Origin of the sequence: Lapidilactobacillus luobeiensis, assembly GCF_024345205.1 — a bacterium.
GTDB classification, from domain to species: domain Bacteria; phylum Bacillota; class Bacilli; order Lactobacillales; family Lactobacillaceae; genus Lapidilactobacillus; species Lapidilactobacillus luobeiensis.
On record NZ_BROC01000004.1, the window covers coordinates 1 to 115343 of the forward strand.

At 42.6% G+C, this 115343-nt stretch carries 90 protein-coding genes (1 of these 90 running past the window's edge); 15 read left to right on the forward strand and 75 right to left on the reverse strand.

The features are described from left to right. The first annotated feature begins 661 nt into the window (after positions 1-661). The 3 genes from OCU21_RS01995 (at position 662) to OCU21_RS02005 (ending at position 3212) form a co-directional block, all read left to right on the forward strand. Positions 662-1963 carry a Y-family DNA polymerase gene (locus OCU21_RS01995; RefSeq protein ID WP_261805831.1) on the forward strand — a complete coding sequence of 434 codons (1302 nt, stop codon included), beginning with the start codon at positions 662-664 and terminating at the stop codon, positions 1961-1963. Beyond that, on the forward strand, positions 1956-2315 hold the full coding sequence (locus tag OCU21_RS02000; protein ID WP_261805832.1) for a hypothetical protein: 360 nt from the start codon (positions 1956-1958) through the stop codon (positions 2313-2315). Before OCU21_RS01995 ends, OCU21_RS02000 begins: the two co-directional genes overlap by 8 nt. A gap of 228 nt (positions 2316-2543) precedes the next feature. Further along, positions 2544-3212 (forward strand): CPBP family intramembrane glutamic endopeptidase, encoded by a 669-nt coding sequence (locus tag OCU21_RS02005; RefSeq protein ID WP_261805833.1) that lies wholly within the window; start codon positions 2544-2546, stop codon positions 3210-3212. A 122-nt stretch (positions 3213-3334) separates the two neighbouring features. Here the strand turns inward: OCU21_RS02005 and helD are convergent, their stop codons facing one another. Then, on the reverse strand, positions 3335-5623 hold the full coding sequence (helD, locus tag OCU21_RS02010) for an RNA polymerase recycling motor HelD (protein WP_261805834.1): 2289 nt from the start codon (positions 5621-5623) through the stop codon (positions 3335-3337). Positions 5624-5718: 95 nt separating this feature from the next. Then, positions 5719-6510, reverse strand: a complete 792-nt coding sequence (locus tag OCU21_RS02015; RefSeq protein WP_261805835.1) for an AraC family transcriptional regulator — start codon at positions 6508-6510, stop codon at positions 5719-5721. Between the two features lie 212 nt (positions 6511-6722). Between OCU21_RS02015 and OCU21_RS02020 the strand changes: the two genes are divergently transcribed. After that, a complete protein-coding gene (locus OCU21_RS02020) occupies positions 6723-8750 on the forward strand; it encodes a beta-galactosidase (RefSeq protein ID WP_261805836.1) in 2028 nt (675 codons plus the stop codon). A 466-nt stretch (positions 8751-9216) separates the two neighbouring features. On the opposite strand, the gene OCU21_RS02025 is transcribed toward OCU21_RS02020, so the two are convergent. Then, a complete protein-coding gene (locus tag OCU21_RS02025) occupies positions 9217-10032 on the reverse strand; it encodes a DUF368 domain-containing protein (RefSeq protein WP_261805837.1) in 816 nt (271 codons plus the stop codon). A gap of 262 nt (positions 10033-10294) precedes the next feature. Continuing rightward, the gene (locus tag OCU21_RS02030) at positions 10295-10834 is read right to left on the reverse strand and encodes a cysteine hydrolase family protein (RefSeq protein WP_261805838.1); all 540 of its coding nucleotides are present in this window, start codon (positions 10832-10834) and stop codon (positions 10295-10297) included. Between the two features lie 165 nt (positions 10835-10999). Between OCU21_RS02030 and OCU21_RS02035 the strand changes: the two genes are divergently transcribed. The 4 genes from OCU21_RS02035 to OCU21_RS02050 all read left to right on the forward strand — a co-directional run bounded on the left by OCU21_RS02035 (position 11000) and on the right by OCU21_RS02050 (position 15308). After that, a complete protein-coding gene (locus OCU21_RS02035) occupies positions 11000-11629 on the forward strand; it encodes an HAD family hydrolase (RefSeq protein ID WP_261805839.1) in 630 nt (209 codons plus the stop codon). Positions 11630-11758: 129 nt separating this feature from the next. Beyond that, positions 11759-12781, forward strand: coding sequence for an aldose epimerase family protein (locus tag OCU21_RS02040; protein WP_261805840.1), 1023 nt, complete (start codon positions 11759-11761; stop codon positions 12779-12781). A gap of 410 nt (positions 12782-13191) precedes the next feature. Further along, positions 13192-14139 carry a glycoside hydrolase family 43 protein gene (locus OCU21_RS02045; protein ID WP_261805841.1) on the forward strand — a complete coding sequence of 316 codons (948 nt, stop codon included), beginning with the start codon at positions 13192-13194 and terminating at the stop codon, positions 14137-14139. A 26-nt stretch (positions 14140-14165) separates the two neighbouring features. Continuing rightward, positions 14166-15308 carry a DUF2264 domain-containing protein gene (locus tag OCU21_RS02050; RefSeq protein ID WP_261805842.1) on the forward strand — a complete coding sequence of 381 codons (1143 nt, stop codon included), beginning with the start codon at positions 14166-14168 and terminating at the stop codon, positions 15306-15308. Positions 15309-15800: 492 nt separating this feature from the next. Here OCU21_RS02050 and OCU21_RS02055 read toward each other — a convergent pair whose 3' ends face one another. Genes OCU21_RS02055 through OCU21_RS02065 form a run of 3 tightly spaced genes read right to left on the reverse strand, consistent with a single transcriptional unit; the run spans position 15801 to position 18882 of the window. Beyond that, positions 15801-16718, reverse strand: coding sequence for a pectinesterase family protein (locus OCU21_RS02055; protein WP_261805843.1), 918 nt, complete (start codon positions 16716-16718; stop codon positions 15801-15803). Beyond that, positions 16688-17584: a dienelactone hydrolase family protein gene (locus OCU21_RS02060; RefSeq protein ID WP_261805844.1), complete on the reverse strand. Its 897-nt coding sequence runs from the start codon at positions 17582-17584 to the stop codon at positions 16688-16690. The genes OCU21_RS02055 and OCU21_RS02060 overlap by 31 nt, the downstream gene beginning before the upstream one ends. 2 nt (positions 17585-17586) lie before the next feature. Continuing rightward, positions 17587-18882: a glycoside hydrolase family 28 protein gene (locus OCU21_RS02065; protein WP_261805845.1), complete on the reverse strand. Its 1296-nt coding sequence runs from the start codon at positions 18880-18882 to the stop codon at positions 17587-17589. A 213-nt stretch (positions 18883-19095) separates the two neighbouring features. Between OCU21_RS02065 and OCU21_RS02070 the strand changes: the two genes are divergently transcribed. Next, positions 19096-19941, forward strand: coding sequence for a sugar phosphate isomerase/epimerase family protein (locus tag OCU21_RS02070; RefSeq protein ID WP_261805846.1), 846 nt, complete (start codon positions 19096-19098; stop codon positions 19939-19941). A gap of 210 nt (positions 19942-20151) precedes the next feature. Here the strand turns inward: OCU21_RS02070 and OCU21_RS02075 are convergent, their stop codons facing one another. From OCU21_RS02075 to OCU21_RS02115, 9 genes are all read right to left on the reverse strand, one after another. After that, positions 20152-21300, reverse strand: a complete 1149-nt coding sequence (locus OCU21_RS02075; protein ID WP_261805847.1) for a glycoside hydrolase family 88/105 protein — start codon at positions 21298-21300, stop codon at positions 20152-20154. 12 nt (positions 21301-21312) lie between these two features. After that, the gene (locus tag OCU21_RS02080) at positions 21313-21762 is read right to left on the reverse strand and encodes an RDD family protein (RefSeq protein WP_261805848.1); all 450 of its coding nucleotides are present in this window, start codon (positions 21760-21762) and stop codon (positions 21313-21315) included. Then, positions 21762-22619 carry a carbohydrate ABC transporter permease gene (locus OCU21_RS02085; RefSeq protein ID WP_261805849.1) on the reverse strand — a complete coding sequence of 286 codons (858 nt, stop codon included), beginning with the start codon at positions 22617-22619 and terminating at the stop codon, positions 21762-21764. Before OCU21_RS02085 ends, OCU21_RS02080 begins: the two co-directional genes overlap by 1 nt. A 12-nt stretch (positions 22620-22631) precedes the next feature. Further along, a complete protein-coding gene (locus OCU21_RS02090) occupies positions 22632-23486 on the reverse strand; it encodes a carbohydrate ABC transporter permease (RefSeq protein WP_373875455.1) in 855 nt (284 codons plus the stop codon). Positions 23487-23658: 172 nt separating this feature from the next. Then, positions 23659-25005: an ABC transporter substrate-binding protein gene (locus OCU21_RS02095; protein ID WP_261805851.1), complete on the reverse strand. Its 1347-nt coding sequence runs from the start codon at positions 25003-25005 to the stop codon at positions 23659-23661. A 320-nt stretch (positions 25006-25325) separates the two neighbouring features. Further along, complete coding sequence (locus tag OCU21_RS02100; RefSeq protein ID WP_261805852.1) at positions 25326-26204, reverse strand: AraC family transcriptional regulator; 879 nt, start codon at positions 26202-26204, stop codon at positions 25326-25328. 55 nt (positions 26205-26259) lie between these two features. Next, positions 26260-26964 (reverse strand): hypothetical protein, encoded by a 705-nt coding sequence (locus OCU21_RS02105; RefSeq protein ID WP_261805853.1) that lies wholly within the window; start codon positions 26962-26964, stop codon positions 26260-26262. Continuing rightward, positions 26939-29071 (reverse strand): hydantoinase/oxoprolinase family protein, encoded by a 2133-nt coding sequence (locus OCU21_RS02110; RefSeq protein WP_261805854.1) that lies wholly within the window; start codon positions 29069-29071, stop codon positions 26939-26941. Before OCU21_RS02110 ends, OCU21_RS02105 begins: the two co-directional genes overlap by 26 nt. A gap of 73 nt (positions 29072-29144) precedes the next feature. Continuing rightward, on the reverse strand, positions 29145-30488 hold the full coding sequence (locus OCU21_RS02115; protein ID WP_261805855.1) for a citrate transporter: 1344 nt from the start codon (positions 30486-30488) through the stop codon (positions 29145-29147). Between the two features lie 143 nt (positions 30489-30631). Here OCU21_RS02115 and OCU21_RS02120 point away from each other — a divergent pair, with 143 nt between their 5' ends. Next, a complete protein-coding gene (locus tag OCU21_RS02120) occupies positions 30632-31297 on the forward strand; it encodes a GntR family transcriptional regulator (protein WP_261805856.1) in 666 nt (221 codons plus the stop codon). 168 nt (positions 31298-31465) lie between these two features. Here OCU21_RS02120 and OCU21_RS02125 read toward each other — a convergent pair whose 3' ends face one another. Next, positions 31466-32413, reverse strand: a complete 948-nt coding sequence (locus tag OCU21_RS02125; RefSeq protein WP_261805857.1) for a sugar kinase — start codon at positions 32411-32413, stop codon at positions 31466-31468. 225 nt (positions 32414-32638) lie between these two features. On the opposite strand from OCU21_RS02125, the gene OCU21_RS02130 reads away from it, so the two are divergent. Beyond that, entirely contained in the window at positions 32639-33466 is an 828-nt protein-coding gene (locus tag OCU21_RS02130; protein WP_261805858.1) for a hypothetical protein, read from the forward strand. A gap of 120 nt (positions 33467-33586) precedes the next feature. On the opposite strand, the gene OCU21_RS02135 is transcribed toward OCU21_RS02130, so the two are convergent. The 24 genes from OCU21_RS02135 to OCU21_RS02250 all read right to left on the reverse strand — a co-directional run bounded on the left by OCU21_RS02135 (position 33587) and on the right by OCU21_RS02250 (position 66888). Next, positions 33587-34708: a glycoside hydrolase family 88 protein gene (locus OCU21_RS02135; RefSeq protein WP_261805859.1), complete on the reverse strand. Its 1122-nt coding sequence runs from the start codon at positions 34706-34708 to the stop codon at positions 33587-33589. A gap of 168 nt (positions 34709-34876) precedes the next feature. Next, complete coding sequence (locus tag OCU21_RS02140; RefSeq protein WP_261805860.1) at positions 34877-36568, reverse strand: heparinase II/III family protein; 1692 nt, start codon at positions 36566-36568, stop codon at positions 34877-34879. Positions 36569-36627: 59 nt separating this feature from the next. Continuing rightward, entirely contained in the window at positions 36628-38502 is a 1875-nt protein-coding gene (locus OCU21_RS02145; protein ID WP_261805861.1) for a DUF2264 domain-containing protein, read from the reverse strand. Positions 38503-38654: 152 nt separating this feature from the next. Continuing rightward, complete coding sequence (locus OCU21_RS02150; RefSeq protein WP_261805862.1) at positions 38655-39356, reverse strand: YesL family protein; 702 nt, start codon at positions 39354-39356, stop codon at positions 38655-38657. A gap of 17 nt (positions 39357-39373) precedes the next feature. Beyond that, a complete protein-coding gene (locus tag OCU21_RS02155) occupies positions 39374-40114 on the reverse strand; it encodes a carbohydrate ABC transporter permease (protein ID WP_261805962.1) in 741 nt (246 codons plus the stop codon). 151 nt (positions 40115-40265) lie between these two features. Continuing rightward, positions 40266-41180 (reverse strand): carbohydrate ABC transporter permease, encoded by a 915-nt coding sequence (locus OCU21_RS02160; RefSeq protein WP_261805963.1) that lies wholly within the window; start codon positions 41178-41180, stop codon positions 40266-40268. Between the two features lie 102 nt (positions 41181-41282). Then, complete coding sequence (locus OCU21_RS02165) at positions 41283-42566, reverse strand: ABC transporter substrate-binding protein (protein WP_261805863.1); 1284 nt, start codon at positions 42564-42566, stop codon at positions 41283-41285. Positions 42567-42692: 126 nt separating this feature from the next. Beyond that, entirely contained in the window at positions 42693-44522 is a 1830-nt protein-coding gene (locus OCU21_RS02170; protein ID WP_261805864.1) for a DUF2264 domain-containing protein, read from the reverse strand. Then, positions 44509-44910: a hypothetical protein gene (locus tag OCU21_RS02175; RefSeq protein WP_261805865.1), complete on the reverse strand. Its 402-nt coding sequence runs from the start codon at positions 44908-44910 to the stop codon at positions 44509-44511. The genes OCU21_RS02170 and OCU21_RS02175 overlap by 14 nt, the downstream gene beginning before the upstream one ends. Before the next feature lie 128 nt (positions 44911-45038). Beyond that, positions 45039-46097, reverse strand: coding sequence for a LacI family DNA-binding transcriptional regulator (locus tag OCU21_RS02180; protein ID WP_261805866.1), 1059 nt, complete (start codon positions 46095-46097; stop codon positions 45039-45041). A gap of 418 nt (positions 46098-46515) precedes the next feature. Then, positions 46516-47379, reverse strand: a complete 864-nt coding sequence (locus tag OCU21_RS02185) for a sugar phosphate isomerase/epimerase family protein (protein WP_261805867.1) — start codon at positions 47377-47379, stop codon at positions 46516-46518. Positions 47380-47419: 40 nt separating this feature from the next. After that, on the reverse strand, positions 47420-50425 hold the full coding sequence (locus OCU21_RS02190) for a glycoside hydrolase family 2 TIM barrel-domain containing protein (protein WP_261805868.1): 3006 nt from the start codon (positions 50423-50425) through the stop codon (positions 47420-47422). A 27-nt stretch (positions 50426-50452) separates the two neighbouring features. Then, the gene (locus OCU21_RS02195; RefSeq protein WP_261805869.1) at positions 50453-51331 is read right to left on the reverse strand and encodes a carbohydrate ABC transporter permease; all 879 of its coding nucleotides are present in this window, start codon (positions 51329-51331) and stop codon (positions 50453-50455) included. Then, positions 51324-52193 carry a carbohydrate ABC transporter permease gene (locus OCU21_RS02200; protein ID WP_261805870.1) on the reverse strand — a complete coding sequence of 290 codons (870 nt, stop codon included), beginning with the start codon at positions 52191-52193 and terminating at the stop codon, positions 51324-51326. Before OCU21_RS02200 ends, OCU21_RS02195 begins: the two co-directional genes overlap by 8 nt. Continuing rightward, positions 52171-54663, reverse strand: a complete 2493-nt coding sequence (locus OCU21_RS02205; RefSeq protein WP_261805871.1) for a hypothetical protein — start codon at positions 54661-54663, stop codon at positions 52171-52173. The genes OCU21_RS02200 and OCU21_RS02205 overlap by 23 nt, the downstream gene beginning before the upstream one ends. Before the next feature lie 30 nt (positions 54664-54693). After that, entirely contained in the window at positions 54694-55944 is a 1251-nt protein-coding gene (locus OCU21_RS02210; protein ID WP_261805872.1) for an ABC transporter substrate-binding protein, read from the reverse strand. An 18-nt stretch (positions 55945-55962) separates the two neighbouring features. Then, entirely contained in the window at positions 55963-56808 is an 846-nt protein-coding gene (locus OCU21_RS02215; protein ID WP_261805873.1) for a GRP family sugar transporter, read from the reverse strand. Further along, positions 56805-57920 (reverse strand): glycoside hydrolase family 88/105 protein, encoded by a 1116-nt coding sequence (locus OCU21_RS02220; protein WP_261805874.1) that lies wholly within the window; start codon positions 57918-57920, stop codon positions 56805-56807. The genes OCU21_RS02215 and OCU21_RS02220 overlap by 4 nt, the downstream gene beginning before the upstream one ends. Before the next feature lie 19 nt (positions 57921-57939). Continuing rightward, positions 57940-58806: an AraC family transcriptional regulator gene (locus OCU21_RS02225; protein ID WP_261805875.1), complete on the reverse strand. Its 867-nt coding sequence runs from the start codon at positions 58804-58806 to the stop codon at positions 57940-57942. A gap of 551 nt (positions 58807-59357) precedes the next feature. Continuing rightward, positions 59358-60980: a glycosyl hydrolase family 28 protein gene (locus OCU21_RS02230; RefSeq protein ID WP_261805876.1), complete on the reverse strand. Its 1623-nt coding sequence runs from the start codon at positions 60978-60980 to the stop codon at positions 59358-59360. Between the two features lie 88 nt (positions 60981-61068). Then, the gene (gene uxaC, locus OCU21_RS02235; protein ID WP_261805877.1) at positions 61069-62490 is read right to left on the reverse strand and encodes a glucuronate isomerase; all 1422 of its coding nucleotides are present in this window, start codon (positions 62488-62490) and stop codon (positions 61069-61071) included. 12 nt (positions 62491-62502) lie between these two features. Beyond that, entirely contained in the window at positions 62503-64059 is a 1557-nt protein-coding gene (locus OCU21_RS02240) for a tagaturonate epimerase family protein (protein ID WP_261805878.1), read from the reverse strand. A 126-nt stretch (positions 64060-64185) separates the two neighbouring features. After that, on the reverse strand, positions 64186-65268 hold the full coding sequence (gene uxuA / locus OCU21_RS02245; RefSeq protein ID WP_261805879.1) for a mannonate dehydratase: 1083 nt from the start codon (positions 65266-65268) through the stop codon (positions 64186-64188). Continuing rightward, positions 65269-66888: a mannitol dehydrogenase family protein gene (locus OCU21_RS02250; protein WP_261805880.1), complete on the reverse strand. Its 1620-nt coding sequence runs from the start codon at positions 66886-66888 to the stop codon at positions 65269-65271. It lies immediately after the preceding gene. A 218-nt stretch (positions 66889-67106) separates the two neighbouring features. On the opposite strand from OCU21_RS02250, the gene OCU21_RS02255 reads away from it, so the two are divergent. Both OCU21_RS02255 and OCU21_RS02260 read left to right on the forward strand, forming a co-directional pair. Then, positions 67107-67772 carry a GntR family transcriptional regulator gene (locus OCU21_RS02255; RefSeq protein ID WP_261805881.1) on the forward strand — a complete coding sequence of 222 codons (666 nt, stop codon included), beginning with the start codon at positions 67107-67109 and terminating at the stop codon, positions 67770-67772. Between the two features lie 74 nt (positions 67773-67846). After that, the gene (locus OCU21_RS02260) at positions 67847-69091 is read left to right on the forward strand and encodes a hypothetical protein (RefSeq protein WP_261805882.1); all 1245 of its coding nucleotides are present in this window, start codon (positions 67847-67849) and stop codon (positions 69089-69091) included. 336 nt (positions 69092-69427) lie between these two features. On the opposite strand, the gene OCU21_RS02265 is transcribed toward OCU21_RS02260, so the two are convergent. From OCU21_RS02265 to kduI, 4 genes are all read right to left on the reverse strand, one after another. Beyond that, entirely contained in the window at positions 69428-70453 is a 1026-nt protein-coding gene (locus OCU21_RS02265) for a sugar kinase (RefSeq protein WP_261805883.1), read from the reverse strand. A 115-nt stretch (positions 70454-70568) separates the two neighbouring features. Continuing rightward, positions 70569-71213, reverse strand: a complete 645-nt coding sequence (locus tag OCU21_RS02270; RefSeq protein WP_261805884.1) for a bifunctional 2-keto-4-hydroxyglutarate aldolase/2-keto-3-deoxy-6-phosphogluconate aldolase — start codon at positions 71211-71213, stop codon at positions 70569-70571. A 17-nt stretch (positions 71214-71230) separates the two neighbouring features. Continuing rightward, positions 71231-72046 carry a 2-dehydro-3-deoxy-D-gluconate 5-dehydrogenase KduD gene (kduD, locus tag OCU21_RS02275; RefSeq protein ID WP_261805885.1) on the reverse strand — a complete coding sequence of 272 codons (816 nt, stop codon included), beginning with the start codon at positions 72044-72046 and terminating at the stop codon, positions 71231-71233. 240 nt (positions 72047-72286) lie between these two features. Continuing rightward, positions 72287-73132 carry a 5-dehydro-4-deoxy-D-glucuronate isomerase gene (gene kduI, locus OCU21_RS02280; protein WP_261805886.1) on the reverse strand — a complete coding sequence of 282 codons (846 nt, stop codon included), beginning with the start codon at positions 73130-73132 and terminating at the stop codon, positions 72287-72289. A gap of 176 nt (positions 73133-73308) precedes the next feature. Between kduI and OCU21_RS02285 the strand changes: the two genes are divergently transcribed. After that, positions 73309-74079: an IclR family transcriptional regulator gene (locus OCU21_RS02285; protein WP_261805887.1), complete on the forward strand. Its 771-nt coding sequence runs from the start codon at positions 73309-73311 to the stop codon at positions 74077-74079. Positions 74080-75233: 1154 nt separating this feature from the next. Here OCU21_RS02285 and OCU21_RS02290 read toward each other — a convergent pair. The 9 genes from OCU21_RS02290 to OCU21_RS02330 form a co-directional block, all read right to left on the reverse strand. Continuing rightward, positions 75234-76067, reverse strand: coding sequence for a carbohydrate ABC transporter permease (locus OCU21_RS02290; RefSeq protein WP_261805888.1), 834 nt, complete (start codon positions 76065-76067; stop codon positions 75234-75236). Then, entirely contained in the window at positions 76067-77011 is a 945-nt protein-coding gene (locus OCU21_RS02295; protein ID WP_261805889.1) for a carbohydrate ABC transporter permease, read from the reverse strand. Before OCU21_RS02295 ends, OCU21_RS02290 begins: the two co-directional genes overlap by 1 nt. Positions 77012-77104: 93 nt before the next feature. Next, positions 77105-78424, reverse strand: coding sequence for an ABC transporter substrate-binding protein (locus OCU21_RS02300; RefSeq protein ID WP_261805890.1), 1320 nt, complete (start codon positions 78422-78424; stop codon positions 77105-77107). A gap of 679 nt (positions 78425-79103) precedes the next feature. Next, complete coding sequence (locus OCU21_RS02305) at positions 79104-81227, reverse strand: glycoside hydrolase family 3 C-terminal domain-containing protein (protein ID WP_261805891.1); 2124 nt, start codon at positions 81225-81227, stop codon at positions 79104-79106. Positions 81228-81244: 17 nt separating this feature from the next. Then, positions 81245-81853: a polysaccharide deacetylase family protein gene (locus OCU21_RS02310; protein ID WP_261805892.1), complete on the reverse strand. Its 609-nt coding sequence runs from the start codon at positions 81851-81853 to the stop codon at positions 81245-81247. After that, entirely contained in the window at positions 81850-83352 is a 1503-nt protein-coding gene (xylB, locus tag OCU21_RS02315; RefSeq protein ID WP_261805893.1) for a xylulokinase, read from the reverse strand. Before xylB ends, OCU21_RS02310 begins: the two co-directional genes overlap by 4 nt. Before the next feature lie 161 nt (positions 83353-83513). Then, entirely contained in the window at positions 83514-84854 is a 1341-nt protein-coding gene (gene xylA, locus OCU21_RS02320) for a xylose isomerase (RefSeq protein WP_261805894.1), read from the reverse strand. Positions 84855-84993: 139 nt separating this feature from the next. Further along, positions 84994-86148, reverse strand: coding sequence for an ROK family protein (locus tag OCU21_RS02325; RefSeq protein WP_261805895.1), 1155 nt, complete (start codon positions 86146-86148; stop codon positions 84994-84996). A 338-nt stretch (positions 86149-86486) separates the two neighbouring features. Continuing rightward, on the reverse strand, positions 86487-87395 hold the full coding sequence (locus tag OCU21_RS02330; RefSeq protein WP_261805896.1) for a helix-turn-helix domain-containing protein: 909 nt from the start codon (positions 87393-87395) through the stop codon (positions 86487-86489). 121 nt (positions 87396-87516) lie between these two features. On the opposite strand from OCU21_RS02330, the gene OCU21_RS02335 reads away from it, so the two are divergent. Then, positions 87517-89496, forward strand: a complete 1980-nt coding sequence (locus OCU21_RS02335) for a glycoside hydrolase family 127 protein (protein WP_261805897.1) — start codon at positions 87517-87519, stop codon at positions 89494-89496. Between the two features lie 153 nt (positions 89497-89649). Here OCU21_RS02335 and OCU21_RS02340 read toward each other — a convergent pair whose 3' ends face one another. The 21 genes from OCU21_RS02340 to OCU21_RS02435 form a co-directional block, all read right to left on the reverse strand. Next, positions 89650-90324 (reverse strand): MIP/aquaporin family protein, encoded by a 675-nt coding sequence (locus OCU21_RS02340; protein WP_261805898.1) that lies wholly within the window; start codon positions 90322-90324, stop codon positions 89650-89652. A gap of 3 nt (positions 90325-90327) precedes the next feature. Continuing rightward, entirely contained in the window at positions 90328-91599 is a 1272-nt protein-coding gene (locus OCU21_RS02345) for a glycoside hydrolase family 27 protein (protein WP_261805899.1), read from the reverse strand. Positions 91600-91688: 89 nt separating this feature from the next. Further along, positions 91689-93128 (reverse strand): glycoside hydrolase family 43 protein, encoded by a 1440-nt coding sequence (locus OCU21_RS02350; protein ID WP_261805900.1) that lies wholly within the window; start codon positions 93126-93128, stop codon positions 91689-91691. Positions 93129-93165: 37 nt separating this feature from the next. Then, on the reverse strand, positions 93166-94770 hold the full coding sequence (locus OCU21_RS02355; RefSeq protein WP_261805901.1) for a xylulokinase: 1605 nt from the start codon (positions 94768-94770) through the stop codon (positions 93166-93168). Between the two features lie 179 nt (positions 94771-94949). Then, positions 94950-96380: an L-arabinose isomerase gene (araA, locus tag OCU21_RS02360; protein WP_261805902.1), complete on the reverse strand. Its 1431-nt coding sequence runs from the start codon at positions 96378-96380 to the stop codon at positions 94950-94952. Between the two features lie 25 nt (positions 96381-96405). Beyond that, positions 96406-97110 (reverse strand): L-ribulose-5-phosphate 4-epimerase, encoded by a 705-nt coding sequence (locus tag OCU21_RS02365; protein ID WP_261805903.1) that lies wholly within the window; start codon positions 97108-97110, stop codon positions 96406-96408. A 145-nt stretch (positions 97111-97255) separates the two neighbouring features. Beyond that, the gene (locus OCU21_RS02370; RefSeq protein ID WP_261805904.1) at positions 97256-97468 is read right to left on the reverse strand and encodes a hypothetical protein; all 213 of its coding nucleotides are present in this window, start codon (positions 97466-97468) and stop codon (positions 97256-97258) included. Between the two features lie 679 nt (positions 97469-98147). Next, positions 98148-98942, reverse strand: a complete 795-nt coding sequence (locus tag OCU21_RS02375) for a carbohydrate ABC transporter permease (protein ID WP_261805964.1) — start codon at positions 98940-98942, stop codon at positions 98148-98150. A 56-nt stretch (positions 98943-98998) separates the two neighbouring features. Next, positions 98999-99892, reverse strand: coding sequence for a carbohydrate ABC transporter permease (locus OCU21_RS02380; RefSeq protein WP_261805905.1), 894 nt, complete (start codon positions 99890-99892; stop codon positions 98999-99001). A 72-nt stretch (positions 99893-99964) separates the two neighbouring features. Further along, positions 99965-101281 (reverse strand): ABC transporter substrate-binding protein, encoded by a 1317-nt coding sequence (locus OCU21_RS02385; RefSeq protein ID WP_261805906.1) that lies wholly within the window; start codon positions 101279-101281, stop codon positions 99965-99967. A gap of 177 nt (positions 101282-101458) precedes the next feature. After that, complete coding sequence (gene arfA, locus OCU21_RS02390; protein ID WP_309297193.1) at positions 101459-102943, reverse strand: arabinosylfuranosidase ArfA; 1485 nt, start codon at positions 102941-102943, stop codon at positions 101459-101461. Positions 102944-103072: 129 nt separating this feature from the next. After that, positions 103073-104317, reverse strand: a complete 1245-nt coding sequence (locus tag OCU21_RS02395; RefSeq protein WP_261805908.1) for an arabinan endo-1,5-alpha-L-arabinosidase — start codon at positions 104315-104317, stop codon at positions 103073-103075. 116 nt (positions 104318-104433) lie between these two features. Beyond that, a complete protein-coding gene (locus OCU21_RS11295) occupies positions 104434-104685 on the reverse strand; it encodes a DUF6171 family protein (RefSeq protein ID WP_373875453.1) in 252 nt (83 codons plus the stop codon). After that, the gene (locus OCU21_RS02400; RefSeq protein WP_261805909.1) at positions 104672-106123 is read right to left on the reverse strand and encodes an alpha-N-arabinofuranosidase; all 1452 of its coding nucleotides are present in this window, start codon (positions 106121-106123) and stop codon (positions 104672-104674) included. Before OCU21_RS02400 ends, OCU21_RS11295 begins: the two co-directional genes overlap by 14 nt. Positions 106124-106144: 21 nt before the next feature. Beyond that, complete coding sequence (locus OCU21_RS02405; RefSeq protein WP_261805910.1) at positions 106145-107092, reverse strand: glycoside hydrolase family 43 protein; 948 nt, start codon at positions 107090-107092, stop codon at positions 106145-106147. A gap of 191 nt (positions 107093-107283) precedes the next feature. Then, complete coding sequence (locus OCU21_RS02410; RefSeq protein WP_261805911.1) at positions 107284-108372, reverse strand: GntR family transcriptional regulator; 1089 nt, start codon at positions 108370-108372, stop codon at positions 107284-107286. 320 nt (positions 108373-108692) lie between these two features. Then, positions 108693-109541, reverse strand: a complete 849-nt coding sequence (locus tag OCU21_RS02415; protein WP_261805912.1) for an aldo/keto reductase — start codon at positions 109539-109541, stop codon at positions 108693-108695. Positions 109542-109669: 128 nt separating this feature from the next. Continuing rightward, the gene (locus OCU21_RS02420) at positions 109670-110527 is read right to left on the reverse strand and encodes a diguanylate cyclase domain-containing protein (RefSeq protein ID WP_261805913.1); all 858 of its coding nucleotides are present in this window, start codon (positions 110525-110527) and stop codon (positions 109670-109672) included. Further along, complete coding sequence (locus OCU21_RS02425; RefSeq protein ID WP_261805914.1) at positions 110514-112595, reverse strand: cellulose biosynthesis cyclic di-GMP-binding regulatory protein BcsB; 2082 nt, start codon at positions 112593-112595, stop codon at positions 110514-110516. The genes OCU21_RS02420 and OCU21_RS02425 overlap by 14 nt, the downstream gene beginning before the upstream one ends. Positions 112596-112608: 13 nt before the next feature. Further along, positions 112609-113862 carry a glycosyltransferase family 2 protein gene (locus OCU21_RS02430; RefSeq protein WP_261805915.1) on the reverse strand — a complete coding sequence of 418 codons (1254 nt, stop codon included), beginning with the start codon at positions 113860-113862 and terminating at the stop codon, positions 112609-112611. Positions 113863-113875: 13 nt separating this feature from the next. After that, positions 113876-115343, reverse strand: partial view of a hypothetical protein gene (locus tag OCU21_RS02435; RefSeq protein ID WP_261805916.1) — the 3' portion only. The gene runs 194 nt beyond the window's last position; only the last 1468 of its 1662 coding nucleotides appear in the window; the start codon falls outside the window, past its right edge; its stop codon occupies positions 113876-113878.

A 115343-nucleotide genomic window follows, 5' to 3' on the forward strand; every position in this document is an offset into this window, starting at 1 on the left:
GTCTAAGTGGCACAGCCACTAAGACCAATTTCACGGCGATCTTACCCGCCACACTCCACTCCGCCCGCTCAACCGTTCTAAGCAAATCAAGCTGCTACGCCATAGTGCCTGCTCGTATGAATTAACAAATTCCCACGTAGTTAACGACCATGGCTAGTGGTCACAAGTTCGCACTGATAGTGACATCGTAACAATTAGCTAGATCATTGCTGGCAACTCTGGCCAAACAGCTGACAGGACTTTTCTCGCAAAATGAAATGATAGCATTTTGACTGCTACACTAGTAAAAGCGCTTCATCAACTACTTCGCTTCAATTGCAGATAAGCTCCATTCTGTCCAGCAACCGCCTCAGGGCGTGTGGCTCAGCAGTGAAATTTGTCTTAGTGATTTATCACTTAGACAAAGACCTGATTTTGAGACAATTCGGTCTTTGAATTGGCTCAAAACAGCGTCCACTGCGTTCCAGCCACAACAACGCCCTGAGGCGGTTGCGTCCATATCCGAACCCAACTACATCTGCAATCAGGCAACACAGCAAAGACAGAAGCCGCACTTTTCAAAGTGATCCTCCAGTATCACAGTCACTTGCAAAATCCGTCAAAAAGGAGTAATTTTAAATCATTAAAGCAAACGTATGTTCGCATTTCTGGAGGTTATCCTATGTTCGATTATCGACAAGAACCGGTTCGCACGATCATGATGATCGATAGCAAATCTTTTTATGCCAGCGTGGAGAGCGTTGAACGCGGGCTTAATCCACTCAAGTCTATTCTTGTCGTCATCTCCCATGCGCCGAATACCGGTGGTGGCGGTTTAGTTTTAGCAGCTTCACCAATGGCAAAAAAACTGTATGGCATCAGTAATGTTTCCCGTTATTATGAATTGCCTGATGATCCCCGATTATTAAAAGTGCCACCACGAATGAATCTCTACATCAAGAAGAATTTAGAGATCAATGCGATCTATCAAAAATACGCGGCCCGTGAAGATATCCACGTCTATTCGATCGACGAATCCATGCTAGACTTGACTAAATCTTGGCACTTATATGGCCGTAACCCACAAGAAACCGCCCGTCAGATCCAGCAAGAGGTCCGCGCTAAGATGGGGATCTACACCTCAGTGGGGCTCGGTGACAATCCACTTTTAGCGAAATTGGCCATGGATATCGAGGCCAAGCACAGTAACTCGCTGATGGCGACCTGGCACTATCAAACGATTCCTGATACGATCTGGAAAATCCAAAATCTGACAGACGTTTGGGGGATCGGTCAACGTACTGCGGTCCGTCTCGGTAAGTTGGGGATCACTAATATGTATCAGCTGGCCCATACTGATCCTTATGCGCTTCAAGCAAATATGGGGGTGATCGGCGCCCAGCTATTTGCGACTGCTTGGGGCATCGACCGTAGTATTATCGCTCAGAAATATCAGCCTGTCAGTAAAAGCTATGGTAATTCCCAAGTGTTGCCACGTAATTATGACCAAGCGCCAGAGATCGAGGTCGTTTTACGAGAGATCGCCGAACAGGTGGGAGCCCGGATCCGCAAACGCCATTTACAGACTGGATTGGTCACGATCTCTCTTGGTCAGGCTCAGAAATCAGCGAAAACTGGGCGGGCATTTTATTCTCATCAAACTAGGATCACGCCGACTAACTTAAACGATGAGCTCACTCAGGTAGTGATCGGCCTTTTTCGAGCACATTGGACTGGTGCACCTTTGCGGAATCTAAGTGTTAGTTACGGAGAGCTGACTACTGATCAAAACCAACAATTGAATTTCTTTGAAACAACGCAAATTCAAGTCCAACGGCGAAAACGCGATTTTGTCATTGATCGATTGCGACAACAATATGGCTTTAAAACGGTCGTCAAGGCCAGTAGTTTGCTTCGCGGCGGAACGGCGATCCAGCGAGCCGGCCTCGTTGGCGGCCACAACGGCGGTAATAGTTATGAGTGAAGATTTCGATCGGATCGTGGCGGCTTTCTTCAAACAATATCATGACCGGGGGATGTTAAAATGGGCCGGTTTTTATTTAAGTGATCATACGCAACAGCTAGAAAAACAAGATCAACTTGCGACTAAGATCGTTGCTAGGCAACCGCAACAATCGCGACAGGAACTAACGGAAAAACTTTTGGCAGCCTTTAACCAGCATTTAGCTATCAGTCTACAATTAAACAGTATTCGACTCAATGATGATAAAGTCGAAGAAATCGGCGGTTATGTGACTGGTTTTACCGCAGATGGCGTCCTCCTTGATGGGCACGAGTTTTTGCTGGCTGATCTGCGCCACATCCGTATCACATGATCGCGATCCGACCGCCCACGCTCCCCGACCTGACCAAATCTCCCTGATTTATCAGGATGATCCCGACTGACTTGCCTCAGTTCAATAGACCATGGTGCAACGAAGGGATACGCTATGGTCTACTGAAAAACTTGAGGCTTCTTTAATTATGACGGTAATGGTCGCATTCTGGCCTTGATTATTGTATGATTTTAGGTGATAACAACTAAGTTGGGGATGGGTAAAACAATGAAAAGTCCAGCATCACGTCTAGGTAATTCAGTTCGCTTTATTATTTTTCTTGCGCTAACGGTCATTACGAATTGGCTTGGCGCCATGGCCTTTGATCAAAATAAAATATCTGGTCTCTTTACGATTCTCTTCTTCAGTATCGCGGCCTTGACCTTGCTTTTTTTCATTCGTCAATTTAATTTAGAAAAACACTATTTTTCTGATCGACTCAATTCTTTAGGTGATGTTTTCAATAACGCATTCGGTTTTATTATCGTTATGTTTCTTGCGGTCGGGGTGCTGACGCTACTGATCGCCTGGCTACAAGTCGATGGCACTCTTCCTGCGTTTACCCGGGACGCAACCGTCTTTGAAGTTGTTGATATCGGCTTTTGGCTGAATATTTTGATCAGTGGTATCCTGATCCCGATCATTGATCAATATTTGATCAATGGATTTTTCTTCAATTACTTTTTCCGAACAGAAACGCCACTTAATATCGTTTTAGGGATGTTGTTCAGTGGCGTACTCTTCGCCTTGCTACAATTCCAACCTTGGTTCATGCCCGCATTCCTTCAAGCATCTTTCGGTTGGCTCTTCGCTTTGAGCTACCTGCGAACCCATAATTTGGCGCTACCGATCTTACTCAATATTTTCAGTGCGATCTTATTCATCGTCTTAGGGTGATCATTCACCAAAACGTTAACATTGACTCCGCTTTAGCCTTTATTAAACGATCCGTATCAAAAAACCAAATCGCGATCATACTTAAAAAGCCTTCTCGAAAACTGAGAGGGCTTTTACTATTGCTATTGTAGTGGTGGTGCTGTTTCATATAGATCTTGGTCAAGTCGTGTGATCAAGGCAGTAGGCTGTCCCAATGAGATCAGTAGCAATTCATGCATGGCTCGTGAGGCGATCGTGTACAAAATGTGAGCGTCATTAGCCGAATCGAACAGCTCCGCCGAAACGTTATAGCCGATCACCGCATCGAACTCTAAACCCTTAGCTAAATAAATCGGCATGATCATGACCCCAGTTTGTAAATGATGCGTCTGCTCGGTCATCAGTGTCACTGGCGCATCGACTTGTAGAGTCGCGTAGATCTGTTCTGCTTCTTGCTGCGTTTTAGTCAAAACAGCGACCATCGTCTGTCGAGTCAATAATTCCCGGCAAGCCTGACTAACTTGTTGATTCAGTTCGATCAACCGTTGACAAACCAATAACTTAGGTCGTGGTCCCGGGCGACTGAACGCTAAGATCTGAGGCGCATTCGGCAATAAGGCACTTGCAAAGTGCGTGATCTGCTGAGTAGACCGATAACTGTTATTCAACGAATAAAGTTTGATTTTTTGTCGCGGGAACAGTTGTTTGAGCGCTGGTAATAATTCGCCTTGTAACGTTTCATGAGCGAATAGATCCTGAGCTGCATCCCCTAACAACGTCAGCTTAGCTAAAGGAAAGGCATGGTGGATGTAAAATAACTGTGCCGGTGAATAATCTTGCATTTCGTCAATGAAAAGATACTGGATCTGGTGATTCTGACCGCCACCGGTGATCAAATCACGAAGGTACAAGATCGGCGCAGTATCACTCAAGGCCAACTGATGCCGTTCAAAATTACTGACGACTGTCAGTGTCCGCTCTTGCCAACTGGTGACTGTAACTCCTGGCGGTGTGATCTGTTGTAAAAGACCAACATATTGTTGCGTCAAGTCTAAGAAGAAGTCATTGTAAATGGCCTCATAGATCGGCGCGAAATGCTTTTGCGCTAATTTTTTTCCTAGAAAATAGCGTTCGTCGGCATCGGCAGTGAATTCTGTGTCTTCGATCAACGCTAAATAGTCAAGTTCACTCAGACTTTCTAATTGCTCCTGGAGCCAATCTTCACTGACTGCTTGACGAACACGGCGCTGTAATAGACGGATCAATTGATTCTTAGTTCGTTGATACTTATCCGCGATCGTTAAGGTCGGCGGTAATTTCTGCCAAATCGTTTGCATTTGCGCACGCGTCAACACTGGCTCGCCCGCCAATAATAAGTCAGTGAATTCAGGACAGAAGTCGGATCGATCGACCTGTTGTTTGATCAACGTCATCAATTCTGTACTCTCAAGGAAATGTCGCAAGCGCTGTGCAGACGCTGGTAATGAACGTTGATCCTTTTCAAAACGATCAAATTGATTTTCAACTTGAACTTCCCACAGCCTTTTTTCGAAAAATTCATGCAAAGTCACTTGACGCATATTTTTCTCGCCTAAACTCGGTAAAACTTGAGAAATATAATTACTGAATAAATGATTGGGCGAGAACATGATCACTTGCTCCGCCGATAATTGTTTACGGCTATGATAAAGTAAATAGGCCAAACGTTGCAGGATCGTTGATGTTTTGCCGGAACCAGCAACGCCCTGCACGACCAAAACATCAGCCGTGGTATTGCGAATGATCTCATTTTGCTCGCGTTGGATCGTGGCGACGATGTTTTGCAGATATAAACTGGCGGCCGCTCCCAAAACCCCCTGTAACACCTCATCGCCAACAGTCTCATCGGTATCAAACATATTCGTGATCTGTTCCGCTTTGATCGTAAATTGGCGTTTACGTTGTAACGCCACTTGCTGCGGTCCAAGTGGCGTGGGATAGGTCACTGACCCTAGTGTGCCATTGTAATAAACACCAGCGATCGGTGAACGCCAATCATAAACTAGAAATTCTTCATCATTTTCATCCATCAAAGTGGCCGTGCCAATATAAAGTGTGTCCTGCTCTTGGCCTTCAGCAATATCGATTCGCCCAAAGTATGGCGACTGCGCAAGTCGCTTTAGCCGTTCCTGACGCTTGGCCAAGATCGTCTGATTTTCTACCGCCAATGCAACCAATTGCTTCTGTTGCTGTACCGCCGCATTGGTTTCCATGCGATCATCGACTTCTAATGTGTTGATCTTAGCCGTATCCCCATAGGTCAACTCGATCTGGCGGGTTTCTTGAGCAGCATTCAGCAACTTGGTCTGATTCTGTTGTAGCTCCCGCTGGATCGTCGCTACGACTTGATGCACACGTTGTTCTTCTGCTTCTCGTTCCTTAGGTGCGTACATTCACGCCACTCCTATCTTAATTTTGAATGACTGGATCAATGCGAGCCAATAATAGCGAGCAATCATCATACCACATTCAGCACCAGTCTGCATGCTCAATGCAAGCGTCGGAATTGTCGCGGCGTCAAATGCAGTTGCTGATGAAATTGGGCAATGAAATAGCTGGCGCTACTAAACCCAGTCTGGATCGCGATCTGCTCTACTGTCAATTGGGGTTGACTTAATAACAAAGTCTGCGCATTTCGTAAACGTAGATCGTTCAGATATTGCAAAGGGGTCACATGATATGCCTGTTTAAACAGACGGTTCAAATGTTGCGAAGAAAAACCTGAATGATGCGCCAATTCCTGATTAGTGATCGGATTTTGATAATTTTGGTCAAGATAATGTTTGGTCGCTTGTAAGATCGTTGCGTACTGGCGACTGAGTTGTTGCCCATTTTGCCAGGTTTGATTCAACAACAGCAGAAAGCGATAGATCAATAAGGAAAGTTCGTTTGGATCAGCTGTCGCGCCCACTTCTGGTCCATGTTCGGCGATAAAATGGCGCAATTCTGCTGGTGTTCGCCGCAACAATCGATAATCCGTTAAATTTTGGCCTAAGATCGGGATCACACCGGCGCCACCAAAAGTCAGATATTGTGTTTCCCATTGATCAGGGGTCGTTGCCCAATACTCATGAGGAATAGCGGGACTGAATAAGACCGCATCGCCGGGTCCCAAAATATAAGTTTGTCCCGCCACACGACAGCTGCCCTGACCGTGGATCGTCTGTAACCAATGATAGTAATCATACCCACGGGGGCGCAGCACTGTCTCCTGATGCCAATCATACCCGATACTTTCCAAATATAAAGGTAACTTGGCATTGATTTGAGTAAAAACCACGCGCACACCTTTTTTCTCCTTTCATTTAGGCCTAAAATAATGTTCAAATACTAATAGTTTATCTTCAAATTGTACGACATTTCTAGCAACTTGTCAGTTAGAATCTGGTTGAAAGCTGAAATAGGGATCTGATCAGCAGTTAGCACAGCGATTACTGTCAATTATCCATGAGTTTAACTGGATCAGGTTCAAATATTACTAGGAGGCAAGTCATGAGCGCATCACAGAAATTTGGTCGTATTTTGTTCGGTGGTGATTACAATCCTGAACAATGGCCCCAAGAAGTTTGGTACAAAGATATGCAATTACTGACTAAGGCAAACATCAACGAAGCCACGATCAACGTCTTCTCTTGGGCTCAATTACAACCATCAGAAGAACGTTACGACTTTTCCACATTGGATCAGATCGTCAAACTTTTAACAGAGAACCATTTCGAGATCGTTCTCGCAACATCAACAGCGGCATTACCTGCTTGGATGGCGGAACGTTATCCCGATGTTACGCGAACCGATTTTGAAGGACGACATCATCGCTTCGGCGGTCGTCACAATGCCTGTCCCAATAGCCCGACCTTCCGTTATTATAGCCAAAAATTGGCTGAAAAATTAGCGGAACGTTACGGTCACCTGCACAACATCGTTTGCTGGCATGTGTCCAATGAATATAGCGGTCAATGCTATTGTGATAACTGTGCCGCCGCGTTTCGGGTTTGGCTCAAGCGGCAATATCAGACTTTATCCGCCGTTAATGCCGCTTGGAATACCAATTTCTGGGGCCATACTTTTTATGACTGGAGCGAGATCTGCCCCCCTAATGATCTCGGCGATGCTATTGGCAACGACAATTCAACCTTAGCCGGACTTTCCATCGACTATCGCCGTTTCATGTCTGATAGTATCTTGCAAAATTATCAAGATGAGCGGCGGGCGATCCGCAAGTTTGACCCTGAAACACCGATCACAACTAATTTGATGGGCACCTTTAAGGGCCTGGACTACTTCAAATGGGCTAAGGAAATGGATCTAGTTTCTTGGGACAATTATCCCGCCTACAATACCCCTACTAGTGTCACTGCCATGAACCACGACTTGATGCGGGGACTTAAACACGGTGAACCATTCATGCTGATGGAACAAACACCATCCCAGCAAAACTGGCAACCATATAACTCACTGAAACGCCCCGGACAAATGCGCGCTATGAGTTATCAAGCGCTGGCGCACGGTGCTGACACGATCCAATTTTTTCAATTGCGTCAATCAAAAGGCGCGACCGAGAAATTTCATGGCGCTGTTATCAGCCACGCTGACACTGATCAGACCCGAGTCTTCCGAGAAACCGCGGCACTGGGCAAAGAATTGCAGCATTTAGGTAGCGAGATCTTAGGCGCGCGTACACCAGCAAAAGTCGCCATCATCTTCGACTGGGATAACTACTGGGCTTTGGAATATGCCAGCGGCCCCAATATTCGCTTAAAATATGTTGACCAGATCCAACGATATTATGCTGCTTTTTATCGTCAAAATATCGCTGTTGATTTGATTCCGACCGATCTATCCGCCGAGGCGTTAGCGAAATATGATTTAGTTGTAGCGCCAGTCTTGTACATGATCAAGTCAGGCGTCGCCGACAATCTAACTACCTATGTTAAAAATGGTGGCCATTTCTTGACCACTTTCATGAGTGGTCTCGTCGATCGTAATGATAACGTCTTTATCGGTGGCTATCCCGGCCCCCTACGTCAGCTCATGGGTGTTTGGGTCGAAGAATTTGACGCTATTCCTCCTGAAAAACATGGTCAAGTTATTTTCACTGATCAAAGCGCTTATGAATGCGATCTGATCTGTGACATCATGCATCTCGAGGGTGCCCAGGCCTTAGCCCATTATGGCGCCGGTGAATTCTACGCCGGATCACCGGTGGTCACTAAGCACAACGTTGGCCAAGGGAATGCTTATTATGTAGGGACACAACTAGCTGCCGCTGGTATCGACCATTTAGTGGGCCAATTGATCACCCAATTCAGTTGGGAGCATTTCACAACACCGACAACTGTTGAGATCACTTGCCGCCAACAAGCCAATGCCCGTTACTATTTCGTCATCAACAATGGTAACGCCAGTGAAACGGTCACTTGGCCATATACTGGTCGTGATTTGCTCAGCCAAGCACCAGTCGCCCAAGGGACCCTGACCTTACCCAGCTATGGTGTCAAGATCATTAAAGTTCAGGTCTGAGCAGCACAGATCGATCGTTTCAGACTAATGAGCCGATCAAGTCCGATCAGCTAGTAGCTCGATCGTAAACCCATTTCTTGTCCGCCACTGCCCTCACACAGAAACAACAAGTAAAGATAGCACCTTCAGGAATAGTGCCGTATCAAGATCATTCACGGCACTATTTTTGCGCGCAAAAAAAGGGCGGCAAGAAACCGACCTTCACTCATCATTATTTTCAAAATCAAACGTGCCGAATAGCACCTAGACCAATTAGTTGGGATAATCAGCTAATTTGGTGATTGCACGCGTAACAAACGCAGCTGATAGAAAGAAAACAGCAACGACAGGAATTAGAAACATCAGTAGCTTGCGCATGGGCTCATCTCCCTACAATGGTTAAAACTTAATTATAATATAGCACCATTACTGGTAAAATCATAGCAATCACACAGATACCAATCATAAAAAAGTGTCGGTCAACGAATTACTCCGCCTGATACTTGTTTTCCAGTTGACTCATCCAATAAGCCAACGCAGTCCCAGCAATAAACATCACGATCGCGATCACGATCCCCGTCCCAGTATATTTTGCGCCAAAAGGAATGATCATGATGGTCGAAGCAAAAACCACACCTAAAATAAAATGAAACAACTCAGCATAGGCCTTTTTAAAAATATAATCGGCGATTTTCGACAATAGTAAGACTGAAGCGATGCCGCCGATCGCCAAAGGAATAATAATGCTAAAGTTAAGTTGCTTGATCCCATCCGCCATCGAATCATACATGCCCATATAAAGCAAGAAGTTGGAGGGACTCAATCCGGGAATGATCACCCCTAAGCCGATCAGGGCACCGGCTAATACCCAAGTGCCAAAGTTTTGCGCCACCCCGTCACCGAACAATTCTTTACCAAACAAAAGAAAAATCAGAAAAGCAACAAAGGTGATCCCCATGATCCACCAATGCTTAACGCCGCGCCCTTCACGACCAGCCTGTTTCCATAAAGCCGGTACCGTTCCTACGATCGCGCCGACAAAGAACCAGAGGATCAGATTCTCAAACTTAAAGGCATAACTAACTAAAAAGGAGAAAATAAAAACGCCAGCGATCCCGCCAAGACCTAGGGGAATAAAGAATAGGATGTTTTTCTTGAAATCTCGTGTTAAATGGGCAAGAAAGGAAATAATGCGCTCATAAACACCAAAAACTGCTGCTAAGGCGCCACCACTGACCCCCGGCAAAATAAATCCAGAGCCAATAAAAATACCCTTAACAAAGCGTAGTAACCAATCCGTCATTGAGTAACCTCATTTTCATAATTTAATTAAATTATAGCATTTGTATTCTACGAACAATACTACAATTGTTAATTCGCAAACAACCTTTAAACTTTTTTCAAAAATCCGGCCTATTTGGACATCCCGATCACATACCCGCTTGTCTAAGCGGACTTGCTTGGAAACCAACCGATTTAGTTAAGTCATCAAGAACAGACGCTAGTTCATCAGGGCAGCTTTGCCGGGATCACCCATATAAAACCACAGTCCAATTCATAACCGCCTAAACGATCTTCGCACCAAGCGTATTTTGAAAGTGACGCAGGGCCCAATCATGTCCCACTGGATCAAAACTAGCGACTGCCTGTTGATGCACGACGATCTGATAACCTAGATCATAGGCATCGACCGCGGTATGCAAAACACAAATGTCAGTACAAACGCCAACCAAATGTAATTCTGTTATCCGCCGTTCACGCAAACGTAAATCTAGGTCTGTCCCACAAAATGCCGAATAATGCCGCTTATCCAGCCAATAGATCTTATCCTGTTGTGCTTGATAAAGCTCTGCCAATTGACCATAGAGATGCCGTCCTGAGGTCCCGATCACATTATGTGGTGGAAACAATTTGTTTTCTGGATGGTACTGATCAGTTGGATCATGCCCGTCGACGGCCATCACCACAAACTCGCCGGCCGCAATAAAATCCTCGGTCGTCCCCACTAATGTATTTTCGATGGCTTGACCTGGCTGTCCTGTAGTCAGAGCACCTGTGCTGGCGACAAAGTCATTGGTATAATCGATCACGATTAGGCTTTTCATGATTACCACACTCACTTTCCTATTGCTAGTCTGCTTTAATTAAAGCAAAAAAGAAGCGTTCAAACAACTTTGCGACTCAGCCTACCTCAAGTTGTCGCCACTGATCCAAGTAAAACATGCTACAATGACAATAAGATTTGAATATAAAATTTGGAGGTTCTCCCCTTGATTAAAAATGTTGTTTTCGATATTGATGGCACGTTGATCGACACCGAACGTGCTTATATGGAAGCGTTGCTTGATGTTTTGAACCAACAGCACGGTTGGGATCATACCTATGAACAGGTTGTCACCATCTATGGCATTCCCGGTTATGATGGCCTGATCCAACTCGGATTTCCAGAAAAAGACGTTGCTGGGCTGTTAGATGAATGGCACCAAACGTTCAACGATTATAAACACTTGGTACAAATTTTCCCAGGGATCATCAACACGCTAAAAACTTTGCAAGAATACCCAGTGGAGATCGGTGTCGTCACTTCCAAAAATGAATATGATATGACCAATGATTTTAAAGCGCGCGGTTTGGAAACATACTTCACCAACATCGTGACCGCTGATGATACTGAAAAGCATAAACCGAACCCAGAACCTTTGCTGAAAATGATCGAACGTAGTCAGATCCCCGCCGAGGAAACACTTTATATCGGCGACACCGCCTATGACATGCAGTGTGCCCATCGTGCCGGCGCCAAATTTGCGTTAGCCAGCTGGGGGGCGCATGATCACGGCCAATTCCAAGAAATGGACTACTTTTTATCTCGTCCGGCCGAGATCATTGATTTAGTTCGTTAACGATTGGTCTGTCTCACGTCCGAGCAATCCTGTCTTCATCAAAAAAGCAACCATTTATCGCTAAGGAAGCGTTGACATCAAGCTGGCCAATGCTTAGACTTAATGATGAATGAAAGGAGTTACACTGTAATGATCACAAATAAAACACTTTTTGACACGGTCAACGGCGAACCGGTCTATAAATTATCGCTGACTAACGCCAATAAAATGACGATCTCTTGCTTATCCTATGGCGCTAACTGGTACGAATTGCTAGTTCCAACAGCGGCAGGTCCTCAGAACCTGTTATTGAATTTTGCTAAAATCGCCGATTATCAAACCACCAATCAATATCTCAATATGTCGATCGGTCGCGTTGCCGGACGGATCGGAAAAGGACGATTCAAGATCGGTGAGCACGATTATCAAGTCGCCCCCAATGAACGTGGTAACACCCTTCATGGTGGCCCCCACGGCTTCAACCAGATCAATTGGGACAGCACAGTCGTTGCTAATCAAATCATTTTTACTCATCAGATCACCAGCACAGATGATAGTTTCCCAGGAGATCTGGATGTGACGCTGACCTACACCTTAACCGATGACAATCAAGTTTTGCTTGATTATAATGTTCTCAGCCATGGCGAGACCGTCTTTAATCCAACCAACCACGCTTATTTCAATCTCAACGCTGGTGATGAGAATATCAAGAACTTGGAGCTCCTCTTGAAGAGTAGTCACCGCCTAGCCCTTGACACTGAAAAAATCCCAACAGGGAAGACGCTGGTCAATACCGACACACCTTATGGCTTTGAGACCAAGAAGACACTGGGAGCGGCTATCGAAGGCCTGCAAAATATTCCTGAAAAAGGGATCGACGATGTTTACTTGATCGACCGCCACGCTGATAACGACCCAGTAGCCGTGCTCAGTGATCCCGACAGTAACATCAGCGTTTCGATTTTCTCTCAACGTAACGCCATCGTCCTCTTCACCGCGAATGGCTTTGGCCCAGACCAGCCTTATCTCACTAAAACTGGCCAACCATATGTCGGTGTCGCCCTCGAGGCTCAAACCGCGCCGAATGCGATCTTCGATCATGATTATGGCGATTTCAGTCTTCAAGACGGCGAACGCCAACATTATCAAACGAAGTATCAGATTCGATTTTAGAAAAGACTGAAATATTTTCTAACTAGAAAAAGATTTCAATTTCCAAAACGGAAATCTGAAATCTTTTTTTGAATTCGAAATTAATATAGGAAAAGATTTAACTCAATATCCCCAGCAAATCATTCCTGCTAATTTGAATGCTTCCAGAATTTGACCCACTAAGTGATCTACGGCATGTGTTGAGTTTTGATAACCATGAACGAGTTCTAAATATTAGAACTTATTTCTCTACTGAGTTTCATCTTGTCGAATAACGCACATGAGCTTATTTGTTTTATACCACGTACTGATAGAGAGCCATAATATTAATTAGTACGATTACCCATTACATTTTTTAAATTTACGATCCCCTTCACGACCTTGAACGGGCCTGTGAATACTAAATTCATTCTTGCTTAAGGAGAATTAATTTGAGTCACTACCTATTTGTTCATTTTAAAGAAAAAAGAACGCCGGATGGTGAACAAGTCTATTTCGGAGTCAGCCCAGACGGCTTTCATTGGCACTCGGTAAATCACGGTAACCCCGTTCTGTGGAATTACCAGGGGGATCATGGTGTCCGTGATCATACGATCATCCGTACTCAAACTGGCGAATTTATTATCATTTCAACCGATCTCAGCCTATCCTATAGTTTTGAGCACAAATATCATCGTTCATGGGAGAATATTAAGAGATTTGGTAACGATGATTTTATTCTTTGGCGCTCAAAGGATTTAATCAAATGGGATCGTGGACAGTCGATCCATCTTGGTAATAAGGAAATGGGCTGTCTGTGGGCACCTGATATCATTTATGATCCAAAAGAATGTAACTACCTGATTCACTGGTCGGCCTCACAGAAGAATACAAACTTTTCCAATATGGCTATTTATTATGCTCGAACCAAAGATTTTATTAACTTTACCCCGTCCAAGCTTCTTTACCAAAAACCAGATAGTTCTGTAATTGATTCGGCAATGTATGAAGAAAATAGTCAGTATTATCTTTTTCTAAAAAGCGACGCCTCACCCGAACGAATCATCTTACTATCGAGCCCCTCCATAACAGGCCCATTCCAACGAATTTCGGCTTTTGACAACAGTATGAGTACTCTAGCAGAGGGCCGCTATGAAGCCCCAACAGCAGTCAAACTAGCCCACGGTCAATGGGGTCTGTTTCTTGATTACTATGGCACGAGTGCCGAAAAACAAGGCTACGTTCCCTTTGTTGCACCATCGCTAAAAAGTGGGGAATTTACACGTAGCGATAAAGAATTTAGTTTTCCATACGGTTTCAAGCATGGTACGATCCTTGCTATTAGTGGCAGTGAATACCAGCACTTACTACAATATGAAAAAAAGGCTTCTGAGTACTAAAAAACATAAAAAGAGGAAATGAGTACATGTTAAGGCAACATTGGTTGATAACACTTGATAAAATAGTAGGTCCCGTATTTACTTCTTTGAGTCATGACAAATTAAAAAGTAGTTTACCACATCAATTTCATAAATCTCGGCAAAACTATCAAACACTAGAAGCTGTCGGTCGATCATTCTGTGGCATCGCTCCTTGGCTTGAACTTTCTGAAAAAGAAATCACGACTAACGAGGAACAAGAATTACATCATAAGTATCAGCAATTGGTTGCTGATGGACTTGCACATGCGGTTGATCCAAATTCTGCCGATTTTTGTAATTTTACAGAAGATGGGCAACCACTTGTTGATGCGGCTTTTCTAGCTCACGGTATCATCCGATCTCCGAAATACTGTCATCAATATCTTACAGCACAAACTAAGTCCAATTTAATTAGTGCGCTGAAATCCACTCGAAAAACCATCCCACCAAATATGAACTGGAACCTTTTTTCTGCAATGATCGAAGCGGCGCTTTACGTATTAGGAGGTAATTACGATTTACTACGGGTCATCTACGCTATTCGCTTACTCGACGATTGGTATAAGGGTGATGGCACTTATGGCGACGGTCCCATCTTTCATTGTGATTACTACAATAGTTTTGTTATCCAACCAATGGCTATTGACCTATTGACACTATTCAGTCCAAATAATATTGAACTGCAACATTACCAACAAGAATTTATTCCTCGCTTTCAACGGTATGCCACTATTCAAGAACGAATGATCAATATGGATGGTTCTTTCCCGATCATTGGGCGTTCAATTACTTATCGTAGTGGTGTTTTTCAAGCATTGGCTCAGGCAGCTTTAGAACAACAATTACCGCAAATGATAAAGCCGGCCCAGATTCGGGATGCATTATCTGCTGTAATTGATAGAACCATCAATTCATCCCCTCGAACTTTTGATTCAGATGGTTGGCTGTTGCCTGGTGTCTATGGTGAACAACCATCCCTAGCCGAGGAATATATCAGTATAGGTAGTCTTTACCTGTGTACAACAATTTTTTTGCCTTTAGGTCTCCCAGCGAAAAATGCTTTTTGGACCGATGAAAGCTGCCCTTGGACCGCACAAAAGATTTGGCAGGGTTCAAATGAGGTCAAAGCAGACCAAAGTATCTCTTAACAAGTAACTTAAGCTATCCAGAGTTCAGCTTTGGTATTATCAAAATCAGCAACTAGACAAGCGCTGATGACTTAAAATCTGCGTACGCCTATCATCACAGTTTGACTGATAAGTACGGCTGACACAGGAGGTTATCGCCGTATTTATCAAGAAAAACTGATTATTCATATTTGGGTCCTAAAGAATCAAGAAGGCGAATTTATGCGTGCTGGCCCAGACTTGGGCTCAATTTTGACGTACAGATAATACAAATAACTGATATTCCCAGTAAAATACGATTCATTTTTTTGTGAGTGCTCTGAATAAAAAATTCCGCTCAAACGCCGAAATTGGATAGCGGTCCGATTTCGGCGTTTTCTATTTTCTCAATTAAGGAACCGACTTTAGAAACAGTCATTAGCGGGCTACTAGCCTTCCATAAAATCAGAAAAAAGAACCAATAGATGCTGCCTATTGATTCAAAAAAGATTATGGTCATATCTCGACTAATGCTCAATGACTTATTCTGACCCAATCCGGGCGTTCTTCGCGTAAATTCTGATAAAAACAATGCTGTTCTGAGTACATCACGGTTTGATGATTAGAAATCTTGTCCCAATCATGCCACCCCGCTGGTACAAGGTACTCGTCAAAACCGCAATCAATAAACTGTGTTTTAGCATATTCCCGCCATGGACGCCCAAGAAAGTATGGTTGCTGTCCTTCAGCCTGGATCCAGCATTGTGTAAAGATAAACCCGATTGCTGTAGGCGCTGTACTGGCTGCGGTAATAAATCCGGCCTGATGGTTTATTCGTTCAAGCATGGTCAAGGTACAATGACTGAACCAAGCATTGCCCCCACCAAAAATAAAATCGATCGTTCCCTGGATCTCACAATAATTGAAATGATAGTTTTGTACTGGAAAAATCGTTTTGATGGGATCAGTTACAAACGGAGTGCCATCCTTCTGGACTACTGGTAACGGGCCTAAACACAAAGTATCCTGATGACCAGTTAATCGGCAGTGGTCAAACGTCACTTGATCGCCTTCACAGTATACCGCTACCGCCTGTCCAACCAAATGGTCCGCACCAGCCGTATTGCTGATCTGCAAATTGATCAGTTGAATATCAGAGCCATCAATAAAGCAGGTCGCCGTCCGAAAAGTTCCATATTCTCGGCCGTCAGCTGATTGTTGCCGCGCACTTAATGACGCTTCGATCAAGACAGTTCCCCAGCCGATCAATTTAAGATGATTCCTCCAAATATGCAGTCGTTCCTGATAATGACCCGGTAAGATCATGATCTCGACTATTTGCTCGGGAAAATGTGTTGTGGCCGCGTCGATTGCTGCCTGAATCGTCTGATACTGATTCTGACGTTTGCCCACGATTATTTTTATAACATTTTTTTTAGAAATACTTGCCATGCTGATCTCATCTCACTTGTCTCTTGATGCCCGCCCGTCAATTGTAAAGATCGCCAATTATCGCCAGCATCCATTTTTTGATAAGTTGCGCGCAACTCGCGATCCAAAAATTGGACACCTTGATTAGGGCACATGCCATCATTTTTTCCAACTAGACTAAGTCTTGGTCGCGGTACAATCATTTTTTGAATGTCCAACGTCGTGAACTTCGTTAACAAGTTGGGGACATAATAATAAAAACCATGATGATCAAGTCCACGAACTTGAATAAGCGTTTCTAGATCAACTTGGCCACTAATATCCACAGTAACTTTAACGCGAGGATCCACCGCCGCTAACCACCAACTCATTAATCCACCCATCGACATTCCAATCGTTGCGATACGGGTCGTATCTACTTCCGGACGCGTCAATAGATACGTAAGAAATTGCTGATCATCAAAGATCCTTAATCCCCACAAGGTATGGCCAGTAACCAAAAATTCTTTGACTAATTCACTTTCCTTTTTCCCCTGACGTTCGCCGAAACCAAACATATCGATACAACCAACGGCATAACCCATTTCAATCAAGGCATCCAAGAAGGCGGGGCGTTGTAGATAGTCCGTACCTTGCAACAATTCGCGTTTTCCTAAAGAAAAATTTCCGCCATGAGAATGATTGTAGATCACTAATGGAACTGGCCCAGCAACATGTTGTGGGTAGGCAAATAATGCTGGCACTGTTTCTATTCTGTTTAAGTTCAAAGCCAGTGTTTCTAAAAAATACTTATCCGTCTTTTCACGCTTAATCACGCGACCACTAGGTGCACAATCCTCATTTTTTCCCAGTAGATCGATCAGCGTTTGTCGGTTTTCCCGTACCATTTTTAGTCCTTCTGTGTGGTTTCATTGATAAGTTTAACTTGTGGTGCGTCCCGGATCATGAATGGTTCCCCCACATAGTTTTCAATTTGAACATGATCAAAGGTGATATTACGAGCATTATTGACAAAGAACCCTCGCTGCGTCATCGGTTTGATGTCTGCCATCATCGCTGGTTTCTCGGGTGTTGCACCAGATGCCATCCGAATTTGAACATGACTAAACGTAACATCTGTGATCAATTGTTCTGGCAGCCCGTAAATATAACCAGCCGCCGAACGCACGTTTTGAGCAATAATATTCGAAAATTGAAATTGAGTGAATCGTGGTGTTTTTTCAGTAACTGGATACGCTCGTTTATCCGCCACATATTCGGTCCGACCATTAGGCCCGCAAAAGTAAAACAGGTTGAAGACAAACGGACATAGGACTTCGTTCATAATGATATTGCTGACGACGAAATTTTTGATCACGCCACCACGTCCACGCCGAGATTTCAACCGGATCCCCCGGTCTGTTTGTTCAAAAGTACAATTACTGATCGTAACATTTTGAATGCCACCGCTCATCTCACTCCCGAGAACGATCGCCCCATGACCATGTAAAAGCGTACAATTACTGATCGTAATATTTTCGCAAGCAATCTTTTCACTAGCATTCTGTTCAGTTCCTGATTTTAGTGCGATACAGTCATCACCAACATCGATTTGGCAATTACTGATCCGAACATTACGACAGGATTCTGGATCGATCCCATCCGTATTCGGTGAATCAATCGGATTCTTGATACTGATATTGTTGATGGTCACGTTCTGGCAATTGACTGGGTGGACTGTCCAACTTGGAGAATCTTTGATTTGAAAATTCTCCAGCAGTACTCGCTCACAATCATCGAAGCCAATGAATTGCGGCCGTGGATAAACTAATTTATCACGTTCTTCTCTGAAAATATGCCACCACTTCGCGCCGTTCCCATCCAAAGTTCCTAAGCCAGTAATGGCAATATTCGTCGCTTGGTGGGCATAAATGCAAGGTCGGTAAACTTGACGGCTGACCCCTTCCCAGCGAGAATCGATCACCGGAAAATCAATAGGATCATCCGAGAATTTTAGGATCGCGCCAGCTTCTAAGTGTAACTCCACATTACTTTTCAATTCGATCGAACCAGTCAAGAAATGACCGGCAGGAATCGTTACCTGACCGCCACCTTGATCAGCGGCCTGATCGATCGCCTTTTGGATCGCCTTTGTTGCTAAGTGTCCCTTTGCTTGCGCGCCTAAATCTACTACATTTATTGCCATGATTTTGCCCTCGCTCATCTTCTATTTCGATCTTTACGATCGATCTAAACCTAGCTGCTCCACTTCAAGTGCATAAAAACAACAATCCTAGCATTTATTGCTATTACGATAATGAATCCGTTTTATATTAGTGATATCATTATAATATTGAATATTATTTTCAAATTCAATCAATTACTTATCAACGTCTGATAATCACTAGGAGGAGTTCTAATGACGCAACTACCACTTAATTTGGGGATCCGCGCTCATGATCTATCATTCAGTGATCCAACTGGTTTGATCACTGATTTGAAAAATCAGGGGTTCCAGCACACCCAATTTTCAATCAAGAAATGCTTTCCTACCATGTTAAACCGCAATCTGGATAGTACCGTTGGTCTTGCCGACCACTGGGGCAATCTTTTTCAGAAGAACGATTTAAAAATATCGGTTCTAGGTTGTTACGTTAATCTTGCTTCAGAGGATCCTGCCGTCCGCGCAAATGCGCTGGCAGAATTCAAACATGATATCCAGCTTGTTCATAACTACCAAGCTGCGTTGATCGGCACTGAAACAGGCAGTGTTGCTAACGGTTATACGTCCCGCAACTTTACAGAACAGGCTTATCAAACTGTCCGTTCTTCAGTTGCGGAATTAATTGCGACTGCCGAAAATTTTGGCGTGACCGTGGCAATCGAGGCCGGCCTGAATCATCCCATTTATACAAGCTCATTAGCCAAACGTCTAATCCACGAGATCCAATCTCCAAATCTCAAAATCATCCTGGACTGCGCTAACCTTGCTCGTCCTGATAATTATCAGGATATGGAGGCAGTCGTTGGACAGGCCCTTACTGATGTTGGCGATCAAGTTGAAGCAATCCATCTTAAGGACTTCATCGTTGAATCTGGAAAAATCAAGGTGGTCCCGGTTGGTCAAGGGTTGATGGACTTCACTTCGATCCTGACCTTTATCAAATATGAGCGGCCCGGTATTTACGTTTCATTAGAAGCAACTCGGGCGCCTTATATCCAACCGGCCATTCAATTATTGAACAATTTATATGAACAGATCTAGCATTCAAGTTTTTACTAGTATCGGCCAATAAATTTATTAGCAATCTAGAAAATCGTTGCAAACCCTTTACTAAGGCTGAAAAGCGGCAACCCCTTATGCAATTATAATTGCCCAAGGGGTTGCCGCTTTTGCGCTTCCTAATACGATTACTGGCAAAAAATTGAACTTTATATGAAAACACTTTTATCAAATGATTTGAAGCTCAATGTCTCAAATTTCTTTCATCGCCAATAATTCTGCATAAGCATAGATCAATGGTGCGATTCCTTTGCCATCATTGGCAACGACAGGCTCGGAGATATAATACTCGTATGAGCCGTCTCGCGGTTGATACTTCCCTTTCGCCGGCATTCCACCCAGCCCGGCTACTAAACAAATATCGGTCAAATTGAAACGTTCTTGTTCTTTTTGTAGCTTCTGATCAATGACCGCCTGAATAATGGTCCGCCCTGCTTCAAGATATTTTTCTGGTAAAACGCCTAAGCGCACCCCTTTAATAAACGTGTAGCCGATCGCACAAGTACCACTGGTCTCCAAGTAATTCCCGGCACGCTGGCCTTGATCTGTGACTTGATAAAACATCTTGCTCTTAACATCTTGATAACGCAGCAAGGTAGCGGCCAGGTCCTGTAGTTGTCGCTTTAGATCGCCACTCAATTCTGAATTGCCAAGCAATTCGATCGTATCAACTAAAGACATCGTGTACCAACCGATCGCTCGCGTCCAAAAGTTAGGACTCTGTCCAGTTGTTCCATCGGCCCAAAAGGCCAAGCGTGTTTCATCATAGGCATGATAATACAGGCCACTTCGATTGTCTTTCAAGTACCGCTCAACATTAGAAAATTGCTGGATCACGTCTTCCACATGTCCACTTTGGCCAAAACGTTGATCATATTCTAAATAAAAGGGTTGGATCATGTAAAGGCCATCTAGCCAAATTTGATACGGATAAATCAGTTTATGCCAAAAATTCCCACTTCTTGTCCTAGGCTGATATTTCAACTGAGTCATCAACCGATCAAGGGCCCGCCGATATTTTTCCAAGCCTGTGCGTTCATACAAGGCAAACAATACTTTACCTTCATTGATCTCATCAGCGCTAAAATCGGTTGCTTGGTAGCCACGGATCTCACCTTGATCGTTAACAAAAAAATTGACGTAATTTTCAACAAATTCAAAATATTTAGGCTCACCCGTAACTTTAAACATGTCCAAAATCGCCAATAGCATACAGCCATCAACGTAATCCCACTTGGGTTCAGCATGGTCACGAATAATTTCCTGGTTCCAGGTCACAATACCTTCTTTAGGCAGTGAGTTGGCCATTAATTCATCGAGATAAGTTGCAATTTCCTCCAAATCTTCAACTCCTTATGCTTTCTGAGAATGACCTTTAACACGAACCGGTTTATTCTCACAAATCAGTTTTGTATGTGTTGCTTCCTCATGGCCCCCAAGCTTACCGCTAAAAACCGGTAAGCAAATGAAATAGCAGCTCATCAGCTTACATAAGATCTCACGCTGAATGATGATCGGCACAGTCAGGTTCTTCCGCTTTTTATCTGTCGAAACGATTCTTAATCGGTAAAAACCCTTGCCTAAGGTCTGGCCATTCAGCATGAAAGGGTACTGAACCAATAAGTTGATCAAAACAACAAGGATCAAGGCAATGATCGCACGGATCACAGGGCTTTTAATAACCCCCTCAAGCTTAGGTACGATCACTGCCAAACTAACAAATAGCGATAGAAAACCAACCAAAAGATCGATCATTTGAGCAAATATTCGTTTCATAAGAAATACAACTGATGCTTTTTTCATTATTCTTTACTCCCAGTTGAAGCGACCCCGTCAACGAAATACCGTGATCCCATAAAGAAGAGCGCGATCATTGGCAAAAGGCCTAAAGTTGAAGCGGCAAAGACGCGACCATAGGAAACCATTGCTTCTCCATCGAGTTGCTGCTTCATGATCAAAGACAGTGTTGCCTTGTCAGCACTATTCAAATAAATCAATGGTCCCTGGAAATCATTCATGCCCCACATGAAGCATAACAAGGCGACTGTGATGATGATTGGGCGGATCACCGGCACAATGATCTTGAATAAGATCTGGAACTCATTACAGCCATCCATGACTGCCGCCTCATCGAGCTCTCGAGGAATCGTCTTCATAAACTGAATGATCATAAAGATAAAGAATGACGAGGACGCGAAAATATCCGCAACATATAAACTGGCGAAAGTATCAAGTAACCCTAATTCCCGATAAAGTAAATATAGCGGGATCCGAAATGCCAATTCAGGCATCAGTAAGGTGACGATAACTGCGCTAAAAACAAACTTTTTCCCACGGAAAGATTTGCGCGCGATCACATAGGCTGTCAATAAACACGACAGGACCGTGAAAATCGTTTTAGGGATCAAGAACTTCAAGGTGTTCATGAAGTAAAACCAAATGTTGTGCTCTTTAGTGATCTGCCACGCTTTAGCGAAATTATCCCAAACGATTCGATTTTTAGGTGGAAAAATATTCAACGTGCCAAAAATATCAATATTCTGTTTAAAGGCCGAACCGATCATCCACAATAAAGGATAGATCAGAATAATGCCGACGATGATCAACAACGTATAGCGAATGATCTCGTTGATCCGTCTTCTGCGACTGCTCATTTCCATTTTGCTATCCCCCTATTCATTATCATTCGTGAAGACCCACTTATCCGACGACTTGAAGATGATGATGGTCAACACCCCGATTATCGCCAAAAGGATCCAGGTCAAGGCACTGGCGTAACCATAATTACCATTTTGGAAAGCCTGATCGTAAATATATAGATTCAGGAAATAAGTGGCGTTGTTGGGTCCACCTTTAGTGATCAAATAGGCCGAATTGAATTCTTGGAAAGCCTTGACCAAGACATTGATCATGTTGAATAAAATCACTGGAGTAATGATCGGCACCGTGATACTGAACAATTGCCGAACTTTACTGGCGCCATCGATCTCTGCAGCCTCATAAACAGATTTAGGCACACCTTGTAGCGCTGACAAGAAGATCAACATCGTTGAACCAAATTGCCATGTTTTCAAAATGATCAAGGTGATCACAGCAAAAGTTGGGTCCTTGGTCCAGTTGATCGCAACGTCACCCCCAAAGTTGAAAACACTGAGGATCGTATTGATCGGGCCGTTAACGTCAAATAGCATGGTCCAAAGGATCGAGACCGCAACGTTCCCCCCTAAGATCGAAGGAATATAATAAGCAGTCCGGAAGAAATTGACCCCTTTTAACTTGAAATTCAAAATTGCAGCAACGATAAACGAAACAATGATCACCATCGGTGTCCCGATCAGCACATATTTCAAAGTCGCTACCAGTGACTGCCAGAAAACATCGTCTTTTGTAAAAATCTCAATATAATTTCTGAATCCAACAAACTCAGGATCACCTAAAATCGGATACTCTTGTAAACTATAAATAAATGAAGTGACGATCGGATAAACTTTAAAAACAACAAATCCGATCATCCAAGGAACTAACATCAAAAACACGAAATAGTTTCTTTTCTTCTTTACCTTTATTGGCTTAGTTTCCTTAGCTTCCATCAGTTCAACTTCTTTCTAACTCATTTTTATTGCGAGTAACCAACTAGCATCCAATAAATAAAAAGCGAAGGAGCTCAACATCACAGCCTCCTCCGCCAAATCATGTTCACTAACCTTGATAATATTTATCCAAAGCTGCTTGCTGCTTTTCAACATACTGTTTAGCTGCAGCTGCTGCATCGAGCTTGCCTGATCTAAACGCTTCAATGACGGTATAACGTTCATTACGAACATTCTCATCTTCGAAGTAAGGATCCATGACGGTTTGATTGTATTTGTCTAACATGGCATAGCCATCTTTGACAACACCCTCAAGCAAATCGTTCTTGACTTGAAGTTTCTTAGTGACTTTATTGCTTGAGATCCCTAGTGAATCCGCAGCAGCCTTAACGGCACCTTCATCTGTAAACAAGAAATTAATGAAATCCGCGGCAACTTCTGGATGCTTCGAGTTCTTCGAGATCGCATAACCAAAGTTTGGTTTAACGTAGATCGATGGTTTCTTATCAGCACTTGTCTGCAAGTATGAGCCGACGACCAAATCATCTTTCGCAGCACCGCTCTTATAAGACTCAGCCCATTGTGCTAATGAGTTAGCCCACTCATAGACCCCACCGACTTCACCGTTGACCCAACCTGGGCTAGCATTCGTGTCGATCGAAGGATCTTGGTTGAATGTTGGCATGGCGCCGGAATCTTCCAAAGCCTTATATTCAGTCAAAACGCTTTTGACTTGCTTAGCTGTGTAGTTGACCTTGCCATCAGTCTGCATAACTTTGCCATACTTGTTAAAGAGCATTTGAGCAATGAATAAGTCCTTAGAAACTTCGTCCATGTTTTGGAAAGCATATTTATTATCTTTACCCGTGGCGGAATTATTCTTGCCGATCACCTTGCCAGCCTCTTCAAGTTCTGCATAGGTTGTTGGCAATTCTAGATTATTTTCTTTGTAAAGCGCCTCGTTATACATGCTGACCCGACCAGTCATCCCGTGAGGAACGGCCGCTTGTTGCCCATCGACTTGCATCGCTTTCAAATATTTTGCATCCCAATTTGAAAAATGCAAGTAACTCTTGACTTTGTTTAAGTCATAAAAGACATTTTTGCCCTTACCGTATGAGAAAAGCCAATTATAGTTGACTTGCATCACATCGGCTTCAGTCTTCCCAGAAAGCTGGGTCAAGATCTTAGACTGCCAACCATCCCACGGACCATACTCAACCTTAACGGTCACGTTAGGATGTTTCTTCTCATAAAGTTTGACGACTTCCTTCATCGCCTCATGGCGGTTATCAGCACCCCACCAAGAAAACTTGATCGTCACATCTTCTGTTGGAAATTTCGAAGCTTTGCTAGATGTTTTAGCCGCTTCTTTCTTCCCAGAGCCACATCCAGATAATAATGTGGTTAGTAGCAAACCGGAAAGCAACAGTGAAACTAGTGTTCTTTTCTTCATTTTTGTCCTCCACCTTTTAACCATGACTACAACGTTGTATGCGTTTACATATAGGATACAACATCTACGGAAACAGTCAATAGATTTCCCGGACAAGACCAATCCAGTGAATGTTTAAATGTAAACTTATACTAAATTGACTTCTTCTGTAATATTAGTTTTACCTGATATCGTCATACTTTATCAATAATTGTTGGCTTTAATGATCCACGGTCAACTGATCTCGCCAGAATAATGCGCGTGTATCAAAAAAGAAACGCTGAATAAAAACTCCAACGTTTCTTTAAATGACGCCAACAATGATCAGAACTCGCTATCACCTAAAAGTTATTCTTTTCCCGCAACGTTTCTTTATAGACGATCTTCTTTTTGCGATATTGTAAGGGACTACTCTCAACATATCGTTTAAAGACGCGATTGAAATAAGTAACATTGCCATAGCCGACCTGTTCTGAGACCTCAGAAATACTGTACGTCGTATCTTCCAAAAGTTTTTGAGCTGCTTGGATCTTCTGGATATTGATGAACTCACCAACAGTATAACCGGATTCCTTTTTAAACACGCGACTAAGGTAGGACTTATCCAAATAGAAATACTTCGCCAAGTCCTCCAATGAACCTACTTCATTGTAATTATTACGAATATACCATTTGACTTTATTGACAAGCTCATTCTCCGGCATTCCGGAGGAACCACTGTCTAAAAGCGAGCCACGCTGACGCAAGCGAATGATATAAGAAATCAATTCAAGTAATTTAGCGACTGACAATTGATGGTACATGACATATTTATTAGACACTTCCCAGGCGATCATTTCAAAAAGATCTTTTAAATACTTTCGATCAGCCAGTGGGACTTCGATCACACCACTATTCTCTGCAAAAAAACGAACCAAATCGATTTTAAGCGGTGCGAAATAATCGCAAAATTGTGAGTTCTCGAATAGTAACAAGACGCGATCATGGAAAACCGAATTATCAGAAAACGAACAATGGATCTGATCAGCATTGACGATCACTAAACTTCCCGGCTTCAAATTGAAAGTTTTCCCTTCAATGAAGAAGCGGCGCGACCCATCAAGATAATACTGGATCTCATATTCAGGATGCCAATGCTTCACCATGTTATATTCCTCGTCACGGGTACAACGATCGATACTCAGGCCATTCATCATTCCTCGATAGATAACGTGCTTCATTTAGAAATTCCTCCAATCAAGAAATCCCCGACGTCACACTTGATCCTTTAGTTTTCTATTGATCAGATTCAGGATCACCTTGTCCTGATCGCGCCAATGCCAACAATTCTTGATAGCAATCATGAGCTGCTTCAGGATTGTAGCAATATAACATCAGAATGTCCAAGATCAATGGTGAAAAGCTAAGATCATTCAAGCGCCAGCTAAAAATCATAGCCGCGATCTCACTGGTCGCTCGGACAGTCGATCGATGATGATACCGGCCAAGATGCCAGAGCTCGATCTGACTTGTTCGCGAATAGAATTGATCATCTTGACTCTCAAAATAATGAAATAATTCGTGGGCCAAAATAATCTCGGTGATCGCAGCTCGGTCAAATCCAGGCAGTTTCAACGCCGTTAATTTGTTGATCGGTTCTTGATAGATCTTGATCTCATTAGGTTCTGTAAACGTAGCTAAGAAAACTTGTTTTTGGATCGTTTGCGAATCTTCTGGTTTCACTTGCAAAGGCAACTGATCGACTAACTCACTAGCTGGGATCGAGCCATACGAACGAGCCGTCTCTTGGGCTAGGTCGGTGCCACATTTGATCGCACCTGCAATCAATTCGGCCCGCTTTTCTGGACCGATCCGCGCCACCAGAAGGTCACGGTTAAATAGATAATCACACCAAACGGACTCTGGTAATGCTTTTAAATCTGCAATCAACACTGCAATGTTAGGCTTTTGATCATCAGTTTTGGTTGATATTTGCGCCAACAACGATCACCTCATCATCTGGCTCTAGGGATGAAACTTCTAAATCAGTCAACAATTTCAATTGTTCATAATCTGTGGCAGAGAAGTCCATTACCCGCGCGCCTAAACAAAGATAAAAGTCAGGACGCGCAACCATTTCTGTTTGATAGACTGCTAAGTCTTCCCAAAGTTTAGCCATTGCTTGTTCATAATCCCGCGCGGTCGTCTTGATCGCAAAACCACGACCACGTTGAACTTTGATGAACCCTTTCTTATCTACGATCCGGATCGCACCATGGTCAGCGCCTGGATGGGGACCACCAAAAATGTAGAAGTAATCATTTTGGGTGATCAGATCCGTTTCCTCAGCCGTGGTCCGCATATCAGCAGCAGCGATCTCACGAGCTTCACCTTCATCAGCGTTCGCCGAAAGATCACTCGTTTTGACTTCAGTCGAACCCGTCGCGATCGCGGTGATCTTTGAAGTTTGTGGATCGATCTCAATATGGACATCGACTGAATCTGGGGTCGCCCCTGATTCAACAGCTTTATTCAAAGCCTCATTCTTGATCGCACGAATATCTTCTTGCGTTGGGTTTGGTAGGATCCGTTCAACAACATCACGAACCATTGATAACGCGACCCCGATCGATGAAATAACTTCGGCGTCATGCGGGATCGAATACTTAACGCCAGTTTTCTTACTGAAATAAACGATCAATGAAGCAGCACCGCCACCAACACCAACTAAGGAGATCTGGTCTTTTTCAAGTTTGTACTTTTCAACTAATTCATTGAAAACAGGTTCGATCTTGGCAAAAGCTTTCTCCATGATCTGGGTTGCGATATCTTCAACCGTTGTTCCACAATAATCAGCCAAGGCCTTGATCGCTTTACGAGCGGATTCTTCATTACCATGAGCAAAATACTCAGGTTTGACCAAGCCTAAAACATTGGCAGCATCAGTATTGGTGATGGTCAAAGCTGACCCGTCTGCGTTCACGACTTTAACATAATCCTCAGGGTCACCTGGCTTCGGTGAGAAGAACTCAACGTGAGGTTCATTGATCTTATCGGGATCAGTGAAAGCTGCATAATCCAGTCCGGCAATATGAGCAGAACGAGGACCGACATCGATAACGCCCTCTTTGCTGGCCCGGATCATTGAACCGCCTGCATCACCTAAGACACGAACATCCAATGAAGAAATATAGGTCGAGTGGCCGCCAACAACTGAATAATCGATCGCAGGACGACCGTTCTTGATGACCCCGATATTGGTCGTGGTCCCCCCAACTTCAAAATAAATACCATTGGAAGCACGTAAATAAATCAGTGAACCCATTACTGAAGCGGCTGGCCCAGACAACATGGTCAGAACCGGGCGCTTCTTCATTTCTGTGATCTCCATAACACCACCGTCACCACGCATGATCATCAGTGGTACTTTGACCCCAGCCTCGCGAACGGATGATTCAGTTGAAGTCGCGGTCTCCAACATTTTTGGCAAGATAGACGCATTGATCGCGGCGGTCCGAGTACGGCGAGTCAAACCATACAGCTTCGTGATGTCAGAAGCCATCGTCGTCGGGATCTTTTCCTTTTCAGCGATTTGGTGGACCAACTCTTCAGGGCCACCTTCATCAACACCGAAAGCCATCGAGGCAACCAAAACTTTGGCACCTTCATCTTTAAGCTTATCGATGCTTTGTTTGATCGTCGTTTCTTCACATTTTTTCAAAGGAATGAATTCATTGAGGATCTTGATACTCTTCTTTTCCTCAAGTTCAATGTCCTCAAGATGCGTTTGCTTTTTAGCTAAGAAGCCTTCAAGCCCGCCTTTAGACATTCCAATGACCCCTACTGGCGCCACGTCACCTTCGATCAACGCATTCGTTGCCTGCGTAGTGGAATGCGCTACGAAAACCACTTCATCAGGGCTAATATTATTCTGTTTTAGACAAGTTTCAAATGATTGTACAACACCTGCTGCTACACCGCGAGGATCATCATGAGTTGTCTTAACTACAGAAGGTTCCCCAATCATTTGATGGGTTTCATTATCGATAGCGACTGCCTTGGTATGAGTACCACCAACATCAATCCCCATTCGTACCGATCGTTTCATAAGCAATTCCACCAATCTTTCAAAAATCTTTTCTTAAAACTAAACGCTTAGCTGACTCAATAACTACTGTTGCTTAAACCAAATGGCCGTACATGATAAAGATGATCAAACACATGATCGCACCACTGATCCAGCCTGCTGGGATCGAACGTTTCATAAAGTCTCGTGATGAAACCTTCGCATAACCGAAGCCCCAAGCGACCCATGACTGAGTGACATCCAAATGTTGTGGGAAAACAGTCGTTGCAGCAGTCAATGGATACATGAATTGAACTGGGATCGCTGGATTCGCAGCCAAAATAACAGCGAAGATCGCAGAACCACTACCAACCCAGTTCATAGGACCGCGGAAGAAACCAAGTGGTACCAACAAAGCAAAGACGATCGTCAAAGCGATGGCTGTCGTTGGCACGATGTTACCAATGATCGCGGTGAAATAAGGAGCCGCAAAAGTGGCCGCATTATTGAACATCGCTAATGAAAGCAAGAAGCCGATCATTGGCGCAACATCGATCGAACCATCAGTGAACAATTTCGCAAAACGCCGGCAGATCTCGGAATAATTCCCTTTTAATTTGCCAGTTGTCGCCATTGCGTAAATACCAGAAAGAATGAAGCCAAGAATAATCGGTAATTTCAACAAAACAACACCTAAAACTGGTAAAATTACAGATATCCATGAGTACCAAGGCGCATTCTCTTTGCCGGCAGGTTGTGAATCAATTGCCCAGTTATGAGATTTGCCTTTTTTCATCGTTAGATTGGCGATCACCAAGACAACGACCAAACCAACGATCATCCCGATCATGCCGATCGTGAAGTAATCATTGTAAGTGTAACTTTTGGCTGCAGGAGCAAAGCCAACATACATTTCTTGATACTGTTTGAAGTTGACCATGTTGGCGAAGATACCAGCCATGATCGACCCCATAAACGCGAATAAGGCAACTGGTGCCTCAACACCTAGTGAGAATAAAATCGGTAAAACGATTACCGCGATCGAGATAACAGGTCCGATCCCAGTCATGGACATGAAAATAATAGCAGTAACAATACATAACAGGCTCATGGTCAGCCGAGGACGATCCCCACCTAACTCAACGACCTTACGAATCAAAGTTGCGGCGATCCCGGTGTCCATCAGCACCCGACCGAAGAAAGCCCCGAAGAAGACGTTGACCAAGATCGATGACGCATATGCGGCTGGCCCATCTGCATAAACAAATTCTAGAACGTCCATCACGCTCTTGCCATCCATTGAAGCGGCTGGCGTGATCGCATTACCGATCAAAGCCAGAATCGTCCAGATCGTCGCCATCACGAAGAACCCAACCATCAGGTTATAGCCCTTCATACAGTACCAGACCATAAAGACAAAGGATGCAATGAGCAAAATACCTATAATAACATTTGACATTTTCTTACCTCCTTTATTATCAGCTGTCAAACTGATATACTAGTATTATAGTATGCTAGTTCACAACGATTTGCAATCGCTTTCAGAAATTATTTGATAAGTTAATTTTTAATCAATCCAATCGAAAGGTTCGAGGTCTCATCATGCCGACATCACTAAGCTTTCAGGACGAAGCCTATATTGCCATTAAACAGATGGTGCTTAATTTCACATTAAAACCTGGCGAAAAAATCGATAAAACTCGCCTGCAAGAACTTCTTGGAATCAGTAATACACCTGTTCGTGAGGCTATCATTCGCCTACAACGTGAAGGTCTATTCAAGGTCGTCCCGCAAAGTGGGACTTATGTAGCTAAGATCAATCTGCAAAAAGTCTATCAAGCCAAATTCGTTCGCGAAAGCGTTGAAAGCCTGATCATGGAGAAGGCTTTTCAAGCAGCTACGGCTAAAGATATCAGAGAATTAAAAAAAATGATCCAACTACAGGCCATTTATCTCGGCTCCAACGATTACGAACCTTTTTTTCAATTAGATGAGCAGTTCCACCAATACTTCTATAAGATAACCAATAATGATTACGTTTGGGATTGGTTGCAGATCATCAACGTCCACTTGAATCGACTACGTTATTTGCGCTTGCGCATGATGGACACCAGCTGGAAGGAGATCATTGACCAACACCGTGAAGTGGTGCAGCTTTTAGAAAATCGTACTGACCAGAAAATGACGACGGCGATGACTAATAATTCCCATATCCTCGATACCGATATTTTCAAATTGGTCAAAGAGATCCCTGATTACTTTGACTGATCCCCACCTTTGATAATTACTGATTTTCTTCCGGTCGACCTAAAAGGCAAAGGCTCAAAAATGCCCGGTGATCAATAGACTAATCGTCTAAAGGCCATCGGGCATGATCAAATTTGATTTTTTACCTTTTACGTTCAACCAACGTCATTATCTTTCTGGTAACTAACCTTAGTTATTCGCTAAAAAGGTTGTTAATCTGGCCAGATCAGGATAACCGCTATTATCCCCTTCACTTTGTACCGCGAACGCCCCCATAGCATTGGCGCGACGAAGACTCTCCGCTAAAGGCAGTTGGGCGAGGATCCCAGAAAGTAAGCCGGCTGCGAACCCATCACCCGCCCCAACCGTGTCGACAACTTGATCGACTTGAAAAGCGGCTGATTCGATCACCGTCCCCTGTTCATCCTTAGCGTAGGCACCAGTTGAGCCATTTTTGACCACGACTAATTTTGGTGTGGCTAGGTTTAAATAAAAATCGGCGATCTCACTTGCGGTTTTGCCGCCAGTCAGTTGTCTACCCTCGCCTAAACCAGGTAACACGATATCACACTGCCCAGCGATCCGATTAAGGACTCGTTTCATCTGCTCTGCTGATGACCACAAAGCAGGACGAATATTAGGGTCGAAGCTGATCAAAGTATCGTTTTGCCGAGCAATCAAGATCAATTCTTCAATATTCTTAAACATTGTTGGTGAGATCGCCGCCGCGATACCAGTCAAGTGAAGTAACTTCACCTTTGAAAAATCTAGCTCCCCCAGATCAGCTAACTGCAATCGACTAGCAGCAGTATTTTTGCGGGCATATTCGATTTGCGGATCACCTGCTGTGACCCGTTCTTTGAAATAGATCCCCGTCGGTGCTTCTGGGTCGACTTTGATCTGTTCTGTGTCGATCTGCTCCGCGCTTAACGCATGTTGCAGAAATTCACCATTATTATCAGACCCTAGGGCCGTTAAGTATGTGCATTGTCGGCCTAAACGAGTCAAACCAAAAGTAACATTCAATTCGGCGCCAGCGGGATAACGTGAAAAATCAGTGACTTGATCCAAAGGAACATTGACTTCTTGAGCGGAGTACGCGACTAATGGTTCTCCGATCGTGACAAATTCTCGCATAAAGGTGAGCCTCCATTTTAAAATAAATTGTTTTGACTAAAATCGATCATCGTGCTTAGTCAGCAACTACATTGAACCAATAACGCTTGATCAATACTGCTTTTACTATACCATCAATAAAAAACGGGATAAAGCAATTAACTTCTACAAATGCATTCAAATTAACTGGTTAAGAGCTTACAATAGAAGTAGCGATAATTTTAGTAAATAATTGGAGGACGATCAATGATTTCATTAGAAGTTTTATCAAAAGATGGGACTAGTCGTTATGGTAAGAACGACTATGAGGAGATCCAACGACCACTGATCGCACAGGGGGAGGATTTCGTCTCGCTAGCAACTCAAGATCTGACTTATGAAGAAGGTGACTTGATCGAGATCAAAGTCGATCAACCTGGTTACTATTGGGCCAAGCTTGACGAGTGCTTGGATACATCTTTAGTTTACATTAGCGATACGACTTGGCGTTACCATATCTCGCTGACCAAAAACGCGATCGATGCGCGACCAGACAATGCTTTTCTCAGTAAACGTCATTATCTTAGTGTGCGCAAAGCAACCAAGGAACAGCTTCAAGTCCATCAAAATCTGGCGCTCAACCCACTTGATCAGAAAGAATTCCACGGAGCTTATCCCCATGCTCACGCCAATGTGGAAACACGTAACGATGCAACTTTCTTTGCTTGTAACGCGATCGATGGTATCGCCGCGCCAGACATGCACGGCGAATATCCTTATCAGTCTTGGGGGATCAACCGTCAGGAAGATGCAGCCTTGACCATCGATTTTGGCCGTCCTGTCCTTGCTTCAGGCGTGGGCATCGTTTTACGCGCTGACTTTCCTCATGATAGCTTTTGGACTGCAATGACTGTGACTTTCTCAGATGGTAGCAAGGAGACCTTGAACTTGAAAAAGGCCAATACGATCCAGACCTTTGCTTTCGCGCCACGAACGATCGATTCGTTAACGATCAACACCTTGATCAAGCATGAAGATGATTCACCCTTCCCCGCCTTGACTGAATTTGAAGTTTACGGTCAGCATCTCATTTAATGTTTCTGCTCATTTAGCAAAGGAGTCCCAATTCAATGACGAATTGGGACTCCTTTTTTTCGTGGCACTATCTATATTCTCATTCCAAAAAACAGAGTCACACTGATTTCCACCAATCGACTACCACAGATTCAGATCACGACCAGCTAATTTTTCCAGTGCTTCTAGGAAGAAATAATCACCATAGATGATTGGGAACTCTCTCTTTTCATCGTGATAGGCCGCGGTACATTTTGTTAAAAGATTATCGGTCTCTAAACGCCAATCACAACTCGATTCAGCCAAGGTGCTTAACAGTCGTCGGGCTGCGTTTAAATAAATCTCTCGATCAGCCGGATCAACGTCTTCAGCCAGGGTGATCAAGCCGCTGGCCGCGATCGCCGCCGCTGAGGAATCCTCCAGCCAAGGCGCTTGTGGTTGTCGAAAATCCACGGGGATCAACCCAGTAGCCGGAATATTCGCGATAAAATAGTTTGCGATCTGTTGGGCAGTCGCCAAGAAAGAACGATCTTGGGTGTACTGATAGCTTAGAGCAAAACCATAAATACCCCAAGCTTGACCACGTGTCCAAGAGGAACCATGACCATAGCCCTGACCGCCTTGCGAACGGAGATATTCGCCCGTCTGGGGATCAAATTCAATGATATGCTTGACCGAACCATCTGGCCGAACCATATGTGCCTGCGCTGTTTTAGCATGAGCATAGGCGATTTGATAGAAACGGGGATCATTAAGCTCAGCGCTGGCCCAATATAGTAGTGGCAAGTTCATTAAACAATCAATGATCGCGCCGCCACTACGTTCACCAGTACCACTATCGTTCCAAGCGCGAATAAAGCGACCAGCCAGATTAAAACGACCAGCCAAATTTTCTGCAGCAATGATCCCGTCATTTTTGGCGTCCTGAGCGCCAGTGATCCGGTAACGCGCCACCGCAGTCAATGACCACTTGAAGCCATTGTCATGATCTAAATTCTCTGCGCGAACTAAATTTTTTGCAAGGGTCTTTTCGGTTTGCACTGCTGTCTGCCGAAACAAGTCATTTTTAGTCAAGTGGTATAACTGCCACAATAAGCCACCCCAGAAACCATTGGTCCACCAAAACGGATCCTGTTGAGTCATATCGAGATAATGTCCCTGCTCATCTGTCGTATAGGGAATGACCCCTTGATTACGCTCAACGACTAGGGTCAGCTTCTCTTCGATTTTGGGTAACAAGTCGATTAGCTCTTGTTGATTCATCACACTTTAAACACCTTTCGATTTATCTTTTTTCTTAATTCAACTATTCAAACAATACCAGTGTCGAAAAGGGCGGTCAATAGCAAAAAGTGCTATTAGGCCCCGACTGCATCACTTTAATATAAGATGTGCATGATCAGGAAATAATGTGATCTTAAATTGAGCTCATCATGATGCTGATGTCTGCAACTGGAACTTGATGACCACCTGCGCAGCTCGTGCTAATTGATAATCCGCACGGATCTGATAAGCCCTGACAGTCTTACCTAAATGATTTGCATAGTCAACTGGAACAAAACTCAGCTGCGCGCCGATCAATGAGATCTGACAGGCGCCAGAAGCAGCTTGCAGAAGGACCGTTTGCGGATCAAGCAGCTGCGGTTTGAGCGTGCTGATCAAGATCTCTGTGACTTGAGCCGTATCCTGCTGAAATTCAAATCGATCGCACAATTGGACCTGACGCTCAGCTGGAGAAACCTTGAATTGGCGCTGAAATGATAACAGTCCCGCTTCCTTGCCATAAACATGACTCAAATCTATCAATAGCCGGTTTTCTTGAGCCTTAAAATCCGTTTGCGCATGGTACGGGCCAAAAATCTGTGCTTGCCCATTGATCACAGGCAATGAATGACCTGGCGCTGAGGGGATAAAGTACTGATAACGCCGCTCATCCTGAAAATAATCGCGCGTATACTCACCCGAACCCAAGTCAGTCAAATATTGCGTGCTTTGATCGCCTAAGATAAAGTGACCAAGATCAAGATGATTATGACTTTCATCATTAGCGCCACCTTTCGCGGCAAAAATGAAATCAGACTCGTTATTTCGCTCGATCAACCACTGCACATCTGGAAAATAGTGTGTACTGCTAGGCAATGTCGTTGCTGCCGTATCCAAGCGATCCGTCCAAATCAAGTTGCGATACAACTGGGCGAAGCGATAACAAGTATCAAAATCCACACGATTGACCGTCGTGATCGGCGGCACTGCCACGCCAAACTCTCGCTGGCAAAAGCAAAGCAGCCCTGATGGCAACTCCGATTCCGCATAATCAGAGAACGGTACGAAATCCTTCTGATTCAATGCCGCTAAATATGGGAAGGCAGCAATCTTGGCAACTTTAGGATTCTTCAAATAGCGATCATCATTTAAAACAGCACGCATTTTTTCAGCGAAATAAAGGTAATAACCAAAACCATAGGCCCAATAGCTGACCCCTTCAACACAGGCACCATCATCTGAGAAGCTGTTCAGATAAGTCTGCAGGGCAATATCCAGCCGCTGTAAAAAAGCCCGCTGTCGCGGTGAATCCTTCGGTAACTTGATCAAGACGATCAATCCTAAACTCCCACCGATCACAGCACTCCAATTGTTTGCCTTGTGTTGCCAAGACCAGTCATGAGCGGCAAACGGTGTCAAGATCCGGCGTTCGATCTCCAAATCGATCCTTTGATTGATTTCTGGCAACAAATCTGACCCGATCAATCCTTGGATCTCTGCCAAAGTCGCCCCAGTCTCCGCTGCAAAAAGATCGATCCACTGCGAGCTACCAAGACCATAAGTAGCACCAGTCAGCGGCATATGCGCTGGTAAGCCCCAACTATATTCGTTGCAGACTTCCCAGATCACATTTTCCAAAAGCCGTTTAGTCGCCACGGTTGGCTGACAATGATAAGCCAATGCCAAAACGGCCAATTGGCGACGACGTTCAAAATATTGATCCTCAAAATTCAAACGATTCCCTTGATCCAAATAATCCTGATAACCTTGGAAAGCAATCGGTGCTACTGTGTCCTGATCAACATAGTCAGCAGCGATCGTTGTTAGTTCTTTGATCATTGGCGCTACGATTTCGTTCATACTATATCCCTTCAAACACTGATCAAGCAGCGATCTCTACCACGATCGACTGCTATCTTTTATTTTGCAAGTTCCACTAATGACAAACTAAACGAATGACCCAAAAGCTCACCACTTAAGATCGAGCCATCTAAATGGACATTGATATCTGCAAGTTCCAAGTCGGCTTCATGTTCAAATGCTGCGCCCAAACAAGCTGTGATGACCACATGCTGACCAGGCGCTAATTGCCCCTTGATAAGTGGCAAAGCCGTTTCTGGATACAACAAGTTGGTATTTGGTTCTGGTAAAGATAATTCCGCCGAAAAACCGGCTGATAGTGGGACGATCCCAGTAACACCAACCGGACTGTCATAAAAACAACCATTTGGTAAGGCCGGCGCTTTTACTTCATGTCCAGCTAGGCCATTCCAAGGACAACTAAATGAGCCTTCGCGTAGGAATAATTGCCGGGAACTTTCGATCACATGTACCCGTAAATGCCACGGATAGAATGGGATCATAAAATTACGGATCGTAACATCCGGCCAAGGCCGCCAAAGCGAATAAACGTACTGCTCATGGGTCTGATACTCCTCATAACCAAAAGCTGTCTGAAAATTGATCTCACTTTCGGAAACCGCCAGCGTATTGTCAAACGCGCCTTGTTTTGGTAAAACACTACCCTTTTTCACGCTAAAACCGAAAGTCGTTGAATAAACATATTTCTCATATTTGGACTCGCCATGAGCATGCTCATGTGAATGTTGCCCCGCAGTAAAAACCTGTAATTCATCACCCTGATGCCCGTGGATCAATAACATGTGGGCATAAGGATTGACCTGTCGCTCAGGAAAGAACGGTTTCTGCTCCGCTACTTGCCAGAAATCATCATTATCAGGTAAAGCCAAAATGATAAAATTCTTCAAGGCCCAATAAGGTGACCCCGGCGCGTTGTAACCTTCGGCCATAACCAAATTAGGATAGCCATAACCGATCGAGAGAAAGCCTTCACTCGTAAAAATCGGTTGTTGCAACCAGTGACGCATATTATTCAGCAACAAATACTTGGCCTCAGCTAACGACACCCCTGCTAAAGGAACCTTAGCAAATGCGGTCGCTGCCCAGAAGCCAGATTGCGCAAAGCGATAGGTTAAGCTGCGCCCAAAAGGTAATGCCGCGCCCGAATTAGTAAACCAATTCGCGAAGGTCCGTGCAAACTGACCAGCGCGATCAGCAAAAATTTGGGAATGGTCATCCTGTTGATCCTGACTCAAGGCCGCATACAAAACCCCATAATACTGCATCCCAAACGGAATATAATAATCGATTTGCTGAGGATAGCCATCGAAATACCAGCCGTCAGCTAAATAGTACCGATCGATCTCCGTGAGGTCAGCGCGTAACTGCTGACTGGATGCTGGCCGGCCAACTCGTTGAAAGAAGGTGTTGACCAAAATACGAAAGAAAAGCCAATTCGTTTTGGGGATCGTATGATGATTGATTTGGTCGAGCCATTGGTAAATATTATCCTGCTGTTGCGCTGGCAAACGATCCCAAAACGAATCCTTGGTTAAGATCAGCATCGTCGCCAACGAACCCATCTCAACAAATAATTGGTCATAAGCATGCAATTCACCCCAATAGTAAGGTGACTTGGAATCGCAACCAGCCAGGATCCCCGCCGTTGCGGCCTTAAAGTATTTTTGATATGTTTGGGCCCGTTGTGGTGTACTGCAAAGCGGTCCGACGCCCCATAAAGTTCGCATGAACCCTTCGATATCCCGCCGATCACGATCATAGACAGAACCAGAATCACTGAGATGGAACCGCCCTGGAGTGCCTTGCGCCGCCATGGTCTGGTAGACAGGATCAAGAATCGCGGTCAAGGCAGCGGCATAATCCGCCCGTGTTTTTAAAGCATTATTTTTAAGACTTTCATTGAATAACGACATTTGTTTAATGTGCTCCCAATTAATATTAAAAAGTATGATGGATCCCTATCATAAAAAGAAAGCTCTGATAAGGATCCACGATTGTAAATTATACCATTAGCGATTATTGCTCCTACATCAAATCGAATCACGAACGTGATTCGATTTCCTGCTCAATCCTTGGTTGAATGATCTGACCAAGGTAACCCTTGGGCTAATGAAGTGACCCCAAGGAAGCCACAATTTAAATAAAGCAACAGCATGATCAGAGAAGGTGTGAGTACCATGCCAAATTGTGGCTTGATCAGCATCAGTGTTGGTAGTAACAGCAAAACTAAAGCATTGATCAACGCCAAATACCACCGCTTTGCTAGATAATAAAGTGAGACCTTCAGAACTGATTTAAAATCTCTCTGCGGATTACGAATTTGAAAATAGATCACATTGACAAATAAAGCAAGTACGACAACCATTAGAATAAGCATTAGCGGCACAAGAAACTGACCGATTTTTTGGTGTAACATGAAGAAATATATATCTGTTCCAAAAATCCCAATGATCAGTAATGTGATCGCGCCATACAAGAATCCAACTTTAAAGAATTGACGTAGAAAATGAAAGTAGTCCTTAAAGGGCGAAGCCGTCTTAATCTCCATAAATCGATCGATCACCGCAAGTCCGGCCATCAATGCAGGACCGAAGAAGAGCAACGATCCCCAGAAAATCAATGCATTGCGGACATCAAGTGCCAAGAAAAGAACACACAGGACAAAGGGTAAATTGACTATCGAGAATAATAAACTTGTCACAAAGAAGATATAGAGCCAATTAAAGATCTTCATATAGACATTGTTTTCAAAAGACTGTTTTTTCATTTTCCTCAATCCTTAATCTAATTCTTCATCCCTGAAGTTGCGATCCCTTCAACGAAGTATTTCTGTAAAACTAGGAAGACGATTGCAACTGGTAAGATCGACAATACCGATGCCGCCATGATATAAGCGTACTGCGTATCATATAGACCCACGAACATCTTCAATCCTAATTGTAACGTCTTGTTCTCAGTTGATGACAGATAAACGAACGGCCCCATATAATCGTTCCACGTATTGACAAACGTAATGATCGTTAAACTGACGATTGCTGGTTTCGTCAATGGTAAGATGATCCGCCGATAGATACCCCATTCAGTTAACCCATCGATCCGTGCGCTCTCACACAATTCATCCGGGATACTCGTATAATACTGTTTCATCAAGAAAACACCGAAGGCGTTGAATGCCTGTAAAAGAACCAATGACATCAAAGTATCTGTCAAGTGTAAATGACGCATCATGATGAATTGTGGGATCATGTAGGACTGCCATGGTACCGCGATCGTGCCGATATACATCAAGAAGAGTGTATCACGACCTTTGAAATGCATCTTGGAAAAGCCATAAGCCGCAAAACTCGAGGTCAAAAGCTGGATAAACGTTATGACGACGCTCAAGACGATCGTATTCTTAAAGAATGTCGCTAAGGGGATCTGTTTCCAAATGATCGAATAGTTCTCTGGATGCCAAGTCTTCGGAATCCATTGGATCGGCACCGTGAAAACATCATTATTCGTCTTAAAAGATGCGGATAACATCCAGAAGAACGGGATCAGGGTCAGGATCGATAATAGTGCCAAAGCAATGTACAGGATGATCTTATTGATCCGTGCTCGCCGCTGTTTCTTTTTATTGTGTTCAGAAATAACATCGATCGTTGCTGGTGCTTCCATTTTTAACCACTCCTTCCTATGCCTTTTCTTGTCGTTTGTTCCAACCAAATTGGATGATCGTGACGCCTAGAACGATGACGAACAAAACAAAGGCGATCGCGGATGCATAACCAAAGTTGAATTTAACGAATGCTTCATTATAGATCTCATAGACCAATACATTGGTCGCGCGTCCAGGTCCACCATCTGTCATAACTTGGACCAGGTCAAAGATCTTGAAGCAATTGATCACCAACATGATCGTGACAAAGAAAGTCGTTGGTCGTAGTGAAGGTAAGGTCACATTCTTGAACTGTTGCCATTTGTTGGCACCATCCATTGAAGCAGCTTCATATAATTCTTTAGGGATACTCTGAAGACCGGCTAGATATAAGATCATATAATAACCCATGAACCGCCAAATACTAACGATCACGATGGCTGTCAAAGCCCATTGAGAACTTGTGGTCCAACCAGGAGGGTTGGCAATGAACATCCGCAAGAATTGGTTGATCGGGCCCATCGTTGGATGGAACAACATGTTCCAAACGACCGCGATCGCAACCAATGAAGTCACGTAAGGGAAGAAGAACGCTGTTCTGAAGAATTTAACACCGGCTAATTTCTTATTCAATAAGATCGCTAGCCCTAAAGAGATCAGTAATGTGAAGGGAACGACTCCGATCGTATAAAGGAAAGTGTTCTTAAACGAGATCCAGAAAGTCGTATCATGGATCATTTTACTGAAATTGTCTAGACCAACAAACTTAGGAGTCGAAAATGAGTCCCACGACATAAAAGCGAGTACGAACGAGAAAACAACTGGGATCAAAGTGAAGATGAAGAATCCGAGAAAGTTAGGTGCGATGAACGAGTAGGCGATCAACGTATTCTTTCGTTGGAGTCGGTGTTTCTGCTTACTGATTTTTTCATCGGTTGAGGTAACTTGCATAATAAAATGAGAATGTTGAGCCCGTTTCAACTTCTACGAGCTCAACATCTCTTCCCCCTCTCTATTTGTAAACTAAACAGATGATTATTAAAAGACTAACGATTATTTCAATTCTTCTTTAACACGAGACTGCATATTTGAAATGGCCTTGCTTGGCGTTTCATCGCCTACCATGATCAGGTCATGCTCTTCTTGCAAAATTTTATCAACAGCAGGACCGTCTTTAGCAACAGGGAATTCCACTGCGATCTTATCTGGATTGAAGGCTTTCTTAGCAACATCATCCGTTGGCATACCCTTAGTTGCAAAATAGATCTTGTTTACAGCATCATTGCGATATGACGGTGTGATCCCGATTTTGGCCATAACTTTAGCGCCTTTTTCACCGGAACAGAAATCAAGGAATTCTTGGGCGATCTTCTTATTCTTTGAGTTCTTATTGATCGCAAAACCAGTTGGTGAACCAAAGGTCGTTGTCTTACCATTGCTACTCTTTTGTGGCATTGGCGCGATACTCCACTCAACGTTTGTCTGGCCGCTGTTCGTATCATTGACCAGGCCGCCCATGAACCAAGTCCCCATATAAAGCATCGCTGCTTTGGATTCTTCGAATTGAGAATTATAAGTTACTTTGGTTGATTTAGCAGTACCATAAGTCATTTGTGCTTTTGATTTTTGCAGATCTAGGGCACGTTCATAATATGGTTTCATAAACTCGTAAGATGATGGATCCATCAAATTCTTGTCATTTTGTGCAGCCGCGATCGCTTGGATCGTTGACCGCCAAATATGCTGATAAGTCCCATATTGACCTTTAGAAGCATCGGTCAATTTTTTAGCATTTGTGACATAATCGTCCCAAGTCCAATTGTCCGGATAATCGATCCCGGCAGCATCAAACAATTTCTTATTATAGTAAAGCACCCAGAAGTCTGTCCGATAAGGTTGAGCATAAGTTTTGCCTTTGACTTTATACATCTTGTAGGTATCTGCCGCTGGGCCTTGATCGATATCTTTAACATGGCTAGAAAGATCAACAAGCTGATCACGTAATGCATAGTTTGAATAGGATAGTAAGTTCTTCATTGTCAAAATATCAGTCGTATCACCAGATGACATCATTGTTGTTACTTTTGTATCATAGTCATCCGCTGGGACGTCGACTTGTTGAACATCAACGTTAGGATGTTCTTTTTCGAAAGCCTTAAACAGTGCCGCAAATTCTGGTGTTGTAGCATAGTTCCAAGTCGTAACTTTCAAAACTGTTTTCTTTGAACCGCTCTTGTCCGCCGAGCTATCCTTGTCTGAACCGTTACCACATGCCCCTAACGATAAGGCCACGCCCGCTACTGCTGCCGTTGCTAAAACCTTTTGCCAAACTTTCATCTTTTTCCTTACCTCCATTTTTAAACCTTAACTATTCCAGTTAAAACCCTCTCAATGGTGAAACCTAAACTTTTTAAAAAGGTGGTGCTAAATTCCGGTTACCCATCCCTATCCTTCCTCTCTTGCTTATTTTCTTCTTAAATCAATTTGAACCTGCTTGAATGAATCAAAAATTTGCAGCGAATTCTCCGCAATTTGAATAGTAGGGCGTTCATTTTGTTCATAACCCTTAGGTGCGCCCAAAACTGCTGAAACAAGCAAATGCTGGCCAACCTGCAAATGTGTTTTCAAAAACGGCAGACCTGCCAGTGGGAAAAACAAATTCGTATTCGGCTCGGTCTTCGTAAAACCTGCTTCCAAGAAACCGACCACACCTTCAATACTGCTCCGACCCATTTGCGAATCATAAGTTGCGCGCGATCGGTCGACGTTTTGATAGCTCGATCCTCGAAATGGTACACTAAAACCACCTTCGTAAGCATCAAGTTCACGTGCACTATCAAGTTCTTCGATACGAATATGCCAATCACCCCAAGGGACGATCGTCGTCTTTATCGAGACATCAGCCCAAGGGTGCCAGTAATGAATGATGCGATCATCTAAAAGTTCGAAATCATCGTCCAATGGTTTGGTTCGGAAATAATGATCATCTTCGGCAAGGGCCAAGCAATTGTCATAGGCACCTTCGTAATACCAATAGTTTGCTTTGGGCGCACTGAAGCCAAATTTCGATGAATAGACATACTTGCTATACTTAGCACTGGCATGGGTCTGAAAAGTGACAAACTGCCCAGCTGGAAAACACTGTAAATGATGATCATCATCCGAATGTTGATACCAATTGCGACCATCAACACTTGGTTTATTTTCAAGGACTTTTAATGGCTCCGCTTTAGCAAGCCAGAACGGATGCTCTGCTGGTACGCCTAACAATGCGAACACTTTAAACGACCAGTACGGCGAACCGGGACCATTATAACCTTCAGCAAAAACAAGATTTTGATAGTGGTAACCAATGGTCAACAGACCATCTTTGGAGAAAATATCCTGATTGAACCACTGATGAAGATTACGTTGTAACAGCCCTTTGATCTCTCCCCAAGGCAACGCCTCGATATCCGCATAAACCAAGCCGCTAAAGAAGGCGGACTGAGCGAAGCGATAGGTCAAGCTACGACCAAAGGGGATTGCCTCACCATCAGCATCGAACCAATATTTGAAATTATTCGCAAACATGACCGCTCGCTCGGAAATGAGCTGACAACGCTGCGGATCTTCTTGATTCATGAATTTATAATAAAGTAAACTATAAAATTGAATGGCGAACGAAACATAATAATCACGCTGGACTGGGGCACCATCAAAGTACCAACCATCACCTGCATAGAACTCGTTGATACGATCTAGATCCTGCTCGATCATTTCTTGCGAGTAAGTTAAATTTAGCTTTTTAAGCGCGACGTTAACTAAAACTCTAAAGAAATGCCAGTTGTTATCAGGAAGTTGATGTTGATTGACTTGTAATAACCAATTTTGAAGTTTTAAAAGCTCATGGTCATTGAAATTGGTCAAAACCAATTGACGATTCATGATCAAGAATGTGCTAAGCGCAGCCATCTCAACGATAGTTTGATCGAAATCTGTAATATCGTGCCAATAAGCCTCGTTGTCAGGATCAGTCCCCTTTTTAATGCCTTGTAAATATGAGTTTAAATAAATCGACTCTGGATGTTCTTGTCCTTGTAAATACGGTCCCAAACCCCATAACGGCCGCAAGAACGCCTCGATCTCTCGTTCGTCCTCACTATAGACGGTTCCGCTTGAACCCAGATCAAGTCTGCCACGAGGACCTTCTGCACTAATGATTTCTTTTAGAGGTTCGATCAATTCCAGAAATGCCTGATCAAAATCCTCCTTGGTTTGTAACGGATTTTTTCTTAGATCACTGATTGTCATTACTCTCCACCTTTTCCACAACATACGCCTTGATCAATCCGTAATACTCGCCGTAGACTGTTACTCGATCGCCGACAGCGACTTGAGTGTCTGCACTGCTGATCACTTGGACCTTGGCTGTAGCGTTTTTTACGATGAAACGATCACTTTTTTTAATGACCTGCCCTTTCGTATCTTTTTTAGTAATTTTACCAGTGAAAGCGACATACGAATTGATCGGAACTTCACCAGCGGTAAATTTGGAATTAGCGTAATGTTTAGCAAACTGTTTAATGTTAGTCGAAGTGACTTGATCAAACTTATCGGTCTGCTTTGTTTGTTGCGTACAGCCCACTAGAATTACGCATACTAGAAGTAACATTGAAAAGAATGCCCATTTTTTTCGCATTTGCTCACTCCGGTAAAACGCTTTCTTAGATATAGAATAATCTCTAATCAAGAAAATGTCAACATTTTTTTACTAAAAAACTGCTCATCTTTTACCAAAAAAAGTGAGCAGTCCCTCTTGACTTTTGTTCATTCATTTTTTAGATCTCGGGGCTTGGCCGTTGAGTCCCGAATAACCAACTGTGTGCTCAAAATAACACGTCTAGAGATCATCGGTCGATTGATCCTAACATCCAACATCTCAAGCCCGACCTCACCCATTTCTTCAGTGTATACCTTGACCGTTGAAAGCGGTGGGTTGACATAACGCGCAAAGGCCGCATCATTGATCCCCATCACAGAAATGTCCGTTGGCACCTTGATCTGGTGCTGATTCAACACATTGATGACACCGATCGCCATCAGATCGTTGGCCGTCAGGATCGCCGTCGGTAAATCATCAGCCCATGCAGCTAAGTTAGCACTCATCAATCTTTCGCCAGTTTTTACGGTCAATTCAGAATCACGGTCAACGCTAAAATAGCGTGGATCAAAATAGCCATAATACTTCATTGCATCAAGATAAGTATTGACGACCGGCGTCCGATAATCCCGATACCCATACATGTTCTCTCGTTCCTCAGCGCCGATAAAAGCAATTTTTTTATGTCCCAAACTAAGCAAATATTCTAGTGCCTGTGTTGTTGCAAGGGGAAAATCACTATTGACGGTATCAAACCCATTCGTAGGAAAATTAGTTCCTACAAAAACAGCATTCTTGCTGATTTTTAGCACCTTTTTGATCGTTGCTTCATCAAATTTACCGATACAAAGGCTGCCTTGAACATCATTAATAACCGCATCTCCAGGGGTGGCGACTTTTAGTAAATTATAACCCAATTGTGCAGCCTTTTTCTCAGCGCCCATCCGAATCGACATATAGTAAAGATCGGCCAGTTCCTCTTCACCCGAACGCCACTGAAAAAGCGCGATATTCTTCATCGCTTTAGCTTGCTCATCAGATCGATTCTGCTTTCGCCGTCGCTGACGCTTTGTTTTATATTTCGTATAATTTAGTTCCTCGGCCACTTCAAAAATACGCCGCTTGGTATCCTCAGTAACGATTAAGTTGCTGTCATAATTCAAAACTCGCGAGACGGTCGATATTGAGACCCCCGCTTTGTTTGCGATATCCGTAATTGTTGCCATATTCAATCTCCATTTGATTAGATTAATGGTCCTAACCCTAAACCATTTTTATGTAAAAAAGACTATTTAGCCAATCAATATCCCCAAAAAAGCAGGCTTTAAACTTCCTAAAAGATACATTTGCTCCTGATCAGGATCTCATGACGACTTACAAACGATTTAATTATTTTTTGCCTAAAAACCAGATTCGTAGTAATTGGACTTAACCCATTCTAGCCTTATTATAGCGTATTCTAAGTAATATAAATAGATATTTCTATTTTTTTAGTAAAAAAACAGAACTGATCGACTTCAGCCCTGTTTTCGTATATCATCTGATCAAGCCCTGTTTCCATAATAAACAACTGGAAGGCTTTTTATCTTACGTAAGCGTACTTATTTTTGCGCTACTGGATAATCGCTAGGTTTTTCTTTATTCTTACAGCGAAAGTTCGTGGATCCGCTTGATCGACCGATCAAATCCTGCTGGCATGACCTCATCCCAAATAATATCAGCAGCTGGTTTCTTACTACGGATCATTTGATAGGCAGGGCCGAGATTGGCGACTCCTTCGCCCACGGGAACGACCTGCGCATGCCCACCATGAACAACGTACTCCTTCAAATGAAAAACATCGATCTTATCTCCAAAGAGATTGATTGCTTGGTCAATGATCGCCGCAATATCATCATTTTCGGACGTCACCAAATTGCCCGCGTCCAGAATAATACGTAGCCGTTCTGAGTCCACCTCGTCGATCATCTGCTTGGTGACCGCCAAACTATGAATTGGGTGGTTTACCCCTGGCTCGATACCAACGATCCCACTAATCTTTTCCGCCGCTTGAACCATTTTCTTGATTTGCCCGATTGTTAAAGCGATATTGTCAGCCGTATAGTTTTCTCTGGTCAAATTAAAGTTCGGATCCACACTGCCAGTTTCAGTACCGACCAACTTTGCCTGAAAAGAATGCTGATATTCCAAATAGTGGCTGAACTGTTGTATGGCCAGCTCGCGCTTATCCAAGTCTGGATCAATAATATTTACATAACACCCTAATACAGATATCCGGATGCCCGCCTGTTTAAAGCACGCACCAGTTTCTTGGGCCAGATCAGCGGTAAGTTCGCGACCATCCCTTGTTGTTTTTTTAAGTGAGACACGTGGTGCATATTGAATGTGATCGAACCCCAACTCCTGCAGTCGTTCGATCAATCTCGGCGTATCATCAAAAATCTGCACATCGTGTGCACGAATCCCTAATCCCATTTGGCTACCTCGATCCTTAATTAGTACAATCATTGCAAAAACTCAGTTAATGCCAAAGTGACAATTTCAAACATTACTCATTCTCTTGATCAGATAGCCCAAAAACGATTTTAAATTCATAATGATAAGGTTTCAAAAACAACTTATATCTATTAAGAACATCCGGGCCACAACTCCTCGAACCAATCCCATGTTGTTGCAAGTCCAAATAGAAATATGTGTCATGAGGCAATAGTGAAAGTTCATCTATATGTTTAGCATGATCTATTTCCTGAATAGGGTGTGACTTCACACTAAAATTAAACCTTGATTCATTACTAAATATAATCGTTGGCAAATTTGGACCACTTACTTTCGACCAATAAGTCTCCATATGATTGCCACTTTCTTGTGGATAAGAATAATTGAAAAAGGCCTCATTGATTTTAAAACTAAAGAAATTCAGATAGGTTCCATTCATTGCATCTGGATAAGACTCTCGAGGTCCTAATCCTAGCCAATCGACCCTCCGATAACCTTTTGAAAGCACAAATTCATGGCCGATTCTTGGAATTGTTCGAGAGAATTCTCCTTGCGGCTCTCCCTCAACAGCATATATTACCGAGCCATCTGGTAGCAAAGAAACTCTATTCGTTACTTGAATACGCCAATATTTTCCCGGTGCACCATAAACCTCTGTTAATTCAATAACCACTTTCTCAGTAGTCACCGAAACTATCTGAATCCTGTGGAATTGTCGAGCTAATGCATCGACACCGGCTTTGCGCCACTGTTCTTCGGATATGAAATCATTATTGGTCATTGGGCGCCAAAAAACACTCCGTCCATGTTGTCCAATAATTCTATGCGAATTTTTATCAAGCAACTGCCAATTCCCTTTGGATAGGTCAACTAAAAACTCTCTTGACCCATTGCCTGCTAAAGTCAAAACCAATTCTTGCGATGATTGCCGAATATTTTCAAATTTTCTATCATCTGGTTGTTGAACGGAAGGGTTTTTGTGATAAAGCGTACTTGTTGTAATCGGTAATTCATTGTGACCTGAACTATCTTTTATAATTAGATCAACCTTTAGTACGCAGGTATTTCTTGAGTTCGCTAATTGCGGTATTCTAAAAGTTGTTCTATGGTCAAAATCGATATCATCTATTGCAAGACTTCCTGATGATATTTCACCCAAATCATCTTGATAGGAGTAATTAATAATTAATGGTTCCAATAATTGACAATGCCGGTCGCGTTTATAAATTTCAAATTCATTACTACTATTTTTTAGTTTTTTTATTGTATAAGGCGCATAGACATGGGCCACATCAAAATAACTAGGTGTTAAAGTTAAATCGGACTGGACAATACCATCTAAAACAAAATTACCATCGTTCGGATGATCACCAAAATCACCACCATAAAGAAATGTTTTGCGGCCATTCCGATTTTTGATAATTCCATGCTCTTTCCATTCCCAAATAAAACCGCCGGAAAGCTTGGGATATTGTCTGAATAGTTGTAAATACTCTTGCAATGATCCCGGACCATTACCCATTGCATGACCATATTCACAAAGAATATATGGTTTCTTGATTTGTGGATTCTGTCCGACATCATTCAATTCATCGACTGTTGCATACATTCTCGAATTAAAATCCGCAATCACAACATCCTTAAAGTATCGATCTGTTTCTGAATCGAAACAGTCCCGCGATTCACCTTCATGATGATATAACCGGCTTGAATCACGTTTTTTCCCCCAAGCCACCATCTCTGCTTGGTTAATACCATTACCGGATTCATTACCAACGGACCAGAAAAGTATACAAGTGAAATTCTTGTTGTGCTCGATCATCTGTTGCATTCTATCTCGATATGCTGGCAACCATATTGAATCACTGCTCAAGAAATTCTTATCTCCAGTAGAACCGATTCCATGGCACTCAAGATCGGCCTCATCCATAACATAAAAGCCATATTGATCGCACAATTCGTAAAAAAGAGGTTGATGTGGATAATGTGAACATCTTATCGCATTGATATGTGCGCTTTTCATTAATAAAAGATCTTTTTCTAAAGTCTCTCGAGGAACATAACGTCCATGCTCCGAATCAAACTCATGATAATTGACTCCCTTAAGTAGAATGGGAAACTGATTTACCTTAATTTCCCCATGTATAATTTCAATTTCACGAAATCCAAATGGTTGTTTAATTATTTCCTCCGATGTTCGAATTACTACTTTATAAAGATTGGGAGTATCACAATTCCAAAGTTCAACATCATCAACCCTAAATTCAGCCACACCCAAGCCAGCAAGCATTCGGATGTTTTGACTTATCACATTTCCGTCTGAGTCAATTAAATCAACTTCAACATTTAGCTTCTCAGGAAAATAGCTGGCTAGTTGGATATTAAGAATACCAATTCTTTTATCGAAATCTATCTTGGTATCAACCTGATAATCTACAACGAAATTACTAGGTCTAGTTATTATAGTCACATCTCGAAATATACCTGATAACCACCACATGTCTTGATCTTCAATATATGAACTATCTGACCATTGAAAAACTTGAACTGCAATATCATTCTGATCATCATTCAGGAAACTTGAAATATTGAATTCAACTAAATTGCGGCTCCCCTTGCTAAAGCCAACACGTTGCCCATTTATCCACAAAAAGAAGCAATTATCAACACCATCGAATCGAATAAAAGTTTGTTGATCAACATATTTTTTAGGTATTCTGATTTTTCTGCGATAAACACCCATGGGATTATTCTCAAAAGTGTACGGTGGATTTATTGGAAACGGATATTGAATGTTAGTATAATGCGGCCGACCAAAACCTGATAATTGCCAATTACCAGGAACTGAAATTTTACCACCTTGATCCAACTTCCAATCCCTTAGTATCGTTGGAAAAGAAACCGTTTCTCCAGAATCAAAGTACTTGAATCCCCAATCACCATTTAAAGAATGGCTTTCAGAATCACCCGCAACTGTTTCAGGGTGATAATAACAATGCGGTTTTTCCTTGTTGATTCCCAAAGTCTGAGGATCATGTAACACCGTATAATCGATCATGTTATAACCCCTCTAATTGATAATTCATTAATCTTTAAGGCCTGTCGTTGCACCAGAATCTAAAATGTAGCGCTGGAAAACAATAAAAACGAGTAAGATTGGAATAATTGAAATGACCGATGCGGCGATTAGAATCGTCCAATTAATATTCTCGGCCCCAACTAAGCTACGTAGTGCCACTTGTAACGTATATTTCTTAGGATCATTTAAAACGATCAATGGCCAAATATAATCATTCCACCGCCACTGAAATGAGAAAATACTCAATGTCATAATAATAGGACGGGCAATCGGGAGCATAATCTTAAAGAAAATCGTCCCATCACTGGCACCATCAACACGTGCGGATTCCATCAAGTCATCCGGAACAGAAACGAAAAAGGTACGAAACATAAAAATCCCAGTGGCCGTATTAATCGAAGGAATGATAATCCCTGCCAAATTATCATAAAGTCCCAGTGACCGAATAACCGTAAAGGTTGGATTCATAATAACTTCGGTTGGTAACATGGTCGTTGCGATGATACAAACAAAGAAGAAGCGTAACCACTTTGCATTATACTTAGCAAACGCATAACCACAGGTTGCACTCGCAAGTACAGTAAGTACTGTCGTCCCAACTGCGGCAATCAATGTGTTTCCAAAATATCTAATGAAATCCAAAGAAGTCCATGCCTCTTTGAAATTATTAAAAGTTGGATTCTTGGGAAAAATTGTTAAAGGATAAGCAAATAATTCAGATCCCGGTTTAAAAGAACTAAGAACAAACCATAATAATGGAAAAAGATAAATAATACAAATAATCACTAATGCAACAGTTAAAAGTGTTGTTGATGTACGATCATGTAAACGACTAACTGAATATTTCTTCTTCTTTTTATTTGAAAGTGCTGCAGAATCATTCATTAGTTCTACCTCCAATCTTCATTTGGACTAACCCTAAGATTAGTAAAATTGCGAACAGTACCATAGAGGCAGCACTTGCATAACCGACATTCATTTTATCAAATCCCGTTGTATAGATATATTGAACAATAAACATATTGTCTGTACCCGGACCACCATTGGTTAAAGATTGTACCAATGCAAACTCTTTCATTGCTCCAATTGTTGCTAACAGAATCACCATAAATGATGTTGGCTTTAAGGAAGGTAAAGTGATGTACCAAAATTTATGCCAAGCAGTTGCGCCATCGATATCCGCGGCTTCATATAGCGATCGTGGAATATTCTTAAGAGCAGAAAGAAACTGCAACATATTAAATGCTGTACCTGCCCAAATTGCCGCAAAAATTATAACCATAAAGGCTGTATTAGAATTTGTAAACCAAGGGACTGCCTTTCCATGCATCAACGTAATTACATAATTAATGAAGCCAAAAGACTCTCCGAAAAGCCAACGGAAAATTACACCAGTAATTATTCCCGATATTGTCCAGGGTAAGAAGAAAATTATCTTTGCGAGAAATTTTCCCTTTGTGTGGTCACTATTAAGCATCAGGGCAACGCCCAATGAAACTATATAGACTAAAGGCACCAGTGTGATTGTATACCGAAAAGTCCTAAACAATGACTTATAGAAACTGCCATCCTGAAATAGTTGAACGTAATTACTAAAGCCTACAAAATTAGCGGTCGAATATCCCTTGTAGTCCGTCAACGAATAATAGAACCCCAAAATCGCCGGTACGAGAAAGAATGTAATAAATAAAATTATATTAATACCGGTAAAAAGTAACGGCCACTTATTTCTCTTTAAAGCCTTCATCGTCCTCACCCTTTTCCAAAATATTTACCCGCAGAGGATTTATTTTATAGGTATCAGCTCGATTTTGTTCAACTCCGTTGACCACTAAGCCCTTTTTGGTAACCTCTAAAGATCCAATTTGCTTATCTACAAATCGGCACCCATTAAAGCTTTGAGCACTATAACAGTCTATAAATTGTCCAAAAGTAAAGTTTTCATCTACCGAAGAGCACTTTACAACTATGTCCTGATTACTACCTTGCGAGACTACTTCTCGATTTCTTGTATCTCCATTTTTTACAATATTAAATCCTTTTGAGAAATAAATTCCTAGATATGATTCATTTTTCCTAACAAATAACCAGTTATCCTTAGCAACTATTTCATTCAAAAGCCAGAAGGGAACATACAGATGTACAAACTTAATACTAGTTTTTTCCAGATTATACTTGATTAAACTTAAATTTTTATATTGATAAATCCTTGGACAAACACTATTGCCTGCCCAGTAACTAGGTCGATTTTCACCGCTGTGTGCAAGTTCTCCTGGATTATTAAGCCACAATTGTGTTCCATCAGTTCCCAAGCTAATATTCATCATATGTTGCTGGTGTCCAGGATTAAAAGCATTATAGTCAACAGCTGACGCCAATGAATATCGAGAGGTTTTGTATAAGTAAGTCTCAACCCTATTTTCGCCTTGAAGATAGTTCGCATATATCGCAAATTTACTAGTATCACTTAACAGGTACTTAGTAAGTTGCTCTGGGGGTTGGTAATCACTAAGACAAAACAATGTGGCTGCTCGAGATGCATAATTGAACTGGCCCCTGCCCCAAGCAATTTGCAATAAACTACTGATTTCGCCCAAACGCATCCCTTTCAAATCATGCTCATAAATTCGACCATAAGTTGACGAGAGCATATTACCATGATGATTAATTGCCATTATCTTAAAAGTAAAATCAAGCGCATTTTGTGCTAGCTTATAAACCTCTTCATCATTTTTTGAACTAATATAAATACTGAAAAATCCGATCAAATCAATTGGTAGATATGTCGAAGAATTCCATTCAGAAAAGCCAAATTTGTTAAACTGCGCAAACCAATCCAATAACCGTTCTCGCCCAATCTTTTCTTGCTCTGAACCATATCGCTTACTGACAGAGAACTTATCAGTAGCAAATAATCTACCTGCGAAGTATTGGCAGCAATGAAACAGTAAAGAATGATTTTCACTAAAATACCACATCACATCATTACCTGGCTCATCAATCCAGTAGCGAAATCTCAAAGCCAGTTGCTTGATTTGTTCAAGAAATCGTTTTGGAACCTTATCATAATACTTAATCGTGAAGGCCAACAATGGTGCAAACATAAAATCTGCACAATCTCTCTTATCCTTGATCATCTGAATAGCAGGCATCAATTTGGACCATGCTGAATCCGAAAAATCTCCATTCAAAGCGAACTCTGCCAAAGCACTATTCATATCCAGAAGGGTTAAGTGTGAAAATACATCTAAAACATATTTTTTACGCACGGGCAATGACTTATTGACATCAAATGTAAATCGTTGCTTATCATAGATTCCAACAACTAGTTTTTTAAATAAATAGCTCTTATTAGGCATTTCAATACCAATATATATATCAGTACTTCCCGAAACATCAAATTCAGAGACATCTCCAAGAGTTATCTTTTTGTCTATAACAGATAACACTCGATTTTGACGATTAAAATCAGCAATATCCCCACCTAGTTTATTATCCTGAAAATAGGAATGTTCGAATTCAATCATTACGCTTGAATACTCTGTGGAATCGCAACAGATTGCAACTTGTCCCTCTGTGTACAAGTCACGTTCAAAATATAGCCCCTTCAGGAAATCAATACTCGTTTGCAATCTTTCTTCTTCATAGTCAACCTCAGTCCCAATAGTAAGATCGATGCTATCAAGTAAAGTCAGTTGAAAAGCAAAAGTTACATCACGCTCGGCCAAGTCATCCATATAAACAACAACATTGTTTTCACCCTGATTTAAAGGCAGATCGATGATTTTAGATGCCAAATGATTGCGAGTGTACGGATGAAAGTCAATTACACGTTGTCCGTTTACCCAAACACAGACACGACCACAGGTTTCCAACAAAAATTGGGGTGCACAATCTTGCTGAACATAAAACTTATTATTTAGAAATGTGCTAATAACATATGGATTCCCCATTGCCATGGAGAAGTCAACCCTTGGATTTTCAAATCCAACATACAAATTTGGAAACGCCATTGACGAATCAAATGGGATATTTGAAATATTCTGTAAAAAATGCCGTCGAACCGGATATTCAATTTCTAAATATTTTTCAGTTTTATTAACTGAAGCAGTCATTTCTTCCTTGGGGTTATTTTTAACTTTTTGGGCCTGAAGGTCACTATATTTCCAAATATTCAGCGTATCTCCTTGAGAGACGGGATAACGATATTGCGACATAAGAAATCTCCTAACTTATAACTTCATATATTACTTTTTCGCATAACCATCATTGTAATCTTTAATGGTGTCTTTGATAGCATCATCAAGAGAAATTTCTTTATTAAGAACCTTGACCATTGAATCTCGATATGCACCGGTTAACCCTTTGTATCCTTTCATCGTCATAGTAACTTGATCAGTAGTTTGCTTCCCACTGATTGGTTCCGCTGCCGCTGCAATTTCTTGATTATAAACATCATAAGCAGCCTGTCCGTTCTTATACTTAATGTCCAAATTCTTTACGGCAGGGATATAACCCGCATATTGACACAATTGTTTGTAATTTTCTTTCTTATATAACCATTTAACGAACTTTTTACCACCAGTACTATTAGCACTATTTTTAAATGCTACCAGGAAGTTACCACCCATGTTTGTAGCCCGAGTTTTTTCATATGGCATATATACTGCTTTCCAATCAAAATCAATATTCTTTGAGAAATCAGCTATCTGCCAGCTACCAGAGTAATATGCTGGAATTTGGCCGCTCTTGAAGAGTGATGCAGCATCTTCATTAGATGTCCAAACAGATTTTGGCATAAAGCCTTCATTATTCAATTCAACAAATTTTTTAAGTGCAGTGATTGTTGCTTGATCTGTTTTATATGACGTCTTTTTTGAATTTAAGAAGAAATCTTTTCCGCCATACTGATACGTAAATGCTCGTAAACGATGATCTGATCCATCCATCACCATGCTATATTTCGCATTAGTTTTTGCTTTTACTTGATTTGCTTTTTCGATGAACTCATCCCAAGTCCAAATATCTTTTTCGGATGTTGGATAACTTACGCCTGCCTTTTTAAACAGGTCAGCATTGATAAACATACCAACTGCAGTTACATCGGTTGGCAAAGCTTTTACTTTATCGTTCTTATCACGAATCGTCATTGAGTCAAGTGTTCCTGCCGATTTAGCAACAGAGGTTAAATCAACTAGATAATCTGCCCAATCAGGCTGAACACCAGAAACTCGAGCGACATCTGGTGCATCATTGGACTGAACCGCTTTCGTAACTTTAGTTGTTAAATCCGCATAAGGGACGTCCGTAACTTCGACTTTGATACCAGTCTCTTTTTCGTACTTTTTAGCCATCTTTGAGTAGGCATTGCCTTCAGATGTATCTCCAGAAACAAATAACCTAACGGTGTCTGACTTTTTCGCACCTGCACCGTTCCCACAACCAACAAGCAATAAGCTCAGAGCCATGGCTAAACCAATACCGAAACCTTTTTTCATTTTTGAGCCCTCCATTTTTTAACTTAAACTACTTAATAAAGTAATTGCCAGAATAAACAAAACGATCCCAATCAAAATATGAACCAATTCATTTCTAGTTTTTGATTCTTTTAGAACTAAAATGCCACTAAAAATCGTGATAACTAAGCAAAACTGAGAAATCGTATAAGCCAAACTCATCCCGATCCGGTTGGCAGAATAAAAGAGGCCAAAGTTGGCGATCCCCCATAAGAGGCCAGTCAACAAATTAGTTTTAACGAAATGAGTGGTGCGTTGTTCTTTATCTAAAAAGAACAATCCCAGACTGATCGTTAACATCCCTAACGCCTGCGGCAAGAATATTTGTGCACTGGGGATTTTGAAAAACTTCGTGATAGTCGCATAGGCACATAGAAACAACGATGATAAAAGAACGATGGCCAAATCTTTTAATTCGATTCTTTTTCCTTGATCACTTTTTGAGATGAGGACAACGCCAACGACCGCAAGCAACACGGCCAACAGAGCCAGACTAATATTTGCTGCCCCCCGCCATTCCCCCAAAAGTAACCCCGAAGCTAATGTGGTAAACACCAATTGACTCCCACTCGAGAAAGGCATGATAACAGAAACATCGCCTTCACGAAGCGCGATAAACTGGAATAGTTGCCCTAGTCCCCAACAAAACCCGGATAGGAGTGAAACAATGACTTGTACCCAAGAGAAAGTTATTTGAAAAATAAGGCTAATGATCATTGCGATTATGAAAGCGGAAATCGTTGTTCCTAATAATTGTTGACGCGGGTTGCCCCCACATTTTTTGGCACTGATCGGCATCAGACCCCAACCAAGCGCGGGACTTAAATAGAGTAGAAACGCTATCATCCAAGATCCCTCGAGATTTTCAGGTATTCCTTTAAGGCCAATAACGTCAACGCTTGACCATAAACCATCGGTGTGCGAATAATTTTCTTATAATCCTCACGCTGATCACTGATCGGTGTTCCCGCCGAAACATTTGCTACGGCGCCGTTCGCATCGATTTGATCGATCAAGCCGGCGATTCCTCTTTCAACTACGGTTTGATAGTCCGCGTAATCTACCAGTCCTTGATCGATACCAATTAATAAACCAGCCAAAATCCCGGCCGAACCAGAGCTTTCTAGATAAGATGTTTCATCATCCAAAATCGTATGCCACAATCCCGTTCGATCTTGAAGCCGTTGTAAACTCTCAACCTGGTTGTTAAAAATAGCGTTTAAATATTCCTTATCTGCACCCGTCAGATCCGTTCCCAGAATTTCATTTAGTAACGGGATTGATAATGTGATCCAGCTATTGCCACGACACCAATAATTGCACCCATAAGCAGATTGCGATTTAAAATTCCAACCGTGATAAGCCAAATGTGAACGGGGATCGATCAAATACTTCGTGTGCAACAAGAACTGATAGATTGCTAAGTCGATCCAGTCTTTTCGTTGATACTTTTTCCCCATTTTCGCAACAAATAGAATCGTCATAAATAGTGTATCGACCCAAATTTGATTCTCATTTCTTTTGATATGTGCCTTGTCGATACCTGATGTGGTATGTTCAATGCCATTCTCTAATGTCCGAGTAAAGTCTTTGCTGATTGCTGCCATCCACTCTAGCGATAAATCTTGATATTCTGGAAAATCGCAAATCGTCAGTAGCGGACAAACTGTATTGACATTCTTCAAAGGTAGCCCTTTTTTTATCTCGGCTTCTGTCCAAGCCTTAATATAAGCTTGGTTTTCGTTTGAATCACGATCCATGCCAAATAACGCGACACCTTGGGGCCAATCCCAGTGTTCCATACCAAAATCACGAGAAAAGAAGCCTTTTTTTCGGTTATTTGGATCATTATCAAAGTTTGCTATATCCAGATCATTATCCTCAAGTGACAGCGCTGCCATTTTATTTTGAACTAATCGGATTTTTTGGTTTATAATTTGCTGATTGATTTGTGTCACTTTTGCACTCCTAAATCGGTTAATAATCGTTATTCATTTCTTGTAGAGCGTATTGTTTCGGTGTCAGACCTTTTATTTTCTTAAACTTTTTAATAAATGTTGAATCATCCGCATACCCAACTTTTTCAGCAATATCCTTGACGGGATAACCTCTTTTCAAAAATTTACGTGACTCCATTATACGAATATAACTCAGATAATCGTTGGGCGTCATCCCCATATTATTCTTGAAAATCCGCACTAAAGTTGATTTACTGATAAAAAATTCGTTACTGATATCTTCCAAATTTATTCGTTCAGAATAGTGAGCCTTGATATATTTAGTAATATCCCGAATTTCGTTATCCTTATTATACGAAATACTATTTTTGTAAACATTGCCAGTCGAAACGGAATCGTTAATGAAGAGAATGATTTCGATCAACTTAAGTTTTATTTTTAGCTCTTGTAAAAATAGATCGTCCGCTTTTTTTAGAAAAAGCAATTCATCAAACAACCTAGTGATTTTTTTAATATCTTCATTTTGTAATTGGATCACGTTATTATTATTTTTTCGATGATCCATGAAAATGCGCAATAAATCCGGATACTCTGACACTGCGAATTCAATGAATCGCGGTTTGAATAGGATATAGTAACGTTCATAACGAATCCCCTCTTCAATCACGACCCGATGGATCTCTTGCGAATTAAAAAGAGCAATTGCTCCAGTATCACCACGATACTTTCGTTCATCGACATAATAGAACGTGTCATCGTTTAGTGTGAAGTGAATTTCAAATCCGTCGTGAAAATGTGGACGATCCATTTTGTGATCTGTACTGATTTTATGTTCAATGTTGAGATCTTCTTCTAAGAGCACTTGATCTGCTCCATTCGTCAACAAATCTTTAAGACTCCTCTCTTTAAATATCTGACAACATAATAGTATCATGCTCTTTCCTTTAAAAGCCGATTTTTACTATCTAAAAGTTGTCGAAAAAGGTCAATAATAAAGCGCTTTCCTGATGTTTTCCGTAAGGATACCCGCTATAGCCATCTTCTTTAGTCTATCCGTTAACTTTTCTCTTGAAGAAAATGACGGTTTTTTCTTAACAAAAATCGGCAAAACACGTCACGGAACTACTCACAAATCCTAAAAACAATCGTTATAGCCAAACCCAATCATCGTTATCCGACATTTCAAAAAAACAGCTAGGTCAAAATGGAGGCCGCTGAAAAAAGTCGTTGATTTATCAAATCGTCACAGTGACATCCCAAAAAGTATACAGAAATAGCCATCAAAGTGGCGAGTAGTACTCACTTTGATGGCCGTTTTTGTCTCTAGGAGGCGAGCCGAAATTCAGCGATTTAGTTTTTCAGCAGCCTCGTCAAAATGTCCAGCTGTTTTTGAAATGAATTATTCTCCATTTCTATCAATGTTTGAAAATGAGCGTCTTACTCCACCTCCACCAAATCCGTTATTTGGAGGCCGTGAACATCCTGCAGATCGATTGAGAACTTGGCCGGAGACGCCAAATGAACATGCTCGATTTTTAGACCAGCACAGCGCTCGAAATGAAGTCGCAAAGGCGCAGCGGCTGTTGGTGCGCTTAGTGTCAGGTTCTTCAATAAGATCCGTTCCAAATAGCCTTTACGGTGATTCTGTTGATCAGAAAAACCGATCAAGGTGATCGCTTGTTGTTTTCCTGTGATTTGACAGTCAACTAAGCTAATGTCGGCAAAGACTGGTAGCTCCTTGGCGGCAGTACCATCCGAATTATAATCAACGCTCTGCGCTTCAAAAGAATCGATCAGGCAATGAGTTGCAGTAAAATTCCTGATATACCCGCCACGATCATTGTGGGCTTTCAGCTCAATGCCATAATTCGTGCCTTGGATCAAACAATCATGGATCTGGACATCTGCGACACCTCCGGACATTTCACTCCCGATGGCCAGCCCATGCCCACCCAACATCTTTAAATCAAAAATACGTACATTTTCGGTGGGGATCCCGATCTCGTTACCTTCAGGATTTTTACCAGATTTAATGGCAATACAGTCATCACCTGTGTCGAAAGAAGTATCAAAAATCATTGCATTTCGCGTTGAATCCGGATCCCAACCATCACCATTATCAATACCTCGAGAATTAATTGAAACCCCGTTAGTCGTGACCGTATCGCAATAAACTAAATGGACAGTCCAGCTTGATGGGTTTTCAATTGTTACCCCAGTCAAATGGACATTCTGGCATTGAACAAAACTAAGCAGCCGTCCCCGCACTCGCCGACCTGGAATATTATCTGACAGATATTGAGGGTACTTTTCTAAATCAGTGTACCCGGATTTCATCGCCTCGCCCAGCGCAGTCCCACCACCATGAATCACGCCAGAACCACACACACGAACATTGTGACAAACCATCTTGCTTCGGTCGTTAGGATCAAGATACCCAGCATTGATCAAACTTCGGTAGCAGTACATTTCCCAGCCCTCATAGCGTGAACGGACTAAGCCCTCTGCGTTAGCCTGTCCTTTAAAAGCAGGATCTCCAGCTTTGACTAAATAATCCAGTGGATCTAGGCTACCGTTCAAGGTGCCATCGATCTGTAACGTTAAGTCGTCTTTTAATTCTAGCGCGCCACTCAGGACTGTTGCGCCCTTTGGTAAGTATACGATCCCCAAGGGCGGGCAGTCATTGATTGCTTGTTGAATCACCTCCGTGCAGACTGTTTTCCCAGTTTTGTCGGCGTTATAGGGTGCTTGAGTCACATCGAAAACGACTTCCTTCGCCATCGTCGTAACGGTGACCGTACCAATGATCTTGGTAAGCTGATGTTCCAATAGAACAACGACTTTGAAGAAATAGCTTGTTTCTGGCTTGAGGGAACTCACTGTCACATGGGTTTGATTTGGGGAACGCCGCTCGATCATTTTCTCGTCTTGCCAGACCTGATAGCCTTGGATCCCCTGTTCTTGCGGTCGATCCCAGATCAGGGTGACTTGACTGCTGCTTAATGTTGCAGGTGCGATTTTGACACCTACAATTGGACCTGCCTTGATTCGTTCGATCATTTATTTCTCCTCCTAAAACAATCAAAAAATGCCAATTCAGATATTGTGAATTGGCAAATTTTATGATTTAGCTAATCAATTCAATCGCTTACTCAGCAAAGAAACCAAAGTAATCATGGGCGTTGTTGTAACTGATATCTTGAACGATCTTACCTAGGGTTGCATAATCTTCAGGAACACGTCCTTGAGCGACTAAGTGGCCTAAATAGTTACACAGGACCCGTCGGAAATATTCATGCCGTGGATAAGACAAGAAGCTCCGTGAATCAGTCAGCATACCGACAAAGTTTGGCAAAAGACTTTGTTCCGCAAACGTTGTCAATTGTTGCGTCATCCCTTCCGCAGTATCATTGAACCACCAAGCAGCGCCTAGCTGTAGTCGTTGAACACCTTTGCCTTGGAATGATTGCATCATTGTGGTCAAAGCTAGCCAATCATTTGGATTCAATGAATAAAAAATTGTTTTAGGAATCGTATTCTGAGCGCAGGCATGGTAGTACAACTGTTGCATTTCAACAACAATATCCGGTTGTGCACCCATCGCGTCATAACCCGTATCTGCGCCGATCTTAGCAAACATGATCTGGTTTAAATTACGGGCCGAATTGATATGGAACTGCATCGTCCAATCAAATTCGTTGTTCAGTGCCATTAAATTCTCGATCAACATAGTCACGTACTGATCTTGTTCCCGCTGTGTCAACGCTTCATTGGCACGTGCTTTGGCCATGATCTGATTCAATTGGTCCTCAGTCGCCTCAATGAAATGGAAAGTTTCCAAGGAATGATCTGATAAGCGACCACCCATCGTACTAAAATACTCGAAACGTTGCCGTAACGCTGCAATCAAACTCTTAAAATCTTTGATCTCGATCCCAGAAATCTGACCCAATTCCTGTAAATATTGATCGTAACTGGTTTTTTCCAGGTGGATAGCTTGATCTGGTCGCATTGCTGGCAGAACTTTAAAACCATTTTTGTTTTCTTCAGCTTTGAGGAGTTGATGATAATGAAGATCAGAGGCCGGATCATCGGTGGTACAAACAACCTTGACCTTCGAATTCCTGATCAATGACCGCGGCTTGAAATCATCCGTTGCTAAGAGCGCGTTGGCCTTGCGCCAAATCGCTGGCGCTGTCGCCGCGCTAAAAACATCATTGATGCCAAAGAAGCGCCGCAATTCCAAATGAGTCCACTCGTAAAGTGGGTTCCCAATTGATTTCTCGATCGTTTTGGCCCAAGCAATGAACTTCTCGTAATCATCACCATCTCCGGTGATCAGCTCTTCAGGAACACCATTGGCACGCATCAAGCGCCATTTATAGTGATCGCCATAAGTGCCTTCATTCAGCCAGATCCGTGTGATGTTTTGGTAATTCTTATTCTGATAAATCTCCTCTGGATTTAAATGACAATGAAAATCAATGATCGGCATCTCTTCAGCATAATCATGAAACAATCGTTTTGCAGCCGTTGTTTCCAGTAAGAAATCACTATCTAAAAAACTCATCTCGAAACCTCCTTATTTTTCACCGTACTTGGCTTTGACTTCAGCCTTCGACTTCGCCAAGCCTTGGAGCAGGTCAAGGTGTTCAGCAATATGCTTATTCAAACAAGCATCATATTCAGCCTGGTGTTCCCGTAATAATTTGAAGAAACGATCACGGTAAACATAATGATAACTCTTTTGAACATTGAGAATCGAGCCATACATCGTATGCAAAACCTGCCGAGCATTATCATCTTCAAGGAGATCGGCAACATTGGCGATCGTAACTTGATCAGGTTTCGGTGAGTTTTCTTGAGTTGCATGGAAAACATAGAAGGACTTCACATCATCTAAATTCTCGAAGGCAAAGCGATAAAGTTCGATCATAAATTCAGGATCGACCTTAGCAACGACCCGTAAAGCTTCCAACCAATTCGTCCCAGCTGTTTTAACGTGCCAACCGTGATCGTGGGAAACTGAGCCGATGATCGGATAGACAGAAAGTTTATCTGATCCAGAATGGATACTCAAGCGATACCCGAAATGTTCAGCGATGGCTTCGTGGACCCGATATTCCCGTTCGAAACGATCAAGGTCGCCAATATAATCGATTGCTTTTTGGAACTCGCCATAGAATTTAGGCGCTAATGTCTCTGGTGTGATTTCTTTGGTCTTCAACTCGTTGGCAAAGAAATAATGGTTCTCAGGGGTAGTTGGGACAATTGTTTCATCCATTGAGATTTCAAAGTCTAGGTTGTAAGGTACCACGAATTCGTGATAGATATATTCGGCGTAAAGGATCGCATCATTGAAGATCAGGACGGATTGTTCCAACTCTTTTTTACCAAAATGAACGGCCAGATCAGCACCAACAGCGAAAGTTTGGTTCAAATAAGTATCATTGAAATAAGCCCGCGTTTCAGCGTCCAGTTCATGATAAGCCGCATCCAACTCCGCCTCGGACAAGTCCGCGATCTCGTTATGGATCTTCTCAGTACAGTCCAACGTGATCATCGTACAGCCAGTCTTGACTGCATAATCGACTTCGTAAGGATTCTTGACATGGTCGCCATCCGCGCCCCAGCCATCTTGGTACCCCTCTTCAAAGACGGCCCACGATGCTGACAATAGAACATCAGTTTCCGTGCGGTTCGTCAGCAGTAATTCTCGAATCGATTGTTGTGCTAAAACCGGAAAGATCCCCCGGCCCTTGAATAGGCGCAAATGTGCATTAGAAGCCGAGCCTAAACGATCGCCTAAGCCAAACGTATACTTATAACCGTGACGAGAAGTTGGTTTGATCCAAGCAAAACGAGCGGCTAAGGCCTCATTATTCAGCTCACTCAAGGGGCCGACGATCAAGGCTTTATCTTGATCGATCAGTTCGGTTGCGGCTTCAAAATCGCCGATCGAATGACGGTCTTCATAAACCACCAATTCTTTCTCTAGACCTTCATGTAAGATGAAGTAAACATTCCGCCGGTCTACTTGGATCGAAGGCTGATACACTTGTGATTCACTTAATTGTGAATAATCGCCTTGACTCGCTAAAATCTCTTTAACAACATTTAAAAGCTTTTCAAGTTCCATGACTGTAACTCCCTTTGACTGATTTCAATGATGTTTCAATGCAGATGTCAAATGTGCTTGCAACTCATCAATTGATTTTTGTGATTAGATCATTGCTTAAAAATCCCAGTGCGCTCGCGCCATTGATCAGGCTTGATCGGCCTTTTCCAGCGCTTCCCACAAACCATTTAAATAGGTGATACCTAAGGCACGGTCATATAACCCATAACCAGGGCGACCATCCTCGCCCCAAATATTGCGACCATGGTCTGGCCGAACATAACCAACAAAGTCAGTATCATGCAGGGCCTTCATGATCTCATACATATCAAGTGATCCTTCACTGGACAAGTGTGCCGCCTCATGGAAATCGCCATGTTCCATAAACTTGATATTCCGCAGGTGGATGAATGGCGCCCGATCCTTTTTAACGAATTCGCGAATGATCTCAGGAACATCATTTTGCGGATTCTCACCTAGGCTACCTGTACAAATCGTAAAACCATTGTAACGAGATTCATGCATCTCTTCGATTTTGACCATGTCGTCCCGGTTTTTATAGATCCGTGGTAAACCGAATAAAGGACGTGGTGGATCATCGGGATGCATCGCCATCCGAACATCACATTCCTCACAGACCGGAATGATCGCGTCTAAGAAATACTTCAAATTCTCAGAAAGTTTGGCCTCGTCAACTTCGGCATAAGCCTTAAATAATCGTTGGATCGTGGCTAAACGTTCAGGTTCCCATCCAGGCAAAACATAGCCTTGAGAATTATTTTTAACACTATCAATGATCTCTTGAGGATCCGCCGCCAATTTGTCCGCTTCAAAGCAGAGGACGTTTGACCCATCTGCTAATTGATAATGGAGATCTGTTCGCAACCAGTCAAAAATCGGCATAAAATTATAGCAAATGACCTTGATACCATATTCTGCGAGATTGCGGATCGTTGTTTTATAATTCTCGATATAACGGTCACGTGTTGGTAGACCGATCTTGATATCATCATGGATATTGACTGACTCGATCACTTCCAACTTTAATCCCGCAGCTTCGACCTCTGCTTTTAATGCGGCGATTTTTTCTTTAGGCCAAACTTCACCTACGGGTACATCGAACAACGCACCAACAACTTGACTTGTCCCAGGTATCTGTCGGATCTGTTGTAGCTTGATCGGATCATCTTGCGCACCATACCAACGAAAACCCATTTTGATTTCTGCCATTTAACCTACCTCCACGACTTCTTTGATTGTTTGTTTGACCGCACCAGGTCCGGCGATCATTTTCTGAAAAAGTGATTCAACTGTCTCACCGAGACCGATCTGATAAAGATCATGACCAAAAATCTGTTGATTAGTCAAAATAGGCTGCAGAGCCTGATGGATCACCACCGGATCTGCTCCAAACCCCAGACCGACTAGCCCTTGTTGTAATTCCGCTAAAAGTGGATCACGACTCGGCTCGAATGGTTGGCCCTGATCATCCAAAGCCAACAAATAACGACACCAACCGGCTAAAATCAGTGGGATTGCTTTCAATTGACTCAAGTCCGCTTTTTCCGCCAGATAATGACTCAAGGTCACACCATAACGAATCGCTAATTTCTGTGATGTATCACTAGCGATCCGCTGAGGCGTATCAGGGATATTCTTGTTGGGCAAGCGCTTAGTAATAACTTCATCAATAAACTTTCGTGGATCGATAATTTTAGGATCCTTGACCACGGGCAGATCTTCCTGATAACCCAATTGCTTGATCAAAGCAACTAGATCTGGGTCAGTCATCTCTGCGGCGATCGATGTGTAACCCAATAATGAGCCAAAAATCGCTAAGGCAGTGTGTAAAGGATTCAAGCAAGCAGTCACTTTCATTTGGTCAGCGTCATTAACAGTCTCGCGATCAGTTAGGATCACGCCAGCTTCTTCTAATGGTGGCCGACCATTTGGAAATGCATCTTCGATAACCAAGTAATGCGTTTCCTCAGTATTGCCAAAAGGCGCGATATTGGTGTGTTTAGCCGTATGAATGATCGTTGTATCTTCAAAACCGGCTTTAGTAAGCTGAGCGGCAACATTTTCGGCAGGATTAGGAGTGATCCGGTCGATCATCGACCATGGAAAAGTGATTTTAGTAGGATCGTTCAGATAAGTCAGAAACGCTTGCGGCGCTTGACCGTTTTTGACCCAACCAGTCGCGATCGTCAAAATACCATTTTGGAAACGCCGACCATTTTCAGAGAAATTATCGGTGCTGACCAACGCTAATGGATAAGCGCCATGTTGGAAACGCGCCAGTAACAATCGCGCAATCGCGCCCATATTGGTGCTAGCCGAATCTGGACCTTCTTCGATATCCGTCTGCGCAGCAGCCGTCAGTGCACCATGAATATCAGTTAGTTGATATCCTTTCTCAGTGATCGACATTGTTACCATTTGAAGCGACGGCCGCTGGAAGATTGCTTTGAGATCATCCCAGCCCTGGGGATCATCGCGGTTATAATAGATACTTTGCGCGACACTAGCAATCAAATTCATTTCATTTTGGGGTGCTTTCATGATCACTTGTAACATTCGATTCGCATAAGGATGATACGCTTGCGTGATCACCCCATCGTCGTAAGTTTCTGCGACAATGATCCCTGAGGTCAACGCTCCCTTATTTAATAGATCTTGAGCGATTTTGGCATGGAAACAGCGGAAAAGATTACCGCCGCCAAAATGGACCCAAATAGGATCAGCATCAGTCTGCTCGACCATTTTTTGCTGATCATATTGAGGCACATTGATCTTAGCTTGGGCAAATAATTCTGGTTGTTGCAAATAGTCATCCGTTAACTTGACCATTTTGTTGCTCCTCTCTTTATTAAACGCCATCTCTAATATAGTAATATATCAGATTTCAACTTAAAAATACCATTGATTGTAATCGCTGTCAATGGTTAATCAGCAAAGTTTCTTTTTTAGCTAATATACTAGACTTTTCTCATTAAATATCTTAATCTTGACTCATCTGTTAAAATAGTATAGTAATATATCAACTCTATGATTAAGGAAGTTGAACCATGGTCGAAGTAATCAATTATCAGGATGAGGCTTACAGCGCGATCAAAAAGATGATCCTTTCGCTGGAGTTGCTCCCGGGCAGTAAAGTCAATAAGAACGATTTGGCCCAGACGCTAGATGTCGGCGTTACCCCATTACGTGAGGCGATCATTCGCCTACAACGCGAGGGACTTTTTGACGTGATCGCCCAACGCGGCACTTACGTTTCAAAAATCAATCTGGACGAGGTCTATCAAGCCCGTTTTGTCCGTGAGAACATTGAGAAATTAGTCTGCCAAGAAGCAGCGGCGCTAGCCTCACCTTCACAGTTGTTAGATTTAAAGAAGATCCTGCAATTACAGAAAGTCTATCTTCAGTCAAACGACTACGAAAACTTCTTTGCCCTTGATGAAGATTTTCATCGTCTTTTCTACACCATTGCGCGGAAAGAATTTATTTGGCGCTGGCTACAGCCACTAAATCTACAATTTGATCGTTTCCGCTTCCTACGGTTAGAAGTAAAATCACTGAACTGGGACAAAATCATTGAGCAGCATACTCAAATCGTTCATTACACGGAACAAAACGATGCGCCAGCGCTAGAGGCGATCGTGATCAAACATTTGCATATGGTGGATGAAGATACTCGGATCGTAACTGAAACTTTCCCTGACTATTTCAAATGACTCGATCTCTCTTGGGTTTCTCCAGTAAGGATCACGCTTAGTAAAACTCAAATTTTCTTTTAGGAAGTGCGCGCATGACCAATAAAAGAATCAATGGTGAACCACTCAATATCCTGCACACGATCGATCTAGAACAGCTTTACCCGATCATTCGTTGCCAACTAAAGTTAAGTCAGCCTCTTGACCAGCCCCGATTAGCGGCCGCGTTACAGACGATCGGTCAGGTCATTCCCGAGATCTTCGCTGGTTATGATCTAACAACTAATCAATGGATCCTTGACGTGCTCGAACCGAAGCGAATACTTCACCAAGTCGATGCCGACCAGAATATCGATGAATTGAAATTAGATCTGCAAGCCGGACCACAACTACATGTTTATCTACAACCCGCTGCGCCAGGCCAACGTGTCACTTTTGTGATCAGTCATATTTTGACTGACGGCGCCGGTTTTAAACAATTTCTCTATCTCCTCGCCAAAATCTACAACGAAGGTGCCGCAGTTATTGATTCAGTGGAGAATCACACTGATATCGAGGGCATCAAGGCTTTACTGCAACAACGTCCACCGCAAACCCTGCGGCCCACTGATCATCCGCTGATTCCTTTGGCTTTGCCCCGTCTAGCTGAAATAGATCGACCACGGACACATTACGTTGGCGCCACACACCTCTCAAGTTTAGAAAGTTCACGGCTTTTGCATTGGGCCCATCAACAAAAGGTTACGATCAACGATGTCCTATTGGCGGTTTTCGGCCAATTGATGCAAAGCTACGCCGCCGTTCCTCAGATCACCTTGGCCTGTCCCACTGATATGCGTCAATTTCTACCAGTAACGCTGCGCCAACAACTAAGGATCCAAAATTCAACGGCCCGTTATAATTTGACGCTTACCAACGAACCGACGCGACCGCTGACCCAAACGATCCAAGCGGTCCACCGCCAAATGACTGCACTTAAACAACAACAACAGTTCCTCCAATCGATCGAGCATTTGATCGATTTAGCAGAGACCGCAGAGATCAGCGACTTACAAGCACTCACTCATCAAAATTATTCAGTGCGACCAGTGGGCTATACAAATCTGGGCATTATTGACGCAACTCGCTTACGCTTTGTCGACACCACCGTGACAAGTTGCCTACTCACTGGTTCTTTTCGGATCGCCCCCGCCTTTCAAGCCGCCTTTAGTAGTTTTTCAGGTCAGTTGATCATTGGCTTCAATATGATCGGTACGCCAGCCGAAATCAAGTTTGGACAAACGATCTTAAGCCAATTACAACAAAATCTACAATTAGTCAGTCGTGCTAGTGAACTTTAACCAGAGTGCGAACCGACCCGGGTAGTGCTTGAGCACTAGCCTAGTAACTGTTTTGGGAGCCAGTTTTAGCTCCCAGAACAGTTACGTAGCTAAGCTGAAAGCACTGGGTCGGTGAGCACGTTTCAGGCCAGAGTGCGGAGCGAGCCGGTTTGCTTGTGAGCATTAACCTAACAATTGTTTTGGGAGCGCATCTTGCTCCCGGAATAATTGTGTAGTTAAGCACAACAAGCAGGCTCACGCAGCACATTTAAAAAGAGCAATCACAAAAAACGTGATTGCTCTTTTATAATCAAGCCTTTTTGGCTGTCAGTTCTAGTCGACCTAGATAAAACGAGATCAGCGGCTAACACTCGAACCTGCGTCTTGACCCATGATCGCACGGATCTCAGCATCCGAAACCAAGTTCAGATCACCACTGATCGTCAGTTTCAACACACTAGCCGCGATCGCGTAGTTCAACATCGCCTGATCATCAAAATCATGCAAGATCCCGTGGATCAAACCGGCTGCAAACGCGTCACCTGATGCAACACCTTCCATCACATGCATGTGATAAATCGGCGCTTCATAAAATTGACCGTTGCGTAACATCAACCCTGTCCATAGACTATCTTCGACCGAGTAGATATTCCGTAACACGCTGGCAACTGTGTGACAATTAGGAAAGCGCTTGGTGACTTCACGCATCCCCGCTTCAAAACTCGCTTTCTGGTCGATTCCACGACTCATGTCGCCATCAAAAGCTTTAATGCCTAAAGTAGCTTCAAAATCTTCATCATTGGCGATACAAACATTGACATATTGCATCAGCTCAGTCATCACCGCTTGTGCCTTGGTCGGTGACCACATTTTGCCGCGATAGTTCATATCGGCGACAACCGTGATCTGATGTGCTTGGCAATACTGACAAGCGGACAAGACCGCCTGTTGTAACTCCGCAGAAATCGCTGGGGTGATCCCAGAAAAATAGAAATAATCAACATCTTTTAAAAGCTCGGACCAATCCAATTCCTGTGCCTGGATCGTCGCAAAAGAACTTCCTGCCCGATCATAAACAACATTGGTATTGCGAACACTTGCGCCTTTTTCAAAAAAGTAAATGCCTAAACGAGGCCCACCACGCAAGATTTTATTGGTTGCCACGCCGTAGCGACGCAATGTTCCCAAGGCAGCCTCGCCTAAAAGATTCTCCGGGAACTTCGTCAGAAATGCCGCATCGTCACCTAACAATGACAGCGAGACCGCCACGTTAGCTTCAGAACCACCATAATTGGCTTGAAATTGATTGGTTTGGAGAATACGATCATTGGCCATGGGTTTTAGCCGCAACATCATTTCACCGAAAGTCAGTACTTTTCCCATCAACAGCTTTCCTTTCAAAAGACTGCGGCCCATGTCCATGCTGGCAGTCCTATTAGTCTAATCGACTATCAGTCAGAAAATTTCGATCTACACCGAAAAGCGGTGCTTGTGTGGCTTATTTTGCGCGCCATGCCTGATATTTAGCCGTGAACTTAGCTGCATTGCTTTGGATCGTCGTCAGATCAGTTTGATCATTCCCAACTAAACTGCCACCAACACCAACAGCAAAGACGCCAGCGTCAAACCAATCAGTCAGGTTGTCCAAGCTGACCCCACCAGTCGTCATAAAGTCAGTGTCTGGGAATGGACCGTGGAAATCCTTGACAACGGCTGGGCCAACTAGGCCGGCTGGGAAGACTTTGATCAAGTCAGACCCGAAAGTCTTGGCATGATAAACTTCTGTTGGTGTAAAGCAACCAGGAACATAGTTGATCCCACTTGCATTACATACTGCTGCAACCGATTCACTAAAAGTCGCGCTAACGATAAAACTAGCGCCAGCTTTGATGGCTTCATGAGCATCATAATCACTTAAAACTGTGCCCGCCCCGATCAAAACATCAGGACGATCCGCATATTCTTCAACTAATTTAGCGATCGCCTGACCCGCATTCGGCACCGTAAAGGTCAATTCGATCCCCTTAACGCCACCAGCCACACACGCTTCCGCGACCTCAACACTACGTTCAACTGTGCTTGCCCGAATAACGGCAACGATCCCGCTTTCGCCAAGTTGTTTTAAAATTGCACCTTTTGTCATAATTTGATCTCCCTTGATTAACGAACTAAATAACCACCATCAACAGCTAACAAGAAGCCGTTAACGTAATTAGAAGCATCACTTGCTAGGAAGACAGCGACACCCATCAACTCACTTGGTTCACCCCAATGACCAGCGGGGATCCGTCCTAAGATCTCATCATTACGATCCTTTTGCGCACGGATCGGTGCAGTATTGGCCGTCTTGATATAGCCTGGTGCGATCCCGTTGACTTGAACATTATAAGCGCCTAACTCACTAGCAAACGCCTTAGTCAAACCAGCAACGGCATGTTTCGAAGCAGTGTAAGAAGGAATGAATTTCCCACCTTGGAATGAAAGCATGGAACCGATATTGATGATCTTCCCAGATTTCTGCGCCGCAAAAACCTTGGCAGCAGCCATCGACATATGATAGACCGCGTTCAAATTAATATTGATGACCCGATCCCAATCTTCATCTTTGGATTCCAATAACGGATTACGTTTGATCATCCCAGCATTATTGATCAAAATATCAATGTGACCAAAAATTTCAACCGCTTTAGCAACAACTTTTTCAGCGATACCTGCTTCAGTCAGATCAACATCCATAAATTCTACACGGCGGCCACGTTTCTCCACCATTTTACGAGTTTCGTCCCATTCTAATGTGCCAAAGGTCGGTACGAAAACATCAGCTCCTGCTTCTGCCAATGCAACAGTATAGCCTTGACCCAAACCAGTGTTACCACCAGTAACGATCGCAACCTTACCCTTTAGTGAGAATGCGTTCATCGTAAATTTATCAAGTGCTGCTTCATTTTGCTTAATTTCTTCAGGTGATTGCGCCATGATTTTTTCTCCTTTGATTGTCATCTGTTCGCAAGCCATTCATCAACTTGCCCAGCCACTTTTTGTCAAAATCAAGGAACATCAGTACTCAGCGTCAACACTTGGACCAACAGAGAAAAACCATTTCTGCCATGACCTGATCACCACTGCAGCGGGTAAACATGATGTCCTTCATTACAAGCTATTCAAATCATTCGATTGCTCTTTTTTAATTTCAAACAACTTGGGTAATGCTAAAAATTACTTCAAATCCTTCATTTCAACTTGATCCATATCATCATAAGTTTGGTTTTCACCACACATTGCCCAGATGAAAGCATAGCTACCAGTTGCGACACCACAATGGATCGACCAACTTGGATTGATCACCGCATCTTCTGGATTCAAGAAAATGTGTTTTGATTCGTCAGGCTTACCTAAGAAATGAATGACCCGAGTATCTGGCTCAGCGAATTCAATGTAAAGGTAAGTTTCCATCCGTCGTGCATGGGTATGGGCAGGCATTGTGTTCCAAGAGTTTCCTGGTTCAAGGACCGTGTAGCCCATTTGCAATTGACAAGTATCCATTTGTGACGCGTCGATGTACTTGTAGATCGTCCGCTTATTCATGTGCGCCTGATCACCCTTAGGCATTGCGATCGCATTGGCGAATGGTAATTTTTTATTTGGAAAAGTCGTTGTCCCAGGTGTGGAAACAACATAGAATTTAGCTGGTTCAGCCGCGTCATCAGATGCGAACTCAACATGCTTTACACCCACACCCACATAATAACCGTCATGAGTGACCATTGGTTCTTTAACGCCATCGACTGTGATCGAGCCATTACCACCAATATTGATCACACCCAATTCCCGCCGTTGTAAGAAATACTCAACACCTAATTGCTTGTCGAGTTTGATTTCTAATGGTTCTTCAGCAGGTGTGACCCCACCAAAGATCATCCGATCATTATAGGTATAAACTAAACTGATATCACCAGCCGTGAACAAGTTTTCCGCAAGAAATTCTTCGCGCAATTTCTCAGTATCATAATGTTGAATGTCCTCTGGTGCATGTGCAAATCTTGTTTCCATCTTAAAACTCATGAAAATAGCCTCCTGTTTTCCATATAAGAAAATGGTTTTCTTGATTTCTTCTTCAATATATACTATTATTAAATGAAAATCAAGGGGTAATCTTTTTCTGAAGTCCGATTTTCCAGATAATACAACGCTTTCACCTAATCTCCAAAATTGTTTATTTTGAAAGGAATAAAACCATTATGACGGAACAAGCGAAGAGCACTTATGGCACGGTCCTGCTCAAAGCCAATGATATCCTAAACGCGATCGCGATCAATAAAGCCCATACTTTGACGGAGATCGCAGAGATCGCGGGCCTAACGCGATCAACGACTTCAAAGATCCTCGATACGTTACAACAACTGAATTATGTTGATAAAGATGAGCGAAACAAAAGCTACCAAATCGGGCCAGCGCTAGTCAAATATAGTGAGGCCTTTCTTAATGATTTCAATATCGTTCGCCTCTGCCGTCCCTACCTGCTCAAGTTACGCGATAAATTTGGTGAGACCGTCCATTTAGGCGGCCTTGATAATTCGGAACTGGTCTATTTAGATAAATTCTCTGGCAAGAAATCAATTACCGTGATGACTTCAAAAATCGGTGTCCACGCGCCCCTCTACGCAACCGGGATGGGTAAGGCGATCTTAAGCACCTTTAGTTCGGACCACCTGCAAGCCTACCTCGCCAAACACCCACTACTCCCCCTAACTGACACCACGATCACTGACAGGTCGGTCTTACAAAGTCAGCTCGAGCAAGCTCAAACAACTGGTCTAGCCTTTGATAACGCCGAACGTGACGAAGATGTTTATTGTATCGCGACCACGATCACTTATCGCCAGAAGCTTTACGGAGCCTTCAGCATCAGTATTCCCCGTTACCGGATGAATTCTGCGGTCAACCAGACCATGGAACAAGAAATCCTCAGGACCAAGAAAGAAATCGAAGATTTTTTGGCTAATGTTTAACTGGATTAAGTGATTGCCCAGAGTATCGTTTGCAAATTAAGGATTGACAGAACAAAAACAGCTGTCGGCCGTTGATACGATAGACTTCTTCTACCAAAATAGTATTTTCCCATTATTGTGCCCATACAATTAGAATATTAAACTACTTCAGTTTTTGATGAATTCATCGGGAATTTGATTCAAAATCTCTTTATCCATATTTAGTTTTTCACCTAGACTAATAATCGTTTTAAAAATATCTTAAAGCTGTCGCGATTCTAATATCTGATAATGGCCGACTATAGTCATAGAACGATCCCCCAAACGTTCTATATCAATGAAACTTAGCCATAATTATCGAGCGAAAAAAGGCGATTGAGCATTCAGTGAAGTTTGATCGCTTTTCTTTTGTCAGGATTCGTTTACATACTAGATACACAGGTGGAACACTGTGAAACGCTCAAACCCCACCAATAAGTTGGCACTGTTCATACTGTCTTGGACGCTTTGTCCAAGCTGTCCATAAACACTAATCCCATTTAGTTGCTCGTTATCCCCCGTATTTATCCATTCAATAGTGGTTCCCACTATTCTCAAATCGGACCCCGAGATATCAGTATAATAGTTTAAAGTCTTCTCAAATAGCCAGACTTAATACTTTGATATTTTCTTTCCGATATTTACACGGGACTCTTTTAAGTATGTCGTATATGGAATGAGTGGAGTACCAACATGCTCATCGATGACATAATCATAGTTGGATCCACTACCATATCCTGCAATAATAGCGAGATTTTTAATCGCTCTGTTTAAAATAGAACACGAGTATGCACCGGGAGCAAAGTCAGAATCATCAATAAACTATTTCTGTAGCTTTGCGGAGTTAATATTGTTAAACACAGCGTGTCACGACTCAGATCATTATATGACAGCACCCCAATAGAGCGGAATTTAAGATTCGCTGGATGATAGATACTAAATGACAAGAATCTATCAGGAGCTTCGACTAGTCGAAGAAAGACTCGAGTTCTTTACTCACCATAATCGTTCGACACAAAGAAACAGCCTCACCCCAGATAAATACTGGGACAAGGCCGTTTAGAAGTGGACAAAATTTATATTATTTCATCTGTCAACTTAGTAGGAAACAGCAACAAGGTGTTTAATTTATATTTTTATTCTTTTAACCCACCAGCTGTCACACCGCCAATGATATAGCGTGATAAGAGTAAGTAAATAATAATCAACGGAATAACCGTAAGTCCAATACCTAAGTACATCGCTCCAAATTCAGTTCTATAAATATTTGCCGTTAATAATTGGACCAGCATCGGCAAAGTGTACTTAGCCTGATCATTAATTAAGATCAAAGGCATTAAGAAATTATTCCATGAAGCAACAAATGCGAAAATCCCCATTGTTGCCAAACCCGGCTTCATGATAGGCAACATGATTTTATGGAAAATTGTAATCTCACTTGCCCCTTCAAGTCTCGCAGCGTCAGCATAATCAGGCTGATAAACTGTTTCCATATATTCAACTAGGAAGAACACCGTATTTGGTGCCGCAATCGCTGGCAGAATTAGTGGGATATAGTTGTTTAAGAGGTTTAGCCTCATCATGAACTGATAAAAACCAATCATACTAATCTGGGGAGGAATCATGATTAAACCAATCATCATTCCAAAAAGAATTTTCTTGCCTTTAAAATTATAGGCAGTAAATGCGTAAGCACCCATGGCAGAAAAATAAACACTCAAGATTGTTGAACATGCCGCGATAAAAAAGCTGTTTCCCATTCCTTGCCAAACATTGAAACCTTGGTTCATAAGAACATGCCAGTTATGCACCAAACTATCACTTGGAATCAATGAAAGCCCTTGTCTGATTTGTTCAACGGAACGGGTCGCATTACACAACAAGATCCAGAAAGGTAGAATGCTCAGAAGGGTCAAAATCCCGCAGAATACATAAATGAGAGTACGTTTTGTTCTCAATGCATGAGCCATTATTTTGCCCTCCCAACTTTTGTACGATCCTTAAAGACACTGAACATTAAGACACTTAACACAATTGAAATCAAAAGTAGAATTACAGATGCTGTTGCAGCCAAATAGAAATTACGATTTCCTGAAAAAGCTTGTTGATAAATATACATCGTTATTGTTAAAACACTATTATTTGGCCCACCTTTAGTCAATAAGAATGGGATATCAAAAACCTGTAACCCACCGATTAAAGAAGTAACCAGCGTGTATAGTAGAATTGGTTTTAACAAAGGAATCGTAATATGTCTGAAGATTTGTCCATCAGTTGCTCCATCAACACGTGCGGATTCAAACAATGATTCACTAATACTTAAGATGCCCGATTGCAGAACAATCATTGTTTGTCCATACCACATCCAGAACTGGATAAAAGCGACAATAAAAACCGTGGCCCAATTATTCTGGAAGAAGTTATATGCCGAATCGATTACCCCAAGTTTAATCAACAACATGTTGATTGGACCCATCGGATAACTAAATAAAGCTGAGAACAGTACTGCAACCGAGGCTGCGGTAATAACATTGGGAAGGTAGAAAACAACTTTGAAGAATTGCGTCCCCCGTAACTTTAACTTCATGTTCGTGAACCACGCCGCAAGCAGCAAGGCCACACCCATCTGAGGTATAAAATTCAATATCCACAAAATGACTGTATTCTTGATTGACTTAAGAAATAGCTGATTCTGCAAAATCGACTTATAGTTTTTTAATCCCACAAAATTTGATTGCGTGTTCCATCCTGCTAAGTCAGTAAAACTCAAATAAATCGTATACAAGATTGGATATAAAGAAAAAATTAGAAAAATAATGAAAAATGGTAATAAAAAGTAATAGCCATAACGGTTATACCGCTCAAAGTGACCACGCGCTTCGACTTTTGACTCTTTTGAATCTCCAGAATTCATATCCGATCCTCCTCACTTTAAAATAGTCACTTTCTTGAATAAAATTGAGGTATAGTCGCTCACGCGGACTATACCTCACGCAGAATCTAGTTGTTACTTAATCTCTACATCCGGATACGCATTCTGAACCGCATCTTTAAAATTCTTAATTGCTTCCGTCTTCGTAACTTTTCCTTGCGAATAAGGAGTTACAGCATTATCAACAAACAGGATTTGAATTGATTGGTCATATTTAGTCCATAAATTGCCATTGATACCAGCAGCCGAGGTTTCAAATTGCTTGTATTGGTTTTGACCACCTAAGAAGTCACTCTTGAAGTCGCCTTCAATTTCTTTAACAACTTTTGTATTCGATACAAAGTCATTCTGATCTTTAGCCCATTTCTTCTGGAAGGATGCACTAGTGGCTACCCATTTAGCAATCTTGGCTGCTTCTTTCTCCATTGCAGAATCTTTAACAGCACCTAGATAAGTACCACCCCATGCATATTCCCATGGACCTGTTGTTACACGCCAGTCTCCTGAAGTATCATTACCAGTCTTGGATGATTTAGCATTAGGTTGTAACCAGTAGAATAAGCCCCATGATGGTAGACTATAACCAAAGATATTATCACTTGACATTCCTGAGAAATATTCACTTGACTGCTCAGTTGTATCTTGAGTCAACTTCTGACTAACAAATTCCTTCCCCATATCCATCAAATCATACATCGACTTGTCAATAGTCAACTTATTATCAACAACCCAAGGATCTTTACGAGCACCGATCATTGGCTCAAATAAATCTGAGATGCTAGAAACCATAAAGACCTTGCCGTTTGACTTTTCTTTTACTTCTTTCGCTGTTGCTGTGAAACTAGCCGCATCAGAGATTTTAGCCTGCATCTCTTCAGGTGTTGTCACGCCTAAGAGACTTTTAGCTAAGCTAGCACGATAATAGAATGCGCCTGGTGTCGCCTGCCAGGACAAAGCAACTTGATGGCCGCTTTCATCCTGACCAACCTTTTTTACATAACCGATTGTATCTTTGGAAGCTGACTTAATGCCAACTTGACTTAAATCTGCCATTTTACCAGAGTTAACGTACTTCTTTACAAATGACGCGTCTAATGCAATCAAGTCTGGACCATTTTTTGTCCCAAGAACAGGGTCGAGCTTTGTCTGAAAATTCTCGAAAGGCACAACCGTAACTTTTATCTTGTAGTCCATGTCTTTGTGGGCAGGGATATAATACTTATTGATGATCTTCTTCATATCATCTGTAAACGTCCATACTTTTAATGTCTTACCCTTGGTATCACTAGTTTCTGCGCTCTTCTTTTCGCCTGAAGAACTACATCCTGCTAATAAAATTGCTGAACATGCAATTGCAACCAAACCCGAAAGAAATCTCCACTTTTTCTTTGACATTTAAAACGCTCTCCTTCACGAATTAACTACCCATTTCTTACCCTAAATGGAACCTAATACAAGAAAATGTTACTCCTTTCGATTAATTAGTATAATTAACTAACTTACATGTTAGATAATAAATCACAGAAACAATTTTGTCAAGCGCTTTCATGAAGTATTGTTTTCACTTAATCAAACATTACTGAAGTATTACTGATATTTTCACCTTTCAGATTACTTTACACATCTCGTTTTATTGTAGATAAAATTAAATTTTAAACATTCATTATTTGAAAGCTTTCGCGTATCAAAAACCCGTTAGACCCTCATATGTCTCAATATATCTTGCTTACTTTTTCAAATTTTTTAAACAAGTGAACACCTAAAACAACCATGTTGCTATTGGGAGAGACCCTTCTAGGTCGCGTAATAAATCGGTTAGTTTTTGTGTTTTGGCTAATATGAATAGATTGATTTTATTGTTTTAGTAAAGTTTTAGTGATTTTAGGCGTTTGAAAAATAAAATAGCTTTTATTGCATAACTAATTAAAAAACCGGATTACTTAAATACTCAAAACCAAGATTCACAAAAAGATCTTTAAATCAACTCGATTTAAAGACCTCTTATTTTATATCTAGATTAAAAACGAACGAGATATTGAAAGATCAATCTACGACAAAACTACTTCCTTATTTTCTAGATATTAACTTGAAGCGCTTTACTTCCCGTCAGCACTTCCGTTCGCTTGTCCGGCTGGCCTAAACCAATATATAACGCAAATTGGGTATCTGGTGTATAGCGCTCGCCGTCGTTATTAACAACTGTAAAAGCTTCCTCTGGAATCTTGATAGTAATGATTTTAGCCTCTCCGTGGGTCAAAGCAACCCGTTGAAAGGCTACTAATTTAGGATTTGGTGTTTTATCTGGCGAATCAACGGCATCACAATAAACTTGTACGACCTCTTCTACGTACATATCACCATTGTTCTTCAACCCAACACTGATCTCGGTGTTAGTCAAATCTCTCTGAGCTGATTTCAAGGTTGCTTGTTCAACCTTGACAGGTGCATAGGTCAGACCGTAGCCAAATGGATAGAGTGCCTCATTGGCCATATAGCGATAAGTCCGGCCCGTCATACTGTAATCCGTAAAGTCAGGTAGTTCTTCAGTCGTATGATAGAATGTCACTGGCAATTTGCCACTCGGGCTAGTCTTACCAAAAACAACATCAGCCACCGCTTGACCACCTAGGGCACCTGGATACCAAACATCAAGGATTGCTGCAAGGTTAGGATTTGTTTCGGCGCCATCAAATGTCATCGCGCTTCCGGCAGTTAAAATCAGAACAATTGGGGTACCGACTTTTAATAACTTATCCAGTAATTGCTGTTGATGACCAGGTAATCGCAAATCTGTTTTATCACCAGCGGCAAAGGCATTGCCAGCATCGCCCTGCTCGCCTTCGATGGTTGAATCTAGGCCTAAGCAAAGGAAGACAACATCGCTATGTTCAGCCATACTGATTGCTTCAGCTTCACGGTCATCTGCCTTTGCCAAATTGCTGAGGCGATCCAAAAACAAGTGGCAGCCAACAGAATAATTAAGTCGTGTTTGTGGGGTGATAGCCTGCCGAATACCTTCGAGAATCGTGGTGTAATTTGAGGCCGTACCTGCATAATTACCTTCAAGAACAACTTGACTGTCCGCTGTCGGTCCAATAACCGCAACCGATTTTAATTCGTTTTTCTTTAAAGGTAAGATTCCATTATTTTTAAGCAAAACAAAGCTACGATAAGTTGCTTCTAGCGCGACTTGATGATGCGCCGGTGTATCATTCTCCTCGAAACCGATTTGATCGTAAGGATCATCATTTGCACCTAGTCCCAATAAAACTCGCGTGGTCATTAAGCGCTGCACTGAAGCCGTAATTTCATCTTCAGTAATCAGATTTTCAGCTAACGCCTGATGTAGATACTTGGCAATATGACCAGCACAAAGATCGCACCCTGCCTTGATTGCTAACGCAATCGTTTGGGCGTCGCTCTTGGTAAAGTGATGATAAAGTTTAACATCCTCTTCAGCCCCATAATCTGAAACGACATGACCTTCAAACTGCCATTCTTCGCGCAATAGCTTCGTCAATAATTCTGAATTGACCGGCGCAGGGACACCATTGACAGCATTATAAGCCGCCATGACACTTTCAACATCACCCTGCTCAACAGCCGCCTTAAATGCTGGCAAATATGTCTCGGTCAAATCCTTTTTCGATGGTTCAACATCAAAGCCGTGGCGAATCCCCTCAGGACCGCTATGAACCGCGAAATGCTTCGCGCACGCCGCTAGTTTTAGATACTTCCCCCGTCCCTGGAGTCCTTCAATATAGGCAACACCATTGGTTGCCGTCAAATAAGGATCCTCTCCATAAGTTTCATGACCGCGGCCCCAACGTGGATCACGGAAAATATTCACGTTAGGCGACCAATAGGTTAACCCTTTGTAAATGTCGTGATCACCATGTTTGAAATATTCATTATGTTTTGACCGCGCTTCTGTGGCCACAATATCGCCAATTTTCCGTAAGCCTGCTGGATCAAACATCGCCGCCAACCCGATTGATTGTGGGAAAACTGTGGCCGTGCCCTCACGAGCAGCGCCATGCAGTGCCTCACCCCAATAATTATATTCGGGAATGTTCAAACGATCGATTGCCTGCGCATCATACTCCAACTGACCTATCTTCTCATCTAGGGTCATCTGATCAACAAGCTGCTGGGCCTGTTTTCTCGCTTCATTCCGTGATAATCTTGTTTCTACCATCGTGTTAATTCTCCTTATTATTCAAATTTTTCGATGCTGTTTTGACTCCGATAAAGACAATCAGGTTCCATCATTCCAGCGAACATCTCTGGAATCGTAACAAAGTGAAAATCATTCGCTTGCAAAAAATCAATAACTTGGGGCAAAACAGTCGCAGTTGCTGGCTGTATGTCATGCATAAGGACAATATCGCCATCTTGAGCCAGCCGTACTATCCGGGCCAAAATCAATACGGCATCATGTGACTTCCAATCCTCAGAATCAAGACTCCAAGTCACCGCTGGTCGACCAGCGGCATGGCTAACACGAGCATCAACATTGCCATAAGGCGGTCGAAAAAATTGTGGCTTGTCCCCAATTACCTGCATAACCACCTGATCAGTTCGCGCTAACTCCTGTTTAATTTGTTGGTCTTCAAGTTCGGTCAATGATCGATGCGAGAAGGTATGACTACCAAACGCATGTCCATCTTGATAGGCCTGCTTTAAAATATCAGGGTGCTGTTGAACATGCTCGCCCCACAGCATAAAGGTCGCATGAATCCCGGCAGCTCTGAGCGTCTTTAGAATCGTCGGCGTTGTTCCAGGGACAGGGCCATCATCAAAGGTCAACGCGATTTTGCTCATTGCTGTTCCTCATAGTCTAATAGCGCGCCAGTAATGCCTTTCGTTTGGGGGTAGATTTCTTGATAGATTTGATGAAGTTGCGCGTATTTAGCCACGTGCTCAGCGACGGGATGATAGACTTTCTTGACCGCGATGAAATGATCGGCGCAAGTTGATAAGCTGTCGAACCAACCCAGACCGACGGCAGCAAGCATGGCCGCGCCTAGACCAGGCCCTTGTTCGCTTTCCAACCGAACAATATCCTTGTTGAAAATATCCGCCTGGATCTGCAACCATAACGGACTTTTGGCGCCGCCACCAATAGAAACCAATTGTTTGAAGTTCTTACCATTGGCTTCGTAAATATCCAAGATGTCCTTAAAGGAGAAGACGATTCCTTCCAAAACCGCGCGAACGAAATCAGCTCGTTCTTGTTTCCCATCGATGCCGATGAAACTCCCGCGAATCCTCGCGTCCGCGTATGGGGTCCGTTCGCCAACAATATACGGCGCGAATAACAACCCGTGAGCGCCGATGGTCGAGGTGGCCGCGCTCCCCACGAAATCATTGAAGGACGCGTCCGGCGCGAATGTTTGCTTGAACCAACTTAAGCTGTAGCCCGCCGCCAAGGTGACACCCATGGAATAGAAACTATTAGGCACCGCATGATTGAAGAAATGGAGCTGGCCATGATAATCAGTGGTTGTATCAGGCTCGTAGGTCAAAATAACGCCAGAAGTGCCGATGCTGCACATCGCCTGATCAGGATGCAAAATGCCAGCGCCGATCGCGCCGCAGGCATTGTCCGCCCCGCCACCAAAAACAGCAGTCTGACTGGACAAGCCAGATGCGTGGGCAAATTCTGCCGTGATCGTTCCCACATTGGTAGTCGCTTCAACCAACGGTGGGCATAATGAGAGTGGTAACCCAAAGGCCGTACAAATCTCACGGCTCCATTCTTTCTTGGCGATATCCAAGAGCACCGTGCCAGCCGCGTCGGATAACTCCATATTCAACTGGCCGGTCATCCGATAGCGAACATAATCTTTAGGCAGAACAAAGGTTGCTGCCTGAGCGAAAATCTCCGGCTCATTTTCTTTGACCCACAGAATCTTGGGTAACGTGAAGCCTTCCAAAGGGCGATTACGGGTAATTCCAATGAAACGTGGACCCATTTTCGCCATGATCTCTTCTGACTGTTTCGTCGTCCGCGTGTCATTCCAAAGGATCGCTGGTCGTAAAACCTGGCCCGCCGCATCCAACAGAACCAATCCGTGCATTTGTCCAGAATAACTGAGTCCTTCGATCTCGCTGGCTGTGACGCCACTAGTGACCAATAAATGCTGGATGGCCGTCAACGTCCCTTGAACCCAGTCATCGGGATTTTGCTCATTATAACCTGGCGCTGGTTGTTGCAACGGATAGGCCTCACTTGCCTGAGCAGTGACCGTTCCGTTTTGATCGACGAGCAGGACCTTAACGGCGCTAGTACCCAAGTCGACCCCAATTACATATTTCATGATTCAACCTCTTTTTCTCCACAAAAAAAGTAAGGCAATGATTGACCGATTAACTCAATCTGCTCTTGCCACAGCTTTCGTGCGTCAAAGCAACGTCATTGCCTTACTTTCAGGGTGTTTTCAAACTTTTTTAGGTAAATTTAGGTTGGTGGACACCAAGCTTATTTCAAGGTGTCGATAATATAGTGGTTCAGCGTATCTTTCAGTTCTTCGATACGGCCAGACTTCGTTGCAGCCAACAGAACAGACTGTGGCTTATCGATGGCATAGTCATTGAGGGTCTTGAAGTCAACCTTACCCGCTTCGATGTCAGCGCCCAGCCCAGCGTCGTAACTTGAGTAACGGTCAGCGACGAAGTTTTCGAAGACTTTATCTTCCTTCAGGCGCAAAGCAACTAACAAGCCTGCTGAGAAGGTATCCATCCCCACAATATGCGCATAGAACATGTCTTCAGGTGTGAAGGATGACCGGCGAGGTTTCGCGTCGAAGTTCAAGCCACCCTTGCCTAAGCCGCCGTTTTCAACAACTTCATACATCGCCAAAGTTGCTTCATAAAGATCTGAAGGAAATTCATCCAGATCCCAGCCAATCAACTTGTCGCCTTGGTTAGCGTCCAATGAGCCTAATAAGCCAGCTTCACGCGCTGTCCGAATCTCATGTTGATAGCTGTGGCCAGCCAAGTTAGCATGGTTGCCTTCCAAGTTCAACTTATAAGTACCATCCAAGCCGTAAGTCTTCATAAAGGCAATCGTCGTCGCCGCGTCAAAGTCATATTGATGCATCATTGGTTCCTTAGGCTTTGGTTCCAGCAATAATTGACCTTCGTAACCGATCTCTTTGGCATAATCAGCCGCCATATGGAAGAATTTCGCCAAATGTTCTTGTTCGCGCTTCATATCTGTATTCAGCAGTGATTCATAGCCTTCACGACCACCCCAGAATACATAGTTTGACGAGCCAACCTTCTTAGCAGTATCCAAGCCTTCTTTAACTTGCGCAGCCGCGTAAGCGAAAATATCAGCGAATGGTGATGACGCCGCCCCTGAAACGAACCGGGGATTGGTGAACATGTTTGCTGTATTCCAAAGTACCTTCATGCCTGTTTGTTTCTGATAGTCAACAAACATGTCTGTGATCTCGTCCAAATTCTTATTGGTCTCCCGTAAAGTGTCGCCTTCAGGAGCAACATCACGATCATGGAAACAGAAGAAATCAACGCCCATTTTATCATAGAACTCGAAAGAAGCTTCGACCCGCGCCTTAGCTAAGTCCATCCCGGTCAAACCATTCCAAGGCCGGATCGCAGTCCCGGCACCGAAAATATCATCCAATTGTTGACCGAAGGTATGCCAGTAAGCCACTGAGAAGCGCATCCAGTCGCGCATCTTCTTGCCGCCAACGACTTTGTCAGCGTCATAATAATGATAGCCAAAGCCAGACTTCAAGTCACCAGTTCCAACGAATGGAATCTTGTTGACATTAGGGAAATATGTTTTTGTCATTGAAAAGAACCTCCAAATGATTTTAACTATTTTAGTTTGTTTGTACAACTAACTTACCTACAAAGATAGTATAGCGCTTTCTTAAACAAAGTACAACAAAAATAGCCAAATTTCTTTGGCTATTTTTTACTAAATTATTTCAGCGGCGAAACGCTAATTGGCCACTTTGCATTTTCAAGAGGTGTTGAATAATTAGAGAACAGCCACCTAATAATGTTGCGCTACGGACATCATCAACCAAGTAAACTTGTGTCTCATCGTTGGTCAGGTACGGGATATTGGCTTTGATCTTTGGTAACAACTCAGGTATAGTCGCAATCAAATTGGAGTTAAGGGCGACACGACGTGGATCCAAAGTCACGATTGTATTATAGATAATATTGGCGATGTAGAAGCAAAAGTCATCTAGGATCTGTTCAACATCAGAATCATGTTGATAGTACAGTTCAACGATCTCACTGATTCCCAAGTTAGGCTGTGCCTTGATTTGCCGAATCATGTCAAGGATCGCATCCTCAGAACAATAACTCTCAATCGTATTTGGCGCACGCCGACGCCGAAAATCATGATCATAAATAATCGTATGGCCGATTTCACCGGCTTCACCATGTTTTCCAGTATATAAATGATTATTAATGACGATACCTGCACCAATACCTTTATGGACACTGATACAAACGATATTATCGATGTCATCATTGCTTTCAAAATCCCGTTCATAGATTACGGAAAGGTTAGCTTCGTTCTCCAATAAAACTGGTACGCCCAATTTATCTGTCAAAATTTTAGCAACATCTAAACTTTTAAAATCAATAAATGGCGCATATAGAATCTGGTTCTTATCAATGATCCCATGGATTGCGACTGAAACACCTCTAAGTGGGATCTGATCGTCTAATCGTTCTGTATGGATCAGGCTTGTCATCAATTCCAGCCGATCATCGATCGACATGTCCTTTGCTGGATAACGCTCTAAACTAACTACTTGCCCATCCATCAAGTTAAACATTCGATCAATGTAATCATAACCGAGATCGAAATTAATGACATAGCCTAAATCTGCATTAAATTTCAAGATAGTCGGTTTACGGCCACCATTCTCAGTGCTGTCACCCTGTCCTAACTCCAGTAAATAATGCTGGTCGATCAAACTAGCGACAATGTCTGACACTGTCACCTTGTTTAACTTGAGGTTTTTAGAAATTTGACTTCGGGAAATCGGACCAAAGTTGAAGGCTTGCTGAAGCACACGTTGTTCATTGAGAACGCGCACCAAATTTTTTTTATACTGCATTTCACACGTCCTTTATTAGCGTCTCATTCACTCAATAGTCATCACATCCGTAAAAATTACAATCGTATGTATAACTTGAGAGAAATGTATAATTAAGATAGTCTTTCCGGATTTCGGCGTTTCGCATCTCTGCTAGACCGTTTTACGAATCTAGCCTAAACTGGTTACCCAAAAAAGTAGCACTCTAATATATCAGTTTGTAACTATAACTAACTAATGTCAACTCTTTCGCCTAATAAAATTAAATACAACCATTCATTTGCCTATAAATTCATGTCGCTGAATTCAAGATCAATCACACTTAATTTCTAAAAAGGGTCTTGATGTTCTGCTGATAATTAGCGCTGTTTAACTTCCGCTTCATCAATAAATTTAGCAACATCGATTCCCGGATCAACTTGCTGATTATTTAAAAAAGTATGCGTGTACGCATTTCGGTATTGACTAGGTGTTAATTGAACCTGTTTTTTAAAGAAACGCATAAAATATTTGGGTTCCTGAAAATAGACCCGTTTACTGACTTTCTCAATACTGAGACGTGTTGTCAAAAGTAAGTATTTAGCCCAATCTAGTTTAACTGAATTCATATAGGCCTTAACGCTTATCCCCAATTCTTGTTTAAATAAGCGCGTCAAGTAATCCGGATTCAAGTCAAAGTGTTCCGCTACTGTCGCCACACGTAAATTCTGATCCATGTGGATCCTGATCCATTCCTTGATCTGATTTAAAGAAGTCTGTTTGCTCATGGTCCCATGTTGAGCTAGCCAACCAGCATTAGCCAACTCGATCAACAACATGGTTGTTTGATAGTCAACTGCTAATTTTGAGAAATAAGGGCTATGGGCGACATCTAGTAGCTGTTGCGCGGCGATCAGCACTTTTTCGCGCCGAACCAAGTGAAAAAATCTTGGCAGACGTATCTCCGTTGGTGGGAGTATTCTAGTCACTGTCTCTGCAACTCGATATTCGCCATTCTGAATAAAGTGAAACCAAATAAATTGGCTAGGTGTCACTGTTGCAAGCGTACCAACAATGCTCTCATGAGGAAAAACAGTCAAGACATCGCCGGCCTCAACTTTGAATGATTCATCGTTGATTGCTAATTGGATACTGCCACTCAAACCGATGATAACCTCGGTGTCTGCTTGATGGGTAAATAAATGGTGGCGCCAGCCTAGCTCTGCACTGAATTGACCACTTTGAAGATAATGGACTGGATGTTGAAAATCGAATTCTAGTTCCCGCAAATCAACTAACCTCCTTGTTTTTGCTAATGTCGGATTTATCCACTTTCTCTTCGATTATAGCAGTTTTTTTATTAAAGAAAAGCGATTACAATGAAGTTGATATTGAAAGGAGCCACTTACAATGCAACAACCAAAAATTAAAGTAACTGATGCTTTTTGGCAGCAATATCGCCACTTGGTCAAGGACGTGATGATTCCTTATCAGTGGTCCGTGATCAACGATGATGCGACTGTCGAAATCGAACAAGAGAATGCTAATTCTTATAAAGCAACAGAAAAAAGTCACGCGATCCAAAACTTAAAAATCGCGGCTGGTCGAGAATCAGGCGATTTTTATGGCTTTTGGTTTCAGGATTCAGATGTCTACAAATGGCTAGAGGCGGTGGCCTATGCATTACGCTATCAACCAGATCAACAATTACAACAAATTGCTGATGACTTGGTCGATTTGATCAGTCAAGCTCAAGAACCTGATGGCTATTTAGATACCTTTTTCCAGCTGCAAGCACCACAGGAAAAATTCCAGCACATTAGCTTTGGTCACGAACTTTACTGCATGGGACATTATATTGAAGCCGGAATCGCTTATTTTGAAACAACTGGGAACACTTTAGCCTTGACTATCGCAACTAAAATGGCCGACTGTATCAATACTCATTTTGGTCCCCAGCCCGATAAACTTCATGGTTATCCTGGTCATCCAGAAGTAGAGCTGGCCTTGGCCAAATTGGCTGATACTACCAATGACCAACGTTATCGTGACTTAGCAGCCTATCTGATCAATCAACGCGGTCAGCAATCACCAAACTTCTTCGCAGAGCAAAATGCCAAGAATAAAAATAAGCAATTAGATCTGCCTTTCCCTGATCAAACGGACCCTGCTGATCGTTATTTCCAAAATGATCGACCAATTCGCGAGTTGGATCACGCCGAGGGCCATGCTGTGCGGATGACTTATTTGTTAACTGGGATGGCGCATGTCGCACGACAAACTCAAGACGATGACCTCTTGGCCACCTGTCAGCGACTGTGGCGGGATATCGTCGATAAACAAATGTACGTAACCGGCGGGATTGGCGCAACAGTCGCTGGTGAGGCCTTCACCTATGATTATGATCTGCCTAACGATACCATGTACTGCGAAACTTGTGCTTCTTGTGCGATGGTTTTCTTCGCAAAACAAATGCTAGCTAATGAGCCTGACGGTGATTATGCTGATGTGATGGAGCGAGAATTATATAATGGTACGATCAGTGGCATGAGCCTTGATGCGCAACACTTCTTTTACGTCAATCCATTGGAGGTCGACCCACAGGCAAGCGCTCAGGATCCTACCAAATCCCACGTAAAAGTGCAGCGACCAGCTTGGTTTGGTTGTGCTTGTTGTCCGCCTAATCTGGCCCGCCTGATTGCATCTGTAGACCAATATATCTATACAATCAAGGATGACACGATCTATAGCAATCAATTCATCGCCAACCATGCAGATTTTGGCGATGGCCTTCAAATCAACCAAAGCGGAAATTATCCCTGGTCTGGTCAAATCAGTTATCAGGTCAGTGTCGAGTCAGCTCTTACTTTCGCGTTTGCATTACGGATCCCTGCTTGGTCTCAAGAAAATTTCACGGTCAAACTTAATGGTCATCCTGTGAATGGTACGCTAAAACGCGGCTATCTCTTTTTGAATCAAACTTGGTCTGGCACGACTACTATTGAGGTTGACCTAGATCTTAGCGTTCGCACTGTCCGTGCCGATCAACACGTTACCGCAGACTTGGGTAAAATCGCAGTACAACGTGGTCCCGTTGTTTACTGTGCCGAGGAAACAGATAATGGTAAAAATTTAGCTTGGTTGTCCTTACCAGTACAACCTGACTTTCAGGTACACAGTGCAAATCAAGGACTAGCGGTTCCGAATCTAAAAACCATCACGACTAATGCGACCAAATTAGTTACATCGTCGAATCAGACATCTACGGCCCTTTACACCAGTGACACAGCACCAAGGTCACGTCAAAACCAGCAAGTGACGTTGATTCCTTATTTTGCTTGGGCCAACCGTCAAGCTGGTGAAATGCGAGTCTGGTTGGATCAAGACTAACAAGTCGATCAAGCTCAATCAGTAAATACCAAAAAACCAACAACACGCATGAAAAATGCGGCTGTTGGTTTTTTTCGTGATAACCATTCTGCTTGTAGCCTTTGATCGGATGTCTGCCTTTTCAAAGCGTCCCATGAGTCTGATCAGGTATGATCAGGCGCGACTTTGCTTGATCAGCCAATAGACTAACGCAGCCAGAGCACTCCCCATCAGTGGCGCCAACGCATAAAGCCAATAATGTTGTAACACTCGTCCGCCTAGAAAAATGGCAGGCCCAAAACTACGAGCCGGATTCAACGAGGCGCCAGTCAACTTCTGTCCTAAGACAATAAGGCACCCTAAGACAGCACCAATCACCCAGGGAGCAGCGTTGGGCCGTCCAAAATCCGAATCCGTCACAAATACAATCACCACCACCAAAATAAAGGTGATCGTCATTTCAATTAGAAAGGCACTCCCTGCATTGATCGTAAAATCTGTTTCACCAAGATGATTTCGTGACAAACCAACTGCCAAAGTCCAATTTCTTAATAGTCCAGATGCCAAGGTGGCACCCAAAAACTGTGCCAGTATATACCCACCAAACTCTCGACCAGTCAACTCCTTATTAAGCCAGAAAGCTAATGAAACCGCCGGATTGAAATGAGCACCAGACAGATCGCCCACAGCGAAGATCATTACCAAGATCGGAATGACAAAGGCTAAAGCTACAAAATAAGGATTATCACTACCAACAAATAAGCAATATCCCGTTCCAACGATCATCATCACAAAAGTACCCAAGAACTCAGCGAGATATTTATCTAGATTACGCAATCTACTGACCATTTATTACCCTACCTTATTTTCTTCAACAAGCAGGACGCCATGGGCGCTGATCGATTGGGATTCGTGCCAATCAATTGACTGTTCCCGCCATAAATCTCGCGCCTGACCTGTATGAGCTAATTGTTTTAACTGTTGTGGCAATACTTGCGTTTGCTCCGAGATGTTGAAGAAAGCTAAATAACGAGCCATCTCACTGCTTGCCTGCCAGCCGATCCAATTTTTATCACGATAAACCTCACGACACTCATTGACCTCACGGTGCATTTTCAAAACCGCACGATTTGTCAGTAAACTCTTAGTGAAATCATCAAGATCGGGTAAAGTGCCACCATACATCAATGGTGAACAACTGATCGTCCACAAACTCATCAGTAAATATTGCTCAGCCTTCGTAAAGTGAGTCCAATTATCATCATTGTTGCCCTCATCAGCACGAACTCGCAAATGCCCCAATGGTAACATATCACAATCCGGCCAATTCCCCGGACGGACAAAAGGAGCCCACTCTGCAGCTCGGTCGAACATTGTCCGCAATGACTTCCAATTATCCCAAAAATCATCGGTGAGCCGCCACATGTTGGCCGTGTTTTGGAAAAAGTAGCCATTCTTTAGTGCGGCCGGACCAGGAGATAAAGATAAGACAATTGGGCGTCCCGTCTTAGCGATTGCGTCATGGATCGCTTGGATCTCAGACCTATGAGCATCGTGATAAAGTTGGGAGTCACAAATATCATCGACCTTGATAAAATCTACACCCCACGAAGCATAAAGCTCAAACAGCGAGTCATAATATTGCTGACCTGCTACTTGGCTAACGTCAACGCCATACATATCAGAATTCCAAGCACAAATATTATTTAAAGCAATCTCCCGCGCTCGTTTATTGGTGCCTTTGATTGCTGTATTTTGTTGAACGGCTTGCCGTGGGATCCCGCGCATAATGTGGATCCCGAATTTCAAACCAAGGCTATGAATGTAATCACCCAGTGGTTTAAAGCCCTGACCATCAACAGCAGATGGAAAACGATTAACGGCTGGAATCAAACGAGAATATTCGTCCATACATAAAGGCGTAAACTGATGATAAACCATCGATGTAGCAGTTGGCTCACTCCACTGGATATCGACCACCACATATTCCCAGCCATACTCCTTCAAGTTAGCTGCCAAATAATCGGCGTTCGCCTTGACCTCATCTTCACGAACGGAGGCACCATATGAGTCCCAGGAATTCCACCCCATTGGCGGAGTTGGAGCAAAATCTAAATGTGACATAACCCTCTCCTTACCTATAATACTAAGTGTCTCGTATCACTCTGTCTGTCATACTGTATTATCAAGAAAATGATATTCAATAATTACTTTCACTTTCGAACTAAAAATAGTGGTTCACCATTTTGATCAGTTCCAGTAAAACACATCGTCTGTTTCTTATCGTATTCATCCCATTGTGAAATGAAATAACCATGGTAGACCTTCTGACCAATCGTTATTCGGCTTTCTTGACTATTGTCTTTAAAATCAAGACTGGCAGCTGCTTCGGTGCCCTTGATTTTACCACGATCAGTAATTTTGAGATTCGTTGGAGTCGTTACCTTGGCAGTGATTGTTTTATTCATTTGGATAACTTGATAATCACCGATTATTTGTTTTAACGAATAATTTTCCTTAGTTTCACCAGCATAACGTAACGGTGTCACAACAGGCCAACCAGCTTTAGTAAAGAACATTTGGTGAACTCGATCCGCATAAACCTCATTCTGATTAGGAAAGCGAGTATGAAAAATCAGAAAATACTTTTGATCATCCGCTCGATAAATTGCAGAGTTATGACCTGGAGAGATATATCCTGACTGATACGGTTTCTTAGTATCTAGCGTGTAATTCCCCATGATTTTAACACCATATGGCTTGATTGCCATATCGTCAAAAGTTGTTCCATCAGCACCGCGTAGATCTTGATAGTTATGTCCCTGACTATCTTTATAAGGGCCATCAGGTTGTTTTGAACGGGCAACACGAAGATTGTAACCACCATCTGCCGCTAACCCTCCAAAAGAAAGGAAGAGGTAATAGTAATCAGTCTGCTGATTATAGAGCACATATGAACCTTCGATCCTTAAATGATTCCCACCTAATATCCGTTTACCATAACCTTGACCTTCTTCTGGAAAACCAGTTTTTTCATTCATTTTAAGAATGAAAATACCACCAGAATAAGAACCATAAATCATCCAGAGTTTACCATCCTTATCATGAAAAGTATGGGGATCAACAACATTGGGTTGCTTTGTGGCATCATAATCACTGTTATTCTTAATAGCATTGCCAGAACGAAGAAAAATACCCTTATTTTGATATGGACCAGTTACCTTATCAGCCACAGCCAATCCCAAAACGGAAGTAGGATTATCCCCTTCACAAGCACAATAATACATATAATACTTACCATCGGCCAAACGCTCAATGTCACCGGCCCAGAGAGTGGTAGAGTTTGTATCTTCAAAAACATCGGCCAAATCAGTTTGAATATCTGTAAATGCGGTTTGATCATTTACACTATTTGAAAGCTGTTTCCAATGAATAAAATCCTTAGTACTCGCCATTTGCATATGTGAGCCGATAGTATAGTATTGATTATTTGCCCTAATAACTGATGGATCATGCACGATTACATCTGTAAAACCAGGATTCTTTAATTCTTGCTTAACTGCCTCTGGCTTAGCTTGGCAACCTACGAGTAATAGTAATATGATAATTACCCCAAAATACGTTGCCCAATTGACTCTTACTTTTTCCCACAAAACTACCAACTCCCCTAATACTCAATTGCCACGTTACCTAATTTTTTCTATCATCTGGCAGAATTTTTGCTGCTTGCACGATCGATAATCCCTGCTGATAGCGCTCGATAAAGTCATCGAAGCCCTTGACACCGTCTTCGTTAGGCGCGATCGTAGTACTTTGCGGATCAGCAAAAACTTGTTTCTCTAGATAATCGGCCAAAGCCAACTTTCGGTCTGTTAACAAATAGGCCGCCAAAACCGCCATACCCCATGGTCCGCCTTCACCGGCATTCTTCATCACAGTAATCGGTGTATCCAGCGCATCAGCTAACACTTGCTGCCCAATGATCGGCGTACGGAAAATACCGCCTTGAGCGATCATTGTCTCGGCTTTGATTTGTTCTTCCTTCATTAAGATATCATTGCCAATCTTCAAAGGCGCAAAAGCCGAATATAGCTGGGCCTTAATGAAATTAGCCAAGTTGAACTGACTATTAGGCGTTCGTACAAATAAAGGGCGACCGGCCTCGACATTGGTGATGTTTTCTCCAGAAAGATAAGCATAGTTGACCAAGCCGCCACAATCGGCATCACCATGAGTCGATTCTTTAAATAAAGTCGCATACAATTGGTCTGGTGCCATCTTCTGACCAATGCTTTCAGCAAATTCCTGAAACAAACCGACCCAAGCATTGATATCAGAGGTACAGTTGTTGGTATGGACCATGGCCACTGGTGAACCATCAGGCGTAGTAACAACATCGATATCTCGATGAACAGCCTTCAAAGGGCGATCCAAGACAATCATCGAAAAGGCGGAAGTTCCCGCTGAAATATTACCTGTTCGTTGGCGGACACTATTGGTCGCAACCATCCCAGTACCGGCATCGCCTTCCGCCGGAGCCAAAACCGTGCCGGCAAGCAATGTTCCCGTTGGATCCAACAGGCGCGCGCCTTTTTCTGTCAAGTGACCTGCTTCTTGTCCGGCCACTAAAACTTTCGGCAACAACTCATGTAATTTGAAATCAAAGCCAAGGACGTTGGTATAATGCTCAAACTGTTCGATTTTCGTTTGGTCGTAATCATGAGTAATCGAATCAATCGGAAACATTCCGGATGCATCACCAATACCTAAATTCTTTTCACCTGATAGTTGCCAGTGCACATAACCAGCTAAAGTGGTCAAGTAGTCGACGGACTTAACGTGACCCTCCTGATTTAAGATGGCTTGGTACAAATGAGCGATGCTCCAACGTTGAGGAACATTGAAATCAAATAATTTTGTTAATTGCTCTGCCGCTTCGGTAGTATTGTTGTTGCGCCAAGTCCGAAACGGCACTAATAATTGGTCCTGATCGTCGAAGGCCAAATACCCATGCATCATGGCACTAACACCGATCGCACCGATCTTGGTCAGCGAAATGCCATATTGTTCATAGACATGGCTGGCTAATTCACGATAGCTGGCTTGGATTCCTTGCCAAACTTGTTCCAGTGGATAAGTCCAAAAATTATTAATAAATTTATTTTCCCAAGAATAACTGCCAGAAGCGATCGTATTATCATTTAGATCGATCAAAACGGCCTTGATCCTTGTCGAGCCTAACTCGATCCCTAAGGCTGTTCGCCCCATCTGTAGATCTTCAGTGCTTGTTGTCATTTTATAACACTCCATTCTTAATGAGTCCTCAAGGAAAAAGAGCTGGAAACAAAGCTGCTCAGCTTTGTCCCAGCTCTTTCTCCGGTATATTCTTGCTCCATGGCAAAAATGTCCATTCATTCATTTATCAACACATTAAGTTTAACTACTTTAAAATTTTAGGAGGATTTTAGAAGTCATTAGTCAATGTTGACAAATTTAAGTTCAAACATTTTGGCCAAGTCAGCTAGCTGTTGGATAGTTACGGCACGTGAGAAGACGGTATGGTGACCACCACCATTTTCGATCCATTGTGTAGCGCCATGTTTTAAACCAGCTTTTGGTACCCAAATTTGTCGAGCAACTGGTAAATGTGGTGCTGGTGCTTCGGGTTTACGCGCTTCAACAGCATAACCAATCATCCGATATTCATCACCAAAATCGGAGATCGTCACATCGATCGCGTCACCCTCAAGACCATCAAAAACCAAGCGAGCAGGATCTTCCCGATCGCCGATCCCTAACGGATGAACTTCGACCCGTGGTTTCGTGCTGGCTAAGGTTGGATCAACTTCAAGCATATGTGAGCCTAGGATCTCTTCATGGCCATGGCGCAGATCCAAGGTATAGTCTTCCATGAAGCCTGTTTCTTTATTGTGGCTAACAACCTTTAACAAACGATCCAAGGCCGCTGTCTTCCAGTCACCTTCGCCGGCAAAACCATAGCCTTCACGGTTCAATAATTGAACAGCCAAGCCTGGTAATTGCTTCATCCCCCAAAGATCTTCAAAGTTGGTGGTGAAGGCTGAGTAGCCGCCGCGTTCGAAGAAACGTTCCATGGCGATTTTCTCGCGTAATTGTTCACGAACATGTTCCTTGAAGAATTCAGGATCGTTGTCGCCAGCGCTTGGGACCAAGTCATAACGTGCTTCCAGGTCGGCATATTCAGCATCGATCGCTTCATCAGAAACCAACTTCATTTCGGCAACTAGGTCGCCGATCCCGAAATAATCAACGGTCCAACCGAATTGGATCTGCGCTTCGATCTTATCGCCTTCAGTGACGGCAACATTCCGCATATTATCGCCAAAACGGGCAACTTTGATCTTGAAACTCTCATTGTAACCAACAGCAACATCCATCCACGCGGCGATTTCTTTTTGAACTTCTTGATCACCCCAGAAGCCATAGACAACCTTGTTATGCTTACGTAGGCGGGCATTGATAAAGCCATATTCCCGATCACCATGAGCACTTTGGTTCAGGTTCATGTAATCCATGTCAATTGTTGACCAAGGAATATCATTTCGGAATTGAGTCGCTAAATGCAACAATGGTTTTTGCAACAACTTCGTCCCGCGGATCCAATTCTTTGCTGGTGAGAAGGTGTGCATCCAAGTGATGACCCCAGCGACGCTATCATCAAAGTTAGCTTCCTTCATTGCTGAAGTGATCGTCGCGGCATCGATCGCCACTTCCTTGAATTCGACTGGGTAAGGCAATTCCTTACTGTCATTCAAACTCTTCACGATTTCGCGGGCATCTTTTTCAACGGCCTTTAAGTCGTCCTCACCATATAAAGCTTGACTCCCAACAATAAACCAAAAACGATATTCAGGTACTGCTAACATTTCAAAAACACTCCTTCGATCTAACTTAATTTTTCTTTTGACCATAGTAAGCATTAACACCGTGTTTGCGATAATAATGTTTATCAAGTAAATATTGTGGTACGGAAACATCACCATGCCCTTGCAACATCATGGTATGGTAAGCCATCTCAGCTGCCACTTCCAAAACTTTTGCATTGTAGACAGCCTTTTCCGCCGTTGCGCCCCAAGTAAAGGGACCATGATCTTGAACCAAAACAGCGGGTACATCCATTGGCTTGATTCCTCGCTCTTTGAACGTTCGAACGATCACCTTACCAGTATTTTCTTCATAGGCTGATTCAATTTCTTCCTTGGTCAATGCATCTGAAACAGGTACTGGCCCATAAAACGTATCCGCGTGCGTCGTTCCCGTCGCCGGTAGATCGATTCCCGCTTGTGCAAAGGAAACTGCCCACGGCGAGTGCGTATGAACGATCCCGCCGATTTCCGGAAAGGCATTGTAAAGGACAGTATGTGTCGGCGTATCACTAGATGGATTCAACTTGCCTTCGACCACATTACCATCCAGATCGACTACGACCATATCATCAGGTGTCAAAGTTTCATAGTCCACCCCACTAGGCTTGATCACAAACAATCCCTTGTCGCGATCGATTGCACTAACATTACCCCAAGTAAAAGTAACTAAGTCATATTTGGGCAACAACATATTTGCTTCATAAACTTCTTTTTTTAGATTCTCTAACAAATTACACACTTCCTCTGGAATTATTAAAATCGGTCTACTCTTTCAAACCTATCCATTTGGATATTCTCTACTAACCTCACCTTTATTTGTAGAATATTGTGCACTGAACTGACAGGTCTAACTTATCAGATGATATATAAATAAATCAAACTAGATAGCCAATCAAAATCAACAGAATTCCTAAAATAAATACGATATTAGTAATATTCTTCCAAAAAGAACCATTAGGCATGATCAAATTCTTAAAATCAAGCCTTTTAACTTTAGGCATTCGAAAGATTTGTACAACATATAGAACAATTGCAATAATCGCAGCAACCATTCCAATAGCAATCAATAGAATCTCGATTCTTTTCATTTCATCCTCTTTTAAGATATATGAAGTTGACGTTTAACCTTCTGAAGTGGCTTTTTTGTTAACATGATCAACCCCTCTATTAAGACAGGAACGATTATGAAAACCATAAACTGGGGAATAAAAGTTAACGAAAGATACAACAGGAATGCGAATAACACGATCATTAACGAATTTATCGCAAAATGTGTTGATGCATAGACTGATAATCGTAAGCTATTTTTTACATCAATTTTGAAAAAGGACTGAATACCAATGATCCAACCTAAACTGACTACAACCAAGATCATAAGAATCAACATTAGAGGCATGAAAATCTGATTTTTAATGATTGTATTGACGGCGTAAATATCAAACAACAAAAATATTAGTAATCCAAAATAGATCATGCCGATTCTTAAATAGATGAACCGATTCTGCCAATAATATTTAAAATATTTTTTAAAGCCCAAAATGAACTCAGTATTCCACTCAGAATCCTTAAGCAAATCTGCTAATGCACCGATTGATGGAAATAAGATAACAAGACCCAAAAAGTAGAAAATAGAACTACCCAAATTTAATTTGGTGGTCAACACCAATCCCACTAACAGGATATTCGTTAAATAGAAATATAAACTCGTTAGTAAGAAGCGATAAAAAACAATAATCAATTGATAGATCGGATTCTTTTTCATATAAACTAACCTTTCACGCCACCAACAGTCAAACCTTCAATAAATTGGTTTTGATTTAAGACAAACACAACCAGGATTGGAATAATCGACATAACTGAACCAGCAAACAACAAATCATAGTTATTACCATAAGGAGTCATGGCTGACATCAAACCTGCTGGTAATACAAAGTTCGTATCTGATTTCATTACGATCATTGGCCAGAGGAAATCGTTCCATGCATTCATGGTAGTCAAGATCGTCATCGCGCCGAATGCGGGACGCATCAATGGAACATAGATCTGCCAAAAGATTCTGAACTCGCCAGCACCATCGATCCGTGCCGACTCAGCGAATTCTTTCGATAATCCCATACAGAACTGACGGAAGAAGAAGATCGACGAGGCCGGAACGATCGCCGGTAAAATAACACCAGCATAGGTATTCATCAAACCTAATTGAGAAACCTCTTTATAGAGTGGTAACAACAGGATACTGCTTGGCACCATCATCATGATCAAGACAACCGCAAAAATCGTTGTTTTCCCTTTGAAGTCATAAAGAGCTAAGCCATACCCAACCATTGACGTGAACAATAGAACCAAAACAGTCTCTAAAACTGTAATGATCAAACTGTTCTTAAACCAACTCCAGTAAATCCCATTTCTATTTGTCCACAGAGTCTCATAAGAATGTAGGCTCATTTTACTAAAATTAATATCAACATTTAACCCATTTGAGAAAATATCGGCAACACTCTTAAAGGATGAAACAATCATGAAATAAAAAGGAATCATGACTAAAACGGCTAAGAAAATCATCAATATAAGACTCAGGGTAATTCTTAATCTACTACTCGCTTTTTGTCCCATTATAATCACCCTTCATCACTAAATAAGCCCATTGCTCTTGTTTGAATCGCATTTACTACTACAACGATCACGAACAAGGCAACGCCTAATGTACATGAGTAACCAAAGTTACCATTTGTAAATGCAGCCTTATAAATCAATGTCACTAATGTTGTCCCGACATTATTAGGAGATTGAGCACCCCAGTAAACGTAGGTTTCATTAAACAGTGAGAAACCGGCCATGATTGAAATAGTTAACACATAAATCGTAATTGGTTTTAACAGTGGAATAGTAACGTACCAGAACTTCTGGAAACCATTCGCGCCATCCATGTCGGCTGATTCGTATAACTCTGGAGAGATCCCTTGTAAACCAGACAAGAAATAAATCATATTGACCCCGAGCCAACGCCAAACAGCAATAACGACCAACGCAAACATCGCGGTGCCAGAACTATTTAACCAATCAACAGGGCCAACGCCGATATGACTCAACCAAACGTTGAAAACACCGGTTTTCTCTGAGCTAAACGCATACTTGAAGATTAAACCAGCAACTACTGATGATGTCAAAACAGGCACGAAATAAACTGACCGGAAGAATCCTTTGAATGGGATCCCCTTTTGATTCATCAGATATGCAAGCAACATTGGCAATGGGATTAAAATCAAGATCGTCCAAAAGCCATAACGAACAACATTCCAGAGAGCCGCGTAAAAATCTCCATCGTTGAACATTTGCTTGTAATTGGCAAAACCAATAAACTTAGCATCATTAAATCCATTTACTTGTTGAAAACTCATGATGATCGCATTAATAAATGGGTAGAGCGAAAAGACTAAGAAGGAAATTATAAATGGTGAAACAAAGAGATACGGTGCAATCTTTTGCCAGTCGATTTTTCTTTTACTTTGCATATGAGCACTTCCTTTAAATAAAGAATTCTTAGAAAGATAATCACTCCCCCTAAGAATTCTCAATCACCTTAATTATTTGTTTAAAGCTTCATTTGCTTTTTCAAGAGCAGACTTCGCAGTCATCTTATCCTTAAGAATCGTGCTTGGCAATGTATTCTTCAATAAATAATCATTCAAAGTTGGCGAGATCTTCGCTGTCTTCGTTGTTGAAGTTACTTGATCTTCAAGTTGAACAAAGGTATCAAAGATATCTTTACCAAAGTATTGAGTATACTTATTGTCCTCTTTCATAACAGGTTCTTTCCAAACATCGTAACGAACAGGGTCAAATCCTAGATCTTCCCAAATCTTAACAGCCTGTTTCTTACTTGCTTTACCCCAGACAACAAACTTAGCGGTCAACTTCTTGTTAGCAGCCTGATTTGTTACCATGGTACCAGTACCGCCACCACCAGCAGAACGATAGTCACCATCTTTAAAGACAGGCATTGGTGCGATCGCGATCTTACCCTTTAACTTAGGCATATGATCTGCCATCCGCTCCATGTACCATGAAGGCATCGTTACAGACGCAACATTACCCTTATTCATTTCTGCGAAGAACTGATCATTATCTAGACTATTACCAACCGCTACCCGAGCGATTTTATCTTTATAGATCCAATTTTGTAATTCAGTCAAAGCATTAACAGTCGCTTCGTTGGTTAAAGTTGCTTTATTGTTCTTGATATAGTCAGACTTCTGTTGTGCGATCATTGCATCCATCTGGAATAAGGCTGATGATTCTACTTCGTTCATCCATTTACCAGTCTTAGCTTTGACTTGCTTGCCCGCTGCTACATAATCATCCCAAGTTTTAATATCTTTATAGTTAACGCCGGCTTTTTCAAGGATCTCGGTATTATAATAAGTTACTGTCGTACCAACATGGTAGTCCAACCCATAATAATTGCCATTTTTCTTAAAGTTATCTAGACGTGACTTTACTAAAACATCCATATATGGTTTCAAAGCTGAATTTAATGGATAATAAGGAGGATTATCGGATTTCAGCTGAATAGCACCTTGCCCTAATTCAACATCGACCATATCTGGAGCACCAGTCCCAGAATTCAAAGCAACGGTCAACTTCTGATTTTCTTGGTCAAAAGGTAGTACGTTAGCCTTTAACTTGATCTTTTGTTTATGTGTCTTATTCCAACTAGTAGCGGCTTCCTTCCAAAACTTCGCATGCGCATCATTAAAAGTCCAAAAAGTGATTTCTTGCTTCCCATCACTTGTTTTATTACTATCTGACGAAGATGACGAGTTGCCACATGCAGCTAAACCAATCGCGGTTACTGCAGTCAACATGGCAAGCCCGAGTTTTTTGCCAAAACTTTTCTTCATAAGAAAAACACTCCCTTAATTTAAACGCTATATATCAAACACTCTCTATAAACGTGTTCACTGACCTAGCTTCTTCCGCTTAGCTACGCAGCTCTTCTTGAGGCATGGACCAACCTCCAAAATAGTTGCTAGGCTAATGCTCTGAAGCTGTCCAGGTCGGTTCACACTCTCTTCTTATCAATAACCCAAACGAATGACGTTCCAAGACAACGGTTGAAGTTTAGCTTGAACACTACCATCAACAGAAATTTCATTTAGTTCTTGAAGATCCATCTTAGCATCCTCGTTCGTTGCTTTGATATCATACCCGCAAAACTGCGTTGCACCAAGTAATTTCAAATTGCTAAAACCGTCAGCAACAAAATCTAGATCCATTGTTTCCTTTGATGAACGATTTACAGCAAAAATACTAATCTCGCGATGTTCTTCATCAAGAGTTGCAATGCTTTCCAGATAAGGGACTTCATCAAAGTCCTTTGCTTTATATGACTCTGATTTTGTCACGGTATTCAGCGCGACACCACGACCATATTGAGATACTTGCATAAATGGGTAAAAGATCGATTGTAGCCAAACACCTTGATCATTGGTCATGATTGGCGCGATCACATTAACCAATTGCGCTAAACATGCGATTTTAACTCGATCTGAATGCTTCAACAGGGTAATCAACAAGCACCCGACAAGCAAGGCATCTTCAAAGTTATATATATCTTCAAGTAATGGCGGTGCCACCTGCCAAGGTTTAATTTCTTTGTCCTGATTATTTGAATGATACCAAACGTTCCATTCGTCCATAGACAAATTGATTGTTTTCTTACTATGTTTACGTGCCTTAACCGCGTCACAGATCGCAACGACACTACTGATAAATTCATCAAGATCAAGTGATTTTGCTAAATAGTTTTGCAAATCGTTTTCTTGATTACCATAATAACGATGCAATGATAAATAATCGATATTATCATAGGTTTCATCAAGAACTGTTTCTTCCCAACTACCAAAAGTAGGATTTTCCATGGATGAACTGCCACAAGCAACTAACTCGATCGAATCATCGACCCATTTCATTGCTTTCGCTGCCTCATTAGCTAAACGTCCATATTCTTGAGCAGTCTTTGCACCGATCTGCCAAGGACCATCCATCTCATTACCTAAACACCAAGTCTTGATCCCAAACGGTTTTTCAGCCCCATTTTTACGACGTAAGTCACTCCAATAAGTGCCACTAGGGAAGTTACAATATTCGACCACATTACGAGCAGCATCAACCCCACGAGTTCCAAGATTAACTGCCATATTCACTTCTGAATTGGCCATTTCAGCCCACTTAACAAATTCGTGAAGACCAAACTCATTAGTTTCTAAACTTCGCCAAGCTAAATCTAAACGCTTAGGTCTTGTTTCTTTTGGTCCAACACTGTCCTCCCAATTATAACCAGAAACAAAATTTCCACCGGGATAACGAACAATTGGTACGTTCAATTTACGAACCGCCGCTAAAACATCTTGCCGATATCCATTCTCATCAGCATTAGGATTTCCTGGCTGGTAAATCCCTTCATAGACCGCACGTCCTAAGTGTTCAATAAACGAACCGTATAGTCGTGGATCGATTTCTGAAATTCGCGAATCTGAGCTTACCTTGATTTGTCCCTTCAACAAGAATCACTTCCTCAAAGATTTATGATTAAATCAACTGAATTACACTATTATTTATACTGCATAATGTAAACGTTGTCAAGATTTGTACGGAACATTTTTTTCAATTATTGCCTTTTTTCCCTAATATTAAACAAGCTTAGGGGCCCGATCGGTCAATCTTACCCACAGTCCAGTTCCACTTTTTGACAACCCGATCAGATACTTTGCCACCACTCCAGTCTCCCAATCTCGACTGATGATTATGCAATAATCGGCTAAGGTATCGTAGAATGCTTGATCTAATACAATTCTATGACTAGGAATCAGTTCAGAGGTGCTCGGCCAATAAATAATTTCACCAGCCCCAGCCTGCTTGCTTTCTTTCAGGACTTCATGATTAGATTCAGCATCAGTATAATAGTTAGGATCAATAACTGGCCAGCCATTAGCTAACCAATAAATTTTTCGAATAATGCCGTAGGAGTCCTGCTGATCAGGTTGACAGCGAACATGGTGAACCATAAAGTCCTGATTATTCTCGGTAAAAACCGAATTATGTCCTGGGGCGACCCAACTAAAACCATCCATAAATGAATAGCTTCCAAGTATTTTAGTCCCAATAAAATTATAGTTTGTCCCTGATGGGTAACAAACATTTTGTCCATTATAATCCAGATAAGGCCCCGTAATCATCTTTGATCTAGCAACTCGAACGTTATATGACCATGTCAATGAGTCATATGACATGAAAAGATAATAACAATCCTGTTCAGCCTGGTAGTGAATAAAGCACCCTTCGATTGCACCATCTTGGGCCTGACTGGGGCGTTGGGCGATTCTCTGCCCGTAATCACCACGATATTTGACCAGACCAGTAACTGGATCTAATTCAACCAAAAAGATGCCACCGAAAAATGAACCGTACAAAAGCCATTGCCGCCCATCTTTGCCAGTAACAATATTGGCATCGATCGCGTTCTGTCCATAGTGCTTGCCATCGGTTTTAATTACCAAACCCTTATCAGTCCATGGCCCTTGTAGATGTGGTGCCGTTGCCAACCCAATACAGGAAATACGACTCCCGAGCGTTGAAGCAGCATAGTACATCCGATATTCCACGCCCACTTTTATGACATCAGGAGCCCACAATCCATTAGCATGGGACCAGCTCTTTGCAGGAGTGGGTACCTGCCCTAACGCAGTGCCAATATACCGCCAATGCTTAAAATCCCTTGATTCACGAATCTGTATCCCTTGCGTTAATTTTCCGTTTATTTTCGTATCTGTTGAAAAAAGATAATACTGCTTTCCCTCTTTGACGATCGTAGGATCGTGAACACCTCTAGTTCCCCACATTGCATCGACCCACTGATTCTGTCGGTCTACTAACACTCGAACACCTTCTATATAAAAAAAGAAAAATCGACCCCCAAAAAATTAGGTGAGTTCGATTTCTCTTTTCAGAGTATAACGATAACTTTCGAATTCATCAAAAATGCGCTCCAAGTTCACCAACGTCCATCAGGACAACTTTTATTCCGTAAACTAGCACGAAAACGCGTATAACAACCACATTTTAAACATAACCCCTTTTGGAAAAAGGGGCATGACTGACACTGGATCAAGCGTTGATCACGGAGCTCATCCGAAACCAAATTGCCAACTTCTAGACTTAGTTGTTCGGTGATCAGGGCGTCAGTATCCTGCTGATCCAGACTCTCCAACAACTCGCACCGAACACAATCCTTACGCTGTTGCAACGTGTAATGTCACCACACTCATTGGTGGGATCGAAACGCTGACTTGATGACCTTGATGCTTGGCGGAATTGAGAGTCGCTGTCTTGATCGCCTCAGGATCATCAAAATCGTTGTGTTGATCCATTGTCTGTCCTTGCAAGATTTCACCGTTGACATCAATCACTTCGCTGTCAAAATCAAGTGAGAGTTCATCCGCTGCATCAATACTGTAATTACATAACGAGACTAAATAGCCTTGATCATTCTTTGATACTGATGCACTAGTCGTTGTGGCTAGTTCATCATGGGTATCCAGCGCAACTGCATCCTGATGCTCCATGAACATTTTAAAGACATAATAAGTCGGGGTTTTGATCATTTTTTTGCCTTCAGTCAATACCATGGCCTGAAGAACATTGACCATTTGCGCAATATTAGCCATTTCCACTCGATCAGCATGCTTTTGAAAAATATGCAGAGTGATGGCAGCGACCATCGCATCGCGGATCGTATTTTGTTGATACAGAAAACCGGGATTAGTGCCTGGCTCAACAGCCAACCAAGATCCCCATTCATCCACAATCAACCCAACACGCTTATCAGGATCATATTTATCCATGATCGTACTGTGCTTAGTAATCAGTTCGTCCATTTTTTGAGCACTACTTATTAAGGAGAACCATTCGTTTTCTGGAAATCCTAAAGCGGGGCGCTTGTCTTCCCACGGCGCAGCCAGCGCATAATGATGAAGACTGATCCCATCCATATATGGCGTGGCATAACGCATCAATACATCCATCCAGTTATAGTCATCGATATTAGGACCTGAAGCAATTTTGTAGATCGGCTTCTCGCCATTATAATTGCGCACAAATGTTTGATATTGGCGGTAGAGATCCGAATAATACTCTGGGCGCATATTACCACCACAGCCCCAACTCTCATTACCAACACCAAAGAATTTTACTGACCATGGTGCCGGATGGCCATTTTTAGCGCGCAGGTCAGCCATTGGTGAAATGCCATCAAAAGTCATATATTCCACCCAATCAGACATTTCCTGAACAGTTCCACTGCCAACGTTACCGTTAATGTAAGCTTCCGTGCCTAACTGCCGAACCAACTCAAAAAATTCATGGGTTCCAAAGTGATTATTTTCAACGACACCGCCCCAATTCGTATTCACGATTTTCTTCCGTGATTCCTTAGGACCAATGCCATCTTGCCAGTGATAAGTATCAGCAAAACAGCCGCCTGGCCAACGGAGTACTGGTATTTTGATTTCCTTCAAGGCTTCAACGACATCCGTGCGCAATCCATTGACGTTAGGAATATCTGAATCTGGGCCTACCCAAAGTCCCTCATAAATACAACGGCCTAAATGTTCAGCAAACTGACCATAGATATATTTGCTGATTTTACCGCGTTGGCGCTGGTCATTCACTACGATTTTTGACATATTTTTCTCCTTATGATCTCTTTAATTATCGCCTGGTTCGCCAAAACTTGGGAAACCTTGGTCTGTCCAACTGAAAGTTTGCGCATAGGCATGTCGGTCAGGATTGTCCAGCGAATCTCCTTGAATACCCTCGTTGTCATAAGGCCGCGCATGGTAGACGATTACATCCTGACAGCCATCTGCTGTTTTGGTAAAGCTATTATGTCCTGGTCCAAACAGGTGATGCTTTTTTGAACTCTTAAATACTGGCTGGTCACATTTATGCCATGAATAGCTGTCCAATAAATCGCTGTCCTGATCCGCCCAAAGCAGACCAACCGCATAGTTTTCATCAGTCGCACTCCCCGAATAAGTGATGAAGATCCGGCCATGTGAAAGCAATACAGCTGGTCCCTCATTGACTAAATAACCGATCCTTTCCCAATCATATTCGGGAATCGACAACAATAATTTCTTTCCGATCAACTGCCACGGATTGGCCATTCTTGATAAATAAAGGTTAGAATTTCCCGGGATTGCTGGATCTTGTTGGGCCCAGACATAATATATTTCATTCTTGAACTCAAAAACAGTTGCATCCAAACTAAAACTATCTTGGTCGGTCACGATTTGACCCTTTTCTAGCCAGTTTGTTGTTAACGGTGATGGCTCGTCACATTCAATGACAAACATGCGATGATGATGCTGTGCATCTCGAACCCCATCTTGATCCGCCGCCGCAAAATAGATGTACCATTTTCCTGAAATGAAATGGATCTCAGGCGCCCAGATCAGGTGGCTCATCGCTCCCTCTTTAGGCGCATGCCAAACCATCATGCGCTCACCAGTTTCAAGTCCTGTTAATGTCCTTGCACGTCGTACTTCGATTTCTTGGTAACCTGGGACTGAGCCAGTAAAATAATAATAGCCATCAGTGTGAAGATAGACCCAGGGATCAGCACGTTGCAAAACGATTGGTTGCTTGGTCATTGATTTTTAGCTCCTCTTTTGTCCGCATCTTTATATAACTTTATATTTAACAGTACAAATTCTAGCTTATCTCTACTACTTTTTCAAGTGGCGATCTTTTTTTGTTTCTATTTACTCGTTGTTCAATAAACAGCACCCACGAGGCTATCAAAAAGGTATCGATCAATAACACAATCGATACCACGAAACCTTTACGAACCTAATGTCCTCACAGAATCTCCTGCGATCACCTTAGGCTGATAGATTCGAGAACTCTCAATAAAATTCCGATTAGAGTTTCCTAACATTTGTAACATCAGCTTTGCGGCATCCTGCCCCATACTAGTCTTCGGATGATCGATTGATGTAATGCGTGTACCAAAATTTGAACTCAGCATCGAATTATCAAAACTAATGATCGAAATATCTTCAGGAATATTTAGTCCTAATCCTAAGCACTGATTATAAACCAATGCCGCGATCTGGTCATTATAGCAGATAATTGCTGTTGGGCGATTTTCAAGATTGGCAACTACCTTTCTTAGCCTTATCGGTAGCTCTTCTTCCAGCTCACCAGATTTATAGGTCAAAATATTAATATCGGTCACGCGATTAGAACTTTGAATCGCGTAAGTAAAACCATCCATCCGATCAATACCTTGCTGATCATCAGTTTTAAAAACACCTAATATTTTCTGGTGTCGATGCGTTAAAATATATTCCGTCGCCAGTTTTCCACCAGCAAAATCATCCATAATGAAATACGGTGTAACAAGCTCCTTAAATTTTGAGTTGATCGTAATGATAGGTACTCCGGTCTTTTGCAGATCAGCATAGAGTCCTTCATTTTTTATTGTAAATGCACTCTTGGTTGGCTCAACGATCAGACCAGAAATATCTGTTGAAAGTAGCTTGATCAAATTATTTTGTTCAAACTTTTCATCATTCCTAGTGCTACTTAAAAGCAGTGACACGGACTGCTCACTCAGCACCTTTTCAATTCCCGAAATAATTGCAGGAAAAATATAGTCATTGATATGTGTTGCCATCACCGCAACTGTTTTATGAATTGATTTTTCAATGCGTTGACGTTGTGAGGCAACAAAAGTACCCCCACCTTGAATACGATAAACCAGTCCTTGTACCTCAAGATCAGAGAGCGCCTTACGAATAGTATGCCGGCTCACTTCAAAGGTCGCCATTAGCTTTGATTCAGTCGGTATTTTTTCATTTTCTTTATACTTACCAGTGATTATCCAGCCCTTCACTGTCTCAGTAACGATTTCGTATTTTTTTTCCATAATAAACCCCAATTCATTTGTACGTATAAATAATATCGCTAATAAAGGTTCTTTTCAAGTTTTTTCAATCACTAACAGACTATTTCCCGACAATTATAGCATTGGCCTACCTAGCTATTACTTTAGCTAATAGAAATCACGGTACAAATTAAATAATTGGCTTGGTTATTTCAAAACAATTCTTAAATCGGCCACGTTCTTAATCAACTACAAAATCATCACAAAAAAGAGGACTTCAATTCTAAGCTCGTTTTAAGCTTGAATTGAAGTCCTCTTTTTTACTTATCAAATCTTATAATAGTATCAAACACCAAACTGAATCAGCCTTGCGTTGGATTATGATTACTACCATTCGTCGTATCAGCCAAACTATTCAAGACAGTCATATCCTCAGCCGAAATAGTGAAATCAAGTTCTTTATTACTGATGATGTGGGCTGGTGTCACTGCTTTTGGCAATGGCAAAGCGCCGTTTTCGATACAGAAACGGATCGCTAACTGAGCTGTGGTAACATCGTATTTCTTGGCAATCGCTACCACGTGTTCGTTGGTCAACATCCGCCCAGTCGCCAATGGTGAGTATGCCTCGATCAACAGCCCGTTATCTTCAGAATATTTCGTGATCTTCGGTTCGGTAAAGCCAATATAATATTGGATCTGATTGACCATTGGTTTAACTTTAGCGTTAGGCAACAGATTCTCTAAATCGCGAACCGCAAAGTTAGAAACCCCAATGGCGCGGACGCGGCCACTGGCATAAACTTCTTCCAAAGCCCGCCAAGCATCAAGATTGCCTTGATCGCAGTTCTTTCCGATTTCATTCCATGGCCATGGCGCATGAATAATGTAAAGATCCAAATAATCAATGTCTAGATCAGCCATGGTTTCATCGAAAGCCTTTAATGCGCCTTGATAGGTCTTGATCTCCGCTGGTAATTTCGACGTTACAAAGATATCTTTACGATCGATCCCAGAATCACGGATCGCTTGGCCAACACTCTTCTCATTGCCGTATGCTTTGGCGGTATCGATATGACGATAACCATTCTCCAAAGCGACCTTAACGGAATTATACGCAGGCTCGCCATTGGGGATCTGCCAAGTCCCAAAAGCAACCTTAGGAATTTTGACACCGTTCGTTAATGTATAAGTCTCAGTTAAAACTGACATGAAATTCCTCCATTCGTTTTGCTAATGCAATCCTATTTTAGCACTTGCACGGTGAGAGTGCGACTCTTTTTGCTTATTAAAAAGAAGCTCACCCAAATAAACGGCCAGCTTCTACTATTGATCATCGCTCAAACATCATAATTGCTTTCTTTCTCAGCTTGATCCATTAAGTCACGCGCGTTTTTCATTTTAGTTTGATCATATTCGGCGATCCCAGCCCGCAATTGGATATCAAATTGCTGTAACGTTGCTTGTTTGCCGATTTCTTCCTCAAAATGGCGATCGATCCGATCGCGGACGATGCGCCCGCCGGCTGTATTGGTGTAGAGCAGAATGCCCCAAGTCAAGTTATCCGAATCCAAAATATAGACAATGTCTTCCCCTCGAGTCGAGTGTTTAAGAATTTCCGAGGTAGCCAAAATCAAGTCATGAAGTTGGTCAGCTGTCATTAAACGCTGTAATTGATCAAAATAACGAAATTGTAGCGTGATCGTGATCAGCGGCAATTCATAACGCTTGGCCGTGTCCATATAAACAGCTGTATCTTCCAAGTAAGCGGTCAGCGTCCGCAAGTGGGTCGTTTCATCAAGAATGCTGAGCTGACGTTTTTCACGTTGCAAGACACTATTTTCTTGTTGTAGGAGTTGCTGATTGACTGTTAGCGCATAAACCGAAATGGATAGCAGTAACGGCATCAGGAGCCAGAAAACCAATTGAAATTCAACTGCTTGCTGCAAGGCCACTGCTGTGTAAAGCATATAGGTCCCCTGAACAAAAATAAAAATCAGATTCAGCACCAATCCCGTTGTCAATCCAGTGAAATAAGTTGCGATCACGAGCAGCGCGGCGATGCCCAAATACATCGCATTCAGCAGAACGTTTTCAGCCGTCAGTGTCATATATAAAGTGGTCACTACGAAAAGCAGCAATACGCCAAGTAAAGAGAGATCTGTCAATAAACTACGATCATTTCTACGATTCATCATGCTGCCTCCTTGTCAATCGGCCATGTTTACGGAGTAAGAAGAATAGTGTGAGGCCGATGACCACGATCATCAATAACGCTAAGCCAAGATAGGCGATCAAGTTGACATTTTGACTGATTTGATTAACAAGCGATGTCTTTTTAGCCCCGGTTTTCGTCTTAAAGCGATAGTTGTAGTGCATATTGTCCTGATCCACAGCAATGGCATCGCCTTGATATTGTTCGATGTGACGTTGGTAATTGATCTGTGTTGAGGCCAAGTAGACCGCATTCGCGGTAGCCCCGGTCACCGCCAGAACACCTAAGTCTTCATTAGCCTGAGATCGCAGCAATTGTGCTGTCCCCAATTGATGTCCGTATTTGGTTTCGATCGAAAGCTTTTCATTTGAAAGGAAATGGTCATACTTTTCATCAAACTTGAAGAATAATCGTGAATTGATCTGACGTAAATAGGCGTTGTCTTTGGGCGTACCAAAGGCAATAATATTTTGATTCGCCTGGATCTGCTTTGAAGGCACCTTGGTCGAAAATGTGACCGTCCCCGTATTGCTTTGAGCATAGACGCCAATCAAATTAAAGATATTGGTCAACGTTTTGAAATAAACCGGCGTCATTTTCTTAGGCCGTGCCACCAAGATATTATTAAATGTATTGTTTTTCAAAAAAACACTGGGATAGTTGGTAAACATTAGATCTTTTTTGACTTGGGAACTGATATTAGCGCTTGAGCCTGGTAAAACTGTTGCCCAAGCGGCCTCGTTGTTCATTTCTTGCCCTGACTCCGGTAATTCTAAATCGAGCACCACGCGCACCACAAAGGAATTCCCCAATGACTTACTCTTAGGTAGATCAAAGGTCAATTGTTGGCCATCAGCCTTGCTGGCACTCAGCCGTCGACTTCCGATCGGCGTATCGTTGATATAGACCGTTACCAAAGAACGTTTAAAATCAAGATTCTGGCCATACTGTAAGTTTAACCGAATCGTACTCCCGTTAGCATTGGTCCGCCCTGACGGTAAACTGACAAAAAAGCTGGCTTCTTGGTGGCCCGGTCCTGAGACCCGCTGGCCTGTCGTTGTCAGCGGAAAACTACCTTGATACTGCAAGACTGAGGTCACAGTCTGTGTGTCCTGAGTCACTATTTTTTGACTGGCTTTAGTCTGCTTCATTAATTCTTGATTGGCTACGAAACGACTGGCCTTGATCAAATCACGAGCTCGTTTGGCCGTGACGATCAATGTATATTGTTGGTCACTGTATTGTGTCTTGATCACCGCCTGCTTGGCCACCTCCGCAGCAGAGATCCCCTGACGAAACTTTGCTGGTAGCTGATCATAGCGACTAATGATCAGTCGGTATGGACGTTGATCATATTCCTTATTGCCCAGCTGTCCAATCGGGATCGTTGCCTGTTCCGTCGTCAAGATCCGCGAGATCCCCGATAATGCATAGACGGCTGCAGACAATTCCGCATCATCTGGATCACTCGGTGTCAAAATTACGGATTGACTGTTAGCGATCGTGTCAGGACCAATAAAATGATCGTAAAAAGAATTGATCCCAGACGTTGGTTCATCTAGTGTATAACGAAAATTCACGTTTGAAGCCGGATAAATAGTCAACCAATTGGCCGGAGTTTGCGCCAGACGATAATCATTCTGACCCGATCGATTAAGGATCTGACCATTGATCCGCAACTCGCTACTCCCGCTGATCAAATCCAAGGGCAACTCGATTTCTTTGGTTTGTAAGCCCGTACTGTTCTCCGGCCGAAACGAATAGATTTTGATATTATTCAAAGAAACTGTGATATCAGAAATCTGCTGATCAGCCAATTGCGACAATTGAAAACTAAAATTAAAAGTCGCTTTTTTGAGACGCCAATAGTCCATCTTAATGAAATACATATTTGAGCTGACACTCTGCCCAGATAATGAGGTCGTTTGATTTTGAAACTGTTGTGTATACGTCAAATCGGCAGCTGCCACTGTCCGTTGCGGTCGCAGAATCAATAACGCTCCTAGCAAGAACAGCCAAAGGCCGATCGTCATTCTCTTTTTCTGTTTCATCTTTGACTCGCTCCTATTGAAACCGTTTTGTTTTGTACCATTTTGCCTGTTGATGAAAAACCCGCTCCCGAATATATTGGATCATTCCCCAGAAGGCAACCGCCAGCCACATTTGACTATAAGTTAGGTACATCAGGATAATGTAAACAAAATTTTTAAACGTCATTTCGCCTTTTTCCGTGGTGATCGTAATGAAAGTGCTGACAATAAACAAGACGATCGCTAGCAACCACAGTAGATTGCTAAAGCCCTGTAACGTGACATGGGTATATCCAGCAACAGTCAGGACGAAAACCGAATCTGAAAGGATCAACGAGAGCATCAAGAGGAAGTAGATCGACAAGAAGTAAAGTAAGTCGAATCTGATCCGTTTCGCGCGCCGATCAAACAATAGGTTCAAATTCTTTAGGATCACATAGATATTTCCCTTGACCCAACGTGTCCGTTGATGGAACCAGACACCCAATGTTTGTGGTTCTTGCTCCCAAGTCACCGCGCGGGGTTGAAAGCGGATGCGCTGACCTTCCAGATAGATGCGAAAACTGATTTCGGTGTCCTCAGCCAAAGCCTTGACATCCCAGCCGCCGATTTTTTCGATCAGCGCCCGGCGAATCACATAATTTGTTCCGGGGATCGTACACAACTTAAACAGTTTTGAACGGCCAGCTTGGGCCATCCACTGAAACGAGAGCGTTTCGATATTGATGAAATGGGTCAACCAGGTTGCGTTCTTGTTGCGGGTCCGAAATTTGCCAATGACCGCTCCCAGTTGGTCATCAGCCAGTAATTCCGCCACCAGGATCCCCAAGGCCTGCTTCTCGGGTGTATTGTCCGCATCGTAGATTGCCAAAATACTTCCGCGAGCTGCTTGAAAACCAATATTCAAGGCATTTGATTTGCCTTTACCACCATTGGTCCGATCGGTGCTGATCACTTTAAGGTTTCGCTGTGGATTGGCCAGCTGTAGCTGCCGCAGCAACTCGCCTGAATTATCATCAGAATTATCATTGATCACGATGATTTCATAACGATCATGCGGATAATCGAAATTCAACAGCGCGGAAACAGTTTTTACGATCACGATTCCTTCATTGTGGGCAGGCACCATCACTGAAACGAAAGGAAGTTTTTCCGGTAGTGCTGGCACTGGCCGTTTCAGTTCGTCGATATAGTAGCGATAACCTGCAATCGTCAAAATCAAGTTGATCAAGAGAATCAGCCAGATCACGAAAATGGCCACTAACATAAAATAATCCAATAGTTGCATGATCGATGTCTCCTTACTTATTTTTATTCTTTGTTTGGCGGCGATATTTTGCCCAGTAGACTCGCCGACCACGAATCAGGAAGAATAGCAAAATCAGTAAGATAATGCCCAGAAAGACCATCAAAATGTGCCCCTGAACTTTGAAGAATTGGTTCAGTTCGCCAGTGGCGCCCTTCTTTTTCTTCGTTGCGGTCTGAGTTGTCAGTGGCACAACGATTTCTTGGGTCTTACCATCCAACAGATATTGACCCCGCTGATAGGAGATCACATGCTTCCCATATTTCAACTGAGGCTGCCAATCGGCCTGGCGGGGGTCAAAAAGCTGATGATTGACCGCCTCGATCTTTTTGATTGCCTTTTCATATTTGTTTTGGTTCGTTGGTAGCTCCAGAGTCAACGCCGTCGGTACGGCAAAGTTCAACTTCTCCAAATCAAATCGACCTTGTTGCTTGATCGTCAAGAGACTATCGATCGTCAGTGCTGTTCGAGCTTGCTTGAATGTTGTACTAGTTTTCGTATATTGCTGATAGGAGATCGTGGTTGGATCCGGCAATAAGAGCACGTCGCTGGCTCTTTTTAGCCCACCTTGCTGATAGACCTTGTCTTGATTCCAAAAACTTGGTGCGCTGATGCCGATCGGATAGACAGCTTCTTTGGTCAAAGCTGTCAGCTGCTGCGCCAACACACTTTTGAGCACCGGTAATTGATCCGGTAATGATGTGTAAATATAGGGAACTTGCAAGTAAATGATTCCACCAGCGTCTTCGACCGTTCGTAAAACTTTCGTATAGCGCCGAAATTCTGGCAATTCTGTGTTGACCTGAACTGATGTTGCACTGATCGCAAAGGGAATATCTTCACGTTGCAGATATAGCGCTAATTTCTTCAAATACTTAAATGAACTCATTGGCGTCACCTCTGTGATCGTCAATAGTGGCCGAAACGACTGGGCCGCGTTCAGCAACCAAATAGCCAACAATCGATCGGCTAAAAGACTGGTCAGTCCACTGGGTGTATAAAATGGTAAGTAGGCGTACTTTCCTTGTATCGCCCCGAAAGCAAAATCTCCGCCAACAGTTTCTTGGCTTTGAAGTTGGCCAATTGCTGTCGTTGGTGCTGTTGCCATCAAAACATGCCATTCGTCTAGCGTTGTTAATAATTGCTGATTGGCGGTTTGATCATCAGCCAAAATGAATTGTCGATGGGTCACCCGCTGCCACGTTCCCGAGAAATGATTTTGAAATGACTGGGGTGGCTGACCCCCAATGAATAATTGCCGTCCAGAGAAGCGCTCGAGATCCTGCCAAAACGCCTGATAATGCTTGCTGGCATCTTTTTGTGGCCAGTTGATCAAGACGATCACGGCCTGATAGTTCTCATTCAACAACGCCTGCTTGCGGTAATCGGCCAGCGCCACAGTTTTGGTCCGCCGATTAAGTCCCGTTAGTGATCGCTGCAGTGCCTGGATTTTCTGATCCCCT

Excerpts from the sequence above, each read along its gene's own strand:
- OCU21_RS01995 (WP_261805831.1), top strand. The coding sequence starts at position 662 with ATGTTCGATTATCGACAAGAACCGGTTCGCACGATCATGATGATCGAT.
- OCU21_RS02000 (WP_261805832.1), top strand. The coding sequence starts at position 1,956 with ATGAGTGAAGATTTCGATCGGATCGTGGCGGCTTTCTTCAAACAATAT.
- OCU21_RS02005 (WP_261805833.1), top strand. The coding sequence starts at position 2,544 with ATGAAAAGTCCAGCATCACGTCTAGGTAATTCAGTTCGCTTTATTATT.
- helD (WP_261805834.1), bottom strand. The coding sequence starts at position 5,623 with ATGTACGCACCTAAGGAACGAGAAGCAGAAGAACAACGTGTGCATCAA.
- OCU21_RS02020 (WP_261805836.1), top strand. The coding sequence starts at position 6,723 with ATGAGCGCATCACAGAAATTTGGTCGTATTTTGTTCGGTGGTGATTAC.
- OCU21_RS02025 (WP_261805837.1), bottom strand. The coding sequence starts at position 10,032 with ATGACGGATTGGTTACTACGCTTTGTTAAGGGTATTTTTATTGGCTCT.
- OCU21_RS02030 (WP_261805838.1), bottom strand. The coding sequence starts at position 10,834 with ATGAAAAGCCTAATCGTGATCGATTATACCAATGACTTTGTCGCCAGC.
- OCU21_RS02040 (WP_261805840.1), top strand. The coding sequence starts at position 11,759 with ATGATCACAAATAAAACACTTTTTGACACGGTCAACGGCGAACCGGTC.
- OCU21_RS02050 (WP_261805842.1), top strand. The coding sequence starts at position 14,166 with ATGTTAAGGCAACATTGGTTGATAACACTTGATAAAATAGTAGGTCCC.
- OCU21_RS02055 (WP_261805843.1), bottom strand. The coding sequence starts at position 16,718 with ATGGCAAGTATTTCTAAAAAAAATGTTATAAAAATAATCGTGGGCAAA.
- OCU21_RS02060 (WP_261805844.1), bottom strand. The coding sequence starts at position 17,584 with ATGGTACGGGAAAACCGACAAACGCTGATCGATCTACTGGGAAAAAAT.
- OCU21_RS02065 (WP_261805845.1), bottom strand. The coding sequence starts at position 18,882 with ATGGCAATAAATGTAGTAGATTTAGGCGCGCAAGCAAAGGGACACTTA.
- OCU21_RS02070 (WP_261805846.1), top strand. The coding sequence starts at position 19,096 with ATGACGCAACTACCACTTAATTTGGGGATCCGCGCTCATGATCTATCA.
- OCU21_RS02080 (WP_261805848.1), bottom strand. The coding sequence starts at position 21,762 with ATGAAAAAAGCATCAGTTGTATTTCTTATGAAACGAATATTTGCTCAA.
- OCU21_RS02085 (WP_261805849.1), bottom strand. The coding sequence starts at position 22,619 with ATGGAAATGAGCAGTCGCAGAAGACGGATCAACGAGATCATTCGCTAT.
- OCU21_RS02090 (WP_373875455.1), bottom strand. The coding sequence starts at position 23,486 with ATGTTAGTTCCTTGGATGATCGGATTTGTTGTTTTTAAAGTTTATCCG.
- OCU21_RS02095 (WP_261805851.1), bottom strand. The coding sequence starts at position 25,005 with ATGAAGAAAAGAACACTAGTTTCACTGTTGCTTTCCGGTTTGCTACTA.
- OCU21_RS02100 (WP_261805852.1), bottom strand. The coding sequence starts at position 26,204 with ATGAAGCACGTTATCTATCGAGGAATGATGAATGGCCTGAGTATCGAT.
- OCU21_RS02110 (WP_261805854.1), bottom strand. The coding sequence starts at position 29,071 with ATGAAACGATCGGTACGAATGGGGATTGATGTTGGTGGTACTCATACC.
- OCU21_RS02115 (WP_261805855.1), bottom strand. The coding sequence starts at position 30,488 with ATGTCAAATGTTATTATAGGTATTTTGCTCATTGCATCCTTTGTCTTT.
- OCU21_RS02120 (WP_261805856.1), top strand. The coding sequence starts at position 30,632 with ATGCCGACATCACTAAGCTTTCAGGACGAAGCCTATATTGCCATTAAA.
- OCU21_RS02125 (WP_261805857.1), bottom strand. The coding sequence starts at position 32,413 with ATGCGAGAATTTGTCACGATCGGAGAACCATTAGTCGCGTACTCCGCT.
- OCU21_RS02130 (WP_261805858.1), top strand. The coding sequence starts at position 32,639 with ATGATTTCATTAGAAGTTTTATCAAAAGATGGGACTAGTCGTTATGGT.
- OCU21_RS02135 (WP_261805859.1), bottom strand. The coding sequence starts at position 34,708 with ATGAATCAACAAGAGCTAATCGACTTGTTACCCAAAATCGAAGAGAAG.
- OCU21_RS02140 (WP_261805860.1), bottom strand. The coding sequence starts at position 36,568 with ATGAACGAAATCGTAGCGCCAATGATCAAAGAACTAACAACGATCGCT.
- OCU21_RS02145 (WP_261805861.1), bottom strand. The coding sequence starts at position 38,502 with ATGTCGTTATTCAATGAAAGTCTTAAAAATAATGCTTTAAAAACACGG.
- OCU21_RS02150 (WP_261805862.1), bottom strand. The coding sequence starts at position 39,356 with ATGAAAAAACAGTCTTTTGAAAACAATGTCTATATGAAGATCTTTAAT.
- OCU21_RS02155 (WP_261805962.1), bottom strand. The coding sequence starts at position 40,114 with ATGTTATCCGCATCTTTTAAGACGAATAATGATGTTTTCACGGTGCCG.
- OCU21_RS02160 (WP_261805963.1), bottom strand. The coding sequence starts at position 41,180 with ATGCAAGTTACCTCAACCGATGAAAAAATCAGTAAGCAGAAACACCGA.
- OCU21_RS02165 (WP_261805863.1), bottom strand. The coding sequence starts at position 42,566 with ATGAAAGTTTGGCAAAAGGTTTTAGCAACGGCAGCAGTAGCGGGCGTG.
- OCU21_RS02170 (WP_261805864.1), bottom strand. The coding sequence starts at position 44,522 with ATGACAATCAGTGATCTAAGAAAAAATCCGTTACAAACCAAGGAGGAT.
- OCU21_RS02175 (WP_261805865.1), bottom strand. The coding sequence starts at position 44,910 with ATGCGAAAAAAATGGGCATTCTTTTCAATGTTACTTCTAGTATGCGTA.
- OCU21_RS02180 (WP_261805866.1), bottom strand. The coding sequence starts at position 46,097 with ATGGCAACAATTACGGATATCGCAAACAAAGCGGGGGTCTCAATATCG.
- OCU21_RS02185 (WP_261805867.1), bottom strand. The coding sequence starts at position 47,379 with ATGATTGTACTAATTAAGGATCGAGGTAGCCAAATGGGATTAGGGATT.
- OCU21_RS02190 (WP_261805868.1), bottom strand. The coding sequence starts at position 50,425 with ATGATCGATTATACGGTGTTACATGATCCTCAGACTTTGGGAATCAAC.
- OCU21_RS02195 (WP_261805869.1), bottom strand. The coding sequence starts at position 51,331 with ATGAATGATTCTGCAGCACTTTCAAATAAAAAGAAGAAGAAATATTCA.
- OCU21_RS02200 (WP_261805870.1), bottom strand. The coding sequence starts at position 52,193 with ATGAAGGCTTTAAAGAGAAATAAGTGGCCGTTACTTTTTACCGGTATT.
- OCU21_RS02205 (WP_261805871.1), bottom strand. The coding sequence starts at position 54,663 with ATGTCGCAATATCGTTATCCCGTCTCTCAAGGAGATACGCTGAATATT.
- OCU21_RS02210 (WP_261805872.1), bottom strand. The coding sequence starts at position 55,944 with ATGAAAAAAGGTTTCGGTATTGGTTTAGCCATGGCTCTGAGCTTATTG.
- OCU21_RS02215 (WP_261805873.1), bottom strand. The coding sequence starts at position 56,808 with ATGATAGCGTTTCTACTCTATTTAAGTCCCGCGCTTGGTTGGGGTCTG.
- OCU21_RS02230 (WP_261805876.1), bottom strand. The coding sequence starts at position 60,980 with ATGATCGAACGAATCAAGGCAGGTCCAATTGTAGGTGTCAAAATCGCA.
- uxaC (WP_261805877.1), bottom strand. The coding sequence starts at position 62,490 with ATGAGTTTTTTAGATAGTGATTTCTTACTGGAAACAACGGCTGCAAAA.
- OCU21_RS02240 (WP_261805878.1), bottom strand. The coding sequence starts at position 64,059 with ATGGAACTTGAAAAGCTTTTAAATGTTGTTAAAGAGATTTTAGCGAGT.
- uxuA (WP_261805879.1), bottom strand. The coding sequence starts at position 65,268 with ATGGCAGAAATCAAAATGGGTTTTCGTTGGTATGGTGCGCAAGATGAT.
- OCU21_RS02250 (WP_261805880.1), bottom strand. The coding sequence starts at position 66,888 with ATGGTCAAGTTAACGGATGACTATTTGCAACAACCAGAATTATTTGCC.
- OCU21_RS02255 (WP_261805881.1), top strand. The coding sequence starts at position 67,107 with ATGGTCGAAGTAATCAATTATCAGGATGAGGCTTACAGCGCGATCAAA.
- OCU21_RS02260 (WP_261805882.1), top strand. The coding sequence starts at position 67,847 with ATGACCAATAAAAGAATCAATGGTGAACCACTCAATATCCTGCACACG.
- OCU21_RS02265 (WP_261805883.1), bottom strand. The coding sequence starts at position 70,453 with ATGGGAAAAGTACTGACTTTCGGTGAAATGATGTTGCGGCTAAAACCC.
- OCU21_RS02270 (WP_261805884.1), bottom strand. The coding sequence starts at position 71,213 with ATGACAAAAGGTGCAATTTTAAAACAACTTGGCGAAAGCGGGATCGTT.
- kduD (WP_261805885.1), bottom strand. The coding sequence starts at position 72,046 with ATGGCGCAATCACCTGAAGAAATTAAGCAAAATGAAGCAGCACTTGAT.
- kduI (WP_261805886.1), bottom strand. The coding sequence starts at position 73,132 with ATGAGTTTTAAGATGGAAACAAGATTTGCACATGCACCAGAGGACATT.
- OCU21_RS02285 (WP_261805887.1), top strand. The coding sequence starts at position 73,309 with ATGACGGAACAAGCGAAGAGCACTTATGGCACGGTCCTGCTCAAAGCC.
- OCU21_RS02290 (WP_261805888.1), bottom strand. The coding sequence starts at position 76,067 with ATGGCTCATGCATTGAGAACAAAACGTACTCTCATTTATGTATTCTGC.
- OCU21_RS02295 (WP_261805889.1), bottom strand. The coding sequence starts at position 77,011 with ATGAATTCTGGAGATTCAAAAGAGTCAAAAGTCGAAGCGCGTGGTCAC.
- OCU21_RS02300 (WP_261805890.1), bottom strand. The coding sequence starts at position 78,424 with ATGTCAAAGAAAAAGTGGAGATTTCTTTCGGGTTTGGTTGCAATTGCA.
- OCU21_RS02305 (WP_261805891.1), bottom strand. The coding sequence starts at position 81,227 with ATGGTAGAAACAAGATTATCACGGAATGAAGCGAGAAAACAGGCCCAG.
- OCU21_RS02310 (WP_261805892.1), bottom strand. The coding sequence starts at position 81,853 with ATGAGCAAAATCGCGTTGACCTTTGATGATGGCCCTGTCCCTGGAACA.
- xylB (WP_261805893.1), bottom strand. The coding sequence starts at position 83,352 with ATGAAATATGTAATTGGGGTCGACTTGGGTACTAGCGCCGTTAAGGTC.
- xylA (WP_261805894.1), bottom strand. The coding sequence starts at position 84,854 with ATGACAAAAACATATTTCCCTAATGTCAACAAGATTCCATTCGTTGGA.
- OCU21_RS02325 (WP_261805895.1), bottom strand. The coding sequence starts at position 86,148 with ATGCAGTATAAAAAAAATTTGGTGCGCGTTCTCAATGAACAACGTGTG.
- OCU21_RS02335 (WP_261805897.1), top strand. The coding sequence starts at position 87,517 with ATGCAACAACCAAAAATTAAAGTAACTGATGCTTTTTGGCAGCAATAT.
- OCU21_RS02340 (WP_261805898.1), bottom strand. The coding sequence starts at position 90,324 with ATGGTCAGTAGATTGCGTAATCTAGATAAATATCTCGCTGAGTTCTTG.
- OCU21_RS02345 (WP_261805899.1), bottom strand. The coding sequence starts at position 91,599 with ATGTCACATTTAGATTTTGCTCCAACTCCGCCAATGGGGTGGAATTCC.
- OCU21_RS02355 (WP_261805901.1), bottom strand. The coding sequence starts at position 94,770 with ATGACAACAAGCACTGAAGATCTACAGATGGGGCGAACAGCCTTAGGG.
- araA (WP_261805902.1), bottom strand. The coding sequence starts at position 96,380 with ATGTTAGCAGTACCTGAATATCGTTTTTGGTTTATTGTTGGGAGTCAA.
- OCU21_RS02370 (WP_261805904.1), bottom strand. The coding sequence starts at position 97,468 with ATGAAAAGAATCGAGATTCTATTGATTGCTATTGGAATGGTTGCTGCG.
- OCU21_RS02375 (WP_261805964.1), bottom strand. The coding sequence starts at position 98,942 with ATGATTTTCTTAGCCGTTTTAGTCATGATTCCTTTTTATTTCATGATT.
- OCU21_RS02380 (WP_261805905.1), bottom strand. The coding sequence starts at position 99,892 with ATGCAAAGTAAAAGAAAAATCGACTGGCAAAAGATTGCACCGTATCTC.
- OCU21_RS02385 (WP_261805906.1), bottom strand. The coding sequence starts at position 101,281 with ATGAAGAAAAGTTTTGGCAAAAAACTCGGGCTTGCCATGTTGACTGCA.
- OCU21_RS02400 (WP_261805909.1), bottom strand. The coding sequence starts at position 106,123 with ATGTCAAAAATCGTAGTGAATGACCAGCGCCAACGCGGTAAAATCAGC.
- OCU21_RS02405 (WP_261805910.1), bottom strand. The coding sequence starts at position 107,092 with ATGACCAAGCAACCAATCGTTTTGCAACGTGCTGATCCCTGGGTCTAT.
- OCU21_RS02410 (WP_261805911.1), bottom strand. The coding sequence starts at position 108,372 with ATGGAAAAAAAATACGAAATCGTTACTGAGACAGTGAAGGGCTGGATA.
- OCU21_RS02415 (WP_261805912.1), bottom strand. The coding sequence starts at position 109,541 with ATGTCAGTTTTAACTGAGACTTATACATTAACGAACGGTGTCAAAATT.
- OCU21_RS02420 (WP_261805913.1), bottom strand. The coding sequence starts at position 110,527 with ATGATGAATCGTAGAAATGATCGTAGTTTATTGACAGATCTCTCTTTA.
- OCU21_RS02425 (WP_261805914.1), bottom strand. The coding sequence starts at position 112,595 with ATGAAACAGAAAAAGAGAATGACGATCGGCCTTTGGCTGTTCTTGCTA.
- OCU21_RS02430 (WP_261805915.1), bottom strand. The coding sequence starts at position 113,862 with ATGCAACTATTGGATTATTTTATGTTAGTGGCCATTTTCGTGATCTGG.